Source organism: Peptoniphilus faecalis, assembly GCF_012976305.1.
Classification (GTDB): Bacteria; Bacillota; Clostridia; order Tissierellales; family Peptoniphilaceae; genus Peptoniphilus_A; species Peptoniphilus_A faecalis.
Genome location: NZ_JABDSR010000001.1, coordinates 1 through 115,343, shown reverse-complemented (window position 1 = coordinate 115,343; position 115,343 = coordinate 1). Strand labels below are relative to the sequence as shown.

The window sequence follows — 115,343 nt, the reverse complement described above, 5'->3', positions numbered from 1 at the left end:
CCATTTTAAATTATCAATCAAGAAATCACATAAGAGTTAAATATATGATTTGGAACGAAGACATAAACAAGCTAAAAGATTTTGAAGATAACACATTTATTGAAAAGCTAAAGCGTGTAGAGTGCCTATATATAGACGATCTCTTTAAAAAAGCTAAAGGGCAAAAGGAATTGCCAAATTTAACCTCACCAGACATTGAAAAGACTTGGGAGCTAATTAATTTTAGATACCTAAACAAGTTAAAAACAGTAATTTCAAGCGAATTAAGCCTTGAAGATATTTTAAAAATTGACGAAAGTTTGGGAAGCAGGATAAAGCAAAGTGCAGGTAAATTTACGATTTCACTTAACAAAGACAAATTGAAAAATAGGAGATTAGCGTGATTTATCAAGAAGCTTTAAAAGCAATGAAAAATAGGTCGAAGGTAAAAGCAGCGGGAATAGTCTACAAGCACATAAACGCAATTATATTCAGAAAAACAGAGAGCAAAGAAATTATTGAAATAGAACTACAGAGTAATTGCCAAAATTCAGTAACTATTGTTGATATAGCACAAGCAGAGGTGTCAGATGAAAGTTAAAGGACGACTAAAAAACTTAAATTACAGTATAGATGGCAAGCCACAGGTTACCTTTGAATTAGAAAGATATCTAGATATAAATAAAATCGGCGAAATCAAGGGCGATGACCTACTCAATATAAATATTTCAAATGCGAAGAAATCACGTACACTTGACCAAAATAATTTACTATGGGCGATAATATCGGATATTGACAAAAAGGTTAATGGCATACCCTCAGAGATTTCTAGGTGGGACTTATATATTCAAGGAATTGAAGAGGCAGGAGTTGAATTTGAAGATGTAATAATACCAAAAAAGAGTTTAAAAATCTTCAAACAAGCCTTTAGAGCCTACAAAATTTTAGATGAAAAAGATGACAAAATACTTTTAAGATGTTTTTTAGGGTCAAGTAAATTCGACACAAAGCAAATGACAAACTTAATTGACTATTTCTTAAAAAAAGCAAGTGAAGTAGGAGTAACGATAATTGATTATACCAAAGAATTTTGAGAGGTTATTTTATTGAAAGAGCGTGCAGAATGTGAAATATGCGGCAGGTATGACTACTTAGAAGAACATCACCTAATACCAGGAATAGCCAATAGAAAATTAAGCGACAAATACAAATTAAGGATTAATGTTTGTAGAGCTTGCCATAACAAGATACACAACGAAAAAGAACTCATGAACTGGAGCAAAAAAAGAGGTCAAAAACTATTTGAAAGAAAACACAGTAGGGAAGAGTTTATAAAAGTATTTGGAATGAGTTATCTTTGACAGGAAGCAAGTACAACTCAATTAAAACAAAAGTTGACGGAATAAAATTTGATAGCAGAAAAGAAGCTGCAAGATACCAAGAATTAAAACTGCTAGAGAGGGCAGGAATTATAAAAGAATTGGAATTACAGCCAAGATTTTTATTACAAGATAAATTTAAACTAGATGGAGTTACTCATAGAAAAATTGAATATGTAGCAGATTTTAAATATTGGGATAGGGAAAAAGAAACTTGGATAGTTGAAGATGTAAAGGGCATAAAGACAGAAGTTTATAAATTAAAGAAAAAAATATTTTTGAAAAAATATGGTCGAGAATATACGTTCATTGAGATTTAAGGACAAAGAGAGGCAGAAGAATGAACAGAGTAAATTTAATAGGAAGGCTGACAAAAGGTATTGAATTAAGATATACCACATCACAAGTTGCATTAGGCAGATTTACATTAGCCATAAATAGAAAATTGACAAAGGAAAAAAGACAAGAAGCAGAAAGAAATAACCGACCAACCGCAGACTTTATAGGTTGCATAGCCTTTGGAAAAACAGCTGAAACTCTTTCAAATTATGTAGGCAAGGGTAACCAATTGGGAATTGAAGGACATATACAAACAGGAAGCTACGAAGATAAAGAAGGAAGAACTATTTATACGACAGATGTAATAGTAGAGGGCTTTACCTTTATAGGTTCAAGGCAAGAAGCACAGACAAGCACAGATTACAGCGACTTTATACCAGTGAATAATGACGATGTACCATTTTAAGGAGATAGCAATGGATAAAGAAAAATTACAAGAAATATTAAGAAAACATGAACTATGGCTTAATGGCGATGCAAAGGGAGAAAGAGCAAATTTAAGATGTGCAAATTTAGCAGATGCAGATTTAAAAGATGCAAATTTAGCAGATGCAGATTTAAGACATGCAAGTTTAAGAAATGCAGATTTAAGATGTGCAAATTTAGCAGATGCAGATTTAAAAGATGTAAATTTAGCAGATGCAGATTTAAGTTATGCAAATTTAAAAAATGCAAAACTTAATTGGTGTAATACACAAGATATAATAGGTCAAAAAATTATAAGTGTTCAAGTAGATACAACAAGAAAAAACAATCAGATAAGTTATTGGGTTAATTTAGATATTTGGACTACTGGTTGTTTTCAAGGTAGTTTAGATGAACTGAAGAAAAGTATTGAAGAAACGCATAAAGATAATGAGTTTTTGAGAGATAGATATTATCGTGCTATTGATTTTATATTAAATGAAGCTGAACAAGACAAGCTAATAGAAATTGAGGACTAAAGACAATGGAAGCGGTAAATGTAAAAAAAAGAAAGAAAGAAATAAAGTGTGAGTTATACAGAGATAATTTTGAAGTTTTTGACAGAATCTAATATCACAATTTAACTGGTTGCCAAGAATTTAACTTAAAAAATAATTATAGATGATGTAGTTTTTAAAGAATGAAAGATAATGTGTATATCTACACTGACTAGAATTTTTGTGCCGCATTTTGAGTGGAGCAATACTCATGTTAATAGAAAACTTAAAGGTATAGCCTATGGCAATATGCTAAATTAAATAGAAGTGTTTATCTTGAGAACGAATGTAATTAAAAATATAAAATTTAAAAACAAATATGTAATTTTTTCACTGGAAAAAACAAAAGAACAATTGCGAATATTTATAACACGTATATTTATAAGGCAATGACTATCTAAAAAAATAGCATTTTGGGTATTGTTTCACTCAAAGTATGGCACAGTGTTTACAAATGTATTGCTATTTATAGATATCAGAAATAAAGTATTGAAAAGCTATTAAAGACAATGAGTTTTTAATAGATAGATATCATCAGGTGTTAAAAAAGAAGATTTTATAGTTTAAATATTCTGATTTGGAAATTAGTGAAATTTAGAAAATGTTAAGAAATGTTAATGTTTTAACGCATAGGGGAAAAATGGAAAAATTAATTGTAATTTACGATAAAGAGAAAGCCGATTTAGGTCGAGACAAATATATAAAGGCTATTAAAAGTAAAATACCAGGTGCAATAGTTGCTGACATTGGAGAGTTGCCAGATTGTAGTGCAAGTAAGATGTTAGTCTTAAAGCCTATGGAAGATGATGATTTTGGGACTTTAAATGAGGATATTATATAGAGATTTGGGAAGATTATATTTATTGTTATAGGGGGAAATAATGACTAGGGAGCAGTTAGGGCAATACAGGAGCTTGTGCCTTGAAATTAAAGAATTAGAAAATAAACTTAATAATTTAAAGGGGAAAGAAACTTCTGACAAGGTCATTGCTTCTGCTTCTGAGTTTCCTTATAACCAGTATGAACTTAAGATATTTGGTATTGAAGATGACAAATACATAGAGAAGATAAGAACTAGGCTTACTCGTAGAATTAGAAGATGCAAGAAGTTAAGACTTGAGATAGAGGAATTTATTGATGGTATTGAGGACTCTAGGACAAGATTGGTTTTTCAACTTAGATACATTGAGGGCAAGAGTTGGGTATATATTTCAAGACAATTGGGAAGTTCAAATGAATCTTATGCAAGAATGATTCATAATAGATTTTTATAAGATTTATGTTGAAATATAAGCATAAATCTTTGACTTTTTTAAATTTTAAGCCTATAATTAAATAAGGACAAATTCCATTTTTTGGAATTTGTTAGATAGTAAATCTGGAGGTGTAAATTATGATTTTGTTAAATATGAAAATTGATAATATTTGTATGTTTAATAACTTTGAAATTGATTTTACTATTGATAGACTCCAAGGTGAAAGTATAGTTGGCAATGAAAGAATTAAATGTGCACCTAAAATAAAATATAAAAAATTAAATATAATAATGGGTGGGAACGCCACAGGAAAAACTACATTTGGTAAAGTTATATGTGAAATGGAAAATTTATTATTAGGCAGACCAAGTTCTATAATAAAGAAAATTTACGACAAAAAAAAGAATTCAAGGTGTGAAATATTATTTGTAGAAGGTAAATATTTATTTAATTATTTATTAGAAGTAAAACAAGATAAGTATATAGAAGAGTTAAAATACACTAAATTAAGGAAATCTAAAAATTTAGATAGCCATAAAAAGTATTTAGATCAAGAGTCTACTATTGAAACATCTAATGACGTATATTCTTTGGAAAAAGATAAAGTAATAATATCAAAAGTCATTGACTCATTTTTTGAAGAAGAAAAATCTGACTTTAAACTCTTTTTTATAAAAAACTTTGCTTATTATTTTAGGTTTGCTTCTTTTACAGAAAATTCAATTAATCCGAATATTTCAGATGAGTTATTGAAAGAGACTGAAAAAATATTAAAAATTATAGATAACTCTATAGATTCAATAAGAATGATTGAATCTACAAGCCTCAATGATGAAGATAATGATAATATTAAAGAGGACGATTATTATATTGTATTTAAAAATGGAGAAAGGGTTTTAGTAGAGGAATCTAACCCGAAAAACATTAAGGACAACAGGTTATCTCAAGGAACGATTGAAGCTATTGAGATGAGTTATATTTTAAAAAATCTTAATTCATTTCCTGGAACAGTTTATTTAGATGAACAAATGGCATATATGCATACTGAACTAAGTAATAATTTGATTCTAAAACTTATTGAATCTAATAAAGATTCCCAAATTTTTATAACAACTCACAATGAAAATGTGCTGGATTTAAACGTTCCAATTCATTCTTATACTTTCTTTACTAGAAATGATGGCGTTATTGATGTTGTTAATCCTGAAAAGAAATTAAATAAGAATGATAGGAACTTAAAACTGTATGTACAAAACAATTATTTTGAAACTTATCCTGAAATTGACGATTTATGGAGAGATTGAAATGAGTAGTTTAAAAAATCTGATAATTGTTGAGGGAAATACAGAAGAAAAGTTTTTTAAAGATTTTAAAAGTAAGTTAAAATATCCAGCAAAAATAATTGTTCATAATTTAGCTCAAAATGATTTCAATACAAATATAATAGGTTTAATGTACAATAGTGTATCAATTGTTTTAGATGCTGACATTCTCAATAAAACAAATGTAGACAGAATAAACTCTAATCTAAAGCTTTTAAACGCTAATAAAGTCAATATATATATTCAAAACCAAAATTTTGAAGATGAATTGGTAGGGTCTTTGAACGAGTGTAAAACACTTAATGATCTTTACAAATTATTTGACTGTAAAAATAAAAGTGCAAATGAATTCAAAAGAAAATTTTTAAAAGTTAGTGATATATCTAAAAAACCTAATTTCAACATTAATTTTCATATGCTATATTGTAATAATGAAATTTATAAAAATTATTTTAAAAAAGGAAAAGTTCAAACAGGAAAGCAATTATTTAGAAACAAATAATTTTGTGCGTTTTGTGCGATTTCTGTGTGATAGTATATATTATGAAAGAATGTAATATTTAGTGGGTTCATAATATAAGGATTTCAATCAGAATACGACAAAATTTCTCCTTTAAAGAGGTTTGCTTTTGCAGGTCTCTTTTATTATGTAAGAAAGGTGGTAATAATGGTATTGACAATTAAACAAAAGCAAGTTGCTGATGATTTTATTATCACTGGCAACAGGAGACGAAGAGTTATTTAAAATTTTATAAGAACATTAAAAATATAGAGACGGCAGCTGCAGCAGCAAGCTGTCTTTTTAATACTCCAGAAGTCAAGGAATATATTGAAAACAAGATGAAAGAGCTTGATGAAGAACTCATTGCTGACCAAAGAGAAGTATTAAGAGGACTTACAAGGCAATTTAGGAGAGAAGAAATTGACTATCAAGTTGTTATGGTAAAAAAGCCTAGCTTTGATAATAAGGGAAACTTTTTGGGAATTGAAGAGAGGCCTGAAATCTTAAAACTTCCTACACAAAACAAGGACTCTATAAAGGCGGGAGAACTCTTGGGTAAAAGGTTTGACATGTGGACTGATAAGGTTGAACTTAAATCCGCTAGTCAGGTAGTGATAGTTGATGACACAGATTAAATTATCCAAAGTCTTTACAAAAAGCTTCATAAACCTCCATAAAATAATTAAGAATGATGATTACCTCAAATATGTTTTAAAGGGTGGTCGTGCTTCTGGCAAGTCCTCCTTTATTGCTCAAGAGATAATTCTGGATATTATCAAATATCCTATAACTGTACTATGTGTAAGAAAAGTTGGTAATACCTTGCCAGAATCATGCTATGAACAGATAAAAGAAGCGATTGACCAATTAAACTTAAATGAATTTTTTAAATTTAATATTAGTCCACTTAAAATTACATATACTCCAAGGGGTAATGCAATTATTTTTAGAGGGACTGACGATCCTGCAAAGATAAAATCTATTAAGATGGCAAAGTATCCAATAGCTAGATTATGGATTGAAGAACTTTCAGAATTTAAGACAGAAGATGAAGTTTCTATGATTGAAAATTCTATCCTGCGTGGGGAACTTGATGGGGATCTAAAATATAAATTTTATTACTCCTACAATCCACCAAAAAGAAAGCAGTCTTGGGTTAATAAGAGGTATGAGACAAATTTCTTGCCCGCAAATACCTTTGTGCACCACTCCTGCTATTTAGACAATCCCTATATTTCAAAGGCCTTTAGGGAAGAGACAGAACATATAAGAGAAACCAAACCTTTAAAGTATAGGTGGGAGTATCTTGGTGAACCTATAGGTTCGGGTGTAGTGCCCTTTGATAATCTTGAATTTAGGGAGATTTCAACAAAGGAACTTTTAAGCTTTGACAATATTAGGCAAGGCATTGACTGGGGTTACGCCAATGATCCCTTTGCCTTTGTTAGGCTATATTATGACAAGACGAGGAGAAGAATATTTATTTTTGACGAACTTTACCAAGTCAAACTATCAAATAGGAGTGCAGCTCAAAAAATCAAAGAAAATGGGTGGAATGACACAAAGATAATAGCCGATTCTGCTGAACCTAAGTCCATTGACGAGATGTGGGATTATGACTTGAAAATCTATGGTGCCAATAAAAGACCAGGCTCAGTTGAGTATGGGGAAAAGTGGCTTGATGATTTGGAGAAAATTATTATAGATCCCAAGAGATGCCCTAACACTGCAAAAGAATTTGAGAACATAGACTATGCAGTTGATAAGGACGGAAATCCAAAGAATAAACTGGAAGATAAAGATAATCACGCGATAGACGCCACTAGGTATAGTCTCTCTGAAGATATGAGAGGCTCTCTTGTAGGATTTTAGGAGGTGGAAGTTTGAATTTAGAATTACTAAACAATGAAGAGCTTGTAAAATACTTAGAAAGTAAGCTTTCAGGCTTTGAAGAAACCAAGGCTAAGATGCAAACTGGAATTGATTATTATAACTATAAGCAGGGAATTGATGATAAAAAGAGAGCAGTTATTGGCAAAAACGGGAACTTGACAACGATTAAGAATTTACCAAATACAATTATTAAGGATAATCAGTATTCAAGAGCTTTAGACCAAAAAAGGTCCTATGTTTTATCGAAAAGACCTAATATTAATTCTAAGAATAAGGAAGCTATAGACTTTTTAGATGGATTTATTGACAACAGGTTCATGAGAGCTCTAAACAAGATAGCTATTGACTCTTATAATACTGCCTTTGGCTGGATGTATCTTTACACTGATGGCAAAGACATCAAGTACAAGAGGTTAGATCCAATGACTGTTATACCTGAATGGTCAGACGATAACCATGAAAGTCTTGATGCAGTTATAAGGGTAGTAAGTGAGAGTGAATTTGAAGCTATTGAGTTAAAGGTCAAGTATTATGTATATGTTTATATGTTAGACGGAATTAAGGTCTTTAATTATAAGGATGGCAAGCTTACTTATTTAAAAGATGAGCAATATCTTGAAAGGAAAGGGAGCTTATACAGTTATAAGAAGTTACCTTTTGTATATTTTAAACAGCCTAACGAAATAACACTACTTGATAGGATTAGGTGCTTGCAAGATGCACTTAATCTCTTGCTATCAAATTATGCTGACAATATGTTTGAAAACCCTATGAATTCAATATTAGTTTTAAAGAACTATGAGGGTGAAGACCTAGGGGAATTTAGGGAAAAACTTGCACAGTATACAGCTATTAAGGTTAGGACTGCAGATGGAAGCGACGGAGGAGTTGACACTCTTGAAGTAACTGTTAATTCTGAGAACTATAAGGTAATAATAGAACTTATAAAGAAAGCTATTGCTCACAATGCAAGAAGCTTGTACTTAGACAATGAAAGGACAAACAATGCCCCTAATACTTTAAACATCAAGGCAATGTATTCTGACATGGAATTAGATGCCAATGACTTAGAGTTGGAATTTACAGCATCCTTTGAATACTTATTCTCTTGGATTGCTGATATTGTTGGAATTGATTTTTCAGATATAGAAGTTAAGTTTAAAAGAAGTATTATGGTAAATGACGAGTCGACAATTGAAATGATTAGAAATTCAATAGGAATTATTTCTAATGAAACTTTAGTTGCAGCACATCCTTTTGTGGAAGATGTAACTGAAGAATTAAAAAGGATTGAAAAAGAAAAAGAAAAGGTCCTTGATTATTATGATGACTATAAGAGCTTAGGCGGTGAAGGTCATGATCACTTACTGGGAAAAGAGAATAGGGAAGATAAATGAAGAGATCTATAAAGATGCTGATAAGTATGTTAGGGATTTAAGAAAGCTTTACGAGCAAGAAATTAATAATATTGATGAGAAGATTTATAACCACCTTAGCAAACTTCAAGAAGAAGCAGGTGGCATTTCTTTATTTGATGCTAAAAAGCTACTAAATGATAAGGAGCTAGACCTCTTTAAAATGGGTTTAGAGGGATTTATTAAAAAATCTCAAGGAAATATCACTCCTGAGATAGAAAGAGAACTCAATATAATTTCTCGTAGAGTTAGGATATCAAGGCTACAAGCAATGGAAGTTGAGATAAAAAAGACTGTGGCAGGGCTTATGTCAAGAGAAGAAAAAGGCCTTTTTGCACATTTGGGTAGGACTTATGAAAGAAGATATTATAAGGAACTTTACGAACTCCAAAGAATAACAGGCTATGACAGTGTTCGGAAAATTTCTAAAGAAGATTTAAAAATTATATTAAACAATCCCTGGACCAGTGATGGAAGAGAATTTTCTGAAAGAATTTGGGAAAGAGGGGATAAACTTGTAAATTCCTTAAAAGATAGCTTAATAAGAAATATTGCAAGGGGAGCAAGCCCAGAAGAGAGCATAAAAGAAATACAAAAACAATTTGGTGTTTCAAAGGCTGCAGCATCAAGACTTGTTTATACAGAAACCGCTGCTATATCATCAAAGGCAACTCAAGACTCCTATAAGAGAATTGGGGTTAAGAAGTATGAGATTTTAGCAACTCTTGACCTTAAGACAAGTGACATCTGCAGGAGTCAAGATGGAAAAACCTATGATATAAAAGATTATAGAGTAGGTATAACTGCTCCACCTTTTCATCCCAATTGTAGGACTGACACAATACCATTTTTTGATGATAATTTAGAAAGACAACTAGATAAAAATGTAGGGAGATCTGCAAGAAATCCTAAAACTGACAAGACAGAAATTGTTGAAAATATAAATTATGAAAATTGGTATAAAAAGTATGTAATGGGTGAAAAAACAAGTAAAAGTGGGTATAATAAAAATAATAGAACAGGTCAAACTAACAAAGTTAATAAAGATAAAAAAGAATTACCTAAAACTTTAGAAAGATTTAAAGAACACCAAGAAAAATGGGAAAATAATGTAATTAGACAAGAATTGTCAGAAAATGAAATAGAATCTGTATCTAAAGGAATTAAAAAATTAGTTGATTCTAATGAATATGCTATTAGAGTGGATTCAAGTGTTTTAGAAAAGATTCTAGATGATGGAAGGTTTAAAAATCAATTCGAAACAAATACTAGTGGTGGAGCTTTAAATGCTGAATATCGAAAGAAAGCAACCAAACAACTATTTGGAGTAGGAAACAAAAAGCTTAGTGCTTCTGAAAGAGAAAAATATGACTATTTAGGTCATAAGAATTTTGCAGAAGATAGGCGTGATTTTAGTGTAGGGCAATATGGAAATTGCGTTGTGCATTTTGACAAAAACAAGTTGGCAGGCAAAGTTACTTACACAATTGACGATAGTTTGGGATTTGCTATTAATAATATGACTGTTGCAGGTGATGCAGGTAACCCAAGTGCATGTGGGATTAGAAATGATAGGTTAAAAGATATTGCTAATTTATTTGTGAATAGTAAAAATAGTCCAAATTTATCAGACTTCGTAGAAGATACCAGCATCAGATATGTAGAATTACAATATCATGGTGAATTAAATGCTGATGATATTAAGGAAGTTTGCTTTATCGAAGATGAAGGTGCATTTGTCGACGATAGAGTTATAAAAAAGCTAAAAGACAAAGGTATAAAAGTTTTTAAAATGAGTGGTGATTGGTATGAAGAAACAACTGTTGAAATTTGATAGTGCATTAGGATACTACAAAAATGGAGATGTTGCGGTGAGATTATCTGATGGTAGGTATGCACTTATTGACACTAAAAGAGAGAATGCTCCGCCAAAAATTTCAAAAGGATTTGTCACTGTATTTGCAATGTCTGTTTTAAGGGGTCAAGCTATTATAGAGGATATACCAAAAGAACTTATAGATAAGAGCAAAAGAATTTTATCTGATCCAGATTCAAAGATAAAAGGAAGAGAATGGGACTCTGATCCTTGTTTTATAAATCCAAAGGTCTTTTCAAACTCATCAATAGAGAAAACAAATATTGAATATTTAAAAGATTTTGCTAACAAAAGCAATGCTAATGCTCTGTCAAATAAGATTATTGAGGAGAATAATGTTAGAACCTAGGTTTATACCTTATTTGTCAGAAAAAAAGGCAGTTACAAAAAATGGATATGAATATATTGTCCTTAAAGATAATACACCTGAGGATATATTTAACGAGTATATGAGAAGAGTTCAAAAGCAAGATTATAGAATTAAAAACGGAGAAATGGTAGTCAAATACTAAAAGCACGCTGACAATTATGTTGGGAGTGCTTTTTTATTGAAAACAACTATATAAATATGGCTTTAAGACGACTGTAAAAGGTCGTCTTTTATATTGTCTTGGAAAGACGTAAAACTTATCCACCTGTGAGACTGTAACACTCGTAGTCGATTTTTGATAAATCATAGATTTGAAACAAGTCGACATCTGACCTACTAAAGAAATCAAAGATTTCTAGTGGGTCATGAAAAAAACGTAAGGAGATGAAAGAATTCTTGGGATTGAGCCAGGTAAAAAGGAATCTCTTGAAGACAGGAGGAAGAGGGTTTATCTCCTTTGGAACAAGAAAATAAGATGGACTCACAGGACATTTTTAAAGTGGCTTGATGTTTACTTAGGTAAGGACAATTACAAGCTATCCCTAGATTATGACAGGTATGGGATAGAGATAGATGTAATTGTTAAGAAGTCTCTATATTTTGACCTTGATGACCTTGGCAGACAGGTTAGGGATATAATTCCTGCGAATTTAACACAGTTTATAAAAGTTAAGTTTGTAAGAGACCAAACCATCTATTATGGCATGTATGGTCAAAAGGCTAAACATTATAAGGTCTTGCCTAATAAGGTTGAGGATAAGGAGTTTGAAAATCCTATCTATATGGGGATTGCAACTTATCATAGGAAAATTAAGAGAGTTGCTATTATGCCAGAGGTTTGGACACTTGACCGTGAGGGAATGTTTTTAGAGGTTGAAGATGGAAGTGGGGTGCGTATGAAGTATGAAAAATAAAATAAATGATATTAATCAAGTTTTTAAGGGAAAGAAACTCCTTGCTTATGATGAGACTACTGGAGAGTTTGCAGTAGTATCTCCACACATTTTTACATCTACAGTCTACACCGAAGAGGGAGTACCACTTGATGAGTACCTAACTTTTAAACCTCAAGAACTTATAGACAAGCTAGACGATATTTTAAAAGACGCTCCAAAAGAGTACGATACTTTTAGGGAAATTGCTGCTGAACTTAACACCAATAAGGACTCCATAGTTGAGATTTTAAGGGCAATTTCTAACCGAGTTAAAATGCCAGAGGGTGGAAAAGCAGGTCAAGTTTTAAAACTCAATTCTGACGGTCAAGTTGTTTTTGATGACGACAAGGACACAGTTTATACCCACCCAGAAATCCACAAGGCAGGGGTAATCGAAACCGACCCAAGCCATAGATTTGTGACTGATAAAGAAAAAGAGATTTGGAACAACAAACTAGATAAGGATAGCAACTTAGAAGCTAACTCAATCACACTCAATAATCAAAAGAAATTACTAAAGGATATCCTAAATCAGCTTATAAAAAATACTGACGACCTTGAAGGTCTTATAGGGGTAGCTAACGGACTTGCAAGTCTTGATGGCAATAAAAAAATCCCAATAGACCAACTCCCGGAAGAAGCTTTAAAGGATACCACTTATGACCTTACATCTTATGCAAAAAGTGAGGATTTAGAAAGCACCTATGCAAAAATATCTGCACTTACTAACCTCAAAAAAGCGATTGATGGCGAACTTGAAAAATATGTAGGCAGCAAGGAATTTGATGATTTTGTTGATGTCTACATCATGGAGTTAGACAAAAAAGAAAGCACTATCCACAAAGGCGAGGTCAATGGATATGCAGCTCTTGATGGAAGTGGGAAAGTTCCAGAAGAGCAACTACCAGAAAAGGCTATAAGAGAGTACGACCTTACACCTTATGCAAAGAGCGAGGATATCAAAAAGACCTATGCAACTAAGGAAGAGGTAACATCTGGACAACTTGACTACACTGCAGAAAACGCAGCAAACAAGGGAAAGGCTAATGGATATGCAAGTCTAGGCGGTGATGGAAAAGTACCTGCTGAACAGTTGCCATCCTATGTTGATGATGTGTTGGAATTTGCAAGTAAAGCTAATTTTCCAAGCAGTGGAGAAAAGGGCAAAATCTATGTAGATTTATCCACAGAAAATATTTACAGATGGTCTGGAAGTGCTTATGTCGAGATATCTCCAAGTTTAATAACACAAGCTGAAATTAAAAAGCTACAAGGTATTGAGGACGGGGCAGAGAAAAATAACGTGACCCGAGCCATGATAGATAGTTGGAATAATAAGATAACATCTAGGGATGTTGCAAATGTAAAACTCACACCAGGAACCGGAGGCGAAAAGTGGTCTACATTATCATCAAGGGAACTTAAATGGTGGATATCCGACCTGATCCAAAGGACAATAGAATTAAGAGAAAGTCTCGATAAAAAACCTGATGTAGTTGAGATGAGCCTTGAAGATTATAATAATCTGACTACAAAAAATCCTAACACTATATATGCAACTTATTAGGTGATGATATGGATTTTTTAAGGACTAAAAATGTTTTTTATAGAGGGAAGGATATTAAAAAGCTATTTTATGGAGAAAATATAATTTGGTCTAAAATGAAGACCGATTTTTCAAAAGATTTTAAGACTTTGAATGAGGATGAAAACTTTGAGGGAATATATGATATTAACAAAAAGGGATTTGTTATTTAAGTTTTAAGTACTATGTGATACAATATAATTACAAGAGGTGATTATATGAGTATGTCTAGTATAAATTTTAGAATTGATTCAAAACTTAAGGAAGAAATGAAAGACACTTGTAATAGGCTTGGTTTAGATTTAACATCTGCATTTACTATCTATGTTAGAAAAGTTGTAAGCGAACAAAGGATTCCTTTTGAAATTAGTGTTAGTGATAATTCTTTATTAGGTCCTTATAATTCTTTTGATGATATCTTAAGGGAAATTGATGAGGAAATCTATGCTGAAAATTTATCAAACAAATAGGTTTAAGAAGAGTCTTAAAAAGATTCGCAAAAGAAAGGAAGATATATCAGAGTTAAGGTTTGTAATTGGAGAATTGCAGAATCTTAAAACTTTAGATAAAAAATATCTAGATCATGAATTAAAAGGCGACTATATTGGTTATAGAGAATGCCATGTTAAAAATGATTTATTACTTGTATATAAGATAGAAAAAGATATATTGGTACTTGAATTATTTGATTTAGGTACGCATAGTGATTTGTTCTAAAATTTAAATAGTAAGATTAATTAGAGAGGCTTTAGGCTTCTCTTTTTTAATAAAAGAAGGGAGTAGAAATGCAAAGAGGAAGATTTTATCTAACTGAAAAGGGACGAGACCTATTGGCTTATTGCCAAACAGGCGAGCCTTTAAACTTTACAAGGGCGGCAATTGGTACTGGAAAAATTGAAAGTACTGCAGCCCTTTTTGTGATGGATAAGTTGGTGGAAGAAGTCCAAGAAGTTGACATTAGAGGGATAAAGGCTAATGGCTACGGAACAAGCACTATTAGTCTTGCAATAACTAATCACGAGACAAAAAAGGGATTTTTGATGTCTGAAGTTGGTCTATTTGCTCATGACCCGAGAAAGGGCGAAATCCTATATGGAGTTGCATATTATGACGACCATGCAGATTATATACCAGTCCACGACCAAGAAATGGTTGAAATATCTATGGATATAATCGTGGTGGTATCTAATGTTGACACTATTAATATCAATATTGATAGGTCAATGATTTGTGCAAGTCAGCTAGACCTCATGGATTTAGCTGGGAAAGACAGGACAAACCAGACTGTAAGAGGCAACTGGGATTTAATACAAGATTTGGCTTTAAGGATTGCCGCCATGGGTACGTCAATTCAAACAGATAGTAGGTACAATAACTTTAAGGTTGATTTTAAACGCTTAGATGGCACAGAACAATTTGAAGGTATTTACGACCAACAAATGGCAAGGTTTGTGATATAGAAGGGAGTGATGAAAGATGACTTTATATAAATGGGGAAAATTTGAAATTAAGCCAAACTTGAAAACAGTCGGCGAGGGATATTATACACTGGCGTACTTAAGATATGATGAAGGTGGTAGATATACTTGGTATTATACGGTACCACCGGTATTCTCAAAATCAAAGTTGCATAATGGGGAAATCCTACTAGAAAACCAATTCTATAGCGGATATCGTGATAGTCGAATTATTTCCTCATACGAATATGGCTCAAAATCAAAAACCCTCGAGGCATTTAAAAAAGACGTAACAAAACGTTTCAACGATGCTAAACAATATGCTGAAAATGGATATTTTTATGATAAAGATTCAAGATACAACGGCGATAAAAAATATTATGTGCTAAGTGGTATGAGAGATCTTACTTTTTCTGATTTGGGAGATGGTTGTCATGCCGGTTTCTGTCCTGATAAATTAGTCTTAGACCCCAATAATCCGTCAAATAAAGGCTCAAGGCTTGACACGGTTACATCAACTAATAGGAACGCTTATCCTAATGACGGAGAAAGTGGAGATTACTGGTATGTTTACGAGGGCATAGCAAACCAAGAACCAAGTATCTCTGACAAAGATGAGGACTTGGGAGGATTTAAAGCACCTTTTAAAAAGGTCTTTTCTGTAGACGACCCAGACAATAACGAGACTTTAAACGTTACAGTAAAACTCAATTCAGTAACAATTAGGACAATCAATAACGCTACAAAAGGCGAGTCTTACGAGATTGACATTGACAAGGCAAAATTTGACGAGTTAGAACTCAACAAGACCAATACCATCGAGATTACAGTTTCTGACTCCAACGGGGCAAGTGCTATAAGACGATACACCTTTAAAAAGGTCAACACAAACCCAGTAGTCACAATAACTAACTCCAACTTAGGGGAGCAAAATAAACCTTTTAGTTTCTCTTTTAAGGCTAATGACCCAGATGGAGATGACATCACAGTTAAGGTCTATGTAGACGACGTGCAAGTACAAGACCTTGGAAAAGTTACACCAGACCAATCAATAGGAGTTAATGTTGGTAAATTAGACTATGCCAAACTTTTAAATGGCTAGCATAGGATTAAGATTGAGGCAACTGACTCCTTTGGGGCAAAGGGAACAGGCTACATTACTTTTTCTAAAAAAATTAATTATTGTTGGTATAGACTTACCAAAGAAGTTGATGCCCAACCGTCAGCAGTTGTAGTTAACCTATTAACAGAATTAGCCAAAGGTGCAAAGATGACTGTCAAGGTGGCACTCAATGCAAAAGACTCTAGCCCAACTTGGGAAATTGTACCAGAAGAGTTGATAGGTCAAAAGTACAATTTTAAAACTAAAACAAAAACTGCTGACAAATGGTGCATTGGAGTTGACATAAGGATTGATAGGGCAGATACACCAGAGGGTAAGACGTCTTATTTCTACGGATTTGTAGGGGCTTATATGTAAGGAGGAAATTATGGCAATTGAATTTATAAACGAAAAATCTTTAAAAGAATTGCAAGCTAGCGGGGATTCTGAGGCAATCCTAGAGGAACTTAAAAAGATTAATGAGGGTAACATGGCTCTTGCTGAAGCTGTTGCAACAAATTATGAAACGAATTTAGAAAGAGCAGAAAAGACAGATGAAGTATTAGCTACAATTTATGAAACTATTTTAGGAGGTCAAGCATGATTGATTTATATGTAGGATTAGTTATTAGAGGTAAAAGAACTTGTGATGTGAAGAACAAGGAAGTTAAGTTAGTTCCTGCACATTTAAGAGAAAAAGTCATAGAAGAACTTAAAAATCAAGGATATGATGAGAATGGAAAGAAAATCAAGTAGTGTATTAATTGGATTTGCAGTAGCAAGTCTTTTTTTATACAAATTTTTAGTTAAAGGGGGTGTAAATATGCTAGATTTATACGTTGGATTAGTTTCAAGACAAAGAAGAACTTGTAATCCTGAAAATAAAAAGGTAAGACAAGTGCCAAGTATTTGGAGAGAAGCAGTCCTTGAAGATTTAAAGGCTCTAGGGCTTGATGCAGACGGCATGCCAATTGAAATTGAAGGCTAAAGAATGTAAAATATGTATGAGGACATACAGATGGTTCGCCCAATAATTTTATTGGGAGGTGTTACAATGGGCTTATATGAAAAAATATCTTTATTGATAGCTTTCATTAGCTTAATTGTAACTATCCTATCACTTTTTAAAAAAGATTAGGAAATAAAATACCACCTGTATCGTTACTACTGGTGGTATAGAAATATAACCTGTAGGGCGACCGTCTTAAACGGTGTCCTCATTCATATATATTATACCACAATTAAAAAAATTAAACAGATAGTCTTAGGGCTATTTTTTTTATACGCAAAAAGAGGTGAGTTAATGGAAAATGAAAAGATAACGGATCATGAAATAAGAATCTCAAAGTTAGAAGAGAACGACAAGACGCAGGACAAGCGAATAGAAATGCACGGAAAGCAAATCGATGAACAAAAAGAATTAAGCAGAAGACAAGACTTAAATATAGAGATTATAAAAAAGGATTTATCAAACATAGACAGGACAACAAAAAAGACAGATGACAAGTTAGACAGGTTATATAATGAAAGACTTTCCGACCAATACATTAAACCAAATGAGAGAACAAAGAATTTTATAGATGCAATAATAAAAGTAGCTATTGGCATTTTTATAGGTGCATTTATATATTTTCTGTTTCCAATGCTTAAATAGGAGGTACAGACATGAAATTTATATTTAAGCCTATATCAAATTCAAGACAGATAGGCAAAAAAAGACCGTATAGCGATATAAAGTTTATAGTTATCCACTATACAGGAAATTACTCAAAAGGGGCGGATGCTATGGCTCACTTTAAATATTTGCAAGGTGCTAAAAGGTATGGCTCAGCTCATTACTATGTAGATGAAAAAGAGATTATACAAATTATAGGAGATAGCTTTGTGGCTTGGTCTGTGGGAGATAATCAAGGTTATGGCAGGTATTTAAATGGCTGCACAAACTCAAACTCAATTAGCATTGAAATGTGTGTAAATGCAGATAGTGACCAAGATAAAGTTTATAAAAACACATTAGAGCTTACTAAAAACTTGATGGAAAAATTCAAAATACCTGCAAGTAAAGTTGTGAGACATTATGACGTAAGCCGTAAAGATTGCCCTCATAATTTCCGCAACAATAACTGGGCTAAATGGTGGCAATTTAAAAAGGATATTGAAAAGCCTATAGAGTGGAAAATTGACTTATCAAAAAATTCAGAATTTGGAAAGGAAAAAGATATGGAAAAAGATTATAAAAATCACTGGGCAGAAAAAGAAATAGACGAAGTAAAAGAAGCTGGAATTATGAAAGGTTATGAAGATGGAAACTTTAAACCAGATGAAAAAATTACAAGGGCTGAAGTAGCAGTAATTGTCGCAAAACTCCTAAAAAAAAATTAAAAAATACTAGATATTATCAAAAAGGTAATTTTCACGTAATAGAAACAAACCCTGAAAGTATAAGAATAGAATTTGTAGCAGGTAGAAAAATGGGAGAACTGCGAAGAAAGTTTGCAATAAATGGAACTTTTTTTGACATGAAAAATCCTGGTAGTAAAAAAGGAATTTGGAAAATAGCAGCACAAGATAACCAACAACTGGGAGAAAACTCTTTTACTAACTCATACCAGGGAACTAAAACAGTAACAATGGCATATTTAGAAAAGGGTAATGTAATTATGGATAGATTTAATAATCTCAGGGAGATACAAAGGTTAAGTAAAGTAAAATGGGCAATAGGCGGCAATGCTTTATATCCAGATTATAATTTAAAATTAGAAAAAGCACTGCCAGACATATCAAGGTTTGCACCACATACAATTATGGCTTATACAAGAGATAATACAATCATATTGCTTATAACAAAAGAAAACAGGACACTTACAGATGCAAGAAATGATTTGCTAAAAGAATTTAATTTAGTAAGTGCCATAAATCTTGATGGTGGAGGATCTACCGCTATGGTGGCAGACGGGAAAATAATAAAAGACCAAGGAAGAAAGTTAAATACAATTATTAACGTGATTTGAGGTGATAAAATGAAAAAGGAAGATTTATTAAGAAAATTAGGAAGTAGAAAATTTTGGGCTTGTATTAGTGCAGTTGTAATTGCACTTGTTGCATTTTTTAATGCTCCAGCAGAAACAACAGAAAGAATTGTTGCACTTATTAGTGCCATTGGAGGTTTATGTATCTATATGTTATCTGAAGGAATTGCAGATTCAAAACCAAGTGATGTGACAAATTATATTGAAACAAAAGATTTTAAAGAATAATAAAATTTTTTAAGCCTGAAGATTTATTTCTCCAGGCTTATTTTTTTATGTATAAATATAGATAAGGTCAGATTATTAGAGATCCATTTTACATTATTGTTTATTAATTCTAAATTGAAATTTTGTATCCACTTGTATATTTAAAAGCTACTGTAACAATGCTATTGCAATGTGTGTAAGAAATAACTTCTTGGGTTCGAGTCCCACCTTTAGCACCAACATCGTGTATCATACCGTTATTATGCGAAATGATGCACGATTTTTTTATAAAACTTTAATAAAAAATTAAAAAACTTTTAAATTAAATAAATTTCATAGAAAAAATTCAATATTTTAAAACATAAATTATTTTAATCTTAGTCTGAAATAAAAATTTTACAATAATCTTAAAAATTTTTCAGATTATTAATAAAATATTATGGGTAAATAATTTCTAGAAAGGGAGGTCAACTTGAAAAAATTAAAAAAATGTTTTTATGCTCTTCCATTTTTAATGCTCTTTACAAACTTTGTATACGCAATAGGTGAAAGCAATTTTATAAAAAGCTTCTTTTCTAATGATTATATTTTTACAATTTTACTTATCATTGCTATTGTGAGTGCTGTTTTTGAAATTTTGACTCCTGGTTTTGGAATTGGTGGAATTATTTCTATTCTTTCTTTTGTAATGTTCTTTTGGGGGAATATTGCAATGGGAAACACTAATTGGTTTGAAATTTTGTTATTTGTCTTGGGACTTTTATTGCTTGGTTTTGAGATAATGATACCAGGTTTTGGCATAGCAGGAATTAGCGGAATACTTTCAATATCAGTTGCTATTGTTTTAGCTATGAAAGATATTTACTTCGCTATTTTTTCTCTTGCGATTGCCCTTGTAATTGCAGTAGTTTTAGGATTTATTCTTTTGAAAAAGGGAATAGACTCTGAAGTTATAAATAGGCTTAGACTTTTTACAGAAAGTTCAAGTGAAAGAGGATATGTATCTGTTGAGAGCGAAGAAGTAAGAGTAGGAGATGTTTTAATAACTAAAACAGCTCTAAGACCAACAGGCTATGCGACTTTTGATGATAAAAAAATCGAAGTTATTTCAGATGTTGGATTCATTGGAAAAGATGAATCAGTTATAGTAGTTAGAATTAGCGGCGCAAGAGTTTTCGTCGAAAAAAATATTTAGGAGGATTTATGAATATTTATCCCTTTGGAAGCATTATAGTTATCGTATTAATTTTTATACTTATATCAATATTTTTGTCCTTTGTTCCTATTGGACTATGGGTAACGGCTTTTTTCTCAGGTGTTAAAATTAAAATTTCAGAGCTTATTGGTATGAAACTTAGAAGGGTTAAGCCTTCAAGGATAGTTGTTCCTGCTATTAAGGCAACTAAAGCTGGTTTAAATCTTGAAATTTCTAATCTTGAAGCACATTATCTTGCTGGTGGCAATGTAAATACTCTTGTAGATGCACTTATTGCAGCACAAAGGGCAAACATTCCTCTACAATTTGAGAGAGCTGCAGCTATTGATTTAGCTGGTAGGGATGTACTTGAAGCAGTGCAAGTTTCAGTTAACCCAAAGGTTATTGAAACGCCAAACATTTCCGCAGTTGCTCAAGATGGCATTGAGGTAATTGTTAAGGCAAAGGTAACTGTTAGAGCAAATATTGAGAGACTTGTTGGCGGTGCTGGTGAGCAAACTATTATTGCAAGAGTTGGTGAAGGAATTGTAACAACTGTAGGTTCATCTCAAAGTTACAAAGCAGTTTTGGAAAATCCAGATTCAATTTCTAGAGTTGTACTTGACAAGGGACTTGATTCAGGAACTGCTTATGAAATTTTATCTATTGATATTGCCGATGTAGACGTTGCAAGAAATATTGGAGCAAGACTTCAAACTGATCAAGCAGAAGCAGACAAGAGAATTTCTGAAGCTAAGGCAAGTGAAAGACGTGCTATGGCTCTTGCTCGTGAACAAGAAATGAAGGCTGAAGTTGAAGCAATGAGAGCAAAAGTTGTGGAAGCTGAATCACAAGTGCCTATTGCAATGGCTGAGGCTTTAAAGAGTGGAAATTTAGGAGTCTTTGATTATTACAAAATAAGAAACATAAATTCTGACACTGATATGAGAAATTCTATTTCGAAAATTTCTGACAAAAATCAAAAAAAGGAAAATAAATAATGATCCATGGTTTTAGTATTCTCATCACAATAATTTCTTTAATACCAGCCATAATTTTTGTTATATTTTTTAAAATATTATTAATTATAATGAAGCGCAGTAAAAAGAAATTTACTGAAGATATTTATGAAGAAAATAGAAAATTTCATGGAGATAAAAAATCAGATGTAGACACTTTAGCTGAGGAAATAAAAAGAATAATCAATGAAGAGAGAAAAAAAGAAAAGAACAAAAAGAGTTCTAAAGAAGAATCTAAAAAAAGAAAGAAGAATATTTTAATAGATAAAGATCCAAAACTTTCTCAAAGAGAACTAAAGGAAAAACTTCTAGAAAATAGAAAGTTAAAAAATCGAGATAATAAAAATTATAAAGAAGAAAATTTGTCGGAAACTTACAACCTTGAAAACACTTATAATTTGTCAAAAACTTATAATTTAGAAAAGGACAGCGGAAAAATAATAGATAGTGAGTTTATTAAAGAATGTGAATCAGATCAAGTTTTTTATGAAGATGAAAATGGGGAAAATATTGACCTTAATTTTTTAGATTTTAGTGTAGAAGATTTGCCGAAAATGATTGTTTATAAAGAAATTTTCGACGAACCTTTAAGTCTTAGATAAATAAGGGCTTGCTTTTCATAATCTATGGAAAAGTGAGCCTTTTTGTGGTATTATAATAATCACGTTTAAGGGGGTATATATTTGGCAAAAGTGGAAAGCTCCATTGATATTAATGATATAAATTTATTGACAATTGTTTTTGGAAAATTAGATGAAAATATTGGTCTAATTGAGAAAGAATTAGATGTATCTATTAAATCCAAAAAGGATAAAGTTTTAATATATGGTGAGGAAGAAAGAGTTGAAGATTCTTTAGTTTTATTGAACAATTTAATTGAAACTGCAAAGAAGCAAAATAACCTAAGTCTTTCCGATGTTAGATATTCTATTTCTTTAGTTAAAAATAATGAAAAGAGACCAGTATATGAACTTTTAAAGGACACAGTAGTTTATACCTCTATGGGTAAACCTATAAGGGCAAAAACTCTTGGTCAAAAGAGATATATTGACAATATTAACAATAGCGACATTGTATTTGGAATTGGACCTGCAGGCACTGGCAAAACTTATCTTGCAATGGCAGCGGCAGTTCGTGCCTTTAAGTCTAAGGAAGTAAATAGAATAATCCTAACTAGACCAGCTGTCGAGGCTGGAGAAAATTTGGGATTTTTGCCGGGAGATTTGCAAAATAAGGTTGATCCATATTTAAGACCACTTTATGATGCTCTCTTTGAAATACTTGGTCACGACACATACAACAATTTATTTGAAAAGGGACTTATTGAAGTGGCACCTCTTGCTTACATGAGAGGTCGGACTTTGGATTCTGCCTTCGTAATTCTTGATGAAGCTCAAAATACAACAAATGAGCAAATGAAGATGTTTTTAACTCGTCTTGGGTATGGTTCAAAAGCAATTATTACTGGTGACGTTACTCAAATAGATTTACCTCATGGCAAGCAATCAGGGCTTAAAACTGTTCTTAAAATTCTCACTGGGGTCAAGGGAATAGGAATTACTTATCTTAATAAAAATGATATTGTTAGACATCCCCTAGTTCAAAGGATTATCGATGCCTATGAAAAATATGAAAAGAATAATGAGAAGGCAGAAAAGCTTATTGAAGATAAAAAGTCCAAAAGTTGGGGAAAATAATGCAAGTTTATTACGATAATAGACAAGAAGATATAGAAATAACAGAAGAAACAAAAAATCTAATAAAAAAATCCATTGCTGCAGTTCTTAAAATTGAAAAACTTGACGAAAATGTAGAAGTTTCAGTTTCTTTCGTTGGAGATGAAGAGATAAGAAAATTAAATCGTGATTACAGAGGCGTCGACAAAAGTACAGATGTCCTATCTTTTCCTATGGATGATGAATTTATTCTAGACAATAGAATTTTAGGTGATGTTATAATAAATACAAAACGAGTTATGGAGCAAGCAGAAGAACTGGGTAATTCCAATGAAAGAGAGTTATCTTATCTAACAGTTCATAGCATACTTCATCTTTTGGGATATGATCATATGGAAGATGAAGACAAAAAAGAAATGAGAGAAAGAGAAAAGCTTGCAATGATGGAGCTTTCAATTTACAGGTGATTTTATGAAAAAAGGACGTTTTATATCTTCATTTAATTATGCGGTGCAAGGAATCATTTCTGTATTAAAAACAGAAAGAAACATGAAGTTTCACTATCTTGCAGCACTTGGAATAATTATTTTATCTCTTTTTTTTGATATTTCATCTACAGAATTTTTATTAATGCTATTTGCCATTACTCTTGTAGTATTTGCAGAGATGATAAATACTGCTATTGAAAGGACAATTGATCTAGTTGTTCAAGAATATAATCCAATAGCAAAATATGTAAAGGATGTATCTGCTGGTGCAGTTTTAATAACAGCCATTAATGCAATTGTAGTAGCTTATTTAGTTTTTTACGACAAATTTGCATCCTTTGGAGATTTGCTTTTGTTTAAAATAAAAAACATGCCAAACCACTTGGCTTTTGTGTCCTTACTTATAATTATTATTGCAACAGTTGGTGCAAAACTTTTAATGGCTAAAAAGAGTGGAGGTACATACTTTCAAGGTGGAGGACTAAGTGGACATTCTGCAATTTCTTTTTGTGCCGCTACAATTATAACTATGATTGCAGAAAATTCCCTCGTAACCCTCTGTTCCTTTGGGCTTGCCTTTTTAGTTGCTGAAAGTCGTGTTGAAGGTAAAATCCATAAAGTTTCAGAAGTAGTTGTTGGTGCAATACTTGGAATATGTGTTGCGATATTTGTATTTAAGGTAGTTGGTTAAATGGAATATAATAAATTAATAGAGCTTGCTATAAAGGCAAGAGACAATATGACATATACGCCTTACTCACATTTTAATGTGGGATGTGCAGTTGAAATGGAAGATGGATCAGTTTATTCTGGAGGGAATATTGAAATTTCTTCCTATTCTCCAACAAATTGTGCAGAGAGAACGGCGATTTTTAAGGCGGTTTCTGATGGTAAAAGAGAAATAAAAAAAATTGCCGTAGTCGGAGATAGCGATTACACTTTTCCTTGTGGAGTATGTAGGCAAGTTATTCGTGAATTTTCAAAAAATCCTGAAATAATAATTGCAAATTCCACGGAAGATTACAAAGTTTATGGAATTGAGGAAATCCTACCTCATTCTTTTGGTCCAGAGGACCTTATGGGAGATGAAAATGACAGAAAATAATTTTAAATCAGGATATGTATCTGTAGTGGGCAGACCTAATGTTGGAAAATCGACTTTATTAAATGCGATAATTGGTGAAAAGATTTCAGCTATATCTTCAAAACCACAGACTACAAGACAAAACATTACTTTTATTCACACAGATTGCAATTCGCAAATAATATTTTTAGATACGCCGGGAATACAAAGACCAAAAAATAAACTTGGTGAATTTATGCTTACTGAATCAAAGGAAAGCATAGAAGATGCTGATGTAATAACTTATATTGTGGATACTTCAAAGAGAATTGGAAAAGCTGAAAGATCAATTATTGACATTTTGAAAGAGTATGAGGGTAAAATTCCAATAGTTTTATTAATAAACAAAGTTGACACAATAAAAAAGGATGAACTTTTAGAAATTATTTCAATGTATGCAAAGGAAGAAATTTTTAATGAAATTATTCCTATTTCTGCAATAAAAAATGACGGAATTGACATTTATTTAGAGGCTTTAAAGAAATATTTAAAGCCCGGACCAATGTACTATCCAGATGATATGATTACTGATAAAAACGAAAGGTTTATTGTATCAGAAATAATTAGAGAAAAGGGACTTAAATATTTAAATGAAGAAGTTCCTCATGGTCTTGCCATTTCAATTGAAAAATTAAAAAAAAGAGAAGGCAAAAATATTTATGACATCGAAGCAAATATTTTTGTGGAAAGAGATTCTCACAAGGGGATTTTAATTGGAAAAGGTGGTTCGATGTTGAAGACAATTGGAACTGAAGCAAGAGAAGATATTGAAAAACTTTTAGATGCGAAGGTTAATCTACAAATTTGGGTAAAAGTTGAAAAAAATTGGAGAGAAAGAGAAAATTTGGTAAAGAGATTTGGCTACGACAAATAATTACACCTTGGGAATTGTCTTAAATGAAATGGAATTTGGCGAGAGCTCAAAAATTATTAGAGTTTTTACTAGAAATTATGGGATAATTTCCATTATGGTAAAGGGAGCGATGACTCCAAAGTCAAAAAATTTAGGAGTTTCACAAGTTTTTGGTGTAAATGAATATCTTTTGAAAAAGGGACAAAGCTTTTTTTATATTGGCGATGCAAAAATTGTAGAGTCTAATTTTAAAATTAGAGATAATTATTATAATTTAATTTATGCATCAATTCTTCTTGAGATTTTAGAAAAATCCTCTATCCATGGGGAGGCTAACAAAAAGGTTTTTGACCTAATGAGAAAATCTCTATACTTTTTTAACTTTACAAGGGATCCGATTTCGCTTGCTATCGCCTTTGAATTAAAATATCTATCTTTTATAGGTTATAGACCTAAACTTGATATAAAAGAAAAATCCTATTTTTCTATAAGAGAGGGAATTATAGATTTTCAAGATCCCTATTCCTTTTCTTTATCAAGAAGGGATTTAGTTTACTTAAATAAATTACTTTATAAAAAATTTGAAGAGATAGAAAATGAAAAAGACATGGAAGAAATTGATGTAAATAGAAAAAAATATTTGCACAATATTATTATAAAATATATAAAATACAATTTAGATATAAGCAGTTTTAAGTCAGATAGGCTGTTTAATTAAGGAGGAAAAAATGTATTTCCAAGATTTAATTATGACATTGGAAAATTATTGGAAGGAAAAGGGAGCAATTATAATGCAACCTTACGATACTGAAAAAGGTGCGGGAACTATGAATCCTAACACTTTTTTGAGATCTCTTGGCCCTGAAGAATGGAAGGTAGTATATGTTGAGCCTTCGAGAAGACCTGCTGATGGTAGATATGGCGAAAACCCAAACAGATTATATCAACATCACCAATTGCAAGTTATTTTGAAACCATCACCAGAAGATGTTCAACAACTTTACCTTGAATCACTTTTCGCAATTGGAATTGATCCTAAAAAACACGACATAAGATTTGTTGAAGACAATTGGGAATCTCCTACACTTGGTGCTTGGGGTCTTGGTTGGGAAGTTTGGCTTGATGGTATGGAAGTTACACAATTTACTTATTTCCAACAAGTTGGAGGAGTTAATCTTGACCTTGAAAGTGCAGAGCTTACTTATGGACTTGAAAGAATTGCAATGTATCTTCAAAACGTTGAATCAGTTTACGATATTCAGTATAACGAAAATATAACTTATGGAGAAGTATTTAAAAATAATGAATATGAACATTCTAAATATGCCTTTGAACTTGCTGATGTAGATATGCTTAGGAAATTGTTTGATATGTATGAAACTGAAGCAAATAGAGTAATTGAAGAAGGAATAGTAATTGATGCTTATGACTACACTCTTAAATGTTCTCACGCCTTTAACTTATTAGATGCAAGAGGAGCCCTTTCTGTATCTGAAAGAACAAGTTATATTCAAAGAGTTAGAAATCTTGCAAGAGTTGTTGCAAAGACACATCTAAAACACAGAGAAGAAATGAACTATCCCCTTATCAATAGAGGTGAAATAAATGAATAATTATTTACTTGAAATCGGAGTGGAAGAGTTGCCTTCAAGATTTGTCAATATGGCAATTGAGCAATTAAAGGAAAAATCAGAAAAATTATTAGCTGAAAATGAAATTGGCTTTAAAGGTGTGAAAGTTTACGCAACGCCAAGAAGACTTAGTCTTGTTATTGAAGATTTAGATGAAAAGCAAAAAGATATACAAAAGGAAGTAAAAGGTCCTTCAGTTAAAATTGCCTACGATGATGATAAAAAACCTACAAAACCTCTTTTAGGTTTTATGAAGTCACAAAATATTAGTGAAAGTGATTTAGTAATCAAAGAATTTAAGGGAACAGATTATGTTTTTGCAAACATTTCTTCAATTGGAAGAAAAGCATCAGAAATTTTGGTTGAGATTATGCCATCATTAATCAGGGACATTAATTTTCCAAAAAATATGCGTTGGGGTGGCAAAAATATTAGATTTGCAAGGCCAATCAGATGGATTGTTTCACTTTTAGGGGAGAAGGTTGTTCCTTTTGATTTTGAAGGAATTTCCGTAGGGAATAAGACTAAGGGTCATAGATTTTTAGGTTCATCAGAAATAGTTATCGATAAAGTTGAAAATTATGAAAAATTACTTGAAGACAATTATGTAATTTTAGATCAAAACAAGAGGCGTGAAATAATAAAATATGAATCAATAAAAATTGCTAAATCCCTTGGTGGAGAAATTCATGAAAATGAAGATTTGTTAGAGGAGTTAACATATATTGTAGAGTATCCAACTCCAATAAAGGGAAGTATTAAGGAAAAATACTTAACTCTTCCAAAGGAAGTTGTAACAACTACAATGATTGATCACTTGAGATTTATTCCAATTTATTCACAAGATGACAAACTTTTACCGTATTTTATTACAGTTAGAAATGGTACTAAGGACTATGAAGAGATTGTAATTGCTGGGAACGAAAAAGTTCTTGGCGCAAGACTTGAAGATGCAAAATTCTTTTACGAAGATGACATTTCAAAACCTCTTGAAGACTACGTAGATAATCTTAAAGGAGTTTTATTTAACGACAAATTAGGTTCTATGTTTGAAAAAGAAAAAAGAGATGGTGTAGTTGCAAAGAAAATCGCAAAGTCTCTTTCCTTTGCTGATGAAGCTATTGAAGCACTTGATAGAGTTGCTCATCTTTCAAAAGCCGATTTAACTACAAAGATGGTAATTGAATTTACAGAACTTCAAGGAGTAATGGGAGAGATTTATGCGCTAAATTCTGGTGAAAAAGAAATTGTCGCAACAGCAATTAGGGAACAATATCTTCCTAAATTTGCAGGAGATAAACTTCCTGAATCAAGCGTAGGTTCAATTTTCTCACTTGCAGATAAAATCGATACAATAGTTGGACTTTTTGCAATTGGAGAAATCCCTACAGGTTCAACAGATCCTTTTGCATTGAGAAGATCAGCAATTGGAATTATAAACATAATTAGAAAGACTGGCTGGAAATTTAATTTAAATGAAGTAATAGAAACAAGTTTATATGAATATATTAATGATTTAGGACTTACATTTAATCATGAAGAAGTAATAACAAATGTAAGAGAGTTTTTCTTTGGAAGAATTAAGACAATGCTTCAAGAAGAAGGAATAAGATATGATATTATAGATGCAGTATTAATTCCTGAGAGTGAAATTTATAATATATTTGAAAAAGCTAAAGAATTAAATGAATGGTTTAATGAAGATAGGACAAATTTTGTCGATGCTTACAATAGAATTAATAATTTGACTAAAAATGTGGACTTTGTAGAAGTAAAGGAAGAACTTCTAAATGAAGAAGCAGAAAAAAAACTTTATAACAAATTTGTAGAAACTAATAGCAAATTTAAAGAGGCACTTTCTTCTGAAAATTATAAAGAAGCAATGGATGCACTAAATGACTTAGTCCCAGCAATTGATACTTTCTTTGAAAATGTAATGGTAATGTCTGAAGACGAAGAAATTAGACAGAATAGACTTGCGTTAATTAATAGTATTGAGGAAAACATTCAAAAAATATTGAAAATAGAAAATGTTGTAGAATAGGTCGGTGTATTAATGAAATTCAGCGATAGGCAGAGTGAGATTATTGAAATTGTAAGAAATAAAGGTCCTATTACAGGCGATGAAATTGCAGAAAAGCTAGGTTTGTCAAGAGCGACTATTAGATCAGATCTTTCAGTTCTAACTATGATAAATATATTGGGAGCTAGACCAAAATTTGGATATTTTTATACAGGTAAATCTATTCTTTCACAACTTTACGATGATTTAAAAAAATTAAAATTAAAGGATTATATGTCATTGCCCTTTTCTTGTGATCAAAAGACTTCAATTTACGATGTAGTAGTAGATCTTTTTATGGAAGATTTATCATCTATGTTTATCACTGAAGGAGGCTACCTTACCGGTATTGTTTCAAGAAAAGATTTAATTAGGTTTATGATAGGAGATGCCGACATAAAAAAGACTCCTATAAGTGTCATTATGACAAGAATGCCAAATGTTTTTTATGTAAATGAAAATGACAGTGTATATGAAGCAGCAAGTTTAATTGTGGAAAAGGGAATAGATTCTCTTCCCGTTGTTGAAGTTAAAAGTAATAATAATCTTGAAGTTGTCGGTAGATTTACAAAGACAAATGTAACTAGGCTTTTTGTAGATGTATGTGACGGCGAGATAATCTAGGAGGAAGTATGAACAAAGAAGACAATCAACTTACTATTTTTGTAATCTCCGATTCAATTGGAGAAACTGGTGAATTAATTGCTAAAAGTTCGGCAAGACAATTTGAGTCGGAAAATTACGAAATAATTAGATATCCATACCACAATAGTATTGATCAAATAAAGCCAGTTCTTGAAAAAGCTTCCAAAATTCGCAATAGTTTAATTGTTTATACAAATGTTGTAAAAGAAACTAGAGAATTTATAGAAAGGAAAACTCACGAATTAAATCTTCACACAGTTGATGTAATGGGTGAACCAATGAAACAAATTGAGGATATTTTGGGATATGAACCCCTTAGAGAACCTGGACTAATAAGGAGACTTGATGAAAATTATTTCAAGAAGGTAGAATGTGTTGAATTTGCAGTTAAATATGACGATGGAAAGGATCCTCGAGGTGCAAAAAAAGCTGATATATGTTTAGTTGGCATTTCAAGGACTTCAAAGACTCCACTTTCAATGTATCTAGCAAATAAATTGTATAAAGTTGCAAATATTCCATTAGTTCCTGAGGTGCCTGTGCCAAAGGAAGTTTATGAAAAAGATGTGGATAGAGTAATTGGACTTATTGCAAATCCTGAAAAAATAATTTCTGTTAGAGAACAAAGGCTTAAATCTCTTGGTCTTACTTCAGGTGCAAAGTACGCCAATTACGATAGAATTAAAGAAGAACTAAATTATTCTAAACAGGTTATGGAAGAACTTGGATGTTTTGTAATAGATGTTTCTGATAAAGCAATAGAAGAAACTGCTGAAATTATAATTAATCATATGAATTCTAGGATGTGAATTATGAATCTAAGAGTTGAGAGAGAAAAACTTGAACACATTATGCTTTTTGATTTTGCGACATTTGCAGATTCAACTTTAGGAAGAAATGAAAGAGAAGAAAAATGTAGTCTTAGGACTGAATTTCAAAGAGATAGAGATAGAATTATTCATTCAAAAAGTTTTAGGAGATTAAAACACAAGACTCAAGTATTTATTTCTCCAGAAGGCGACCATTTTAGAACAAGGCTCACTCACACTCTTGAGGTCAGTCAAATAGGAAGAACTATAGCTAGATCATTAAGGTTAAATGAGGATTTGGTTGAGGCAATCTCTCTAGGGCATGATTTGGGACACACTCCCTTTGGGCATTCTGGTGAAGCTGTTTTAAATGAATTAAAAAGCTCTGGATTTATCCATGGGGAGCAATCTTTAAAAGTTGTAGATTTTTTAGAGCGTTCTGACAAGAGAGTTGGACTAAATTTAACAGAAGAAGTGCGCGATGGAATTTTAAATCACTCGGGTAAGGGAATGGCGAAAACTCTTGAAGGTAAAATTATAAAATTTGCTGACAGAATTGCCTACATTAATCATGATATTGACGATGCCATTAGAGCGGGGATTATTTCATCAGATTCACTTCCAAAGGAACTTACAAAAGTTCTTGGAAATACTTCTTCAGAAAGAATAAATACAATGATAACTGGAATAGTAAATAAATCCTATGGTAAACCAATTGTAGAGATGGAAAAAGAAGTTTATGAAGCAACTATGGAGCTTAGACAGTATATGTTTAAGACGGTTTATATGGATTCTGTTGTAAAAAGTGAAGAAGTTAAGATTAAAAGACTTCTCACAGAACTTTATAATTATTACATGGAAGACTTGAGTAGAATTCCTAAAAACCATTTAAGTCTTTATAATGATAAAGTTCACAACAACGAAGATATTGTTTCTGATTATATTGCTGGGATGACAGATACCTATGCTATGAAACAGATAAAAAATATTTTTATACCGAAGGGATGGAGCATTTAATTGTATGTAATAAATGACGATGTTCTTAATGAGATACGGGATAGAGCAGATATAGTTGAATTAATTGGAGAATATGTTGATTTAAAAAGGTCAGGTTCAAACTATATGGGACTCTGTCCTTTTCACTCTGAGAAGACGCCCTCCTTTTCTGTTTCTCCTTCTAAATCTATTTTCAAATGTTTTGGTTGTGGCGTTGGGGGCGATGTAATTACCTTTATTATGAAAAAAGAAAATTTAAATTTTCCTGAAGCTGTAGAATTTTTAGCTGATAAATATAATATAAGACTTTCTGAATATAAAGATGAAAATAAAGAAGCTCTCGACAAGAAAAATAGGCTTTACGAAATAAATAGGGAAGCAGCTATGCACTTTTTAAATAATTTTAAAGCATCACAAAAGGCGCAACTTTATTTAAAAAATAGAATGTTAAGTGATAAAACTATTATTAGATATGGCATTGGCTATTCAAAAGACTCGTGGACGGATTTATACGATTACTTAACTAAATTAGGATACAAAGAAGAGGAACTTTTAGAATTGAACTTAATTACCAAAAGTAAAAGAGGTAATTATATCGATAGATTTCGCGATAGAGTTATGTTTCCAATTATAAATAAACACGACAAAGTCATTGGTTTTGGTGCTAGAGGTTTTGGAGATGCTAAACCAAAATATTTAAATTCAAGTGAAACGTCAATATTTCACAAGGGCAGAAATCTTTTTAATATGAATATTATTTCAAGAGAATCTACTCGAGAAAGAATAATACTAGTTGAAGGATATATGGATGTTATTTCTTTATACAATAGTGGTATAAATTATAGTGTAGCAAGCCTTGGTACTTCACTGACAGAAGATCAAGCGGGTATTATTAAAAACATGGCAAAAGATATATACATCTGTTATGATAGCGACAATGCAGGAATTAACGCAACTTCAAGGGCAATTGATATATTTTTATCTAAATCTGTAAAACCAAAAATCATTGAATTAGAGGGTGGACTAGATCCAGACGATTTTATTAAAAAATATGGAATGGAAGGCTTTGAAAATAAAATAAAGAGTGCAATTTCATATATAGAGTTCAAAATAAAAAAGCTAAAAGAAAATTTCAATTTAAATGAAAGCGAAGGACTTAGCAATTTTACTATTGAATCTGCAAAAATTCTATCTAGTATTAAAAATCCAATAGAGAGAGATATTTTTGTAAAAGATTTTTCAAAAAAATATAATATTTCTTATAATGCAATTGAAAATTATATAAATTTTCTAAATAGAAATAAAATAAAAAGTTCAAAAAAAGAAAAGTTCAAGGTAAAGAAAAATACAAATGTTGTGAAGAGTACAAAAACTAAGGCACAAGAGGAATTATTATCATATTCTTTACTTGACAAGGATATTTATACTTATATAAAAAATAAAATTGAGGTTTTTTATTTTAGCAATGCAATGACTAGGGCTGTTTTTGAAGAAATTCCTAGAATGTTTGAAAATGAAATGGAAGTTTCTGATTTTCTAAATTTATTGGAAAAGAATATGTTAATAGATTCTAATTTTAAAGAAAATATTTTAGAAATCATAAAAGAAATTCATGTAAACAACAGAATTGTAGATGATTTAATTAAAACTTTAGAGAGGAATTATCTAAAAAGGGAAAAAGATAAAATATTAGGAAACATTGAAAAATTTCAAGTGGAAGAAGACAAAAATCTCTTGCTCCAAGCTTTAAAAGATCTTAAAGATATTAACTTAAAGTTAAGCGAGTTGAAAGAGGAGGGCAATTATGAGTGAGAATTTAAAAAATAAAGATTCAATAGAATCGGTAACAGAACAGCTTTTAAAAGATGGTAAAAAAGATGGTAATTTAAGCTATGATAAAATAGGAGATGCCTTCGAAAAGTTTCAAATTGATTCTGACGACATAGATGAATTATATAAAACCTTTGAAAAAGAAGGTATTAACTTAGTTGATAAAAAAGATTTAAAAGAAGATGAAGACGACGTAGATGACGTAGATGTTACTAAAGAAGATCTATCAGTACCTAAAGGAGTAACTGTTGATGATCCTGTGAGGATGTATCTTAAAGAAATTGGGAAGATCTCTCTACTTACTGCAGATGAAGAAGTCGAAATAGCAAAGAGAATGGAAGCTGGAGATGAACTTGCTAAAAAGGAACTTGCAGAAGCAAATTTGAGGCTTGTTGTTTCAATTGCAAAGAGATATGTTGGAAGAGGTATGAGTTTTTTAGACTTAATTCAAGAGGGAAACCTTGGACTCATGAAAGCCGTTGATAAATTTGATTACACTAAGGGGTTTAAATTTTCAACTTATGCAACTTGGTGGATAAGACAAGCAATCACAAGGGCAATTGCAGATCAAGCTAGGACTATTAGAATTCCTGTACACATGGTTGAAACAATTAATAAACTTGTAAGAGTTCAAAGACAACTTGTACAAGATTTAGGACGTGATCCACTTCCAGAAGAAATTGCTGCAGAAATGAATTTAGATGTAGATAGAGTTCGTGAAATTCAAAAGATTGCGCAAGAGCCAGTTTCTCTTGAAACGCCAATTGGTGAGGAAGAAGATTCGCATCTTGGAGATTTTATACCAGATGATGAAATTTTATCTCCACAAGATGCTGCTACCTTTACATTGTTAAAGGAACAACTCAATACAGTTCTCGAGACTCTAACTGACAGAGAAAAGAAGGTCTTGACCCTTAGATTTGGACTCGACGATGGAAGAGCAAGAACTCTTGAAGAAGTTGGAAAAGAATTTGATGTAACACGTGAAAGAATTAGACAAATTGAAGCCAAGGCATTAAGGAAACTTCGCCACCCAAGTAGATCAAAGAAATTGAAGGATTATTTAGAATGATAAAATTGTCGAATAGGCTAAAAAAAATTGCAGAACTTGTAGATTTTGGAGCTTCGGTAATTGATGTGGGCACAGATCATGGATATGTGCCCAATTTTTTGTGTGAAAAAAATATATCGAGGGATATTATTGCTACAGATATTTCAGAAAATTCTTTGAAAAAATCAATTGATCTAACAAAAGAACTAGGCAATGAAAAATATATTAGAAATATACTTGCAAATGGAATTGTAAATGAAAAAAGAGATGACATAATTATTGCTGGTCTTGGCGGAATCCAAATTGCAGAAATTATTTTAAATTCACTAGATATTTCTAAAGATGCAAAAAAATTAATTTTACAACCGATGCAAAAAACAAATATATTGCGTAGAGAATTAAATAATATGGGATTTTTAATAATTGAGGAAGAAATAATTTATGAATATGAAAGGTACTTTGAAATTATTGTTGCAAAATTTACTGGTGAAAAAATAAACTTTAATGAAATGGATTATTGTTTTTCAAGGATTTTAATAGAAAGAAAAGAAAAAGTATATTTAGAATTTTTAAAAGAAAGAAAAAAAGAACTTCAAAATATAATAAATAGCATTAAAAATGAAAAGGATAGGTCAACAAAGAGAAGTGCTGAACTTAAAGAGTTATTAAAAATGACAGAGGAGGCAATAGATGAAATATCAAGTTAGTGAAATTAAAAATTATATGGAAAACTGGGCAAAAGATAAAGATCAACTTAGCTGGGATAATTCTGGAAGTCAAATTGAATTTAAAGAGTTCACAGATTCTGTCATTCTAGGATTAGATCTTACTGATAAATTAATTAAGAAAGCAATTGAATTGGAGTCGAAGTTAATTATCACACATCACCCAATGTTTTTTTCAGGAGAAAAAAATATAATTCAGGGAACTTACATGGGTAATAATATAATTTCTCTAATAAAGAATAATATTTCAGTGCTTTCTTATCACACTTCTATGGATATTGCAAAGGATGGGGTTAATGATACTCTATTTGAAAAATTAAATTTAAAAAATAAAAATATCCTTGCTTATGAAGAAGAAAAAGCCATGGGATTAGTTGGAGAATTTGAAAAGACATATTCTTTGTTAGAATTAAATAAATTTTTAATTGAAAAACTCCAAGTTAAAAAAATCAAATTTTATGGAAGAGAAGATAAATTAATAAAAAAAGTTGCAATTTTAGGAGGAAGCGGTGCGGATTTTATTTGTGATGCAAAAAAATCTGGTGCAGATGCCTTTATAACTGGAGATGTAAAACATCATGACGGACAAAAAGCTTACGAAAACGACATTATCTTAATCGATGTGGGACATTTTTATTCAGAAAATATAGTTCTCGAAAAAATAAAAAGTAGACTCATGGAAAATTTTAAAGGTTTAAACTTTTATATTGAGGAGAAAAGTAGCTTCGAGCTTGATATTTGACCTTTTTAATGTTAAGATATTTGAGTAAGTAAATTGGTCAACTGCACATATGTGAGGAAAGTCCGCGCTCCACAGAGCAAGGATGCTGGCTAACGGCCAGTGGGGGCGACCCTAAGGCTAGTGCAACAGAAATATACCGCCCTTTGGGTAAGGTTGGAAAGGCGAGGTAAGAGCTCACCAGATCATTAGTGATAATGATGCTATGTAAACCCCATTCGGAGCAAAACCAAATAGGAATAACAGATGTTGCTCGCATCTGCCGGTAGGTAGGTTGCTAGAGATTATAGGCAACTATAATTCAAGATAGATAGTTGACAAAACAGAACGCGGCTTATAGATTTGCTTATTATATATCTTATGTAAAAAAACACTGGAAATGGCAAAAGTTACAAAATAGTTAAATTAATTTTAACTTTTTTGTAACTTTTTGTTGTTTTTTTGTAACAACTTTGCTATACTTAATGAGTAATAAAAAATAGTACGCAATAAATATTTTTAGAAAATATAAAATAAAGAGTATAGGAGTTGTTAGTATTGGTTTCCTTAAAGAATAAATTGCCACTTGGTCTATTTGCACTATGCGCAGTTTCAGTAGTTGGCATGAAAGATACAGGAGTATTTATTAACGAACATGTACAAAAAACGTATAGTGGAAGTGAAATTGAATTTTCTATTGGAGAAAAAGTAGAAATACTTGAAAACAAGGGAAATGAATATTATATTCAAAAGGGTAAGGCAAAAGTTACTATTCCTCAAGAAAAAATTTTACTTACAGAAGTTAATGTTCCTACATACAAAGTCGTTAAAGCAAGTCCGATTTTAGATGATAATGGTAAAATCATTAGGAACTTATTTATAGATGAATATGCAATTGGAATTTCAATAGACGACAATAAAGCAAAGATTAAATGTAATGACGGAACTGTAGGAAATGTTGATAGATCGGCACTTAAAAAGATTTCCGACAAGAGAAACAATGTTACTGAAGTTCAAGTGAAAAACAACTCAGTTGCAAGAAGTGACAATGGTAAAAAAATAAACTTAAATAAGAATCAAGTTGTAAATGTAGTTGATTATAATAATGGATTTTTTGTAATTCAAGAAAATGGAAATTATTACAATGTTGAAGCAAAAAATTTAAATATTGTATCAGGATTAAAACAAGAAAAGACTGAAGAGGCTAAGGTAGATGAAAATTCACTTTTATCTGCTGATGAAAAGGAAATTCAAGAAGTTATAAAGAATAAAGATTTAAAAGAAAATAAAGAAATTAAGGAATTCAAAAAATCTTCTGCACCTAATGCTTCAATTGCAGGAAAAGTGATTTTATCTGCAGAAAATAAACTTGGTTCAACATATGTATATGGAGATACTGGAAAAGAAGGATATGATTGTTCAGGTTTAGTTTATTCTATTTATAATGATGAATTAGGAATATCAATTCCAAGATCTTCAGTTTCACAATCAACTTTTGGGAAACAAGTTTCAAAAGATGATTTGCAAGAGGGAGATTTAGTATTCTTCAATACTACAGGTAGTGGAGTTAGCCATGTTGGGATTTATGTTGGTGATGGAAAATTTATCCACGCTTCATCAGGACAAGGCAAAGTTATGACTTCTTCATTAACTGAAGAATATTATCAAGAAAGATATGTAAACGCAACACGTGTGCTATAAATAATTTTATTGGATTTATGTTAAATTTTTGAAGAGGCTCGATATATCGAGCCTCTTTTAGATCCCTCATTTTGACTGTGATTTATATTATCAAGTTGACATCTTGAAGTTTTACTTATCTTTGTTTCTTATTTTTTAACAAATATTTATCGTATAAGTTTTGAAGAGATAATTTATTTTGAATTAATTTTATTTTATTTTCACGAGTAAGAGTTTTTATGAAATATTCTTTTTTTAAAGCATCGGATTTATCGATGCATTCTTCGCTAAAAACCATTTTAACTGGAAGATGTGATGCGGTGTATTTTGACGCAATTCCATCATTATGTGCTTTTAATCTTTTTTTTAAGTCGGTAGTGTAGCCAGTATATAGACTTCCGTCGCCACACTTTAAAATGTACACGTAATTAGACATAGGATTCTCCATTGAGATATTCATCTACTGTAAAATTTACAATTTCAAATTCAAATCCACGACTTTGCAAATATTTTTTTGCAGAATTTATTTTTTTTAAATCTTTTTCATTAACATCTAATTTTTTGCTTATGAGTTTTTCTGCATTTAAGTATTCCAATTCATAATCATAGTCTTTCATAATTTTTTCGATAATTCTATTGTCAATTCCCTTGGATCTTAGCATGTAAATAGTTTTTATTCTGCCATATTTTTTTATATTCATGGCATCGTATAAGTATCTCTTTGCATAATCTTCGTCATTTAGATATTTTTTCTCGTTTAAAATTGGAATAATTATATCGATTATATTTTTATTTACTTTGTTTTTATATAAATGGTCTATTAGTTGTTTTTCAGTTTTATTTCTTTGTAAAAATTTATAGGATATAAGAAGTGCCTTTGATTTTTCATCTTCAAATTTTAATTTTTCTATAAATTCATCTTCTACTTCTTGACCTTTGTAGAGACCAAATTCAATGAGAGTTTCTTCTGAAATTTCTATTTCTTCGCCATTATCAAAAAGAATATGAAATTTTTTCTTTTCAAAACTTATATTTGATATAATCATTTTATCACCAAGTTAATTTTAACATAAAAAAAGAAAATTCAAAATTCATCTAATTTAACAAACTGTGGAAAAATAAAAGTAAAGAGTATATAATTATAGAGAGTTTAAGACAAAGAGGTGTAATATGTTTGAATTAATCTCACAAGTGCTGAGATATGTTTTTATAATCTTAATATATCTTTTTATTTTTAGTATTTTAAGACTTATGTATCTTGATGTAAAAAGCATGACAAGTGGAGGAGAGTCTCTTGATGACGCTTATCTGAAAGTGGTAAATAGACTAGATTCACTAAACTTTAAAATGCAGGAGTATTATGTAATAGATGGTGATATAACTCTTGGCAGAAGTTCAAGGAACGATGTGGTTATAAAAGATAAATTTGTAAGCAAAAATCATTTAAAAATTCTTGATAAAAATCAGGTATATTATATTGAGGACCTTGGCTCTGCAAATGGAACTTTTTTAAATGGTGTGAAAATTGAACCTAATGAGCTAATTGAACTTCAAAATAATGACAAAATTGGTGTTGGTTTTATTCAATTTATTTTTGTAGATAAAAGGTGAAATTGTGTTAGATAATATTTTAAAACAGCGAAAGCCTAGAAATCTCCTTTTGATTTTTGAAATTCTAAGTATTTTATTGTTGTTTTCTTTTAACAATAACAATGTTGATAAATACATAGTTATTTTATTTTTGGGCTTGATTTTAATTGTATACATTTCAAATTTAGTTTTAGGAAAAGTATCTTCAGGCGATAATTATATTTTTTTAATAGTTTCAATGCTTTTGAGTCTAGGGATTATAACCATATATAGATTATCTCCAAAACTTGGATTACGACAACTTATTTGGGTATTAGCAGGTATATTAGTTTTTTATTTAACTTATTTTATAATTAGGGCTATGAGAAGACTTGAGTACATGACAGGTCTTTACTTAGGGCTTTCAATTTTATTTTTTCTTCTTACGATTATTCTTGCTCCAGATAAATATGGTGCAAAAAACTGGATAGAAATTTCAGAGGGAATAACGATTCAGCTTTCAGAATTTACTAAAATTCTAGTAATATTTTTAATAGCTTCTTTTTATACAACTTTCCAAACTAGGCTTAAAAAATTAAATTACAAATATACTTCATATTACTTAATGGCGGTAATATATATTTTTGTTGGGTTTTTATTTATTCAAAGAGACCTTGGAACAGCGGCCATATTTATTATCATATATACTCTTCTTCAATACATTTATGATGAAGACAGAAAAGCTATTGTAGTAAATATTGGGCTAATGTTATTTGGTTCTGTGGCTGGATATTTTTTATTTTCACATGTTAGAAATAGAGTTGATATTTGGCTAAATCCATGGACAGCTGATAAAGTGGTAAATAGTGCTAGACAAATTGTGCAATCACTTTTTGGAATAAGTGAAGGTGGATTTTTTGGCCAAGGAATTGGGCTTGGTTATCCAAAGCAAATTACTCTTTCTTACTCCGATGTAATATTTTCATCAATTTGCGAAGAGATGGGTATACTTGTAGGCATTGGAATTATTATGCTCTATATGCTTTTAGTTTATCGAGCTATTAAAATTGCACTAAATCAAGAATATTTATTTTACAGGATTCTTGCTCTTGCTGTTGCAATTTTATTTACAGTACAAGCTTTTCTTAATATTGGTGGCGTTATAAAATTAATACCAATGACGGGACTTACACTTCCCTTCATTTCTTATGGAGGAAGTTCTATGATTTCAAGTTTTGTTGCACTGGGAATACTTCAAGTTACTAGCGAAGATTTATCTTATAAATATGATAGGGGAATTGACAATGAATAGTAAAGATAATAAGAGAATTTTAGTTTTACTTGTTTTTTTAATGATGCTATTAGTTGCTCCAATAATTTATCTTACTTATTTCACACTTTTTAAAGCAGAAGATATCATTAATCATCCAGCAAATAGAAGAAGTGAGCTGAGAGAAAATTCTGTTAAGAGGGGAACTTTTTACGACAGAAATCACGAAGTTCTTGCTTATTCAAATGGAGAAAAACATAATTATCATAGAATTTACAACCAACCAGTTATTTATTCTCATATAATTGGCTATTCTGACAAAATAGTAGACAAATATGGACTTGAAAAAGAATTAAACAATTATCTTGTTGGCAAAGAAGGTTCAAAGATTTTAAAAACCTTTAAATCAATAATAAATAAAGATTATGATCTTTATAGTGGAGATGATGTGACCTTAACAACTGATACTGCTCTCCAAGAAAAAACTAGATCAGTTTTATCGGGAAAAACTGAAAAGGGTTCGGTAGTTATGATGAATCCCAAAACTGGCGAAATTCTTTCCATGGTTTCACTTCCAGACTTTAATTCACAAAATATAGCGAAGGATATGCAAAAAATTAATGAGGAAAATAATGGAGCACTTTTTAATAGCTCAACAAAGGGAAAATTTGCGCCTGGTTCTATTTATAAAATAATTACAACTACTGCCATACTAGAATCTGGAATTTCACAGAAATACACAGATGAAGGGGTGGAAAAAATTGATAACGGCCGTGAATTTAAAAATGCAGGCAATAAAACTTATGGAAGAGTTGACCTAAAAAAAGCATTTACTAATTCATTAAATACTTATTTTGTAAGAAAATCTGTGGATATGGGAATAGATGAAATGGCACAAGTTTCTGAGAAATACATGATAAATAAAAAAGTTGATTTTGAACTACCACTAGAAACTTCAACATGGGATTACAAGAGGAGTGGATTTGATAGAACTGCACTTGGAGCTGCAGGCATTGGACACGATACAGTTTTAGTTACACCGCTTGAAATGTGTATGGTAGCATCAACAATTGCTAATGATGGTGTGATGATGCAACCTCATATTGTAAAAAGAATTGATTCGTCAGATGGCAAGAATGTAGTAAGAAATTCTCCAACTATTTTAAGCGAGGTAACTTCTAAAGAAAATGCAAATCAAATTACTAAATACATGGTCAATGTTGTCAACAATGGTACTGGGACAGAAGCTTATGTTCATGGTTTAAAAGTTGCTGGGAAGACTGGTACTGCTCAACTTGATTTAAGGGAAGGCACTAATAATGCTTGGTTTGTTGGATTTGCCCCTGCAGATGATCCAAAGGTTGCAATTGCAGTTGTAATTCCAAATGTAAAGGATTATGGGTCAGAGGCAGCTGCTCCTATTGCAGGTGAACTTTTAAAATACGCTGTAAATAATTTACAACTTGAAGAAGAGTGATGTCATGTTTAATAATAACTTTGTAACGGCCTTTGTTGCTGCGGCGGGAATGGGCAAGAGAATGAATATGGGAATAAATAAACAGTTTCTTTCTATTGATGACAAACCAATACTTGCTCATACAATTAAGAAAATTGAAAAATCAAAGTACATTGACTTTTTAATTTTAATAGTAAAAAAAAGTGATATGAGATATGTATACGACATCATTGAAAAATATAAAATTAATATAAATTATAAGATTGTCTACGGTGGCAAAGAGAGGCAGGATTCAATTTATAATGGTCTTTTAAAAATGCCAGAAGAAACTGATATTGTACTTACCCACGATGGAGCAAGGCCCTTTGTATCAGTAGATAAAATTGACGAAGCAATTGAAAGAGTAATGGATACTGGTGCAGCTGTCCTGGCAAATCCAGTTAAAGACACTATAAAAGTTTCGACTGATGGAAAACTTGTGGATTACACACCAAATAGAGATAGACTTTGGCAAGTACAGACGCCTCAAGTTTTTAAAAAAGAAATTCTTATGAGAGCTTATGATCAAGCTTACTCTGAAGGCTACTATGGTACAGATGATTGCTCTTTAGTTGAGAAGACGGGAATTAAAGTGAAATTAATTTATAATTCATATGACAATATAAAAATTACTACAAGAGAGGATCTATCTATTGCAAATATTCTAGTAAAGAAGGTGAATACATGAGAATAGGAATTGGTTATGATGTTCACAAACTAGTAGAAGATAGAAAATTATTTATTGGCGGAATTGAAATTCCCTATGAAAAAGGGCTTTTAGGTCATTCTGATGCAGATGTACTTATTCATGCAATTATGGATTCAATTTTAGGTGCCCTTGCTCTTCGAGACATCGGCTATCATTTTCCTGATAGTGATAGTGAATACAAAGGCATTGATTCGAAAGTTCTTTTAAAAAGAGTTTTTGAAATTATGAAATCTAAAAATTATAAAATTGGAAATATTGATGCTACTGTCGCTTGCGAAAAGCCAAAACTAGCACCATATATTGACAAAATGAGAGAAATAATTGCTGATATTTTAAATACAGATATAGAAAATATTTCTATAAAGGCAACTACAACTGAAAAACTTGGTTTTATTGGAAGGGGAGAGGGAATTTCCTCAGAATCAGTATGTTTACTTGAAAGGGATGATTAATTAAGTGAAGTTTTTTATTGATACTGCGAACATTGAAGAGATTAGAGAGATTAATTCTTGGGGCGTACTTTCAGGAGTTACAACTAATCCAACACTTATCTCAAAAAATGGCGGGGTTTTCGAAGATGTAATCAAAGAAATATCTGAAATAGTTCATGGAGACATTTCCGCTGAAGTTATTTCTACAGATTTAAGCGGAATGCTTAAAGAAGCGAGAGAACTTGCGAAAATTTCTAATAATATTGTAATAAAAATTCCAATGATTGAAGAGGGATTAAAGGCTGTAAGTATACTTAGCAAGGAAGGAATAAGGACAAATGTTACTCTAGTATTTTCAGTTTCTCAAGCCTTATTAGCAGCAAATGCAGGTGCTACCTATGTGAGTCCTTTCATGGGAAGACTTGATGATATTGGCAAGTCAGGAATCAACCTTGTTGAGGATATTGCCTTTATATTTAAACAATATGGATATAACACTCAAATCATTGCAGCAAGTATAAGACATATAAATCATGTTGAAGATGTTGCGAAAACTGGTGCTGATATAGCAACTATTCCTTATAAAATATTTAAGGAAATGATTAAGCATAAATTAACAGATAGTGGTCTAAAAAGATTTTTAGAAGATTTTAAAAATGTAAAGACAAAGGAGAAATAAGATGGACAGAAATTTAGCATTAAATTTAGCAAGAGTAACTGAAGCCGCAGCACTTTCAGCAGGTAAATGGCTTGGAAGAGGCGACAAAAATGCAGCAGATGGTGCAGCAGTAGATGCAATGCGAAGAATGTTTGATACAGTTGATATTGATGGAACTGTAGTTATTGGCGAAGGAGAAATTGATGAAGCTCCTATGCTATACATTGGAGAAAAAATTGGCACAAAAAAGGGCGAAGAAGAAGTAGATATTGCAGTTGATCCTATTGACGGAACAAATTCTATTGCCAATGGTACCGATAATTCTATAGCTGTACTTGCAGTAGCTCCTAAGGGTTGTCTTTTAAATGCACCTGACATATATATGGATAAAATTGCATGTGGACCAAAAGCTAAAGGACTTATTAAACTAGACGATACACCAACTGAAAATATTAAAAGAGTAGCAAAGGCTCTTAACAAAAACATTAATGATATTGTTGTCGCTGTTTTAGATAGACCTAGACATGAAAATTTAATCAATGAAATTATTTCTATTGGAGCAAGGGTAAAAAAAGTTTCTGACGGAGATGTTGTAACGGCTATTGAAACTTGTTATGAAGATTCTGGAATAGACCTTGTAATTGGACGTGGCGGTGCACCCGAAGGTGTAATTGCAGCAGCAGCATTAAAATGTTTAGGTGGAGATTTCCAAGGCAGACTTCATCCAACAGATGAAAAACAAGAGCAAAGATGTAAAGATTTAGATTCAGATTTAAAAAAGATTTATACAATTGAAGATTTGGTAAAAGGGAATGAAGTTATTTTCTCAGTGACTGGCATTACTTCTGGAGAAATTCTTGAAGGAGTAAAATATTACGGAGACAATAAAGCAAAAACTGACACTTTAGTTTTAAGACTTCCTAGTGGAACACAAAGATTTATAAAATCAATTCACTCTCTTGATTTAAAACCTGATTACGCAAAATAATTATTATGAATAACGACAATGAATTAAAAAATAAATCCATAGATGATTTGAGAAAGATTTCTAAATCATTGGGACTAAAAGATGTAGAAAAATATAATATTGAAGATTTAAAAAATTATATTATTAAGGGCGAGATCCAAATTAAAAATTTAAAAGATGAGTCATTAGAAAAACTAAAAGTTTCTGAACTTAGAAATATTGCCAAAGATTATGGAATTGAAAAATCCTATAATTTAAAAAAAGAAGATCTAATTAAAGAAATAAATTTAATAAGGGAAAATAAAAAAATTGAAAATTTAGACCTTTCAGAAAGTGCACAAAAAACTTTAAAAAATTTAGAAGATAAAGATTATGTTAAAGGAATTTTGGAACTTCACCAAGATGGATATGGATTTTTAAGAAGAGTTAATTATCTTCCAAGTGAAGAAGATATCTATGTATCTCCATCACAAATAAGAAAGTTTAGACTTAGAAATGGAGACGAAATTTTAGGCATAAAATCCCCACCAAAGGATGGAGAAAATTTTAACGCTTTGCTATATATTAAATTAGTAAATGGAATGCACCCTTCAAAAATGTTAAATAGACCTTATTTTGACAATTTAACTCCAGTTTACCCAACAAAGAAAATAAATTTAGAGACAAAAGATGAAGATATTGCAATGAGAGTAATAGATTTGCTTTCACCAGTGGGCCTTGGTCAAAGGGGACTTATAGTTTCTCAACCAAAATCAGGAAAGACAACTCTTTTGAAAAAAATATCTAAATCAATTAATATAAATTATCCAGAATTACATTTGATAGTACTATTAGTTGACGAGAGACCAGAAGAAGTTACGGACATGAAAAGATTTGTTAAAGGAGAAGTAGTATATTCAACTTTTGATGAAAATCCAAAAAATCATGCTCGTGTTGCTGAAATGGTAATTGATAGAGCTAAAAGATTAGTTGAAAACAAAGAAGATGTTGTAATACTTTTAGATTCTTTAACAAGATTATCTCGTGCTTATAATTTAATCACACCCACAAGTGGTAAAACTCTTTCTGGAGGACTTGACCCACTATCACTCCACAAGCCAAAGAGATTTTTTGGTGCTGCGAGAAACATTGAAGAAGGTGGAAGCTTAACCATACTTGCTACTGCTCTTGTAGATACTGGCTCTAGAATGGATGATGTAATCTTTGAAGAATTTAAGGGAACTGGCAACATGGAACTTCATTTAAATCGAACTCTTTCAGAAAAGAGGATTTTTCCTGCTATTGATATTTTAAAATCAGGAACAAGAAAAGAAGAGCTTTTATTAGATAAAGAAGAGCTAGCGTTTAATTATGAGTTTAGAAAAAATTTAAACGAAGATAATATTGAGGATGTAACTGAAAAGTTTTTGGATAAACTTTCAAAAACAAAGAATAATTCAGAATTTTTAAACAAATAAATTTTGCTTTATTTCTTCACAAATGTTGATTTATAGCCTAGTTTATTGTATAATAATTAAGGAAACAAATATAATTTGTACAATAATAAAAATTATGTTATAATATAAAAATTGAGTTATAAATAGTTTAAGGGGGCTAAACAATGAAAAAAGGAATTCATCCAGATTATAAAGAAGCGACAGTAACTTGTGCATGTGGCAACACTTTTAAAACAGGATCTGTTAAAGAAGATTTAAAAGTTGAAATTTGTTCAGCTTGTCATCCTTTCTTTACAGGAAAGCAAAAATTCTCTGACCATGGCGGAAGAATTGAAAAATTCAATAGCAGATATAAGAGAAATAAATGACAAGAAGGTTAGCCTAGCTAACCTTTTTTATTACTTAAATTTATGAAAATAAAAGATGCCCTTATTGAGGGAAGAGAATTTTTAAAAAATTTACAATATACAGATCCCGCTTTTGAAACACGAAGAATTTTAACAGAACTTTTGAATAAAGACTTATATTATTTAATTGCACATGATGAAGAAGAACTAGAAAAGTCAGTAGAAGAAAAATATTTTAACATTTTAATAAAAAGGCAATGCGGAATACCCCTACAATATATTTTTGGCAAAGAAGATTTTTATGGTAGAACTTTTACAGTTTTAGAAAATGTTTTAATACCTAGACAGGATACAGAAATTTCTGTTGAAGTAATATTAAAATTAAATAAAAAAAACAATATAAAAAATATGCTTGAAATTGGATGTGGAACTGGTATTGTTAGTATTACAGTTGACTTAGAAAGTGAAGAAAAAATTGATATTACATCAGTTGACATAAGTCCCTTTGCAATTAAAAATTCAAATATAAATAAAAAGAATTTAAAATCAAATATTAAAATTTTAAAAAGCAATCTGTTTGAGAAAATTAACGAAAAATTTGATTTAATTTATTCAAATCCACCTTATATAAAATCTAGTGAAATAGAAAATTTACAAATAGAAGTAAGAAATCACGAACCAAGACTTGCCTTAGATGGCGGAAGCGATGGACTTTATTTTTATAGAAAAATTATAAAGCAATCACGAAACTATTTAAACAAAAATGGATTTTTAGTATTTGAGATAGGTCATGATGAGGCAGAAGACATTTCTTCCTTAATGAGAAAAAATTTTAAAGTTGAAATTTTTAAGGATTTAAACAATTTAGATAGAGTAGTAGTTGGACAATTAAAAGTATAGGAGTAAATATGTACGAAAAACTTTCTGTTTTTGAAGATAGATTAATAGAACTTGAAAAAGATTTAAGCAATGTAGAAATTATCAATGATTCTAAATTATACCAACAAAAGGCAATTGAACACGCTGAAATTGAACCTATTGTTGAAAAATATAGAGAATATAAAAATACATTAAAAAATTTAAATGAAAATAAAGAATTAATTAAAGAAAAATTAGACGATGAATTTAAAAACTTAGTTAGAGAAGAAATAAATGAAGATACAAAAAAAATTGAATCCTTAGAAAATGATTTAAAGATTTTATTAATTCCAAAAGACAAAAATGATAGTAAAAATGTAATGGTAGAAATTCGTGCAGGAGCCGGTGGAGATGAAGCAGCTCTTTTTGCAGGAGTTTTATATAGACAATATGTTAGATATGCAGAAAGATCTGGATTTAAAGTTGAAACAATTTCTTCAAATGAAATTGGAATTGGTGGATTCAAAGAAATTGTATTTATGATTATAGGCAATGGAGCTTACTCTAGACTAAAATACGAATCAGGAGTTCATAGAGTTCAAAGAGTACCTGAAACAGAAAGTGGCGGAAGAATTCACACTTCTACAGCAACTGTAGCAGTTTTGCCTGAAGCTGAAGATGTGGATATTGAAATTGATCCTACAGAAATTAAATTTGACGTATTCCGTGCATCTGGAAATGGCGGGCAATGTGTAAACACAACTGACTCTGCAGTAAGACTTACTCACATTCCAACAGGAATAGTTATATCTTGTCAAGATGAAAAATCGCAACTTAGAAATAAGGAAAAAGCAATTAAATTACTTAGATCTAAATTATACGATTTAAAACTTCAAGAGCAAAATGAGAAAGAATCAATGGAAAGATCTTCACAAATTGGAACAGGGGATAGATCTGAAAGAATTAGAACTTATAATTATCCTCAAGGAAGAGTAACTGATCACAGAATTAATTTCACATCTCACAAAATTGATGCTATAAATGATGGAGATTTAGATGAAATAATAGACGCTTTGATAGCATATGATCAAACACAAAAAATTGAAAACTTAGATTAAAAATTAATACAAATATTAGATTTATTTAGTACATTTATTTGATTTTTCATAAATATTAGTCTATAATAATAAGTGTAATTTATTATTAAATTTTATGGGGGTAATATTATGAATCAAATGACAAGTGACAATTTAAGATCAGCATTCGGCGGAGAATCTCAAGCTCGTACTAGATATAATATCTGGGGCGATGTAGCTGAAAAAGATGGATTTAAAAATGTAAAGAGACTTTTTGATGCAACTTCTGATGCAGAAAAAATTCACGCAACACTTCATTTCAAAGCTCTTAAAGATGTATCAGGAGACTTTGCTGTAACATCAACAGCTGGTTTTGGAATTAACAGTACTTCTGAAAATCTTGAAGCTGCAAGAAATGGAGAAATATTTGAATCAACTCAAATGTATCCAGCATTTATCGCAGTTGCAGAAATGCAAGGAGAAAAAGAAGCTGTTAAAGCTATGAAATTTGCTACAGCTGCTGAAAAAGTTCACGCTGAAAGATATTTAACTGCAAAAGAAGCTGTAGACTCAGGCAAAGACCTAGATGTTGAAAATATTTATCTATGTCCTGTATGTGGATATATAGCTTTTGAAGAAGAAGAAAAATGCCCAATTTGTGGATGTGCAGGAAGCAAATTTGTTGCATATTAATTAAAAAAGGCTATCGTAAAAGTCATTATTTAGAAAAAGGCGAGGAAAGTTTAAATCCTCGCCTTTTTGTTTTGGGACTTTTGCAACAGTTTTTTTAAATACATAAACTTATTATACAGTGTCACATGAGCAATCACGTTATTTTTTGTTTATGATCTAATTATAAATTTATTTTTCATGAGATTTTTCCGTTTGTTACCCAAGAGCTGCTTAGTCGAGACGGTTGAAGTATAATGTTTTGCCTAAAGTGGAGTAATTAATTTAGAGTTATTTATAATGAAACTTTCAAGATATTCTTCAAATAAATCAAGATTTTTTTTAACGGATGGTCTTGTGTAAATATTTTTAATTTTATATATTGTTCTAGACGGAGGTGGATCGGTAAGAAAAGATATTTTAATCTTTCTAGTTTCGTTATAGAATTGTGCTACTTCCAATGGAACTATTGCCCATGATTTTTTTCCACACACTAAATTAAATATAAGACCTGAAGTATCTACTTTCAATTGAGTTTGTATATTTGGTCCAAAACAATAATCATGCCATATTTGAAAATCTTTTCCCCAATCAAGTTTTAATTCGTAGAATGCGTCTAGATTTTTTGGATTTTCTATTTTATTGTAAATTGAATCTGAATTACTTATTACTACCATTTCTTCTCTGAAAATAGGAGTAGCTATTATATCCTGCGATTCCTTTAGTATGGATACCATTCCAATATCAATATCATTGAGTTCTACTAAATTGCATATTTTAAGAGACCAGTGAGAGCTAATATTTAATTTTATATTAATGTTCTTCTGAATAAAAGATTTATATAATTTTGGCAGAATGTATATATTTAAACTATCCACAGCTCCAATATTTATTGTTTGATTAGCATCTTTATTTTTCCAATTTTCCAACTCTTTTTTTATGTTATAAGCTTTTTTTGCAAATTTTAAAAATTCTTCTCCTTTTAACGTTAGGCTAATTACTCTTTGTCCTTGTTCTCTGTTTATTAATTTAGTTTGAAGCTCTTCTTCAAGTTTTGTTACACGGTATGATACTGTAGATTGAGATAAAAACAGTTTCTCAGATGCTGCTGTTATGCTTTTTGTATCAACTATTGCTAAAAATATTTCAAAATCGAATAAATCCATAAAACCCCTCTTAATATCGATTAAATTAATAATTATTGAACTATTTGATATTATACAATAATTTTATGAATTATTCAAATAATACGATAACTAGTATAATCAACATATAAAAGGTTTTCATACTTTAGTTTATTTAAAATTTTAATTAGGAGGTTATATTATGGTAGCTAGTAAGAGTTTGTTATTAACATGGGTATTTTATATTTTTTTAAGTGTATTTCCTGCAATTTATCTTTGGATCATTAAAAAATAATCATTAAGGGGGTTTAACTGTGTCTAATACAATGATTTATTTTATTATAGTTGTTGCGTTTATGGTTGGATTGTTTATTTTCGGTTTATATATTTCAAGGACAATAAAAGATCCTGATGACTGGGTTGTAGCTAATCAGAGCTTAGGCATTATTCCTTTGTCTGGTACATATTTTGCAACCATAGTCTCAGCCACATCGATAGTTAGTTATTTGGGATATTATTATCTTGAAGGTTGGCCTGGAATGTGGAACTTTGCAGGAACATTGCTTACTTCATTCTTGGCTGCAATATGGGTTGCCAAAAAAATGCGTTCTTTCGGTTGTACAACTGTACCAGAATACATATACAAGAGATTTGGAAAAATACATTCTCTTTTCGCATGTTTTATTATTTTAATCGGAGCAATCACATTAATGGCTGCTCAAATCAAAGCTTCAATAGCTGTTATGAGGCCATTTGTATCTTGGAGTGATGTAACTATAAGTATTGTAGTCCTTGTAATATTTGTAGCTTTTACTGCTCTTGGTGGAATGAAAGCTGTTGCGTGGACAGATACTATTTGTGCATATATTATAATTATAGGCGTGTGGGCTATGGCAATAAGTTATCTTATGCAAATTGATGGATTTGGGGAACTTATGAGGGAAGTTCAAGTCATTAATCCAGATTATGTGAAAGCTTTTTCAAGCAACATAACACCATTAACAGCACTAGGCTGGACTGTTACTTGGGGAATATGTAACTTTGGGGCACCACAATTTGTAGGAAGATTTTTATCTGCAACATCTCCTGAATCTGCAGCTAAGAGTCAAGCTGTTACAGCTTTAATGGTAGGAATATTTTATATACCGCTTTTAATAGTAGGAATAGGAGGAATGCTTATAATGCCAGGGCTTAATAAACAGGATATGATTTTTGGCACTTTGGTTATGGAAACTGTTCATCCTGTTGTTGGAGGCTTAATGTTTGCAGCTGTAATAGGTGCAATAATATCTACTGCAGACTCACTTCTTTTGCTTGCAAGTACAACTTTCACAAGGGATTTGTGGAGAACATTTATCAGACCCGAAATGACATCTAAGACCGAACTTAATATGTCAAGAGCTATTACTGTCATAATAGGGATATTAGGAGTAATACTTACATTTACATTAACAGATGTAATTCAATTTGTACAAGCAAGAGCTGTAACACTAATGGGCTCTGCAATGGCAATGTTAATATTAATAGGTGCATTTAATAAAAAGATAACACAAACAGCTGCATTAGCTTCTATGATTACTGGTTTTGTAGTTGCAAATGTATGGTATGCATTGGGACAGCCTTATGGAATTTATTCAGCTCTTCCAGGATCAATATCTTCTGGTTTAGTATTAATAATAGTTAGTATGTTTACTAAACCTATGCCTAAAGAAAAACTTGCAAGATTTTTTCCAGAAGAATGAAGTAAATAAAGGACGAATAAAATGAAGTTTTAATATGAAAATTAATTATATTTAAGAAAGGAATGTTAGAATGAAACTAGATTTAGCTATAATAAATGGTATTGTGTATGTAGACGGAAATTTTAGAGAAGTAGATATTGGAATTAAAGATGAAAAGTTTGCAGTTATTTGTGAGAAAGGATTACTTCCAGAGGCCGAAAAGACTATTGATGCTACTGGTAAATATGTTATACCTGGTGGAATAGATACTCATGTTCACTTTAGAGATCCAGGACATACTGACAGAGGAACTTTCTATACTGAATCACAAGCTGCAGTAGCAGGCGGAACAACTACAATTTTAGAACATCCAATTTCTTCGCCGCCACAATATAATAAAGAAATTTTAGATAATAGAAAGAAAGTTGCAAAAGAAAGACAAGGTGTTGTTGATTATGCCTTTTATGCAGCGGCAGGTGGACAATATCCTGAAGAGATAACAAAGGTTGCGAAAGAAGGTATCGTTGCATTTAAAACATTTCTTCACGAAGCACCCGAAGGAAGAGACGATGAGTTCATCGGTTTAACAATGGCAAATGATTATGAAGTGTATATTGGTATGAAAGAAGTTGCAAAGACAGGTCTTCTTCTTGCATCGCACGCAGAAAATAATGACTTAATTCAAGGATTTATTGACCATTATAGAAAAGAAGGAAAGGTAACTCCTGAATATCATTGTTTATCAAGACCTCCAATATCTGAATATTCTACAGTTCAAAAAATGCTTTTATTTGCAAAAGAAACGGGATGTAGACTGGAACTTGTTCACATTTCTACACCCGAAGCAATGGAAATGGCAAAACAGGCAAAACTTGAAGGACAAGAAGTATTCCTTGAAACTTGCCCACATTATTTGCTTTTAACTGAAGAAGAGCTATTAAAGCATGGACCATTTGCTAAATGTAATCCACCACTTAGAAGTCAGGAAACTGTAGATAAAATTTGGGATTATGTAATAGATGGAACCGTTGACTTTATAGGCAGTGATCATGGACCATTCCTTATTGAAGAAAAAGAAAATGGAAATAAAGATATATTTGTTGCACCTGCAGGATTTATAGGAATTGACTTAAGGCTTCCGCTTATGCTAAATGAAGTTGCAAAAGGAAAAAGAGGGCTGACACTTGAAAAAGTTGTAGAACTTTGTAGTACAAACCCAGCAAAAATATTTGATATTTATCCAAAGAAAGGGACTATACAACCTGGTTCTGATGGCGATTTAGTAATATTTGATATGAATGATAAGTTCACAGTAGATAGAAATAAAAATTATTCTGGTTCGAAAGAAATAGCAAGAGTATATGATGGAAAAGAATTACATTGTAAATTAAATTATACAATTCTAAGAGGAAAAGTTGTAATGGAAGATGGATTAGTTGATCCGGAAAAAGATGGAACAAAGGGCTGGGGAGAACTTGTTTTAAGAAATGAAAAATAATAATTAATTATAAGAGTATTGGGACATCTCAATACTCTACTATTAATTACAATAAGGATGATTATAATGGGAAGCTTAATAAACAGAATGCTGAATCATAGAAGTATTAGAAAATATAAAAACAAAGAAATAGATGAATAAACGCTTAAAAATTATTTTAAATAATTAGTACAACTCCATTATCTTCTAATCTTCAACAGTATTCAGTTATAAGAATTAAAAATAAAAAGGTGAAGGAAGAGATTAACAGATATGTGAACAAAAATTTGTAAAAGATTTGCCTAAACTTTTAATTTTTATAGTAGATAACTATAGAAATCACGAAATATTAGAAAAGAACAATCAAAATATAAAGGTTATTGAAGTTTATAAATTATTTCAAGGCTATGCAGATTTAATGATTGCAGCAACTAATTTAGCTAACGTAGTTGAATCTTTAAATATGGGATATGTATTTTTAGGTTCTATATTAAATGATATAGGTAAACTAATAAAACTGTTAAGTCTCCCAAAATACACATTTCCTGTAATAGGACTTGGATTTGGATACCCCGATTATATTCCGAGAATTAAACCAAAGATTAATTATGAGGTTAAGGTTTTTGAAGACGAATATAAGAGATTTGATAATTATAAAGAATTGATAAAAAACTATGATGAAATTATGTCAAATTATTATAAAAGTAGAGATGCGAATAGCAGAGAAGACAATTTTTCTCAACAATTAATTAAAAAGATTGCTCCTGCTATAGAAATTAGAAAACAAGTAATTAAATTTTTGTTAAAACAAGGTTATAAACTTAATATTTAAACTAAGGTGGTCTAAATGATTAATATAGATAGATTATTAAAAAATTTAAAGGATATTGGAGAAATAGGCAAAGGGCTTGATGGCAAAGGAATTTCGAGACTTGCTTTTTCGAAAGAATATTATGATGCGTTGAGAAAGCTTGATAATTTAGCAAGAAGTAAAGGTTTTGACACAAAAATTGATAAAATAGGAAATTTATTTATAACATATAATCCAAATAATAAAGGTAAATTTATAATGATCGGTTCTCACTTAGATACCGTTAAAAATGGTGGCCTTTATGATGGAGCTTTGGGAATATTTTCTGGATTTGAAATTTTAGAAACTTTAAAGGACAAAAAGCGTCATCTAAATCATGGAATAATTTTAGCTTGTTTTAATGCTGAAGAAGGAAGTGAAATGGGTGGCACTTTTGGAAGCAGAAGCATATGCGGAAACAATATAATAAGTGACGAATTCAAAGAAAAGTTAGCATTTTACAATCTAACCCTAGATGATGTTAAGTCTTGTGAAATGAATCTATCAAATGTAGTTGCATTTTTGGAAATTCACATTGAACAGGGTGGAACACTTGAAAATGAAAAATATGATGTTGGCATAGTCGATGGTATAGTTGGAATTACAAGATATAATATTATGATTAATGGAACTGCGAACCATGCTGGTACTACGCCAATGAATTTAAGAGATGATCCTATAAGAAAATTACCAAATGTAATAAATAAATTATATAAGGAGGCTAAGAAATTTGACCAGCCTTTTGTAATGACAATCGGAAATATCATCATTAAACCCGGTATGTATAATGTTATTCCAGGAAGTGTTGAAGTATTGACAGAAGTTAGAGATTTAGAACAATCTAATATTGAAGAATATTATGATGAAATTAAGAAGTTTGTAAAAGCAGATGAAAAATTAGAAATTTATAAAAATATTGAAAAGCCTTCTGTTAAATTAGATGAAAATATAATTAAAATTATGATAAAAACTGCAAAAGAAAATGATTATAATTTTAAGGTTATGAGTAGTGGAGCGGGACATGATGCTAAAGAAATAAGTAAAAAAATTCCAACGGCAATGATTTTTATTCCAAGCATTAGAGGAGTAAGCCATTCACCAGAAGAATATTCAAAACCTGAAGATATTGAATTAGGGGTAAATTTATTTTACGATTGCGTAGTTGAAATTGATAGGAGCATATAATTATGTTAAAAGCACTTATAATCAATCCAAATAGCGACCAAGAAATGACCTCTAAAATCAAAGAGGTTATAGATTTGTTTAAAACTGAATATATTAAAGTGTATGTAGCTGGAGCGAATAGTGGTCCTAAATTTGTTTTTTCAGAAGAAACTATTAAAGAAACTTTTGATGGAGTTTCAAAGATTATAAAGGAAAACAAAGAAAATTACGATATTTTTATATTAGCTTGTCACTTAGACCCCAACTTATTTGAATTAAGAAAACTAACCGATAAAATTATTTTAGGGATTGGAGAATGTTCAATATTATTTTCTAAGATGCTGGGGAAAACTTATTCTATTATTGGTTCATCGGATAAAACTGTTAAGTTAAAAATTGATATGACTAATAGATATGGGGCTTTAGATGGACTTGTAGATGTAGGATATCCAAAAGAGCAAACGAATAATGAATTAAAAGATGATTTATTAAATGCTTCCATTGATTCCTTGAATAAAAACGAAGCTGATTCAATAGTGTTGGGTTGTGCAGGATTTGTAGGGATAGATGCTTTTATAGAATCACATTTAAAAAAAGACGTATTTGATGGCATAATAGTGTCAATGATGATAGCTGATAACTATGCTAAATATAAATATTATAAACTTAAATTGAGTTAGGATGATTATAATGGTCATAAAAACTACATGCCTTAAGGAAAGTATATACCAGCAAAAAGTATTAGAAATTTAATTTATACTGCTGGAACAACATCAAAAGATAATGGATATACAACCCAGTTAAAAATTGAAGATTTTACATCTGATTACTTATATGATGAATCATATGAAGATTTAGTGTGTTCAATAGCAACAGTATTGTTTAACCACTTCAAAGTGATGCTCTGGTTGAAATGTAAGTGATATTTGTATTAAATTAATTTAATTTTTAGTAAAAGCAGAGTAGAAATACTTTGCTTTTTATTTCAATTAAATAAAATACAGGCTCTACTTATGATGAAGATAAGAATATGATTCATATACATAATAAAAAAGAGTGTCTGGAGGATTTAATTGAAGGGACAAATGTTAAATCAGTTTTAATAGTTTATAAATATAGGTCTGATTTATAAATTTTTAAAATAGTTTTAAATAAATAATTAACAATATTTGATTAAATTTACTAATTAAAAAATATCAATTGTATAACTAGAAAATCAAACAGAAAAGTATTGTAAAATATTTTAAGTATTAGCTTATCCTGATTAAGATAAGCTGATACTTTTTTATAAAAGTATCGTTGTTTATATATAATTTTTAAAAGTAAGCTATATCCAATTTTTTATATATCTAAATAGAGCTGTAAACTTGTTTTTTGGTTAGAAGATTTAAATTTCTAGGATTGTTAAATATATGTGACAATAAAACCATCTAGTAGCATTTCTAAAAAGGCATATTTATTATTTACAAACAATGCATATTTCTGTCAAAGAAAAAAGTACCTTGATTATAACATAATCTAATGAGATCAAAAGAAGGTATAGAAAAAAATCTAAATAAATTAACATCAAAAATAATAAATAAAAACTTAAAAGTTATAAATATAGAAAAAAGCTTAAGAAATTTTTTTCAAAAGTATAGCTTTATTAAATTTAGATATTTTTAAGATAAATCTATCTAAAAAAATTATCCAATCAAAAAAGATAATGACTAAATTCAAATATTTAATAAAAAAGCGATGAGTAGAATAGAATTATCTATTTTGCAACAGAACATCATAACTTTTTTACAAATTTTTTAAATTAGTTTTATAATTAAGTTTTTGTTACAAATGCAAAAATTCTTTGAGAAAATTATTATATTCCTTTATACTTTTTATGTAAGAGAGGTTGATAAAATGAATAAAAAAAGATTTAGTTTAATAGTGGCTATATTTTTAATGACTATTACTATTAATGTTTTTGCAGAAAACAAGTTATTATTTAATGAGCCAATTGCTCCAGGAGTTGTTAGATATAAATATGAAGTTACTGGAGATAAAAAGGATACCTTGGTAAATGTTGTTAAAGTTGATTTAAATAATCCTCATATAAAAATTAATACTGTTGCAGGAGGTGGTACTTATACAAATAAGGCAACTGTCTCACAAATGGCCGATAGAACTAATGCTGTTGCTCTTGTAAATGGAGATTTCTTTACAATGCAACTTCAAGGTGTACCACTAGGTGCATCTATAATCGATGGTGATATGAAATCATCTCCAGCAGTTTTAACTGATATATGGTCTTTTGGTATTGATGAAAATAATACTGCCTTTATTAATAGCACAAAATTTATAGGAAGTGTAACAGCTCCTAATGGCAAGTCTTATCCAATTGACGGATTAAACAAGACATATTATTGGTATCAACCATCTAAGGAATATTCTCACGAATCAAAAATTCAAATGTATAATTCTTTTTGGTCTTCTAAATCAAGGGGAGATAGCACTGCTGGTGAGGTTCTTCTTTCAAAGGATAATATTGTGGAACAAATTGTGTATAGAAAAAACATCGATATGAAAATTCCTGATGGAAAGAAAATTTTACAAATAAGTGGAGAGTCAGAAAGATTTGTTCGTGAAAATATTAAAGTTGGAGACAAATTAGAAATTAAAACTAATATTGAACCAAATAGAAATTGGAAGATGATGATTGGTGGTCATGCACTTCTTGTGGAAAATGGTGCGATTAAAAAATATACTAAGGATGTAACTTCAATTGGCGGTGTTAGAGCGAGAACAGCCCTAGGAATAAGCCAGGATGGAAAAACTGTATACATTGTATCAGCAGAGGGAAAGACTAATAGATCTTCAGGTATGTCTTTAAATGATTTGTCGCAATTTATGTTAGATCTTGGAGCTTTTAAGGCGATGAATTTAGATGGTGGCGGTTCAACTGCAATGGTTGTTAGAAATTTAGGAGATTTAAAGAGAACTAGAGTTACAAATCCAGAAAAGAATGCTGGTGAGAGAAAAGTGGTAAATGGACTTGGAGTTTTCAACACAACTACAAATACAAATATTATTTCTGATATAAAGTTTGAAAGTGATTTAGATACGATTGTTGGAGAAACGCTTAATTTAAAATTAAAATCAGCATGGGATGAATTTTTAAATCCTATTGACATTAAAGATAGAACTTATACAATTGCTGACAATTCTAATGGAACAAATATTTTAAATGGATTGTCATATCTTTCTATGAATCCAGGAAAGTTTAACTTAATTATTACAACAAATAAGGGTGAAAATATAAATAAAGAAATCAATGTAGCTGATAAGTCTGCTTACACAAAATTTAACATTGATGCAAAAAATAAATTTATAAAAAGAGGAATGAATTTAAGTCTTGACGCAAGTGGAGAATATAAAGGTAGAAAAGTAAAAATCTCCCCAAGAGTTATAAATTATTCTTTTGAGGATATGGAGGCAAGCGTCGATCCAAATAATTTTAATATTAATATTTTAGATTATGGCAGAAATCCTAAGATAATTGCAAAACTTGGCGACGAAACTTCTACACTTTCACTATATGATGAAAATACAAAATTAATAAAGATGAAAGTCAATGATGTAAATTATAGTATTAATGGTGAAGCAAAAAAAATGGATGCTAAACCATTTATAAAGAATGACAGAACTTTAGTCCCACTTAGATTTATTGTTGAAGCTATTGGTGGAGAAGTAAATTGGGATAATGATAATAGAATTGTAACTGTTGACAGTAAAGGAAAAAATTTTGAGCTTAAAATTGATTCAAAGACTATAAAAGTTAATGGAAAGGACGAAAACATCGATCAAGCTGCAATAATTAAGGGTGATAGGACTTATGTGCCAATTAGATTTATTGCAGAAAACTTGGATATGGTTGTAAATTATATAAATGAAACTCGTGAAATTGAAATATCTTATTTTGAAGATAAAAATTCTCTAAACGATGAAACTATAAAAGATGATAATTCAAATAATGCAGTTAACAATTCACAAAATAAAGAAAATAATTCAAAAAATAATTTAAATGCAAAAAATAAAAATACAAATAAAAATAATTCTGCTAATACAAAAAATGATAAGCTTAACAATGAATCAGAGAACAATTCTAAAAATACTGTAAATTTATTTAACTAGATGAATTTATAAAACAGATCTTATAGATGTAGATTTTAAAATCTATTTCTATAGGATCTTTTTTATAAATAATTAAAAGATAGTTTATAAAATATTTTACAAAGAAATAATTGAATTAAAATAAAAAGATTTTCAGAGAGATAAAAGGAGAATCTGAGTGTTAAGAATATTTTGCGATTTTTATTATATCCATCAAATACATTGAATTTGATTTGATGATTTGTCAATAAAAAAAGGAACTCTAAGGAGTTCCAATACATTGTTAAATTTATTTTTCTAAAATCATTTCACCAATTTTATATACATCGCCCGCACCCATAGTTACAACAACATCGTCCTTTTTAATATTTTCTTTAATGAACTTTACTATGTCATCAAAGCCAGAGATGTAGAAGGTATTGTCTCTGTGTTCAGAAATCGCATCTCTTAAAGTTTTTGAGTGAATGTCGCCATAATCTTTTTCACGTGCCGCATAAATATCTGTAATTATAATTACATCTGATTCGTCAAAAGAATTGGCAAAGGCATCTAATAAAAGCTTTGTTCTTGTATAAGTATGAGGTTGAAAAATTGTATAAAGCTTTCCCTTACAAGCATTTTTAATTGCGTGAATTGATGATTTTATTTCCGTTGGGTGGTGAGCATAATCGTCCATAATTTTAGCTCCATTGTAATAACCCTTTTCTTCAAGCCTTCTTTCTACACCTTTATAATTTTTAAGTCCTACAATTGCATTTTCAAGGGGAATATTATTTACATAAGTCGCAGCAATTGCGGCAAGAGAGTTTAATACATTGTGTATTCCAAGGACTGAAAGCTCAACATGATTTATTTTTTTATTATCTAAATATAAATCATAAACAGGGAAGCCATCTTCGTTAAAGTCAATATTTTTTGCTCTTAGATTCGCATGATTATTTTTTATTCCAAAAGTAAAGACTTTGCAGTTGTCAATTGGGAAGAGGGGATTAACATTTTCGTCGTCAATATTTAAAATTACATAATTATCTTTATGAAGATTATCTACATAGCCCTTAAAAGTTTTAATAATATGGTCAATGTTGTCAAAATAGTCTAAGTGGTCTTCGTCAATATTTAAAATAATTTCTGTAGTAGGGAAATACTTTAAAATATTTGCCTTATATTCGCAAGCTTCTGTCAAAAATAATTTTTCATCGCCAATTTTAATATTCCCGTCGATGTCCTTTAATTGTCCACCAAGCATGATTGTTGGACTAATTTCTAGGTCTTTTATAATTTCAGTTATCATAGAAGTTGTAGTGGTCTTGCCATGAGTTCCTGAAACTGCAATGGAATATTTATAATTTTTCATAATAGCACCTAAAAATGTGGCTCTATCAACTAGGTCAATTTTTTCTTTTACGGCTGCCATATATTCTTCGTTGTCAAAGGAAATTGCATCAGTAAAAACTACAAGATCCATATTATCAATATGTTCTTTTTTATGCTCATAATATATTGTGGCACCATTTTTTTCTAATTTTTCTGTATTTATAGAGGGACTTCTGTCACTTCCATATACATTATAACCTTTATAAAGCATAAGTTCAGCAAGAGCAGACATGCTGATGCCACCAATTCCTATGAAAAATATATTTTTATACTTACTGTCATCTATATTAATTTCAAACAAATTACTTCCTCCAATTCTTTTTAATTATATCACAAAAATTTTACAAAGAAAAAACAATAAACATTAATCTAAAATAAATTACAGTAAAATTTTTAATTAAAACGTTTATTATATATCTTAATTGTGCTATAATATGGTAAAGAAAGAGAGGGATACTTGTATGAACATAACTGATGTAAGACTTCGCAAATTGCCAACAGAAGGAAAGCTTAAAGCAATAGTATCTGTAACCTTTGATAATGAATTTGTGCTTCATGATATAAAAATAATAGAAGGAAATGAATCTTTATTTTTAGCAATGCCAAGCAGAAGACTTTCCAACGGAGAGTACAGAGACATTGCTCATCCAATTAATGCGGAAGCAAGAAAAGAATTAGAAGATGTTGTTTTTAAAGAATATTATGCTGTAAAAGAAAAATTAGATTCAGAAGAAGTAGAGAAACAAGAAGAAAAAATTGAAGAAGAATAATATAAGAGAGTCATAAGGGGCTCTTAATTAGGGATTTATTTCCTTAAAATTTAATCGGCATGAAGGTATTAACCTTTGTGCCGATTTTTATATGTCAATTTTCCCTATTAAGTTCCAATAAATCCAAATGGTTTGTTTCTTTAAATTTGTACCTAGAACTTTTTCCGATTGTTCTACATAAATCTTATCTACAAAAGTTCTAATTATTTCTGGATCGAGTTCTTTAATATCCGTGTACTTCCTAACAAGTTTTAGGAATGATTCCACATTAAGTTCTTCTTCCTGCAATTTTGTAATAGTTTCTTCAAGTTCAGCTATTCTTTTTTGAAGTGAAAGCTCTTCTTCATCATAAGCTTTAGCCATTTTCTCAAATCGTTGATCAGATATTTTACCTTCCAAGTTATCTTCATAGAGGTTTTGAACGATAGAGTCAAGTGTTGCAATTCTATCTTTAGAATCGTCTAGTTCCTTTTTCTGACTTCTTAATACTTGATTTAACTCGATTGTTTTCTTCTTCAAAACTAAATCAACAAACTTATCTTCATGGTCTTTTGCAAAGGCTGTAACTTTCCTAATTTCTCTAAGAAGAATTTCTTCAACTTGAATATTCTTAATTTGATGTGAAGTACATTTGCCTTTTTGCTTTCTATATGATGCACAAACGAAATATTCTTTATCATGAGACCAGCCTTTACCTCTTACTTGATACAATTTTGCTCCACAGTCTGCACAGTAGAGCATTCCAGATAATGCAGGCATTTCTCCTAAACTGTTACGAACTCGTCTTGTTTTTCTTATCCTTTTTACAATATCAAAGGTTTCTTCATCAATAATAGGCTCATGAACATTATCAAAGATAGCCCATTCAGACCTCGGATTGTCTACACTTTTCTTAGTCTTATAATAGTCTCAGGACATTTTTAAAGGATTTGAGTAATTATTTCTTCATCTATTTGTATAAGTAAGATTGAAATGAATTTTCTGGTTATAAAAAATATTTCTCCCTTTATTAGCCCTAAGACAAAAATGATGGTTATGATTAGAAAAAAAAGACGGAAATAAATCCGTCTTAAGAAATATGTAAAGATTAAGTTGTAGAATGTGGTATAATATTATAGAAAAACTGTACAAAGTAGAAGATTATATTGAGGTGGATTATGGGATTTTCCTATGACAAATTATGGAAAAAATTAGTAGATGAAAAGATGAATAAATTAGACCTACAAAAAGCTATAAACACAACTCCTCATACCATAGCTAAAATGGGACGAGATGAGAATGTGAGTATGGAAATACTTGGTAGGATATGTAGATATTTTAAATGTGATATATCGGAAGTATTGGAGTATAGAATTGAAAATACTAATGATTGAAGACGACAGCACAATTGCCTTTGCTGTTAAAACTTACTTAAACAAGCATAATATTGAAACTATTATTTATAACAATCTTTCTCAGACAGAAAATCTTAATTTTAATGATTTTGATTTAATTCTACTTGATGCTAATCTCCCAGATGGGTCAGGCTTTAATTTTTTAAAGTGGCTGAGAGAATTTTATGACCTTCCTGTAATAATGCTTACTGTAAAAGACGAAGATGAGTATGTTATCAAAGGTCTTTCTCAAGGAGCAGATGATTATATTACAAAACCTTTCTCTCTTCCTGTTCTAAAGGCAAGAATAGACAATGTATTTAGCAGAAAAATAAAAAAGGTTGATGAACTGACTTTTGAAAATTTATCTTTAGATTTCATTTCAAAACAAGCTTCAATAGATGGAATAGATCTAGACCTTAACTTAAAAGAGTTTGCTATATTGGAAATGCTCTTAGAAAATCAAGATGTAAATCTACTAAGGAAGCGAATTTTAGATTATGTATGGGGTTATGATTTTTATGAAGTAAACGACAATACTTTAACAGTAACTATAAAAAGACTTCGAAATAAACTTGGAGAGTATGGAGAGCATATAAAAACAGTTAGGGGAATAGGCTATAGGTGGGATAATGAGAAAAAATAAAAGAATTTTATTTACTATATTCCTAAATTTATTGATGTCTTTGTTTGTAATTTATCTCAATCCAAGATTTGATATTCTAACACTCATAGATTTTCTACTAATAAATGTAATTTTATTTCTAATTCTTAGAAATATTGAAAATAAAAAAGAAAAAGAGCTAGAAGATAAGATTAATAATATATTTATTCTCCTCCATTCATTGGATATAGACTCGGATAATTATGAAATTATAGATGATGAATTTGGAAAATTAAGAGATGAGATTATTAAAATTATTATAGAAAACAAGAGAATAGCTGAAAATGCTGAAAAAAACAAGGAAACTTTAAGGGAATATACGGAAGATATTGCCCACCAAATAAAAACTCCTCTAACCGGATCTCTATTATTACTTGACTTATTAGAAGACGAAGAAGATAAATCGGCAAAAGAGTATATATCTAGACTTAGGGACAATCTTCTTAGACTTTACAATCTATCTGATATTTTATTAAAACTTGCAGCCCTTGATTCAGGTACAATAGAAATGACAAGAGACAGGATATATGCTCGAGAATTAATTGAAGATATCATACAAAACCTAAAAGATTATTTTATTAATGATAATGTTGAAATTCTCCTTGATGGAGATGATTTTAATCTTATATGTGATAAGAAATGGACCTATGAAGCAGCATTTAATGTGATGAAAAATGGTCTAGAAGCAACAGAAGATAGGCATATAGAAATTCACTTAAAAGAAACGAACTTATATAAGAGTATATTTGTGGAAGATTTTTCTAAAGGTTTGGATCGTGAAATGTTAGAAAAAGTTTTTAAACGTTTTTATAAGCTGGATCCAAATTCAAAAGGTTATGGGATTGGGCTTCCTATGGCAAAATCTGTTATGGAAAGGCAAAATGGAGAACTTTTATATCACAAAGGAAAAAAATCAAATGCCTTTGAACTGAGATTTTATAATTAAATTCTAAGACTGTGTCTAAAAATAAGACATAGTCTTTTTTCTAGTCACTCTCCAGTCACTTAAGCCTAGTATTATATAGACAAGTTAAGGAGGATACAATATGAATATAGTAAAAACAGTTGATTTAACAAAAACATATAAGGGCGGAGTAGAAGTAAATGCCCTTTCAAATGTAAACTTTGAACTAGAAAAAGGAGACCTAGTTGCCATTATTGGAGACAGTGGTTCTGGCAAATCTACACTACTTCATTTACTTGCAGGAGTAGATACACCAACAAGTGGTGATATATTTATTCAAGATAAAAATATTACCAAGTTTAACAAAGACGAAATGACAGTATTTCGCAGAAGAAATATTGGCGTTGTCTACCAATTTTTTAACCTCATTCCAAATATTAATGTGAGAAAAAACATCCTACTTCCTCTTTTATTAGACAATAAAAAAGTAGATGAAGAATATTTAAAGGAAATTTTATCGATACTAGGAATAGAAGGAAAGCTTGATAGGTATCCAAAACAATTATCCGGTGGTGAGCAACAAAGAGTTGCCATTGCCAGAAGTTTGATTACAAGACCTGCCATAATCTTAGCAGATGAACCTACAGGAAATCTTGATAGGAAAAACTCAGAAGAAATCATAGGACTTTTCAGACTTGTAAATAAGAGATTAAATTCTACAATTATGATAATAACTCATGATGAAAAAGTAGCAAATTCTTGTAACAAGGTTTATAGAATGGTAGATGGTAGGTTAAATTTCTTAGGAGATGGAACTTATGAAAATTATTAATGACCTAGCTGATGGAGCTGTAAAAAATAATAAAAAAGACAGTTTTGCTATTAAAATTTCCATACTTTTAGCAGTTATTCTACTAGGAACTGTAATTTTTATCTTTAATGCAATGAGAACCGAACAGTATAATTATGTTAAGAAAAATGTTGGAAACTACCATGTGTCAATTAGTGAAATTGACGAGAAACTTTATGATAAATTAATAAATGATGAGGATATAGAAAAAATTTCTTTTAATAAAATCATAGAGACAGATTTAAATGCAACTATCTATGAATTTGGAGATTCTACTGGTCTTATAGGTTTTGATATTAAAGAGGGAAGAAAACCTAATAATTCAAACGAGATTTTAGTTCCAGAGAAATTTTTAATAAAAAGTAAAGAGTATGATTTGGGCTCTGAAATAACTGTTCGTGATAAAACTTATAAAGTAGTTGGAGTTTATGATGATTATTCTAAATCATTTGAAGAGTCTATGCTTATAGGTTTGACTGAAAGTGATAACAAGAAAGGTTTATTTGAAAAAAATGATGAAATAGAAGCCCAAATTTGGTATAAAAATATAAGGGATACTTATACAAAAACTAGGGAAGTTTTGTCTGAAATGAATATTGACGAGAACCATGCCTTAGATATTGGGAGAGTTTTTTATAATAAAGATATCTTAGAATATAAGATGGTCTATCCAAAAGGAATCATCCCACCAAAGAGTGTTGTAAACTTAGCTATAGAAAAATATGGAGCAGGCTTCTTTCTTTGCCTACTTTTTGCTTTTATCATTTATGGTTCTTTTAATGTATGGAACAATAGGGATTTAAAGGAAATTGCTCTATTAAAAAGCACAGGTATGACAGATAAGCAGGTCAAAAAAATGATTCGAAAGAAAGCTTTTAAACTTTCAACCTTACCAATAGCCTTGGGAACAATTCTATCTTTGGCATTTGCAAATCTTCTCTTATACTTAATGTGGCTTAATAATTCAATATCCTATAAAAATATGTCTGAGATATTGGGAGAAAGTTTAAAATCCCCAGGTTTTTATTTCGTCTATCCAAACCCTATTTCTATAATAATGATTATATTATTGTCAATCTTAACAGTTTATTTATCTGCGATAATCCCTGCTAGGAAAAGTACAAAAATAAAAATTATAGAAGGTTTAAATGGGATTACAGAAAAAAACATTAAATTGGGTAAGTCAAAAATAAATGGACCTATAGAAAAGACTTTAGCAAAAGATTATTACAGGTCTTATCGTTCAACCTATCGAATTATTGTAATTTCCATGGTTCTGTCTGCCTTTGTGTTAACTGCTGTCTTAGTTAGTCAATCATATAGAACTTTGAATAAAAAATATAACTCTTATAAAAGTCCTTACAATTTTAATTCAAGTATTTACACTGATAAGAATTTAGATAAAAACTTATTAGCTGATTTAGAAAAAGTTGACAGAATAAAAGAGCTTCACCTATATCAAAGAAATGACACAAAATTTTATGTTGACGATAATAAAGATTTAATTTCTAAAGACTTAAAAGATTCTTTAGCTAGTGGCAAAATAGAAAATGATAGACTATATGCTAGTATATATGCTTTAACAGATGAAGATTTTGAAAAGCTTTTAAAAGAAAATAACATCTCTCATGCATCTTATTTATTACTTAATAAGATAAGAAAAGATAATAAAACTCCGTATGCTTTTAGTGAGTATATAAAAATTTCTGATAAGGGATTTGGAGATATTACTTTAAAATATAATGCAGATGGTAAGTCCATGCCTATAAAAATAGATTCAAGTATTGATGAAATGCCTTATAATCTAGAAGCTTATAATGACAATCAAATATCTATCTTTACAAGTGAAAGTACTATGAAAAAATTTATTAATGAATATGGAATAGATGAAGGCGACCCAGTCTATTATTACTTTGTAAAAATTAAAGCTGATAATAATAAAGAAAAAGTATTTGAAGATGCAGAAAAAGTGATTTCAAATTATGTTCCAAAATCTGACCATGGCACTTCTACAGAAATTATTAGAGCAGCTATGGATAAAGAACAAATAAGGAATGAAAGACTTTTAAATCTAGCTATCCAAATCATTCTTATAACAATTGCTCTTTCCAATGCCTATAATAGTTTTAAAGGCAACCTTAGAGCAAGAGCCAATGATTTTAAACTTCTATCAACAGCAGGTATGACACAAAAGCAAATGAAAAAGATGGTCCTTGGAGAAGGAAAGAGATTGTTTAAAAATATTTTCTTAGCCTATATCTTTATGTTCATTATGGGAATTGCATTGAGAGCCTATAGGAGTAACTATGAATTAGAATTTGCGATAAAAGGTCTTATAGCAAATATGAATTATATCCCTCTAATAATAGTATTTGTATTTATGATTGCAGGGGTTTTAGTAGCAATAAAAAGTGGTCTTAAAACAATAAACGAAAACTCAGATAATACTTTCAAGAGTATATAAGAAAAAGGCTGTGAGCATTCAAACTCATAGCCTTTTCTATTGCCACCTAAAGACTCTTTAAATCAGTTTTTCTAAAATCCCTAATTCAATGAGCCTTAAGGCTCTCTTTTTTCATAAGGAAATTAGAAAGATCAAGGATCTTTGTGCTTATAATTTTTAATCCATTTTAGAAACATGAACAAGTTCACCATGTCTGTAATAATACTTTGGCAATCTCCTATTAAGATGAGTTATAAAAGATGTTTCGCAATCACCAGAAAATTTACATATATCTCTTATTCTAATTTCTTCATTATCCTGTTTGCCGATTAAAACAACTTCATCACCAATTTTGCAATCAACACCTGTTGCATCTATCATCATTTGATCCATACAGATTAAACCAATTTGTTTACACCTTTTTCCATTTATTAATACTTCAATTTTTTCGGATAAAATTCGTGGAAAGGCATCTGCATACCCAATGGGTAGAGTTACGACTTTTGTGTCTTTAGTGCATTTATAAAATCTTTCATAGCCAACAGTTTCACCGCATTTTACCTTTCTTATAGAAGATATTTCTGCTTTTATTGAAAGGATTTCTTTTAGATTAAATTCTTCTGGAAGTTTTTCACTGTCAGTATAACCATATTGAATTATTCCTGGTCTTACCATGTCTAGATCATACTCTCTATGATATAAAACAGAAGAAGAATTCGCAATATGTCTATATTTGAAATTATAGCCCTTACTTTCAATTTCTTTTATAAAGTTTGTAAAGTAGGTAAACTGCCTTTTCGTAAATTCTGGATCTGATTCACAAGCTGCAAAGTGAGAAAAAATACCTTCCACATAAATATTTTTAAGTTGGAAAATATTTATGATTTTATCTAAAGAATCTTTATTAGGAATGAATCCAATTCTAGACATTCCACTGTCTACGGCAATGTGAATTTTTGCAACTTTAAGCATTCGTTTTGCAATAGCATCAAGATTATTAGCATCATCAAGGGAATAAAGATTAAGCGTAATATTATTTTTAATTGCATCTTCATATAGATATGGTGGAGTGTAGCCAAGGATCAATATATCCGAATTGGGAAATTCTTTCCTAAAAGTCAAAGCTTCACCTAGAGTTGCCACTGCATAAAAATTTACTCCAAGTTCCGTAGATATATAGGAAAGGGGAAGAGCACCAAGTCTGTAAGCATCGCTTTTTACAACACTCATAACTTCTGTACTATCGCCCACGAGATTTTTAATTTCCTTAATATTATTTTCAAAATTATCTAAATTTATTTCAATCCAAGCTGGTCTTGTTAAAAAGTCCTTCATTTTATTATCCTTTCAAAACGAGAATTTCTTTTAATATTATAGCATAGTAAAAGGTTTTATAAAATATTTGTACAAAAAAACTGCCACGAGAGCAGTTTCTTTAATATTCTTTTTCAACTAGTAAAATATTCAATATTACAGCTGCAATAGTTCCGCCAGATATACCAGATGAAAAAAGTGCTGAGATTAAACTTGGAAGTTTTGAAACAATGTCAGGTCTCATTGTAATACCAATGCCAACGCCAATCCCTCCAGCTATAATCATAATATTTTTTGTGGAAAATTTCGCCTTGCTAAGTGCTTGCATACCTGAACCTAAAATTGTACCAAACATTAGAATACCTGCACCTCCAAGAATAGGTGAAGGCATAATTGAAACTAAAGTAGCAAATTTAGGACAAAAGCTCATTATTATCAATATAAAAGATGAGAAAAGAGCAACTTTTTTAGATGCACATTTTGTAAGTGGTATTAACCCAACATTTTGACTAAAAGTTTGGGCTGCTCCTGAACCAAATACAGGTGATAACATTGAACCAATAGCATCAGCTCTAACTCCACTAGAGATATCGGCATCAGAAAGGTCAACTTCACAAACGGTGCCAAGAGTTTTCATAACTCCAACAGTTTCTATAATAGTTACAAGATAACCTGCGATAAAGGGAACGACAAATCTTAAATCAAATTTAACTCCAAAGGGGAATAACTCTGGAATTTTTATCCAAGGTGCGGCTGCAACTTGTGAAAAATCGACAATCCCCATTGGAATACAAATAATATAAGAAATTATCATTGCAATAAATACTGATGCAGTTGTTGCAAAACCTCTTCCGTAATGATTTATAAAAATTATGAGGAGAAAAGTGAAGACGGCAATTCCAATAAAGAGCGGATCTCCATAATTTTCTGCACCGTATCCTCCTCCAACCCAATCAAAAGCTACAGGCATCATAGTTATTCCTATTAGTGTAATAACAGTTCCAGTAACGACCTCTGGGAAAAATTTCAAAAGAGGTTTGATAAAAAAGCTAAGTATTAATTCTAAAAGTGCACCTAAAATTGTTGCACCAAAGTAACCTGCAAGTCCACCGCCCATAGTGTTAATGACAGCATTGGCAGGTGGCACAAATCCAAAGTCAGTTCCCATAATTGTTGGCAGACCTATGCCGACTTTTGCATTACCTTTAAAAATTCCCTTAGTTTGTATAAAAGAACAAATACCAGATGCAAGTAATGCTGCAGAAATAAGTATAGAAGTTTCTGACACATTAGTGCCAGCTATTGCTGCGATACTCAGTGGTACAGCGATAATTCCACTAAAAGCAGTCAAGATGTTTTGAAATCCAAGTAGTGAAGATTTTAAAAATCCTGGTTTATCATCAACTTCATATTCTAGTTTCATTCCAATGTATTCCTTCACAATAAACTCCTTTTTTAATATAATTATAACAAAAATGATTTTAGCATATAAGTATTTGACATACAATAATATTAGAGGGGGTAAATATGTATTTATTTGTAGCATTAGGTGGAGCGCTTGGGTCTTTATTAAGATATTTTTTATCTAATAATATAAAAAGTGGAGGAAATTTTCCAATTTCAACTTTTATAATAAATGTAATAGGATCTTTTTTGATTGCATTAATTGCCTTTTACGCAGAAAAAAACAAATTAGATTCAAGACTTGTAATATTTATGAAAGTTGGATTTTGTGGAGGATTTACAACTTTTTCTACATTTGCCTTTGAAATATTTAATTTGGAAAATAATGGAAATTTTTTGAATTCAATTTTTTACGCTGTCCTTAGCATAGTTTTTTCTCTTATTGCAATAGATTTTGCAAGGTTTTTAATTTTAGAAAGAGTTTAATAAAGTGTAATTTAAGAAATTTGTAAGATTTTGTTCAGCTTTTTGTAATTATTATTTGCTATTATAATTAAACAAGGAGGGATGTAATGGATAGATACAATATTTTAATTGCTGAGGACGATAAGGAAATTGCAAGATCCATTGGAATTTATCTTAAAAATGAAAATTTTAATATTTTTTATGCCTATGATGGTCTTGAAGCCATAAAAATTTTTAAAAATGAAAAAATTGATTTGATAATAATGGATCTCATGATGCCTAATTTATCTGGCGAAGAAGCTATTATTAAACTTAGGGAAATTTCTGTTGTTCCAATAATTATTTTATCTGCTAAATCAGAAGACACTGACAAAATTTTCGGACTAAATATTGGCGCTGATGATTATATTCAAAAGCCCTTCAATCCAATGGAGCTTATTGCTCGTGTTAAGAGCAACTTGAGAAGATTTTATGCCTATGATTTAAAAAATGACAGAAACTTTATTGAAATAGGTAGCATTAAATTAGATTTATCTCAGAAAATTGCCTATGTTGAAGATAAGCCAGTTAGTCTTACTTCTATTGAGTTTAAAATTTTGGAGCTTCTCATGAGAAATCCAAATAGAGTTTTTTCCATTGAAGAAATTTATGAAAGCGTGTGGAATGAACCAGCCATGGAGGCAAAGACTGTGACAGTTCACATTAGAAGAATTAGAGAAAAAATCGAAGTAAATCCAAAGAAGCCAATGTATCTTAAAGTGCAGTGGGGACTTGGTTACAAATTTGAAGATTTGAGGCGAAAATAATGAAAAAAAATTCTTACAAATTATCCTATTATGCTTTAATAATTTTAGGTATATCACTTATTTCACTTTTGGCAGGTAGATTTTTATTTTCTAAGAATCCGGATTCATCTTATAAAAGAAATATGACAGAAAATAGGATTTATAACACTCTAAATCAGTCAGTAAATAACAATGATGATTTTTATAGTAGTTATAAAGAATTTAACTATGCTATAAAGTCTTATAAGTTAAAATATTTTGACAAAAACGGAAATGTTGTTACAGATAGAGGAGTAATTGAAGCTCAAAAGAAAAAAGATGCCCTAAAAGAAAAGGGACTTGACCCAAAACTTTATTTGGATGAAGGTATGATAGATCAACCAGAAATAAAATCTGAGTACAAGACTTTTTACTTAACTAATGAATATGAAAAAAATGAATTTGATCCATTAGAAATTGAAATGGGAAATAATGACTTTTTGATTACTGGTTCGGTAATTGATGATAGTATAGTGATTGACAAAGTTCAAAAAAGTAAAAGACTTATGGATAGTAACTACAATTTTATTGACAAGTCTTTTAAGACGGCTCTAAATGAAACCTTTAGTAAATTAAATAGTAATAATAATGTTAAAAATCTAAAGTTTGCTTATTACACATCATTAGACGATGAAGTCTTTAAAGAAATTGAAAGAGATGTATTTAGAGACCAAGTTTTTGTGCAAATTGGAGTAAGCGTATTAATTGCAGCTGTTCTTTCTGCAATACTTGGACTATTTATGAATCTTGAAAAAGTTGATGGCAGTGAAAGCTTGAGTAAAGTTTTCAAACTTCCAATAGAACTTGTGATCATTCTATTTGTAATTTTTGTAGTTTCTAGTGCAGGAATATCAAGCATGAATCAAATTTACAGTAATTTGTATATTTTCTATTTCTTATATTTAATTGGTCTTGTAATTGTTTCACTAACAGTAAATTATTTGGTAATTTTATTAAAGAGCATATTTAACAAAAATACAGAAAATTATCTTCTTAAAAATTCTCTAATTTATAGAATTTTTACTGGTGCTATTTCAGAATTTTCAAATATAGATGAAGAAAATAAAAATATTAAAGATGCAAAAATTAAATTTACCCTAGTTTATTTTGGAATTTGTTTTGTGCTGTTTATAGTATTCCTCTTCTTTGCATCATTATATTCCTCTGCTCTTGAAGGAATAGTAATTCCAATGATATTATTTGGGATTTTCATATATATAATAATTCTAAAAAACATAAATGAAGTTGCAAGAATTTCCAGAGAGTCTAGTGAAATTGTTAAGGGAAATTATAAGAAGAACATCGAGAAAAATGGTGGTCTTTATGATGGCATAGTTGATAATTTTAACAATATTGGAGAGAACCTAGACCTTGCCATTGAAGATGCAGTAAAATCTGAAAGGTTAAAGACAGAACTAATAACAAATGTCAGCCACGACTTAAAGACTCCACTGACATCTATAATTAATTATTCAGACCTATTATCTAAGGATGATAATTCTGAAGAACAAGTGAAGGAGTATTCAAAAATAATCAATGATAAGTCCAACAAGTTAAAAGTCTTAATCGAAGATTTATTTGAAGTTTCAAAAGCGACATCAAACAATATTGAACTAGATAGACAAGAACTTGACTTTAATTCTCTTGTTCAACAGTCAATAGGAGAGTGGGAAGACAAAATTGCAGAAAAGAATTTAGAAATAATTTCAAATCTTCCTGAAGATAAGGTAATGCTTAACATTGACGGACAAAAATTTTCAAGGGTTCTAGATAACTTATTCTCAAATATTTCTAAATACGCTTTAGAAAACTCAAGAGTATATGTAGATCTCTTTAACAAAGATGGTATTAAACTCACTATAAAAAATATTTCTAAGTATCCACTTAATATTTCTTCGGATGAACTTATGGAAAGATTTACTCGTGGTGAAAAATCAAGGACGACATCAGGCTCAGGTCTTGGACTATCAATAGCATCATCCTTTGTTAGAGCTCATGGTGCAAGCTTTTATATAGATATTGATGGAGATTTATTTAAGGTTACCATAGAATTTTAAAATAAAAATTTTAAAAGATATTAATAAATATGCTTAAAAGGATTTTAAATATAAGTGCAGAAGAAAGTTCGGTGGAAAATTATTTCGCCGGACTTTTTTCTATTATTAAAACTTGACAAAAATAAAGTGGCGATGTATACTCGAGATGAAAATATAAATACTAACAATAATGAACAAGAGGTGAGAAAAATGGAACTATCAAATGGAGAAATAATGGTAATGGAAGTTTTGTGGGAAGGGGAGTGTTTAGATGAAAATGGAGAAATCCAAGCCCTAGAATTATCCAAAGTATTAAAGGAAAAATATGATTTGGGTAAAACATCTTGCTACACATTTTTTGGAAGGTTATTAGAAAAGGGTGCAATTACAAGAAGGTATCCTAAGTACACAATAAAACCCATAGTCACAAGAGAAGAAGCTTTGCAGAAACAAAGAGAAGAAGCCATAGACAAATTATTTCAAGGTTCCTTTATAAATTTTTGTAGAACTTTTTTAAAGGACAATAAAATAAGTGAAGAAGAAGTTCAAGAGATGAAAAATATAATTAATGACTTTGAAAAAGAAGAAAAATGACAATAAGTATAGCGAGTTCAGAATTTCTATATAAAAGTTTAAAGTCTATTTTAATAATAATTTTAATTTTACTTTTTAGAAAGAGATTAAATTTAAAAAGCATAAAAGGCGCAAATATTATATTATGGACTCTTCTTTTAATATATTTAATATTTCCAAAAGATATATTATTTAGCGTAAAAACTTATGGAACTTCCAAATTTTTAAAAACAATTTTTGCACCATCAATTTTTATAAATCAAGTAGTAATAAATATGACATATAAATTCCCATCCTTATCAAGACTTAATAGGGTAGTAGGGTCAAGTTTAGTTATTATTTATACACTATATCAATTTATAAAATTTAAAAAAGTTATAAGTAATTCTATTGAATTAAAAGATAGGACTCATTTAAATAAATCTCTAAAAAAATTTAATATTAAAAGAGAAATTAAAATTTATATAAATGATGAAATAGACACGCCCATAACCTATGGCATAGTAAAACCAAAAATAATATTGCAAAAAAGCATTTTGAAGGATTGGGATTTATTAGAACATGTTTTAACTCACGAGCTAGTACATATAGAAAGATATCATATTTTATTAAGTCACTTAAAAAATTTAATAATATGTCTTTATTGGTACAATCCCTTTTTAATAATTAGCTTAAAATACTTTGAAGAAGATATAGAGATAAACTGCGACAAAATAGTTATAGAAAAAAGAGGAGATACTTTAGAAAATAGGAAAAATTATTGCCAGTCAATGCTTAAATTGGTAGAAAGACAAAGGGAAAATGATAAATTTGTCTTAAATTTAAGCCCAACTAAGGAAAGGATGTTGAACATGAAAAATTGGAAAAAAACAATGTCAGGTACATTTACTTTAATATTTTTATTATTCTTGTACATACCAGTGTTTACCAATGCCATTGAGGTAGACGAAAATCAAGTTATATCTGATACAGAGGGAATAAAAGAAGTTTATGTAAATGTGGACAATAGAGTTGAAGAAATAAGAGATGAAGAGTATAAAAAACTAGATTTATATGAAATCCCAACTAATGGTTTGAGATCAGCTAATATAGATGAAAAAAGAACATTAGAAGGATTAGATCATGAGACATATACATTTAACATGAGTTCACTTTTTGGAAAAAACCATAATGGATTTACTATAAGAACAAGTGAAATGTATTGTAGAGGCGGTGTAGATTATACAGTTATCATACAAGAAAATGGAAATATAATATATGAATCAAGATACAATCAAGGAGTAAATTTAAAAATCAAAGCTAATAGTGGAAGTAGTTATAAAGTTATTATAATTAATCAGTCTGTAAATCCTTTAACTTATAAAATAAATATAAGTAGTTATGTTAGGTAGGAGGTAAATCTATGAGATATTTGAATCCAAAGAGGTATAAGAATGGAGATTTTTTCATAATAAACAAGAATTACAAATAAAACATAGCAAATATTAATAAAATTAGGAGGATCATTATGAAAAAATCATTTAGTATATTAATTGTAGGTTGTATATTATTTAATTTGGTAACTTTTGTATCAGCACAAGAGAATGAAAATAATGAAATAAACAATGAAGAAAATGGTATATATTATGAACAACCAAGAGAAAGTATAGAAAAATTTTTTAACGATGCGAGAAAAGAAACTGAAGAAAAAGTAAGATTATTAAATTCTATTACAACTTTTGACAATTATTCTTATGAATATAAAACAGAATATTCGTCTAGAGAAAGGGTATATGCTAATAATGTTTTATTGAATGGACAGCCAAGAGGGGGCACAAGAATTGATGGATATATAAATATCAATACTGATAAAGGAACACCAATAAAACTATCTGTTTCAGTGGGATTACCTAAAGTTCCTACTGTAATGATTAATGTTGAGATGGGTTCATATACGGGTACAAACGTTTCTGGATATAGTATAAGAGTTCCGAATTCTTATCAATATTTTTTAGCTTATGCTGATAAAACATTTGAAGTTGAGGGGCATGTAGTATATTATAGATTAAGAAATTCAAATGATGAGTGGAAAGTTTATACAACTTTTTTCCCACATACTTTATTTAACGAACACTTTTATGTAATGCCTGTATAATAAAACCATATAAACATATTTAATACTTTAAGGGAGGTGCGTTTTGGATAAAAAAAATTTACTTTTTAAAATTTCAATTGTTCTTAATATTATTCTCTTGTGTTCTACAATTATTTTACAGCAAAAACTACAAAATCCAATGGTTCCCCTCTTGAAAGGAACTTATGTGTGTTTTAATAAAGATTTTTATTCAATGTCCTTTGATACTGAGAAAAAGGTCTATTATATCTTTTGCAATGGGAGTCTTATAAAGAAAGGCAATTTTAAAGAGGATGAAGACAAGAGGATATACAAACTAGAAGACAACAACTTTAACAAATATATTTTTTTAAATGGAAAGACCTTTTATTTTGCCATTTCAGAGGATAAGGTAATTAAATTTGAGAAGGAGTCAAATGCAATTACCTTTTACGGCGAGCCAAAGGATTTTAAATAAGAAAGTATAGAAAGACAAGGAAGTTCGGTTGAAATTAATTTCGCCGGACTTTTTTCTTTGCTCAATTTTATCATTGTGATAATATATGACTTAGGATGTGATTTTGTGATTTTAAATGAAATTAGAAATATAATGAAAGAAAAAAATATAGATTTTTATATTATTCCAACTAAAGACCCTCATGGTTCTGAATATCTTCCAGATTATTACAAGGAAAGGGAGTTTGTAACGGGTTTTACTGGTTCACAAGGTACTGCTGTCATAACAGGAGATGAGGCATATCTTTGGACTGATGGCAGATATTTTATCCAAGCCGCAAAAGAAATAAAAGATTTTGGATTTGAGCTTCAAAAAGAAGGGCAAGTTGGAGTTTTAAACTACACTGATTGGATAAGTGAGAATATAAAAGAAGGCATGACTCTTGGCTTAAATGCTGAATACTTTTCTCACAAAAACTTTTTTTCTTTGTCAGAAAAATTAAAATACAAAAATGTAAAAATCATTGACATAGATTTGATTTCTGACCTTTGGAAATATAGGTATCCTCTTCCAAAGGACGATGCTTTTTTACTTGATGTTAAATATGCAGGAAAAACTTCTGATGAAAAAATTTCTAAAATTAGAAAGATTTTAGAGAATAAAAAAGTTGACATGACAATTGTTTCTTCACTTGTCGACATCGCTTGGACTCTAAATATTCGTGGAATGGACATAAAGGACACGCCAGTTTTAATTTCCTTTATGATTATAGAAAATGATAAGGTAATTTTATTTGCTGACAGAGAAAAGACAAAAAGTATTGAAAAAGAAATTTCTGATGTAGTTGAATTAAGAGATTACTCAGAATTTTATGATTATATAAAATCTTATAAAGACAAAAAAATTTACCTCGACCCAAATTCAATTAACGAAAAAATTTATAAAGGCATTTGCGAAAAAAATGAAATAATTTTCGGCAATAATATTTCTGAAAACTTAAAGGCAATAAAAAATGAAATTGAAATAGAAAACCTTGAAGATACTTATGTTAGAGATGGGGTTGCATTATTTAAGTATATTTATTGGTTGAAAAAAAATGCAAAAAATAAAATTGGTGAATATGAAGCAGGAGTGATGCTTGACAACCTTCGTGCTGAAGATCCACTATATATTTCAAATTCTTTTGAGACAATTTCTGCCTATGGAGCAAATGCTGCAATGATGCACTATCATGCAACTAGGGACAAAGAATCTATAATTGAACCTAAGGGTTTTTATCTTGTGGATTCAGGCGGACAATATTATTCGGGGACAACAGACATAACGAGAACTATTGCCATGGGAGAACTTACAGATGAAGAAGTTCGTGATTATACTTTAACTTTAAAAAGTCACATAAACTTAATGGATGCAGTTTTCTTAAAGGGAACATATGATTTAGCTTTAGATGGAATTGCAAGATATGCATTGTGGCAAGAAAGATTAGATTATAAGTGCGGAACAGGTCACGGAATTGGTTTTGTGCTTTCAGTTCACGAGGGGCCGCATAGGATTTCGCCAAGAGATCCCGCAGTAAGGATGAAAGAAAATATGATTGTGTCAAATGAGCCTGGAGTTTATAAAGAAAACAAATACGGCATAAGAATTGAAAATATTATGAGAGTTGTCTTCGACTGTAAAACAGAAGATTCAATATTTAATAAATTTAAGACAATTTCTTTTTGTCCCTTTGAGTTAAAAGCAATTGACGCAAACTTACTTACAGATAGACAATTAGAAGTTTTGAACTCTTATCATAGAGAAGTTTTTACAAAATTAAGTCCCTTTTTTGAGGGAGAGATTTTAGATTATTTAAGAGAATCAACGAAAGAGGTAATTAGATAATTGATAGATTTAAGAGAAAGGCTTGACAAACTTCCTGATAAACCAGGAGTTTATATAATGAAAAATGAATTAGATGAGATAATTTATGTTGGAAAAGCTAAATCTCTTAGAAAAAGAGTTAGGCAATACTTTGGTTCCTATGGGAAAAGCTCTAAAAAAGTTGCCAGCATGGTCTCAAAAATTTACGATTTTGAGTATATCATTGTAGAAAATGAAGTGGAATCCCTTGTACTTGAATCAAATTTAATTAAGGATAATCTCCCAAAATACAATATTCTTTTACGTGATGATAAACAATATCCATATATTAAGGTAATGGTCAATGAGAGATTTCCCAGAGTTATAAAAACTCGAAGAATATTAAGGGATGGAGCGAAATATTTTGGGCCTTATCCAGATGTTTTTGCTGTAAATGGATCTATAGAAACCTTTGAAAGGATTTATCCTCTTAGAACCTGCAACTTAAATCTTGAAAATGTTGAAGAAAAAAATTACAGACCTTGTCTTAACTATTATATTGGAAAATGCCTTGGTCCTTGTATAGGCAATGTGAAGGATGAGGATTACAATATAATGGTTGATGAAGTTTTGAGTTTTTTATCTAGTTCAGATAATAAATTATTAGACAAGCTTCACGAAAAGATGATGGATTATTCAAAAAACTTGGATTACGAAAATGCTGCGGACATTCGCGATAGAATTAAAAATTTAGAATATTTAAAGGAAAGGCAACTTATAAGTGATCCGAAAACTCGTGACGATAAAGATATTATTGCCCTTGCAAAGGGAATAGATGAAGTGTTAATTCAAATTTTCTTTTTTAGGAAGGGGAAAATTATTGGTAGAGAGCATTATATGATAAGAGATTATTACAATGACAGCTATGATGAAATTTTTTCTTCCTTTTTAAAACAATTTTATATTGGAGCAAGTTACATTCCAAAGGAAATTATTATTGAAGAGAAACCTAGTGATATAAAAGTTTTAGAAGATTGGCTTTCAGAAAAAAGGGGCAACAAAGTTACAATAACCACTCCTATAAAGGGAGATAAAAAAGAATTAATTAAAATGGTTAAGAGAAATGCTCTTGATATGATTGAAAAGTATGGGGACAAATATAAAAAACGTGCAGAATCGAATAAATTAGCACTTGAAGAAATAAGAAACCTAATTGGACTAAGTGATATTCCAAGGCGTATTGAAGCCTATGATATTTCGAATATTTCTGGTGTTGAATCTGTAGGCTCAATGGTTGTATTTGAAGATGGAGATTCTAAAAAAAGTGATTATAGAAAGTTTAGAATTAAAAGTGTAATTGGACCTGACGATTATTCAAGCTTAAAAGAAGTAATAGAGAGAAGATTTACAAGAGGTGTTGAAGAAAAGAAAAATGATAAAAATACATCTTTTTCAAATTTTCCAGATTTAATAATGATGGACGGAGGCAAAGGTCAAGTAAATGCTGCAAAGGAAATTTTAGATAAGTTGAATTTAAATTTGGAAATTTGCGGACTTGTAAAGGATGATTTTCATAGAACCCGTGGAATTATTTACAATAACAAAGAATATAATGTTGATTTAAATTCTAGGGCTTATAAAATGATTTACAAAATCCAAGAAGAAGCTCATAGATTTGCTATAAATTATCATAGAAACTTAAGGTCAAAAGCAATGTTTAAGTCAGAGCTTGACGATATAAAAATGATTGGGCCTAAGCGAAAAGAAAATTTGCTAAAACATTTTAAATCCATTGACAAGATAAAAAATGCAAGCGTGGAAGAACTTTTAGAAGTTGAATCAATGAATGAAAAAAGTGCCAATTCACTTTATGAACATTTTAGGAGAACAAAAAATGGGAGTTAAATTAAAATATATAGTAGATGAATTAGAATTAGAAATTATTCATGAGTCTACTGATTATAAAGAGATTGAAATTAGAAATAGCGACATAAACAGACCAGGATTACAATTATGTGGTTATTATGCAAAATTTGTCAAAGATAGGATTCAGCTTATTGGAACTCAAGAGTGGCATTATATAAATTCCTTAAATGACGAAGAAAAGTATTCCACACTTGAAAGATTATTTAAGTACAATATTCCAGTAGTCGTATTTTCAAGAAATAACTTTATTTTCCCACAAGCAAAAATTTTGGCTAAAAAACATAATGTAACTATAGTTAGAAGTCCAGATACTACTTCAAAAATTTTTAGCAAAATTATTTCTCTAGTTGATGAAGCCTTGGCACCTACTATGAGAATGCATGGAGTTTTGCTCGACATCTCAGGTATAGGTGTACTTATTACGGGGAGAAGTGGAATAGGAAAAAGTGAAACTGCTCTTGATTTAATTTCAAATGGTGCAAGGCTAATTTCTGACGACTCAGTAATTATAAAAAATATAGACAAAAAATTAATAGGAAAATCTCCAGACATTACAAAATATTTTATGGAAATAAGAGGAGTTGGCATTATAGATATTCAAAAAATGTTTGGGATTGGTTTTGTAATGGAAGAAAAGGCAATAGAAGTTGTAGTAAATTTGGAGGATTGGGATGAGTCAAAGGAATATGAAAGGCTTGGACTTGACAATAATTACCAAAATATTTTAGGAATTGATGTAGTTAAGTTTGATATACCAGTAAAACCCGGAAGACATACTGCACTTATTATAGAAGTTGCTACAAAAAACTATAAACAAAAGGAATTAGGGTACAATCCAGCATTAGCTCTTAATGAGAGAATGTTAAAAAAATTAGATTAGATTTAAGAGAGATATTAGCTCTTTTATTTATTTTTATTAATAATAAATAAATAAATTAAAAAAATATATAATTCCACAATATGAAACATCTTTCGTAGTCCGCTATTTTCAATTATTTACGCCCATTTATTAACAATATTATTGAAATTTATTAAATTAAGTTCTATAATATAAAGAGTATAGTTAGTTTATATTTATATTATTAATCACGGGAGGATAATATGGCTAAAACATTTAAAACAATGGATGGTAATGAAGCAGCTGCTCATGTAGCCTATGCGTTTTCGGACGTTGCTTGTATTTACCCAATAACTCCATCATCTCCAATGGCAGAGCACATTGATGCTTGGGCTTCTCAAGGAAGAAAAAATATTTTCGGACAAGAAGTATTGGTTAAGGAGTTACAATCAGAAGGAGGAGCGGCAGGGGCTGTTCATGGTGCCCTACAAGCTGGATCACTCACTTCTACTTACACAGCATCTCAAGGTTTATTACTTATGCTACCTAATATGTATAAGATTGCAGGAGAATTACTTCCAGGAGTTTTCCACGTAGCAGCAAGAGCACTAGCCTCTCATGCACTATCAATCTTTGGCGATCATCAAGACGTTATGGCAGCTAGAGCATCAGGATTTGCACTTCTTGCATCTGGATCAGTTCAAGAAGCAATGGATTTAGCTGGCGTTGCTCACTTGTCTGCAATTAAAGGTAGAGTTCCTTTTGTTCACTTCTTTGATGGATTTAGAACATCTCACGAAGTTCAAAAAATTGAAGTACTTAATTATGAAGATTTAGAAAAACTTGTTGATAAAGAAGCAATTAAAGAATTTAAAGAAAGAGCTTTAAACCCAAAGGGACCTCAAATAAGGGGTACTGCTCAAAATCCTGATATTTATTTCCAAGAAATTGAAGCTTCAAATGAATACTACACAAAAATAGTTGGCATTACTGAAGATTATATGAAAGAAATTTCTAAATTAACAGGAAGAGAATACAACTTATTTAACTATTATGGAGCTAAAGATGCGACTAACATTATCGTAGCAATGGGTTCAGTTACAGAAACAATTGAAGAAGTTGTAGATTATCTAAATGCAAGAGGAGAAAAGACAGGACTTGTTAAAGTTCACCTATATAGACCTTTTTCAATTGAACACTTAATGAAAGCAATTCCTGAAACCGTTGAAAGAATTGCAGTTCTTGATAGAACTAAAGAAAAAGGAGCAGCTGGACAACCTCTATACTTGGATATTAGAGATGCCTTCTATGAATCAGACAAAAAGCCACTTATAGTTGGTGGTATTTATGGTCTTGGATCAAAAGACACTAATCCAACAGATATTCTTTCAGTTTTTGACAACCTTAAAGAAGATAAACCTAAGAATGACTTTACAATTGGTATAATTGATGATGTGACAAACAAATCACTACCAATAAAAGAAGAAATTACAACTGAACCAGAGGGAACTATTAGATGTAAATTCTGGGGATTTGGATCTGATGGTACTGTTGGTGCAAATAAATCAGCAATAAAAATTATTGGAGATAACACTGACATGTATGCTCAAGGTTATTTTGACTATGACTCCAAAAAATCTGGTGGAGTTACAATGTCTCACTTGAGATTTGGTAAAAATAAAATCACTTCAACTTATTTATTAACTAAGACTGATTTTATTTCTTGTTCAAAACAATCCTATGTATATTCTTATGACTTGTTGAGAGGACTTAAAAAGGGCGGTAAATTTTTACTAAATACTATTTGGAATGAAGAAGAACTTGATGAACATCTTCCAGGTTATATGAAAAAATATATAGCAGACAATGAAATTGAGTTTTATACAATTAATGCGACTAAAATTGCTGCAGAAGTTGGACTTGGCGGAAGAACTAATATGGTAATGCAATCCGCATTCTTTAAACTATCCCAAGTACTTCCACTTGACGAAGCCGTTAAACTTCTTAAAGAAGCAATTGTAAAAGATTACGGTGCTAAGGGCGACGATATTGTTAATATGAATTATGCCGCAGTAGATCGTGGAATAGATGCATTAAAGAAAATCAAGGTAAAAGATTCTTGGAAAGATGCAGATACTACTAAGGACTTTAAAATTGATGGAGCACCTGACTTTATAAACAATATTCTCATTCCAATGAATAGACAAGAAGGTAACGACCTTCCAGTTTCTACTTTTGTTGATATGCCTGATGGAACATTTCCATCTGGAACGAGTCGTTATGAAAAGAGAGGAATTGCTGTAAATGTTCCTCACTGGAAGATTGAAAACTGTATTCAATGTAATCAATGTTCACTAGTATGTCCTCATGCAGTTATAAGACCATTTTTAGCTGATAAAGAAGAAATGGCAAATGCACCTGAAGGCTTTGAAACTAAAAAAGCAATAGGAAAGGGACTTGAAAATTACGAATATAGAATGCAAATTTCACCTCTAGATTGTACTGGTTGTGGAAATTGTGCTCAAGTTTGTCCTGCTAAAGAAAAAGCACTTGTAATGTCACCTTTTGAAAATGAAATAGATGTACAAGCAGCTAATTGGGAATATGCTTCTGAACATATTAAATCTAAAGAAGAGAATATTGAACCAAATAACTTTAAAAATTCTCAATTCCAAACTCCATATCTTGAATTCTCTGGAGCTTGTGCAGGTTGTGGAGAAACTCCATATGTAAAACTTGTTACTCAATTATTTGGAGATAGAATGAGTATTGCAAATGCAACAGGATGTTCATCAATCTGGGGCGGTTCTGCACCATCAATGCCATATTGCACAGACGATTGTGGAAATGGACCATCTTGGGCTAACTCATTATTTGAAGATAATGCTGAATACGGATATGGTATGGCAGTATCTCAAGAACAAACTAGAAATAGAATTGAAAATCTAATGAAAGAATTTATTGAACTTAATGTAGATAAAGATGCAAATGATGCATTTAATGCATGGATTGAAGGCAAGGATGATTATAAGACTTCTAAAGCCGCAAGTGCAAATGTATTAAAGATTCTTGATAAAAAATTTGGAAATGAAAAGGCTGATGATATCATTGAAACATTACAAAGTCTTGAAAGATTCTTAATTAAAAAGAGTCAATGGATCATTGGTGGAGATGGTTGGGCATATGACATAGGATACGGTGGACTAGACCATGTTCTCGCATCAGGTGAAAATATCAATGTATTGGTTCTTGATACTGAGGTATATTCAAACACGGGTGGACAAGCATCTAAGGCGACTCCAACAGCAGCAATTGCTCAATTTGCCGCAGCTGGAAAGTTAACTAAGAAGAAGGATCTTGGACTAATGGCTACAACTTATGGTTATGTATATGTTGCACAAATCGCTCTCGGTGCAGATAAGAACCAAGCTTTCAAGGCAATTAAAGAAGCTGAAGCTTATGATGGACCATCACTAATAATTGCTTACGCACCATGTATAAATCACGGAATTAGAGTTGGAATGGGATTCTCAATAGAAGAAGAAAAGAAAGCTGTAGAAACTGGTTATTGGCATCTATACAGATTTAACCCTGAACTTAAATCTCAAGGAAAGAATCCATTTATCTTAGATTCTAAAGAACCTACAAAACCTTTCAGAGACTTCCTAGATGGAGAAGTTAGATACACTTCACTTAAGAAATTGTTCCCTGAAAGAGCTGAAAAGCTTTATGAAGTAGCAGAAGAGAATGCTAAAGAAAGATATGCAAGCTATGTAGTGCGTTCTGAAGAAAAATAAACTATATGTCAATTTTAAGAGGCTCGATGTTATTGAGCCTCTTTTTATTGTAAAAATCAATAAATACACAAATTATAAATAAATTTTTTAAACTTAATTTTTTATTATATATTTTTAAAAGATTTCTTTGAATTATCTGAAATTAACTTTTCTATAATATTATACTATATCTTACAATTTAATCTTTATAAATTACTAAAAAGGATTGATTTTAACCTTTTTCTAATGAGAATTTCTGTTTTTTTAACATGAGTTATAATGATATACTATAAGTAAAATTATAGATTGTAAAATAAATTATTAATCGACAATTTATATTTTATAAATAGAAAATTCTATTCATAAAATAAGGGGAGTAATCAATGAAAAGTATTTTAATTATTGAAGATAATGCAGAAATTGCTTTACAAATGAAAAAATATTTAATTAATGAGGGTTATGAAGTGGATATTGCATCTTCATATTATGAAGCAATCTATAATATGAATGTTGACATAGATGTAGCTCTTTTGGATATCAATCTTCCAGATAAAGATGGTCATCATTTAATAAAAAAACTAAAGAAAAAGGATATTAGAGTAATAGTTACTACAGTAAAAAATGATGAAGATTTTATTATTGCCTCACTAGATCAAGGGGCGGATGATTATTTAGTCAAGCCCTTTTCTTTAGCTATGCTTAGAGCAAGAATTGATGCTGTGCTTAGAACTATTGCTTTAGCTGAAGATGAATTTATCACATATAAAGACATAAAAATAGATTTAATTAAATCAGAGGTCTATTTTAAAGAAGAACTAGTAGAATTAACAGCCCTTGAATATGAGATTCTTTTACTATTTATTAAAAATCCCCATAGAGTCTATACTAGAGGGCAGCTTTTAGAAATGTTTTGGGAAGACAGGGATAGATTTGTCAATGACAATACTCTAACATCAACTATTAAAAGAGTAAGGGAAAAGCTAGATAGAGAAGTAATAACAACAGTTAGGGGAATAGGATATAGGATGGATTGAAATTTATAATTTTGATAGTTGGTTGTATTTACAGTATATATTAAAATAGAAAATAATGGTGAAATTTTGGAAAATAAAGTGAAAAACAGTTTATCAAAAGAAATGTTATAACAAGAAGGTATTGGATTAACATTTAAGAAAAAATTTATTATAATCTGTAGCAATATTTAGAGAAATTAGATATAGGAGATATTAAGATGATATATTTATTTTGGGCAATTAGTCTTTTATTTCTCTATTATATTTTAGAAAATAAAAAGAAAAAGAGAATAAATGAGATCATATACTTAATCGATAAGATGAAAGACCAGAACTATAAAATTCCCATGAAGCAAGACGATTTTTCAATTTTGGAGGATAAGATTTACAAACTATTTATAGAAATCGTAGAAGCCAAAGAGATAAGTACTGAAAATAGTGAAAAGCAAATAGAATACCTAGAAGATATTGCCCACCAAATAAAAACCCCCATAACTGGAATGTTATTTTCTATTGAAAATCTAGAATTAGAATATCCAGAAAAGGAAAGTATAGAGATTTTAAAAAGACAAATTCTAAGATTAAACTCTCTTGCTGATATTTTATTAAAACTTTCGAGTTTAGATGCAAATAAGGATATGATGAAAAGCGAGGAATTTAACTTGCAAGAATTAGTTGACTATGCTTTGGATAATTTTACTTTAAGGGAAGATATTATATTAGAAACCCAAGATATATTAAAGGAAAATATAATTTGTGGTGATTTTTATTGGTTAGCAGAAGCTCTTATAAATATCTTAAAAAATGCTAATAATAGAATGGCTTGTAATAAAATTTTTATAAGCTCATCAAAAAACCCGCTTTACACAAGTTTAGTAATTTCAGACAATGGTGGAGGAGTTGAAAAAGAAAATATGAGGAAAATATTTAAACGTTTTTATAAAACACCCGATTCAAATGGCTTTGGAATAGGTCTTGCCATGGCGAAATCAATTGTCGAAAAAAATAATGGAGAAATTTCTGTAAGAAATACTGAAGATGGTGCAAGTTTTGAAATTAAATTTTACAATGTCACCTAAAAATCACTTTACTTTTATATGCTTGCTCCAAGTTTGAATAGGAGGCAAGTATGGAAATATTAAAAGTTGAAAATTTAAGAAAAGAATATGGAGATGAAAATAATAAGGTCGTAGCCTTAGATGGTATTGACCTTCAGATTGAAAGAGGGGAATTTGTTGCAATTGTAGGCCCTAGCGGGTCGGGTAAATCAACCCTCCTACATATCATAGGTGGAGTAGATAGTCCAGACGATGGCAAGGTCTATATTGATGGTAACGACATTTCAAAGTATTCTTCAAAGGAACTGGCTTATTTCAGGAGAAGAAAAGTAGGACTTATCTATCAGTTTTACAATCTAATACCAAATTTAACAGTAGGACATAATATAGAGCTTCCCTTAAAGCTTGATAAAAGAAAGGTAAATGAGAAAGATTTTTTAGACATCGTAACAAAACTTGGCATAGAAAAGAAACTCAATTCTTTCCCAAATGAACTGTCTGGAGGACAACAACAAAGAGTTGCCATAGCTAGAAGTCTTATCTACAATCCATCTATAATATTAGCGGATGAACCAACAGGTAATTTAGACAGAAAAAACTCTAAAGAAATAATAGAGATTTTTAAATATTTTAACAAAACTTTAAAACAAACTATTATCCTAATCACTCATGACGAAGAAATAGCCTTACAAACAAATCGTATTATTACAATAGTCGATGGAAAAATTATAGGAGATGAGAGAAATGAATAAGAAGAATTTTCCTATTTTTATTTCCTTATTTATTGTAAGTCTGTTCTTCACTGTAATTTTTTACTATGGATATACAAATATGAGGGCTAACTATGGTTATTACATGGCTTCAAGTTTTTATCATGGGGAGATCAAAGAAGAACTCTCAAATGAAGATATTGAAAAACTAAAGTCCATTGAAGATATAGATTTGGTCGGAAAAATGTCTCTTAATCCTGACAACGGAAAACTTGCAGACGATTTAGTCGTTATCAACTACCAAGACCAAGCAATCAATAAGATGAGGGAGTATTCAAGATTAATTGAAGGCAGATTTGCTACAAAGGAAGACGAAATTGTTTTATCTGAAAGCCTCGTAGAGAAAAATAAACTTAAAATAGGCGACAAGCTAGAACTTGATTTGGGCAAAAGGTTTCTGAATGGCGAAGAGATAGGTCCCACAAGTGCAAATACTGACAGGGAAAAATTTGAGAGTCAAGGCTCTAAAAGCTTTACTTTAGTTGGTGTTTACGGAGATGTCTACAACAAGTACAGTAAACTAAGTTTTGCTCTAGGGCTACAAGATAAAATGGTCACCTTCAGAACCTTTGTAAAATTTCATTCATTTGAAGAAGCTTACAAAAATAGAGATAAAATTCAAGCAGAAATCAACCAGACTTTGGACAAAAATGTTACTTTAGAATTTTCTGAAAGTCTTATGAACTATTATGGAGTAGAAAATGAACCCTTACAAAATATAATGAGCAAGGCAGTTCTTGTTCTATCAGTTATTGGATGCATAGCAATATTTGTGTTTTTTATAAAAAACATATTTTGGGTTTGGGGGCTAAGGAAGATTAGAGAGCTTTCCATCTATAAATCTATTGGATCTACCAATGGACAAATTTATCTCTTACTTCTAAAGGAAGGACTTGTTACAACTGCAATTCCAATACTCTTAGGACACATTGCAGGATTTTTCTTTATGTATTGTTTGTATAAAAACATAACAAAAGGTGAAGGAGTAAGTGCCTTTGAAGTGATGAAATTTAATCCCTTATTAAGTTTGGCAATACTTGTAGTTTCCTTTGTGATTGTAGCATTAGCTATTAAATCCCCTGCGAAAAAGATTTCTAAAATAAATATTATAGACGGCATAAGAGGGAATATAGATTTTTCAAAATCAAAGAAGAAAAGAGCCAAAGATTTTTGGAAGGAATTAAAACTCAACAACTTAGCTTCAATAAAATCACAGAGATATATTTCTGCCATAGGAATAATAATTATTTCAGTGTTTATAATCATCATAGGTATCTCAAGTTACTACAGAGATTTTTTGTTTTACGATGATGGCTATAATTTCTCTGTTTATTATTTTAGTGAAAAGAATCAAGTACCAAAAATATTAAAAGAAATTGTAGATAAAATTCCTAACGAGAAGTCTTATATTTCAAAAGATAAGTATGTTCAAGTGGAAAACACAAATGAATTTTCAAAAGAAGCAAAGGCAGCTGGTTTAGATGAGGAAGCGAAAAAGAATATAGAAAAATATAAGGCAGAGGGTATGGATGGATTTATTATCGCCTTGGAAGAAAGTGACTTTAAAGAACTTGGAGGAAAGAAGGGTGAATTTGTCCTCTACAATACAATTCAAGAAGATTCTTCTATTCCAATAGCCAAGGCAAAGAGGATTCCCTATTTCGAAAACCCACAGACTTTAGATATTAACTTAAATGATTATAAGAAGACGATTAAAATTTCAAAGACTATAACAGATTTGGGGAAATTTAAGTCGAAAACAAGACCATTCGATGTAAAAGTTTATACAGATTTTGACACTTATTTTAAACTTATGGAAGAGTCCGGAGATGAAAAATATACAAACTATGCTTATACATTAAATATGAAGGTAAAAGATTCGGATACCAAAGATGTAAAAGAATATGTAGAAGCCATGATCAGGGAACAAATTTCACCTGAAGATAGATTTAATATTATTGCTGGTGATGAGCTAGAAGAAAAAGAGTTTAAAAGCTTACAAGCTCTAATTAAAATAGTGGTAAGTATTGGATTTATAATTTTTGTACTAAATATTACCAACGGCTACTCTTCAATTAATTTAAGTCTAATGAGCAGAAAAAAAGAAATCGGAAGTCTTTACTCTTGTGGTATGGACGTAGATGAGTTAAAGAACATCTATCAAAAAGAATTTATTGGAGAACAGGTAAAATCCTTTATAATTTCTATTATGGTGAGTTTAGCTGTAATGCTTATAATATCATTAGTAGCCCCTAGTTTAAGGATGAGTACTTTAATAAAATATTATGACTATAAAAGTTTCTTAGGATTTTCATTAGTCGTCTATGGTATTAATCTAATTATCTATCATTTCTCCTTAAAGAGAATACTAGAAAGACCAACCATTGATTTAATTAGAACAATTTAATTTTGAAAAGTATTGGTAGCTATTAGAAAAAGATGAACCTGTGAATCTAAACTTATGATGTTATATTAATGTTGACGAGTTTATTGTTTTAATATTTGGGTATAAAATTATAGAATGAATTTAAAAAACTTTTGAAGTTATATTTAGATTTATTTTAAAGGAGGATTTTATGAAGCTTTATTATGCACCGGGTACATGTGCTGTATCCATTTGGATTGCTCTTCATTGGTTAGGAGCAGATTTTGAGACAGAAAGAGTTAAGTTGGGATCTTATGAATACAAGAAGATCAATCCCTCTGGAGCGGTCCCTGCTCTTGATACGGGAGATGGAAATATAAAAACCCAAGCAGGTGCAATATTATCATATATTGCAGATAAGTACAAAGAAAAAGATTTAGGACCAGACGAAGGTCTTGAAGATGAATTTTTATTTAATCAGATTTCAGCATTTTTGTCTGCAGACTATCATCCAGCTTTTTGGCCAATGTTTGGCCCTAAAAATTACACAACAAGTAGAGATGAGAAAGATTTAGAGAAGGTTGTTGAAGCTGCATATAAAAAAATTGATAGCGTTGCAATAATTTTGGACAATATGCTTGAGGGAAAAACTCATATTTACAAGAATAAAAGAACAGTTCTTGATGCCTATGCTTATATTTTAAGCCGTTGGCTTTCAAAGACACCAAAGTCTTGGACTGAATATCCAAATTTAAAGAAGTTTATGGAAACTATGGAAAATGACGAGGAAGTTCAAAATATTATAGAACTTTCTACAAAAGAAATTTAATAGGTCTTTAAAAGACTTTTTACTAGGTTTTAGCATGATCTTTTAAAAAATTAAACTTAAATTCATGCTAAAAATTTTTACAAAAAATAAACATCTAATTAGATGTATTTAAGGATGGTTTTATGAAAATTGGATTAATTGTAGGTTCTTTAAGAAAAGAATCGTGGAATAAGTTGGTAGCATTAACAGCAAAGGAATTATTTCCAGAGGATGTGGAAGCAAATATTATTGATATTTCAAATGTTCCACTATATAATCAAGATTTGGACGAAGACGAGCCAAATGAAAATTTTAAAAAAATAAGAGAAGAGGTAAAAAAATATGATGGTTTTATTTTCTTCACACCAGAATACAACAGAAGTTACACACCTGCAATAAAAAATGTAATTGATGTAGTATCAAGAGATCCAGAAGGCAGTGGATTTAAGAAAAAGCCGGCAGCAGTTTTTAGTGCATCCATTGGTGGATTTGGAGCGATGGCAGCAAATCACGCACTTCGTCAATCCTTTATTTATGTGGATTTGATTCCTATGCAACAACCAGAAGTTTATCTATCAAAGGTTCAAGATCTTTTTGATGAAGACAAAAAAATGGTAGAAGGAACTAGAGAGTTTTTAGAGAAGGCTGTTCTTAGTTTTGTTGAGCACGCAAAATTAATAAATAGAAAATAATTATATTAATAAAAGTATCAATTTATTTAAATTAATTAAAAAGCTTTAGCAAAAGTTATTAAAAAAGCAATTTATGCTTTAAATGATAAATATTTAAATTAGTGAAATTCAAGGAGGATATTATGAATTCAAAAAAAATTAGAGATCAAAAAGTCGATCATTTACTAACACCAGAAAACGCAGCTTTTATAGCAATAGACTATCAACCTATTCAAGTTAGTTCTATAAAAAGTATGGATCAAGAAGAACTTGTAAAAAATATTACAAAGACTGCAAAGCTTGCGAAACTTTTTAAACTTCCAACAGTTTTAAGCACAGTTAATGTAAAAAATGGTGAAAATGAACCTCAAATAAAAGAAATTGGAGAAGTTTTCCCAGATATTGAACCAGTTGATAGAACTACAATAAATTCTTGGGAAGATGAGGAGTTTTATGATGCTGTAAAGAAAACTGGAAGAAAGAAGCTTATTATGACAGCACTTTGGACAGAGGCATGCCTTAGCTTTCCAGCACTTGATGCTTTAAAGGAAGGGTATGAGGTCTATGTTGTAGTAGATGCCGTTGGAGGAACAAGTGAAGTTGCACACAAAGCTGCACTTAGACGTATGGAACAAGCTGGAGCAAAACTTATTAGTTTCGCACAACTTGCTTGTGAACTTCAAAGAGATTGGAATAGGGAAGAAACAAAAGAAGAATTTGCAAAAATTTTGTTTAGTAAATAAGAGGCTAATTTAATAAAGCTCACTTTGTAAGAAAAGGATATTTGTTTTAAATTATTTTTGATGGCAATATATCCAGTTAGATTATTGAGGGAGTATATGGATATTTCGTTAAAATTAATAGTAGCACTTCATAGATGCATTGATAAGATCGATAAGAAAACCATGAAACTTGCTCAGGAGGAAGGTTTGACCTTTGGACAGTTTGAAGTTTTGGAAGTTCTTTATAGTAAGGGAGATATGAGCATTGGAAATGTAATGAGAAAGATTTTAAGCAGTGTTGGAACTATTTCTGTTATTGTAAACAATTTGGTAAAACTTGATTATATCGAAAAAATTCCTTGTGAAAGCGACAAGAGAGTTTGCATTTTACACCTAAAGGACAAGGGAAGAGATGTCATTGAAAGGGTTGTTGTTAGAAATACAGAAATGTTAGAAGAGTCTTTTTTAATGTTAACAGAAGAAGAAAAAGAAAATTTGCTCATAATTTTAAAGAAAATTGGAGGTATATATGGAAAGAAAAGTAATTAAAAAAGTACAAGGTTTTAGAACGAAAGACGGTGCAGGAGTAAGCCTGGTAAGAGTTTTGGGGCATGAAACTGTAGAGGATTTCGATCCAATCTTAATGCTTGACTCCTTTGACAGTACAAATCCAGAGGAATATACTGCAGGTTTTCCAATGCATCCACATAGAGGAATTGAAACAGTTAGCTATCTTTACAAGGGAAAAATGGTTCACAAAGACACTCTTGGCAATGAAGATGGAATTGGCGATGGAGAGGTTCAATGGATGAATTCAGGATCTGGGATTGAACATGAGGAAATGGTTCCAGCATCCGATAGACTTCTTGGTGTTCAACTTTGGCTAAATCTACCACAAAAGGAAAAGATGAGTAAGCCAACTTATAATAAGATTCATAGAGATGAGATTGAAGAAATTGATATTGATAGTGGCATGATTCGCTTGCTTGCTGGAACTTACAAAGAACATCGTGGTTTTGAGGGAGAACACTTGCCACTTGATTATTATGATATTCACTTGGAGCCAAACAAAGAATTTACAATTGAAACAGATCACAATAAATCTGTCATGATTTTCACACTTATTGGAGATGTTTATGTTGGAGATGAACATATAGAAGAAAAAACAGCTGCAAAACTATCAGAAGGCGACAAGTTAACAATTAAAAATGGAGACAATAAGGCACAAGTATTGTTCATGAGTTCTGACAAACTTAATGAAGAAGTTGCATGGGCAGGTCCTATTGTAATGAACACTTCAAAAGAAATCAGACAAGCTTATGAAGATCTTAGAAATGGAACATTTATAAAGGAAAAAATTGAATTTAATGCCGATTAAATTATAGAAGTGAGTTTTAAGCTCACTTTTATAATTTAAAAAGAGTTTAAAATTTTTAAGATTAGGATGTTTTTTATTAGTATAAAGGAGAAATAATGAGAGTAGAATTTGAAAAAAATAGAAATAGAGCGGCACTTTACGATGAGAAAGACAACCTTGTTGGAGAGTCTACATTTTCACCTTCAGATGCGAAATGGATTATAGATCACACATATGTGGATGAAAGTTTAAGAGGCAAAGGATATGCTTCAAAACTTGTAGAAAAGATAGTTGAAAATGCAAGAAAAGAAAATGTAAAAATTATTCCGCTATGTCCATATGCAAAAAAAGAATTTGAAAAAAAACTTGAATATAATGACGTTCTTTTTTAATCAGGAGGTAGATTATGAAGGTAAAAAACTATGTAGAACTACAAAGGGCTTTAAATTCAAAGGAAGATTTAATTGAAATTTATAATTCATTTACAATTCCAAATTCAATCACATTGAAAAAAGGAAAGAAACTTGTTGGTAAAAATAAAGATGTTCTTATAAGTTTTATGAATGGTGAAGGAATTGGACTTGAAGGCGATAATGAGATTAAGAATCTTGCAATTCAAACATCACATAAGGAAAGAGCCATCTTTATAAATTCAGAATTAGAAGATTTAAAAGATATATCCCTAAAAGATCTTACAGTTACAGGTGTAGTTCAAATTCTTACAAGAGGGAACAATAAGTTTTTAAACTTAAATGTTGAAAACCTTGATATTGTTGCTGCTGATGCAAGAGGATTTGTAGAAAGACCTATGAAATATGGCGTAATTGTATACCAAGGAGCATTTACAATTTATAACTTTAATCCATCTAAAGATAGCGAAATAACAGCAAATATTAAGGGATTAAAAATAGGAAGAGAACTTTCACCTGTCTTTGGAAGTGGAGTTTTTATATCAGGCTTTAATGACGAAGGTGGAAAAGTTACAGTAAAGGAACTTGAAACAAAAGAGATATATTCAAATGGAATGATTCCAACGGGTCAACCTAATTTAATTACAGGTGCTATATTTATTGTCTATGGTGCTCATGCAAATAAAATTGTTTCAAATGGAGTTGTTAAAACATATGGAAACAACGATATGGTTCTTGATGTATGGGGAGTTGTGGATGATTGGACAACAAATGAAAAAGTAATTAGCTATGGCTCAAGTGGTATCGGATTTGTAAATTTTGGAACAGTTAAAAAGTTCCTTGCAAACAAAGCAATTGAAACTTATGGTAAAGGCGCCAGAGGATTTAACCAATACGACGGTACTATAAATAATGCCACATTTTATTCAATAAAAACTGTTGGAGACGGATCCATTGGTATGCAATTTTCAAAACCAGTAGGGGAAATCACTATTACTAAATCAGTTGAAACCTTTGGTGGAGAAGGAGAAACACTTGTAAAAGGCGTTATAAAAACTTTAAAAGCAGATGGAATAAGCGTGCTTGAAGGTGCAATAATAGAAAAATTATTTGTCGGAGAAAATATTGAAACAAGGGGCGATGGAGTTATAAGTTTTAATATTGATGGTGGCGAAGTTAAAGAATTTGAAATAAAGGGAGAAATTATTGCAAAAGGAAAGGGTTCAAAAGAAAGAAATATATAGTAAATAAAATGTAAATTATATAATGTAAAAAGTTTTGTGTCAGCTCCTCCTAATAGGTTGGGCTGATATTTTTTAAGATCAAAAAATCGGCAAACTTATATAAGTAAGTCGATTTTTTCTTTGAAATATAATTAATTTTTATTAAAAAGTTTCTAATCTTTGAATTTAAAGCATAAATAAATTTTTTATTACAAGCTTTGACTTGCCTTAATGCCTGCTATTGTTCCATCACATACAGCTGTAGATACTTGTCTTACAGACTTTACTCTGATATCTCCGGCAAAGAAAAGGCCATCAATAGTACTTTCTATATCAGTCTTTACAAAACTATTTTCTAAATCAAAGTTTTCTAAGTTTTTTAAAATATCTGAGTTTCCACTTTGACCAATTTGAACAAAGACTAAGATTTCATCTTTATCTTTAATTGTTTTTCCTGAAGATAATTTTATTTCAGAATTTGAAACTTTACTTACAATCTTTTCACTAGTATGAACTATAATATTTGAACTATCTTCAATTTTCTTTTTAAATTCGTCGATGCAAAGTAACTTATCTTTATCTTGGACTATATGAACTTCTCTTGCAAATTTTGAAATATATAGACCCTCCTTAGCTGCTCCATCGGAACCTCCATTAATAATTACTAGCTTATCTTTTAGCAAATCTTCTTTCCCAAAAGGCCAGTGATAAGATTTAATTTCATCTACCTCAAGTTCTTTAAGTTTAGAGCCTGCTGCATAAATAACTTTTTTAGCTTCATAAGTATCTTTGTCAGTGGCAATAATGAATTTATCAGTTTCCTTTTTTATAGATATAGCCTTTTCATAAACCACTTCTATATTAGAATATTTAAGTTGAGCTTCCAATTTTTTTCTAAAGCTTTCGCCTGTTTCATTTTTATCAACAGATGCGTAATGACTTACTTTAGACACATGACCAATTATTCCACCAATTTGCTCTTTTTCTAAAATTAAGATGTCCTTTCCTCTTGCTTTTGCATAAAGGGCAGCACTTACACCACTAGGACCAGCTCCTATAATAATTATATCTTTCATATTACCTCCTATATCCCATCAAATCACTAGGTTTAATAAAATTATAAATCTTTTAGAACTTAATTGCAAATAGTATAAAGTATAAATTTATATATTTCTTTAAGGAAGGACAAGGGTTTCTTTTAGAAAAAGAAGCTGTAATACTTAATCAATCAAATAAATTCCTAAAATCATGTCCTACATTGACTCCCTTTACCATAATGGAAGATAAGATTATCAGATTTCAATATTTTTATTCTCAATTGTAAATAGTAAATTGAATCTAATAATTTAATTTGTTATAATCATAAAGATAGGAGTGATTATATGGAAATGCCCATAGTTTCAATAATTGGCAGACCAAATGTCGGCAAATCTACTTTATTTAATAAAATAGTAGGAAGAAAAATTTCAATAACTGAGGATACTCCTGGTGTTACTAGAGATAGGATTTATCAACCTGCATCATGGCTTAATTATAAGTTTTTACTTGTTGATACTGGTGGACTTGATTTAAAAGATGAAGATATTTTTATGTCTAATATAAAGGCACAAATCGATATGGCATTAGAAACATCTGATGTTGTAATATTTTTAGTAGATGGCGCTGAGGGATTAAATCCTACAGATAGAGAAATTTCAAATTTTTTAAGGAAAAATAAAACTAAAGTAGTTTTAGCAGTAAATAAATATGATTCAAAAATCACAAAGGAAAATATTTTTAACTTCTATGAATTAGGTTTAGGTGAACCCATTGCCATAAGTGCAGAACAAGGTACAGGTGTGGGTGATTTACTTGATGTAGTAATAAGTGATTTTAAACCAATTAATGATATGGAAGATGATGATAATATCAGGGTAACTTTAATTGGAAAGCCAAATGTCGGAAAATCTTCGCTTCTAAATTATTTGACTGGAGAAAATAGATCAATTGTTACGGATATCCCTGGAACTACTAGAGACTCTATTGACTCTTTAATTAAATATAAAGACAATGAATATATTTTTGTAGATACTGCTGGTCTTAGAAAAAAGAAAAAAATAATTCCGGGGGTTGAAAGATATTCTGTTATAAGAACCCTTACGGCAATTGAAAGATCTAATGTATGCGTACTTATGATCGATGCACTTGAAGGTGTAACAGAGCAGGATTCTAAAATTGTAGGTTATGCTCATGACAATAATAAAGCAATTATTATTGCAGTTAATAAATGGGATGCTCTTGAAAAAGAAACAAAAACCATGAAAAATTTTGAAAAAGATATTAGAAATAATCTTCCCTTTGTTACTTATGCTCCAATAATATTTATATCTGCAAAAACCGGGCAAAGAGTCAATGATTTCTTAGATTTAATAGAAGTCGTAAACAACAATTACAATCATAGAATCCAAACAGGCGTCTTAAACGATATTTTAAACAAAGCTGTTTTGATGAACCAACCTCCATCTGATAAAGGAAAGAGAGGAAAGCTATATTACGGTTCTCAAGTAAGTGTTAGACCACCTAAATTTTTACTTTCTGTAAATGATAAAGAGTTGTTTCATTTCTCATATCTTAGATATATTGAAAATCAAATTAGAGAAACTTATTCCTTTGCTGGAACTCCAATTATTTTGGAATTAAAAAATAGAATTAGCTCAAGAGCTGACAAAGGACCTAAAAGATGAATTATCTTTTAGTTTTAATTATATCTTATTTTATAGGAACAATTTCCGGTTCCTATATAATCGGAAAATTATTCTTAGATAAAGATATTAGAAATTACGGATCTGGAAATGCCGGCACAACTAATGCAATGAGAGTTCTTGGCAAAAAGGCTGGAGTCTTAACTTTTGCAATTGATTTTTTTAAGGGAGTAGCTGTAACTTATATTATAGGAAAGATTTTTGGAACAAATTTTGTTCCTCTGGGAATACTTGGAGCTGTTATAGGACATGATTTTCCCTTCTACATGAATTTTAGAGGTGGAAAGGGCGTTGCAACAACGCTTGGTGCACTTGCACTTTTTAATTTCCCACTCACTTTAATATGTTATATTGTATGGGTTCTAGGAACTATTCTTACAAAAATAGTTTCAGTTGGTTCAATTCTATTTTTTATTTCTATTATTATTGTCTACACTTTTATGTCCCAACTAAGTATTTCAAATATAATATTAGTTATCATAATTGCTTTAATTGGAATAATAAGACATAAGGAAAATATTAAGAGAATTATAGCTGGAAATGAAAATAAAACAGGAGGTAGAAAATGAATATTACGCTATGCGGTGGTGGAAGCTGGGGGACTGCTATTGCAAGGCTTTTGTCAAATAAAGGACATAATGTTAATTTTTATATTAGAAATAAATCTGTAACTGAAGATATAAGGAAAAATAAAGAAAATATTAAATATCTTCCAGGAGCTAAATTTAACAATGATATAAACTTAACTAGCAATTTGTATACTGTTCTTGACGATATTGATATTTTTGTACTTGCAGTGCCAACATCTAGTGCTAGAGAAATTTTAGAAAGCATTAAGGGAAAAATTTCAAAAAAGACAATTGTTGTGAATTTATCTAAGGGTATTGAACTTGAAACATTGGAGAGAATTTCAGAAATTTCAGCTGAAGTTTTAAAAGATAATTCTTTTGTGGCACTCTCTGGTCCATCGCATGCCGAAGAAGTTGGAAAGGACATTCCTACAACAGTTGTAGCTTCATCTACAGATTTAAAGGCAGCGAAAATTATTCAACATGAATTTTCTACTTCAATTTTTAGAATATACACAAATCCTGATTTAATTGGAGTTGAAATGGGAGGAGCTCTCAAAAATATTATTGCACTAGCAGCAGGAATGAATGATGGACTTGGCTATGGTGATAACTCTAAAGCAGCTCTTATGACTCGTGGAATTTATGAAATGAGCAAGCTTGGTATTGCAATGGGTGCAAATCCGCATACCTTTAATGGATTGTCGGGAATTGGAGATTTAATAGTTACATGTACAAGTATGCACTCAAGAAATAGGAGAGCTGGAATTTTAATTGGCAAGGGGAAATCTATGAATGAAGCTTGCAAAGAAGTTGGTCAAGTAGTGGAAGGTGTAAAAACTGTAAAGGCTGCTTATAAACTTTCTAAGTTAAAAAGCATTGAAATGCCAATAACAAATGCACTTTATCAAGTACTGTATGAAAATTATGATCCAAATAAAGCTGTGTTTGATTTAATGACTAGAAAAAATAAGGACGAAATAGAGCAAATCTTTTTCGAATAATAACATATTGCAGGAGTTTGTGATATAATTATTTGGTGAATAGGTGGTTATTTGAAGAATTTTTTAAAAAAAAATAAATTTTTTAAGAGAAGGCTAATTGCTTTTTTATTTTTTATTATTATAATGATATTTTTTACGAAATTAATAAGAGGCAATCGCATAAATAATTATAAAACAATTTTCCCGACATTGACCACTTTTGAAAAAGACATTGATACAAAAATTTATAATTTATTTGAGGAGAAAACATATTTTTCCATAGGTGATGGTATTGCTGTTTTTCACGCTAGTGAAGGACAAAAAGTTCCAGCTGGTTATGAAGTTGCAAACTTAAATTTAATGGAAGATGTTTCATCTTTAAAAGACGACTTAAATAAAGTTAAAGCTGCATTAAAAATTAAAAAAGGAATTGAACCAATAGAAAAAGAAAATAACCATAGCTTTACAAAAAATCTTCAAGAACAAATAAAAAATAAAAATTATTCAGGAGTTTACTTTGATATTAATTCCTCTGATGAAGTTTCTATAGAAAATATTAACGAAGCAGAGTTAAAAGAGTATCTTTCATTATCTGAAGATACCCTTATGCTTAAAGAGAAGGATTTAGAAGACAAAATTTCTAAATATAATTTTTCATATGTTACTGAATTTAGTGGCATTGTTTCTTATAAAATAGATGGAAATGAAGATTATTTCAAAACTGACAATCTAGATAAATTTACTTATAAATATCTAAATAAAAATTATAATTTTAAAAGCCTAGAAATGGAAACTAAGGTAAAAAATGGAGATCCTCTTTTTAAGATTATAAACAATATCAATTGGAAAGTCGCTTGTACAATAAATAATGTATCACAAATTACAAACTACAATATTGGTGATTCTGTAAAAATTCAAATTCCTGATATTGAAAATCTGTATGGTAATGTAGAAAAAATAAACAAAGATAAAGATCATGCAGTTATAATTGTAAGTCTAGATAGATATTTTGAAAATATGTATTCAAATAGAATTCACGATGGTAAAATTATTGTAAATAAGACCAAAGGGTTTGAAATTCCCAAATCTACTTTAATCAATAGAGATAATTTGACGGGAGTGTATGTTCAAGAGATAAAAGGTCTTGTCAAGTTTGTTCCAGTTGATATAGTTAATGAAAATAGCGATAATGTATTTATTAATAAGGGAAATAAACAGTCTGTGATTAGCATTGGCGATAAAAGTTATAAAACTGTAACTGTAAATGATGCCATTGTATTAAATCCAAAAACTGTGGATGAGTCGAGAATATTAAATTGAGGTGGTATTTTGAATTTAGAAGAAAATTTAAAAAAACTTTATGAAGACATTGAGCTTGCAAAAGATCATTCAAATTTTTGTAGAGATGTCAAGCTTATTGCTGTTTCAAAGACACATCCTGTTGAAATGATAAAGGAATTTAATAAACTTGGTGTTACAGATTTTGGCGAAAATAAAGTTCAAGAGCTTGTTTCAAAAATCGAAGATAAAGAAATTGAAAATAAATTAAAAAATAATAAAATAAATTTTCATTTAATTGGCAATTTACAGACTAATAAAGTAAAATATATTTATGACAAAGTAGAATTAATTCAGTCCCTTGACAGAATAAAATTAGCTAAAGAAATTGATAAAAGAGCAGCAAGGGATAATATTAAGGTCGATTGTCTTGTGCAAATAAATATTGGCAATGAGGCAACTAAATCTGGTATAAAGTATGAGGACACAGAAGATTTTATTTATGAACTTTTAGATTATAAAAATATAAATATAAAAGGGCTTATGGCAATTGCACCTAATAGTCCTGACGAAACTTTGCTAAGGAAATTATTTGAGAAAATGAATATCATGTTTGAAAATATTTCGTCAAAGAACTATGAGGGTGTTGAAATGAAATATTTATCAATGGGCATGAGCCATGATTTTAAATTGGCGATAGAGGAAGGAGCCAATATGATTAGGGTTGGTTCTAAATTATTTGGAAATAGAAATTATAATTAGGAGGATATTATGGCAGAAAAAACAATGGACAAATTAAAGAAAATTTTCGGTTTTGCAGATGAATATGAATACGAAGATTTTGACGATGAGTTTGAAAATGATGTTAAAGAAAATGAAGTGGTTGAACCTACTTATACAACAAAGAGTATTACTCACACTAAATCTAAACCTAGAGTATCATCAAATGGTATGGTAATTACAGTCCACGAGCCGCTTTCTTATGATGAATCACCACTTATTGTTGATGATTTAAGAGATTTCAAAGCTGTTGTTCTAAATTTTGAACAACTTGATGTTGATGTTAAAAGACAAATTTTTGATTTTGTAAGTGGAGCTCTTTATGCAGTTGATGGCAAGATGCAAAAAGTGAACAAAGATATTTTTATATTAGCACCAAATAATGTTGAAATCGATGGATTAAAAGAACAACTTAAAAACAATGGAATGTTTCCTTGGTAAAATTAAATAGAATAGATTTAATTAATCATATAAGTAGATCTGAGGAAAGAACTGCTATAAGAAAAGTTATTGATAAGATAGAGTATGTAATGAATAATTATATAACTACATCTACTGACTTTTTAAATCCTCATGAGATTAATTTATCTATTTCCATTTTAAATAGGTTTAAAAATGAGGTTTCCTATAAAGTTTTTGGAGGATATGAAGACAGTGAAGCTAATATCATATATATTTATCCAAGTTTTAAATATGAGAATGATGCAGATGATATTGTCTTATTCAAATTTGAATCTAATGAAAAAATTAAACATGGCAATGTGCTTGGATCAATTTTGGGTTTAAGCATAGACAGACGAAAAATAGGTGATATTTTAATTGGCGAAAAATTCACTTATTTTTTTGTTAAAAGAGAAATTGCAAACTTTATAGAAATGAATCTCACAAAAATTTCCAAATATAATGTTATTCTTAGTCGTCAAGAAAAAATCCTTGATATTCCTAAAAAAGAATTTTATTATAAAAAAATCATTGTTTCATCCTTTAGGCTCGACAATTTAATTTCAAAGGTTTTTAATTTATCAAGATCAAGGGTAAAAAACATGATAAACAATGAATTTGTAAAAGTTAATTTTTCCGTTGAGACTAGATCTCATTTTGAGCTAGATTTGGGAGATTTAGTTTCCTTAAGAAAGTACGGGAGATTTAGAATTTATGATGTAGAAGGAAACACTAAGAAAGGAAATTTTGTCGTTATAGTGAGATTAAACAAATAAGGAGATACTATGTTTGTTGCTATTTTTAGCATTATTTTAATAATTATAGATCAATTCACAAAATATTTGGTAGTTACTTATATTGCAAATGAAAATCCAATTGTTTTAATAGATGATTTTTTGAAATTATACTATATAGAAAATAGAGGAGCAGCCTTTGGAATTTTACAGGGATTTAGGTTCTTATTTGCAATAATTACTATTGTAGTTTTATTAGTTTTAATAATATTTTTAGTTAAAAATTACAATAAGATACCTTTTATTTATTTATTAAGTTTCAGTCTTCTTATTGGTGGAACTATTGGAAATTTTATTGATAGAATTAGGCTTCATTATGTAGTTGATTTTATTAGCATGAAGTTTTTTGGACATGATTTTGCAATTTTTAATTTTGCCGACATGTTTATTGTTATTGGAACGATTTTAATTTCTATTGGAATAATTCTCCACGACAATAAAGGTTGATCTATGTATAAAAATACTTTTGTAATAAATTCAGAGTTTGTTGACTCTAGGCTTGATAAATATTTAAATAAAAAACTTGAAATAAATAGATCACAGATAAAAAAGCACATTGAATCAGGTAATATCCTATTAAATGGAAAAATTGTAAAAGCTGGATATAGTTTAAAAAAAGGCGATATAATTACAGTATCTTATGAAAATGAAAGGCAACTCCTTCCAGAAAAAATTAATTTTAAAATTTTATATGAGGATGATTATCTCGCTATAATATCAAAGCCACAAGGATTAGTCGTGCATCCTGGAGCTGGAAATACTAGTGGGACTCTCGTAAATGGTCTATTATATAGATTTAAAGATTTATCCAATCCAATAGATAAAGAAAGACCGGGAATTGTACATAGGCTTGATAAAGATACATCTGGTCTTATGATTATTGCAAAAAAAGATGAAGCCTATTACAAGCTCATAGAGATGTTTAAAAATCACAAAATTGAAAAACATTATTTAGCAATAGTCCACGGAATTATCGATGAAGATTTTAAAGTTGATGCTCCCATTGGACGAGATCCTAATAATAGAATAAAAATGAAAGTAATAGAAGAAAACTCCAAACCTTCTTCTACAAGCTTTCATGTTTTAAAAAATTTTGATAAATTTACTTTACTTGATGTTCTGCTCCACACTGGAAGAACCCATCAAATTAGAGTGCATTTATCATATGTAAATCATCCAGTTGTTGGTGATGAAACCTATGGTGTAAAAAATAAATATAAAATAAATAAGCAGCTTTTGCATGCTTATAAACTTAAATTTATTCACCCAATAACAGGTAAGGTTGTTGAAATTATAGATGAATTTCCAGAAAGATTCACTGATTTCATGAGCATTTTTAGCGAGGAGAAATAATTTGAATAAGTACGATGTGATAATTGTTGGAGCAGGTGCCAGTGGTGTATTTGCTTCCTATGAATTTAAAAAATTAAATTCAAGTTTAAAAGTTTTAGTAATTGATAAGGGAAATACAATTTATAAAAGACAATGTCCAATAAAAACTGGTAAAGTTGAAAATTGCATTGGCTGTAAACCTTGTAATATTATGAATGGATATGGCGGCGCAGGAACCTTATCTGATGGAAAATATAATATAACTACAAATTTTGGCGGGCAAATGCATGATTATATCGGAAAAGACGAGTCAATTGAATTAATGGAGTATGTAGATGCTGTTCTTTGTAAATTTGACGGTGGAAATTCAAAACTTTATGAAACAACTGCTTCAAATTTAAAAACTCTTGCGCTAAAACACGATCTTCATTTACTTGATGCCAAGGTCAGACATTTTGGAACTGATAGAAATGTAAAAATTTTAGAAAAAATTTTTGAATGGACAAAGGATACTATTGACATGATTTTTAACACAACTATTGTTGATGTTGAAAAAAATGATGAATTTAAACTTACAACTGATAAGGGTGAAATATTTTATTGCAATAAATTAGTTTTGGCTTCAGGAAGAAGCGGTTCAAAATGGATTTCACAAATTTGCAAAAAGTTTAATATTAATTTATTTTCAAATCAAGTGGATATTGGAGTTAGAGTTGAACTTCCTGCCGAAGTATTTAAACATATAACGGACGCTGTCTATGAATCAAAAATAGTTTATCAAACTAAAGGTTACAATGATCTTGTGAGGACTTTTTGCATGAATCCCTATGGACAAGTAGTTGCAGAAAACACCAATGGAATTATAACTGTAAATGGACATTCCTATGCGGATCCAAAACTGCAATCTGATAATACAAATTTTGCACTTTTAGTTAGCAATACATTCACAGAACCCTTTAAAGATTCCAATGAATATGGGGAATCCATAGCAAAACTTAGCAATATGCTAGGCGGTGGAGTTCTTTTACAAAGATTTGGAGATCTTGTTAAGGGAAGAAGATCTGATGCGAGAAGAATGCTTAAATGCTTTACTGAACCAACTTTAAAAGCAACACCAGGAGATTTGTCCCTTGTAATTCCAAAAAGACAATTGGACTCTATTATTGAAATGATATATGCTCTTGATAAGATTGCACCAGGAACTGCCAATGACGACACTCTTTTATATGGAGTTGAAGTCAAGTTTTATAACTCAAGAGTTGAAACTAACTCAAACTTTGAAACTTCAGTAGAAGGTCTCTTTGTAGTAGGAGATGGTGGAGGTGCAACTCATTCGCTTTCACAAGCATCTGCCTGTGGCGTATACGTTGCTAGATATTTAAATAGTATTTTAGGCTAAGAGTATGTGTTTGCATACTCTTTTCTTGATAATTAGACTGTTTTTCAGTTATAATATAAAGACATGAAATGAGGATGTAAATGGAAAATAAAGAATTAATTAATGATATAAATAACAATATTAATGAATATATTAGAAATATAAAAGAAAATATTGACACAAAAAAAGCACTTGTTATAACTCATGGCTGTCAAATGAATGAACATGACTCTGAAAAAATAACTTGGCTTCTTGAAAAAATGGGTTATATTTTTGTAAATGAGGTTGAAGATGCAGACCTTGTAATTTTAAACACTTGCTCTGTTAGACATTCTGCAGAAGATAAAGTATATGGTCAACTTGGCAATTTAAAAAATTTAAAGTCAAAGAAAAAAGATATTAAAGTTGCAGTGTGCGGATGTATGATGCAAAGAGAAGAATCTAGAAATTATGTAATGGAAAAGTTCCCAAATGTTGATATTATTTTTGGAACAAATAATATTTGGAAACTTCCTGAACTTTTAAGTTTATCCTATGGAGGCAAAAAACTTTCAATTGATATTGAGGAAAATCCACTTAACATTGATAACTCTCTTGGTGCAAATAGACTTTATAATTTCAAATCCTATGTGAACATTATGTATGGTTGTAACAATTTTTGTTCCTATTGCATAGTTCCTTATACAAGGGGAAGAGAAACTAGTAGAAAACCCCTTGAAATAATTAGAGAAATTGAAGAATTAGCAAAAAGCGGAACTAAGGAAGTGACTCTTCTTGGGCAAAATGTAAATTCTTACGGCAAAAATTTTGGCGATAGATTTTCCTTTGCAAATCTAATTGAAGAAATTAATGAAATAAAGGGAATTGAGAGAATAAGATTTATGACATCTCATCCAAAGGATATTTCTGATGAGTTAATTTATTCTTTCAAAAATTTAAATAAGCTTTGTAACTTTTTGCATCTTCCAGTTCAAGCTGGTTCTTCAAGAGTTTTAAAAATGATGAATAGAAAATACACAAAGGAAGATTATCTAAGAAAAATTGACAAAATAAAAAATGTTAATCCAAATATTGCCCTTTCAACAGATATAATGGTAGGCTTTCCTGGAGAAAGTGAAGAGGACTTTTTAGACACTTTGGATTTAGTTAAAAAAGTTGAGTATGATACATCCTTTACTTTTATATATTCTATAAGAGAAAATACTCCTGCAGCTAAAATGGAGCAAGTTCCTGATAAAGTTAAGCATGAGAGATTTGAGAGACTTTTGGAAGTCTTATACCCAATACAAGAGAAGAAAAATAAGGCATTTATTGGAAGAGATGTAGATGTTTTGGTTGAAGATTTTTCAAAGAAGGACGACACATATGTAAGTGGAAGAACTGACGAATTTAAGCTTATTAATTTTAAGGGAAATAAAGAGGATATTGGTAAAATTTTAAAAGTTAGAGTAAAGGATGCAAATAGTTTTTCTTTAGTGGGTGAAAAAATTGAATCGTGAAAAATTAACGCCTATGATGCAGCAATATCTTGCTGTCAAAGATAAAAATCCCGATGCAATTTTATTTTTTAGGCTTGGTGATTTTTATGAAATGTTTTTTGATGATGCACTCCTTGCTTCTAGAGAGTTGGAAATAACTCTCACAAAAAGAGATGCAGGTCTAGAAGATAAGGCGCCTATGTGCGGAGTTCCCTATCATGTGGCATCAGGTTATATTTCAAAATTAATAAATAAGGGCTACAAGGTTGCAATTTGTGATCAAGTAGAGGATCCCAAACTTGCAAAGGGTATAGTAAAAAGAGAAGTTACTCAAATTATTACTCCAGGGACATTTACTGATACAGAATATTTAAATAGCGATTTAAATAATTATTTGCTTTCAATTTTTATTCACGGATATTCTTTGAACTTAACATATTCAGATTATTCTACTGGAGAAATTTATTTTACTGAAAAAACTTTTTTGTCAAAATCAGAGCTTTATAATTTCTTACAAGATGAAATTGACAGAATTAGTCCCAATGAAATACTTTTAAATGAAGAGATTACTTCTAAATTTAAAGATAAAATTAAAAGAGATAATATTTTTATTAATCCTTATATTTCAGAAAATTTAAAGGATATAGATTTATTTAAAGAGCTTGGAGAATATTTTAGTGTAAATTTTAAAAATAGTTTAAAAAATTTTATTTATGAAAATAATATTTCTGATTATACATCATTAAAGAAAATCTTACAGTATTTAGTAGTTACTCAAAAAATAAATTTAAAGCACATAAATAATATAAAATATTACAATAATTTTGATTATTTAATTTTAGATGAAAGTTCAAAAAGAACTCTTGAAGTAGTAAGGGGTCTTAATACCTTTACAAAAAAAGGTTCTCTATTAGATGTTTTGGATAAATGTAGCACATCCATGGGTTCACGTAAATTAAAAAAATGGGTTGAGAGTCCTCTTGTAAATATAGATAAAATATTTGAGAGACAAAACTTAATAGAAGCTTTTACTAAGGATTTACTTCTTCAAGATAAATTAGAAAAACTATTAAAGGAAGTCTATGATATTGAAAGACTCGTTGTAAAAATTTCCAATGGAAGCATAAATCCTCGTGAAATTGCCTCTCTTAAAAATACAATTATAAATTCGGAAAAGATAAAAGAAATTTTAGAAAACTATGACAATGAATATTTAAAATATTTGGGCAAAAAATTTATAGACTTAACTTATATTTATGAAAAAATCCAAGATATTTTAATCGAAAATCCTCCTGTTGTCATTGAGGATAATAGAATAATTAGAGAAGGTTATTCTGAGGATTTAGACGAACTTTTTAAGTTTGCAATTGAAGGTAAAAATTGGTTACTTGATTTTGAAAATAAAGAAAGAGAAAGAACTGGAATAAAAAAATTAAAGATTAAGCACAATAAAATTCTCGGATATTTTATTGAAATCACAAAATCTTTTTTAGATCAAGTTCCTGATGACTATATAAGGAAACAAACTTTAGTTGGATCAGAGAGATTTTTCTCCTTAGAATTAAAAAACATGGAAGGCAAGCTTCTTGGTTCAAAGGAAAGAGCTCTAAGTCTTCAGTCTGAAGTTTACAATGAATTAAAGGATTATATTGCGGGCGAAATTTATAAAATACAAATTTTGGCAGACAATCTTTCAAATTTAGACGCGCTTTTATCCCTTGCAAAAGTTTCTAATTTAAATAATTATGTAAGACCAAAGTTTAATGAAGATGGATTTATAGAAATAATAAATGGAAGACATCCTATTGTAGAATCCTATATGAATGATGACTTTTTTGTTCCAAATAACACTTATATCGACACCAAAAAGCACATGATTCACATAATTACTGGACCGAATATGGCTGGAAAATCAACTTACATGAGACAAGTCGCTCTTATAACAATAATGGCTCATATAGGGTGTTTTGTGCCTTGCGATAGTGCAAATATATCTTTAGTAGATAGAATTTTTACAAGAATTGGTGCTAGTGACAATCTTTCTAAGGGACAATCTACATTTATGGTTGAGATGCAAGAAGTTGCAGACATAATCGACAATGCAACTCCTAAATCATTATTGATCTTAGATGAAGTTGGAAGGGGAACAAGTACTTTTGACGGACTTGCAATTGCAAATGCGATAATCGAATACATTGCAGAAAATATAAAAGCTAAAACTCTTTTTGCAACCCATTATCACGAGCTAGTTCATCTTGAAGATAAATATGATTCTGTGGAAAATTTAACTATTGCAGTTGATAGACAAGATGATGAAATAATATTTCTAAGAAAAATAATCAAGGGATTTACAAACAACTCCTATGGAATTGATGTTGCAAAGCTTGCGGGCATTGATGAGACAATAATAAGTAGAGCCAAAGAGGTTTTGAATGTAATTGAAAAGGAAAATGAAGATATTAATATTGACTTAAACAAAGAATATATAAAAAAAGAAGACAATAATCCAGAAATATTAAATTTTATTAACAAATTGAAGGAAATTAATATTCTTGAAATAAGTCCAATGGAAGCTTTTAATTTATTAAATGAAATTATAAATAAATCCAAGGAGTTATAATGATTAGACTTTTAGATGAAGCAACTATTTCTAAAATAGCTGCAGGAGAAATAATTGAAAATCCCGCTTCAATTGTAAAGGAATTAGTAGAAAACTCTATTGATGCAGGCGCAGACAATATTCTCATAGAAATTAGGGGAGAAAGTACAGATTTTATTAAGGTTTCAGATAATGGATCTGGCTTTTCTGAAGAAGATCTTAATATTGCATTTTTACGCCATTCAACTTCAAAACTTGAAAAAATTGAAGATCTTGAAAAAATTAGAACTCTTGGTTTTCGTGGAGAAGCTCTTGCAAGCATTTCAAATATTTCAAAGATAAAACTTATGACAAAAAGGGAAGAGGACCTTGCTGGAAATTCCCTTGTAATAGAAAATGGAAAAATTATAAAGAAAAATAAAATTGGTATGCCAAAGGGAACTACTTTTGTAATTACCGATGTTTTTTATAACACTCCTGTTAGAAAAAAATTTTTGAGAAAAGATTTAACGGAGATAAATAATATAATTGATACTGTGCAAAAAATTGCCCTTAGCAACAATAATATTAAATTTACATTAATTAAAGATGGAAAAACAATTTTAAATACTGGAAGCGACAAGGATCCAATTAACAGAATCTTTAGTATATTAGGTTCAGAAATTGCATCTTCATTAAATGAAGGATCCTTTGAGTCAGAAAATTATAAAATTAAAGGTTTTTTCTCTGACAATAAAACTTTTAGATCAAATAGAGACAGCCAATATATATTTGTAAATGGAAGATTTATTAAAAATATTAATATTTCTAGAGCTGTAGAAAAAAAATATCACTCTTTAATACCATTAAATAGATATCCTGTCTTTGTTCTTTATATTGACATTGATCCAAAGTTAATTGATGTTAATATTCATCCAAAGAAAAATGAAATAAAAATTTCTAATGAAAATATTTTAAATGCTATTTTAACCGAAATCGTTGAAGAAGTAATTTATCCAAATCGAAGTATAAGAGAAATCGAAATCAAAGATAAAGAGGAAAATATAAATGTTTTTGATATTTTCCTAGATGATGATAAACCAAGAGATGATTCTCAAAGCAATGAATCTCATACAAATTTAAAAAGTATATGGGATTTAAAAAATGAATCGCAATATAAAAATTATGAAGACAATTTATATAATGCCTTTAATGAAGATGCAGTCTTATATAGAGAAGATGAAGTCGAGAATAATGAAGTTGAGAAGCTTGAAGAAAAAACTTTAAATCAAGAAATTCATGAAGAAAAAAACTTTTTATTTGATAATAAAAAAAGTCAAATTGACGAGAAACTTTTAAATACTAATATTGCAGGAATTCTCTTCAAAACTTATATACTTTTAGAAAACCAAAGAGATGGCATAATTTTTGTTGTGGATCAACATGCAGCACATGAAAGAGTTAATTACGAAAAATTTTTGCATATGTATTTAAATAGTGAAATTACTTCACAAATATTATTAAAGCCTGAAATAATACAACTAAATCAAATTGAGTATGACAAAATTTTAAATTATTTAGACTTGTTTACTAAACTAGGATTTAAAATTGAAAACTTTGGAGATAATTCTGTTGTTTTAAGGGAAGTCCCAATGATTTTTGGTCTTCCAACTTATGTAAATTTTATAAGAGATATTATTGATTCTCTTGATAAAGAAATTTCATCAAATTATGAGGCAGATTTATATGAAATTATGAAAAAGGCTTGCAAAGCTTCTGTTAAAGCTGGAGATGATCTTTCTGAAATGGAAATAGAATCCTTAATTAGAGATTTAAAGAATTGTGAAAATCCTTACACATGTCCTCATGGCAGACCAACAATTGTGGAGGTATCAAAGCACACTATTTCAAAATTATTTTTGAGGGAGTAAATGGAAAATTTAATTATAATTACTGGGCCAACAGGAATAGGAAAGACTGACCTTTCTCTTAAACTTGCTAAAAAATATTGTGGAGAGATAATTTCTTGTGATTCCATGCAAATTTATAAAAAATTAAATATAGGAACGGCAAAAATTGACTTAAATGAAACTTCTATTCCTCATCACATGATCGATATTATTGAACCTTCAGATAATTTTTCCGTTGCTGATTTTAAAAATGAGGCAAAAAAAATTATTACTAATATAAATAACAAAGGAAGAGTTCCCTTTTTAGTTGGAGGAACGGGACTTTATATCAATTCAATAGTCTACAATTTAAATTTTACCGAGACTGAACCTGATTATGAGTATAGAAAGGAGCTTAACAATATTTTAGAAGGAGAGGGAAGCGAATTTTTATACGAGAAACTTTTAAAAAAAGACAGTGAAATGGCTAAAAAAATTCACAAAAACAATAGTCAGAGAATTATTAGAGCCTTAGAAATTTTAAAAAGTGGAAATAAAAAGGGAAATAATTTTCGAGAAGAAAATAAGGACTACAATTTAATTTATATTGGTTTAAACATGGATCGAGATGAATTATACAAAAAAATTAATAACCGTGTAGACAAAATGATTGATTTAGGACTTGTAAATGAAGTAAAGAACCTTTTAGATGCTGGTTTAGACAAGGATTCTCAATCACTTAAAGCAATTGGTTATAAAGAAGTCATTTCATATTTAGATGGAGAAATTCAATTTGACGAAATGGTTGATTTAATTAAAAAAAATTCAAGGCATTATGCAAAGAGACAGCTTACATGGTTTAGGAGAGATGAAAGAATAAAATGGTTTGACAGAGAGTCAGACAATATTTTATCTGACATAGAAAATTATATAGACAGCAAATTAATTTAGGAGAAAAGATGACAGTATACGATAAATTATTTGAAGAAGAGTATAACATTGACTTGAAAATAATTGAATTTGTAAATAACAATGAAGCCAAATTAAAAGATAAATTTCAAAAATTTAGCGACATTGCACAGTATAATCAAGTTAAAATTTTAAAAGCTATGCAAAAAGAAGGTTTAAAATCAACTGACTTTAACTGGACAACTGGCTATGGCTATGGAGACATTGGAAGGGATAAAGTAGAGAGCATATACGCAAGAATTTTCAAGACAGAAGACAGCCTTGTAAGACCTAATATAGTTTCTGGAACTCACGCAATTACTCTTGCAATAAAATCAGCTTTAAAGCCAGGAGGTCATTTTTTGTCAGTTACATCTACTCCCTATGATACATTGCAAAAAGTGATAGGCATAAGAGGAGATAGTCCCGATTCATTAATAAAAATTGGATATGAATATTCTGAAGTTCCATTAGTGAATAATAAGATTGACATTAAGGGCATAAAAAACTATATAAAAGATAATACAACTCTTGTAATAATGCAAAGATCAACGGGATATTCAAATAGAAGAGCTTTTACAATACTAGAACTTAAAGAAGCCATTGATGAAGTTAAGAGAATAAACAAAGATATAAAAATTTTTGTAGACAATTGTTATGGAGAATTTACAGAATTAATTGAACCAAGTGAACTAGGAATAGATATTATGGCGGGATCTCTTATAAAAAATCCTGGTGGAGGAATTTCTTATACTGGCGGGTATTTAGCAGGCAAATCAGAACTTATAAATAGAGCAGCAAATATTTTGACCGCCCCAGGAATAGGAAAGGATTGTGGGCTTACCTTTGGAATGACTAGACAAATACTTCAAGGACTTTTTATGTCGCCAAAAATTGTCGAAGATGCAATAAGGGGAGCTACACTTTTTTCAAAATGTTTTGAAGAATTGGGCTTTAAAACAATTCCATCAAGTGATGAGCCAAGAAGTGATATTGTAACAGCAATTGAATTACAGAAACCAGAAATTCTAGAAACATTCTGTAAATATATTCAATTTTCTTCACCAGTTGACTCAGAATTTACTCCAATTCCTTGGGATATGCCAGGATATAATGATAAGGTAATAATGGCAGCAGGTGATTTTATAGAAGGATCATCTATTGAACTTTCAGCAGATGGTCCTATGAGAGAACCATACTATGTATATTTCCAAGGAGGACTATCTTATTATCACATAAAATTTGCATTAATACATTTGTTAAATGCACTTGATAAAGAAAGTCTAATTAAATTATGAGAATTAAATTATGAGAGTGAAAACATCTTTTAAAGATTATAATTTTCGGTTCTTTGTCAAATAGTGTTGGTGAATAAAAATTAATGATATATGGTTTATGTCTTATGGCTTAAACCATATATTTTTTTATGGTAAAAACATAAAAAAATTCTCAATCTAAAATTATCAAAGGAACGGTAACCGTAAGAAATTCTTTTAATAACTTTGATCTTGTTGTTAATACCTTCAATTTTCCCATTGTTGTAATTAGTATTTAAAGTATTCTTAATCTTTTCTAAATGTTTGATAGCTGTACTTATCGCTGCCTTAATTTTGCCATATATTTCCCCATACTCATCAGGTTTAAATTCCTGCAAAATAGTTTTTAAAGTGTCAAAATTTTTCTCTCTAATAGCAAATAAAATATTTTGGATTAAGTCATAAATCTTCCTGAAAGAATAGTCAAAATCTAAAATATG

At 30.1% G+C, this 115,343-nt stretch carries 121 protein-coding genes, 1 other RNA gene and 2 pseudogenes (1 of these 124 running past the window's edge); 114 read left to right on the top strand and 10 right to left on the bottom strand.

The genetic code is table 11. From position 1 onward, the window contains the following. The 53 genes and pseudogenes from HKO22_RS00610 to HKO22_RS00355 form a co-directional block, all read left to right on the top strand. Nucleotides 1-383: the 3' end of a DnaA ATPase domain-containing protein gene (locus HKO22_RS00610; protein WP_169967759.1), read on the top strand. It extends 427 nt beyond the left edge of the window; 383 of the gene's 810 nt are visible here — the last part of the coding sequence; its start codon lies beyond the left edge, outside the window; it ends in the stop codon at nt 381-383. Next, nucleotides 380-580, top strand: coding sequence for a hypothetical protein (locus tag HKO22_RS00605; RefSeq protein WP_169967757.1), 201 nt, complete (start codon nt 380-382; stop codon nt 578-580). Before HKO22_RS00610 ends, HKO22_RS00605 begins: the two co-directional genes overlap by 4 nt. Beyond that, on the top strand, nt 570-1,073 hold the full coding sequence (locus HKO22_RS00600; protein WP_169967755.1) for a hypothetical protein: 504 nt from the start codon (nt 570-572) through the stop codon (nt 1,071-1,073). Before HKO22_RS00605 ends, HKO22_RS00600 begins: the two co-directional genes overlap by 11 nt. A 12-nt stretch (nt 1,074-1,085) precedes the next feature. Continuing rightward, entirely contained in the window at nt 1,086-1,340 is a 255-nt protein-coding gene (locus HKO22_RS00595) for a hypothetical protein (protein WP_169967753.1), read from the top strand. Then, nucleotides 1,337-1,678 (top strand): DUF1064 domain-containing protein, encoded by a 342-nt coding sequence (locus HKO22_RS00590; RefSeq protein WP_169967751.1) that lies wholly within the window; start codon nt 1,337-1,339, stop codon nt 1,676-1,678. Before HKO22_RS00595 ends, HKO22_RS00590 begins: the two co-directional genes overlap by 4 nt. A 20-nt stretch (nt 1,679-1,698) precedes the next feature. After that, nucleotides 1,699-2,103 (top strand): single-stranded DNA-binding protein, encoded by a 405-nt coding sequence (locus HKO22_RS00585; protein WP_169967749.1) that lies wholly within the window; start codon nt 1,699-1,701, stop codon nt 2,101-2,103. Nucleotides 2,104-2,113: 10 nt separating this feature from the next. Beyond that, nucleotides 2,114-2,641 (top strand): pentapeptide repeat-containing protein, encoded by a 528-nt coding sequence (locus HKO22_RS11200; protein ID WP_235932785.1) that lies wholly within the window; start codon nt 2,114-2,116, stop codon nt 2,639-2,641. 658 nt (nt 2,642-3,299) lie between these two features. Further along, complete coding sequence (locus HKO22_RS00575) at nt 3,300-3,500, top strand: hypothetical protein (protein WP_169967745.1); 201 nt, start codon at nt 3,300-3,302, stop codon at nt 3,498-3,500. Between the two features lie 40 nt (nt 3,501-3,540). Then, nucleotides 3,541-3,933, top strand: a complete 393-nt coding sequence (locus tag HKO22_RS00570) for a hypothetical protein (protein WP_169967744.1) — start codon at nt 3,541-3,543, stop codon at nt 3,931-3,933. Nucleotides 3,934-4,052: 119 nt separating this feature from the next. Beyond that, nucleotides 4,053-5,219, top strand: a complete 1,167-nt coding sequence (locus tag HKO22_RS00565; RefSeq protein WP_169967742.1) for an AAA family ATPase — start codon at nt 4,053-4,055, stop codon at nt 5,217-5,219. Nucleotide 5,220: 1 nt separating this feature from the next. Further along, nucleotides 5,221-5,739: a hypothetical protein gene (locus tag HKO22_RS00560; protein ID WP_169967740.1), complete on the top strand. Its 519-nt coding sequence runs from the start codon at nt 5,221-5,223 to the stop codon at nt 5,737-5,739. Between the two features lie 257 nt (nt 5,740-5,996). Next, on the top strand, nt 5,997-6,374 hold the full coding sequence (locus HKO22_RS00555; protein ID WP_328818425.1) for a terminase small subunit: 378 nt from the start codon (nt 5,997-5,999) through the stop codon (nt 6,372-6,374). Then, the gene (locus HKO22_RS00550; protein WP_169967959.1) at nt 6,361-7,611 is read left to right on the top strand and encodes a PBSX family phage terminase large subunit; all 1,251 of its coding nucleotides are present in this window, start codon (nt 6,361-6,363) and stop codon (nt 7,609-7,611) included. The genes HKO22_RS00555 and HKO22_RS00550 overlap by 14 nt, the downstream gene beginning before the upstream one ends. An 11-nt stretch (nt 7,612-7,622) precedes the next feature. Beyond that, nucleotides 7,623-9,029 (top strand): phage portal protein, encoded by a 1,407-nt coding sequence (locus tag HKO22_RS00545; RefSeq protein ID WP_169967738.1) that lies wholly within the window; start codon nt 7,623-7,625, stop codon nt 9,027-9,029. After that, entirely contained in the window at nt 8,989-10,881 is a 1,893-nt protein-coding gene (locus tag HKO22_RS00540) for a minor capsid protein (protein ID WP_169967736.1), read from the top strand. The genes HKO22_RS00545 and HKO22_RS00540 overlap by 41 nt, the downstream gene beginning before the upstream one ends. After that, on the top strand, nt 10,856-11,272 hold the full coding sequence (locus tag HKO22_RS00535) for a hypothetical protein (protein ID WP_169967734.1): 417 nt from the start codon (nt 10,856-10,858) through the stop codon (nt 11,270-11,272). The genes HKO22_RS00540 and HKO22_RS00535 overlap by 26 nt, the downstream gene beginning before the upstream one ends. Further along, the gene (locus HKO22_RS00530; RefSeq protein WP_169967732.1) at nt 11,259-11,435 is read left to right on the top strand and encodes a hypothetical protein; all 177 of its coding nucleotides are present in this window, start codon (nt 11,259-11,261) and stop codon (nt 11,433-11,435) included. Before HKO22_RS00535 ends, HKO22_RS00530 begins: the two co-directional genes overlap by 14 nt. Nucleotides 11,436-11,685: 250 nt before the next feature. Next, nucleotides 11,686-11,934: pseudogene (locus HKO22_RS11035) on the top strand (hypothetical protein); the annotation flags it as partial. Between the two features lie 63 nt (nt 11,935-11,997). After that, nucleotides 11,998-12,207 (top strand): hypothetical protein, encoded by a 210-nt coding sequence (locus HKO22_RS10650; protein ID WP_211660174.1) that lies wholly within the window; start codon nt 11,998-12,000, stop codon nt 12,205-12,207. Beyond that, complete coding sequence (locus HKO22_RS00520) at nt 12,197-13,795, top strand: hypothetical protein (RefSeq protein WP_169967730.1); 1,599 nt, start codon at nt 12,197-12,199, stop codon at nt 13,793-13,795. The genes HKO22_RS10650 and HKO22_RS00520 overlap by 11 nt, the downstream gene beginning before the upstream one ends. A gap of 8 nt (nt 13,796-13,803) precedes the next feature. After that, nucleotides 13,804-13,986, top strand: a complete 183-nt coding sequence (locus HKO22_RS00515) for a hypothetical protein (RefSeq protein ID WP_169967728.1) — start codon at nt 13,804-13,806, stop codon at nt 13,984-13,986. A 45-nt stretch (nt 13,987-14,031) separates the two neighbouring features. Further along, nucleotides 14,032-14,283: a type II toxin-antitoxin system RelB/DinJ family antitoxin gene (locus tag HKO22_RS00510; protein WP_169967726.1), complete on the top strand. Its 252-nt coding sequence runs from the start codon at nt 14,032-14,034 to the stop codon at nt 14,281-14,283. Then, on the top strand, nt 14,258-14,530 hold the full coding sequence (locus HKO22_RS00505; RefSeq protein WP_169967724.1) for a type II toxin-antitoxin system YafQ family toxin: 273 nt from the start codon (nt 14,258-14,260) through the stop codon (nt 14,528-14,530). The genes HKO22_RS00510 and HKO22_RS00505 overlap by 26 nt, the downstream gene beginning before the upstream one ends. Nucleotides 14,531-14,598: 68 nt before the next feature. Then, nucleotides 14,599-15,273 (top strand): phage tail-collar fiber domain-containing protein, encoded by a 675-nt coding sequence (locus HKO22_RS00500; RefSeq protein WP_169967722.1) that lies wholly within the window; start codon nt 14,599-14,601, stop codon nt 15,271-15,273. 16 nt (nt 15,274-15,289) lie between these two features. Beyond that, nucleotides 15,290-16,372 (top strand): hypothetical protein, encoded by a 1,083-nt coding sequence (locus tag HKO22_RS00495; RefSeq protein ID WP_169967719.1) that lies wholly within the window; start codon nt 15,290-15,292, stop codon nt 16,370-16,372. A 168-nt stretch (nt 16,373-16,540) separates the two neighbouring features. Beyond that, complete coding sequence (locus HKO22_RS00490; protein WP_169967718.1) at nt 16,541-16,750, top strand: hypothetical protein; 210 nt, start codon at nt 16,541-16,543, stop codon at nt 16,748-16,750. A gap of 10 nt (nt 16,751-16,760) precedes the next feature. Then, complete coding sequence (locus tag HKO22_RS00485) at nt 16,761-16,976, top strand: hypothetical protein (protein WP_169967716.1); 216 nt, start codon at nt 16,761-16,763, stop codon at nt 16,974-16,976. Next, the gene (locus tag HKO22_RS00480; RefSeq protein ID WP_169967714.1) at nt 16,973-17,128 is read left to right on the top strand and encodes a CD1375 family protein; all 156 of its coding nucleotides are present in this window, start codon (nt 16,973-16,975) and stop codon (nt 17,126-17,128) included. Before HKO22_RS00485 ends, HKO22_RS00480 begins: the two co-directional genes overlap by 4 nt. A gap of 67 nt (nt 17,129-17,195) precedes the next feature. Continuing rightward, nucleotides 17,196-17,360 (top strand): CD1375 family protein, encoded by a 165-nt coding sequence (locus HKO22_RS00475; RefSeq protein WP_235932784.1) that lies wholly within the window; start codon nt 17,196-17,198, stop codon nt 17,358-17,360. Between the two features lie 315 nt (nt 17,361-17,675). Continuing rightward, a complete protein-coding gene (locus HKO22_RS00470) occupies nt 17,676-18,026 on the top strand; it encodes a hypothetical protein (RefSeq protein ID WP_169967710.1) in 351 nt (116 codons plus the stop codon). A gap of 11 nt (nt 18,027-18,037) precedes the next feature. Then, nucleotides 18,038-18,754 carry an N-acetylmuramoyl-L-alanine amidase gene (locus HKO22_RS00465; protein WP_169967708.1) on the top strand — a complete coding sequence of 239 codons (717 nt, stop codon included), beginning with the start codon at nt 18,038-18,040 and terminating at the stop codon, nt 18,752-18,754. A gap of 89 nt (nt 18,755-18,843) precedes the next feature. Continuing rightward, the gene (locus HKO22_RS00460) at nt 18,844-19,383 is read left to right on the top strand and encodes a phosphodiester glycosidase family protein (protein WP_169967706.1); all 540 of its coding nucleotides are present in this window, start codon (nt 18,844-18,846) and stop codon (nt 19,381-19,383) included. A 9-nt stretch (nt 19,384-19,392) separates the two neighbouring features. After that, a complete protein-coding gene (locus HKO22_RS00455; RefSeq protein ID WP_169967704.1) occupies nt 19,393-19,629 on the top strand; it encodes a hypothetical protein in 237 nt (78 codons plus the stop codon). Between the two features lie 451 nt (nt 19,630-20,080). Next, nucleotides 20,081-20,803 carry an NfeD family protein gene (locus HKO22_RS00450; RefSeq protein WP_075658940.1) on the top strand — a complete coding sequence of 241 codons (723 nt, stop codon included), beginning with the start codon at nt 20,081-20,083 and terminating at the stop codon, nt 20,801-20,803. A gap of 8 nt (nt 20,804-20,811) precedes the next feature. After that, nucleotides 20,812-21,804 carry a flotillin-like protein FloA gene (gene floA / locus HKO22_RS00445; protein WP_075658939.1) on the top strand — a complete coding sequence of 331 codons (993 nt, stop codon included), beginning with the start codon at nt 20,812-20,814 and terminating at the stop codon, nt 21,802-21,804. 89 nt (nt 21,805-21,893) lie between these two features. Continuing rightward, nucleotides 21,894-22,424, top strand: coding sequence for a hypothetical protein (locus tag HKO22_RS00440; RefSeq protein WP_169967702.1), 531 nt, complete (start codon nt 21,894-21,896; stop codon nt 22,422-22,424). An 81-nt stretch (nt 22,425-22,505) separates the two neighbouring features. Beyond that, nucleotides 22,506-23,519: a PhoH family protein gene (locus HKO22_RS00435; RefSeq protein ID WP_169967700.1), complete on the top strand. Its 1,014-nt coding sequence runs from the start codon at nt 22,506-22,508 to the stop codon at nt 23,517-23,519. Continuing rightward, nucleotides 23,519-23,965 carry an rRNA maturation RNase YbeY gene (gene ybeY, locus HKO22_RS00430; protein ID WP_169967698.1) on the top strand — a complete coding sequence of 149 codons (447 nt, stop codon included), beginning with the start codon at nt 23,519-23,521 and terminating at the stop codon, nt 23,963-23,965. Before HKO22_RS00435 ends, ybeY begins: the two co-directional genes overlap by 1 nt. A 4-nt stretch (nt 23,966-23,969) precedes the next feature. Beyond that, on the top strand, nt 23,970-24,677 hold the full coding sequence (locus HKO22_RS00425; RefSeq protein ID WP_169967696.1) for a diacylglycerol kinase: 708 nt from the start codon (nt 23,970-23,972) through the stop codon (nt 24,675-24,677). Then, complete coding sequence (gene cdd / locus HKO22_RS00420; RefSeq protein ID WP_075658934.1) at nt 24,678-25,091, top strand: cytidine deaminase; 414 nt, start codon at nt 24,678-24,680, stop codon at nt 25,089-25,091. It begins immediately after the preceding gene. Then, nucleotides 25,078-25,983: a GTPase Era gene (gene era / locus HKO22_RS00415; protein ID WP_169967694.1), complete on the top strand. Its 906-nt coding sequence runs from the start codon at nt 25,078-25,080 to the stop codon at nt 25,981-25,983. The genes cdd and era overlap by 14 nt, the downstream gene beginning before the upstream one ends. Beyond that, complete coding sequence (recO, locus tag HKO22_RS00410; RefSeq protein WP_075658932.1) at nt 25,967-26,680, top strand: DNA repair protein RecO; 714 nt, start codon at nt 25,967-25,969, stop codon at nt 26,678-26,680. Before era ends, recO begins: the two co-directional genes overlap by 17 nt. A 10-nt stretch (nt 26,681-26,690) precedes the next feature. Further along, a complete protein-coding gene (locus HKO22_RS00405; RefSeq protein ID WP_075658931.1) occupies nt 26,691-27,575 on the top strand; it encodes a glycine--tRNA ligase subunit alpha in 885 nt (294 codons plus the stop codon). Continuing rightward, nucleotides 27,568-29,637: a glycine--tRNA ligase subunit beta gene (gene glyS, locus HKO22_RS00400; protein ID WP_169967692.1), complete on the top strand. Its 2,070-nt coding sequence runs from the start codon at nt 27,568-27,570 to the stop codon at nt 29,635-29,637. Before HKO22_RS00405 ends, glyS begins: the two co-directional genes overlap by 8 nt. 12 nt (nt 29,638-29,649) lie before the next feature. Then, nucleotides 29,650-30,279: a helix-turn-helix transcriptional regulator gene (locus tag HKO22_RS00395; RefSeq protein ID WP_075658929.1), complete on the top strand. Its 630-nt coding sequence runs from the start codon at nt 29,650-29,652 to the stop codon at nt 30,277-30,279. Between the two features lie 8 nt (nt 30,280-30,287). Then, nucleotides 30,288-31,109: a pyruvate, water dikinase regulatory protein gene (locus tag HKO22_RS00390; RefSeq protein WP_075658928.1), complete on the top strand. Its 822-nt coding sequence runs from the start codon at nt 30,288-30,290 to the stop codon at nt 31,107-31,109. 3 nt (nt 31,110-31,112) lie between these two features. Further along, nucleotides 31,113-32,126 (top strand): deoxyguanosinetriphosphate triphosphohydrolase, encoded by a 1,014-nt coding sequence (locus HKO22_RS00385; RefSeq protein WP_169967690.1) that lies wholly within the window; start codon nt 31,113-31,115, stop codon nt 32,124-32,126. Then, entirely contained in the window at nt 32,127-33,917 is a 1,791-nt protein-coding gene (dnaG, locus tag HKO22_RS00380; RefSeq protein ID WP_169967688.1) for a DNA primase, read from the top strand. Then, complete coding sequence (gene rpoD / locus HKO22_RS00375; RefSeq protein ID WP_169967686.1) at nt 33,910-35,007, top strand: RNA polymerase sigma factor RpoD; 1,098 nt, start codon at nt 33,910-33,912, stop codon at nt 35,005-35,007. Before dnaG ends, rpoD begins: the two co-directional genes overlap by 8 nt. Continuing rightward, a complete protein-coding gene (locus HKO22_RS00370) occupies nt 35,004-35,693 on the top strand; it encodes a tRNA (adenine(22)-N(1))-methyltransferase (protein WP_169967684.1) in 690 nt (229 codons plus the stop codon). Before rpoD ends, HKO22_RS00370 begins: the two co-directional genes overlap by 4 nt. After that, the gene (locus tag HKO22_RS00365) at nt 35,677-36,453 is read left to right on the top strand and encodes a Nif3-like dinuclear metal center hexameric protein (protein WP_169967683.1); all 777 of its coding nucleotides are present in this window, start codon (nt 35,677-35,679) and stop codon (nt 36,451-36,453) included. The genes HKO22_RS00370 and HKO22_RS00365 overlap by 17 nt, the downstream gene beginning before the upstream one ends. Before the next feature lie 25 nt (nt 36,454-36,478). Continuing rightward, nucleotides 36,479-36,803: RNase P RNA component class A (gene rnpB, locus HKO22_RS00360), an RNA gene on the top strand. Between the two features lie 184 nt (nt 36,804-36,987). After that, nucleotides 36,988-38,130 carry a C40 family peptidase gene (locus HKO22_RS00355; protein ID WP_169967675.1) on the top strand — a complete coding sequence of 381 codons (1,143 nt, stop codon included), beginning with the start codon at nt 36,988-36,990 and terminating at the stop codon, nt 38,128-38,130. A 115-nt stretch (nt 38,131-38,245) separates the two neighbouring features. Here HKO22_RS00355 and HKO22_RS00350 read toward each other — a convergent pair whose 3' ends face one another. Continuing rightward, on the bottom strand, nt 38,246-38,545 hold the full coding sequence (locus tag HKO22_RS00350; RefSeq protein ID WP_169967673.1) for a GIY-YIG nuclease family protein: 300 nt from the start codon (nt 38,543-38,545) through the stop codon (nt 38,246-38,248). Then, entirely contained in the window at nt 38,538-39,155 is a 618-nt protein-coding gene (locus HKO22_RS00345) for a regulatory protein RecX (RefSeq protein WP_075658920.1), read from the bottom strand. The genes HKO22_RS00350 and HKO22_RS00345 overlap by 8 nt, the downstream gene beginning before the upstream one ends. A 124-nt stretch (nt 39,156-39,279) precedes the next feature. Here HKO22_RS00345 and HKO22_RS00340 point away from each other — a divergent pair, with 124 nt between their 5' ends. The 12 genes from HKO22_RS00340 (at nt 39,280) to HKO22_RS00285 (ending at nt 49,618) form a co-directional block, all read left to right on the top strand. Further along, a complete protein-coding gene (locus tag HKO22_RS00340) occupies nt 39,280-39,720 on the top strand; it encodes an FHA domain-containing protein (RefSeq protein WP_075658919.1) in 441 nt (146 codons plus the stop codon). Between the two features lie 4 nt (nt 39,721-39,724). Next, a complete protein-coding gene (locus tag HKO22_RS00335; RefSeq protein ID WP_075658918.1) occupies nt 39,725-40,990 on the top strand; it encodes an FtsW/RodA/SpoVE family cell cycle protein in 1,266 nt (421 codons plus the stop codon). Further along, nucleotides 40,983-42,425: a peptidoglycan D,D-transpeptidase FtsI family protein gene (locus tag HKO22_RS00330; protein ID WP_075658917.1), complete on the top strand. Its 1,443-nt coding sequence runs from the start codon at nt 40,983-40,985 to the stop codon at nt 42,423-42,425. Before HKO22_RS00335 ends, HKO22_RS00330 begins: the two co-directional genes overlap by 8 nt. A gap of 4 nt (nt 42,426-42,429) precedes the next feature. Then, nucleotides 42,430-43,131, top strand: a complete 702-nt coding sequence (gene ispD, locus HKO22_RS00325; RefSeq protein ID WP_075658916.1) for a 2-C-methyl-D-erythritol 4-phosphate cytidylyltransferase — start codon at nt 42,430-42,432, stop codon at nt 43,129-43,131. Further along, nucleotides 43,128-43,604 (top strand): 2-C-methyl-D-erythritol 2,4-cyclodiphosphate synthase, encoded by a 477-nt coding sequence (gene ispF, locus HKO22_RS00320; RefSeq protein WP_075658915.1) that lies wholly within the window; start codon nt 43,128-43,130, stop codon nt 43,602-43,604. Before ispD ends, ispF begins: the two co-directional genes overlap by 4 nt. Nucleotides 43,605-43,608: 4 nt before the next feature. After that, nucleotides 43,609-44,262, top strand: coding sequence for a fructose-6-phosphate aldolase (gene fsa / locus HKO22_RS00315; RefSeq protein ID WP_169967671.1), 654 nt, complete (start codon nt 43,609-43,611; stop codon nt 44,260-44,262). A gap of 1 nt (nt 44,263) precedes the next feature. Beyond that, nucleotides 44,264-45,229, top strand: a complete 966-nt coding sequence (gene glpX / locus HKO22_RS00310) for a class II fructose-bisphosphatase (protein WP_169967669.1) — start codon at nt 44,264-44,266, stop codon at nt 45,227-45,229. 5 nt (nt 45,230-45,234) lie between these two features. Next, on the top strand, nt 45,235-46,665 hold the full coding sequence (gene rho, locus HKO22_RS00305; protein WP_169967667.1) for a transcription termination factor Rho: 1,431 nt from the start codon (nt 45,235-45,237) through the stop codon (nt 46,663-46,665). Between the two features lie 143 nt (nt 46,666-46,808). After that, on the top strand, nt 46,809-47,012 hold the full coding sequence (gene rpmE, locus HKO22_RS00300; protein ID WP_075658908.1) for a 50S ribosomal protein L31: 204 nt from the start codon (nt 46,809-46,811) through the stop codon (nt 47,010-47,012). Between the two features lie 42 nt (nt 47,013-47,054). After that, nucleotides 47,055-47,891: a peptide chain release factor N(5)-glutamine methyltransferase gene (prmC, locus tag HKO22_RS00295; RefSeq protein WP_169967665.1), complete on the top strand. Its 837-nt coding sequence runs from the start codon at nt 47,055-47,057 to the stop codon at nt 47,889-47,891. An 8-nt stretch (nt 47,892-47,899) separates the two neighbouring features. Continuing rightward, nucleotides 47,900-48,967, top strand: coding sequence for a peptide chain release factor 1 (gene prfA, locus HKO22_RS00290; RefSeq protein WP_169967663.1), 1,068 nt, complete (start codon nt 47,900-47,902; stop codon nt 48,965-48,967). Between the two features lie 108 nt (nt 48,968-49,075). Beyond that, the gene (locus tag HKO22_RS00285) at nt 49,076-49,618 is read left to right on the top strand and encodes a rubrerythrin family protein (RefSeq protein ID WP_169967661.1); all 543 of its coding nucleotides are present in this window, start codon (nt 49,076-49,078) and stop codon (nt 49,616-49,618) included. Nucleotides 49,619-49,860: 242 nt separating this feature from the next. On the opposite strand, the gene HKO22_RS00280 is transcribed toward HKO22_RS00285, so the two are convergent. Continuing rightward, nucleotides 49,861-50,760, bottom strand: a complete 900-nt coding sequence (locus HKO22_RS00280; protein ID WP_169967660.1) for a LysR family transcriptional regulator — start codon at nt 50,758-50,760, stop codon at nt 49,861-49,863. Between the two features lie 284 nt (nt 50,761-51,044). Between HKO22_RS00280 and HKO22_RS00275 the strand changes: the two genes are divergently transcribed. The 6 genes from HKO22_RS00275 (at nt 51,045) to HKO22_RS00250 (ending at nt 60,097) form a co-directional block, all read left to right on the top strand. Then, complete coding sequence (locus HKO22_RS00275) at nt 51,045-52,460, top strand: sodium:solute symporter family protein (RefSeq protein WP_328818423.1); 1,416 nt, start codon at nt 51,045-51,047, stop codon at nt 52,458-52,460. A gap of 70 nt (nt 52,461-52,530) precedes the next feature. Further along, nucleotides 52,531-53,937, top strand: a complete 1,407-nt coding sequence (gene allB, locus HKO22_RS00270; protein ID WP_169967656.1) for an allantoinase AllB — start codon at nt 52,531-52,533, stop codon at nt 53,935-53,937. A 277-nt stretch (nt 53,938-54,214) separates the two neighbouring features. Continuing rightward, nucleotides 54,215-54,748 (top strand): nitroreductase family protein, encoded by a 534-nt coding sequence (locus HKO22_RS00265; RefSeq protein WP_169967654.1) that lies wholly within the window; start codon nt 54,215-54,217, stop codon nt 54,746-54,748. Nucleotides 54,749-54,763: 15 nt separating this feature from the next. Beyond that, nucleotides 54,764-55,951, top strand: a complete 1,188-nt coding sequence (locus HKO22_RS00260; RefSeq protein ID WP_169967652.1) for a hydantoinase/carbamoylase family amidase — start codon at nt 54,764-54,766, stop codon at nt 55,949-55,951. Between the two features lie 2 nt (nt 55,952-55,953). Next, on the top strand, nt 55,954-56,610 hold the full coding sequence (locus HKO22_RS00255) for an aspartate/glutamate racemase family protein (RefSeq protein WP_169967651.1): 657 nt from the start codon (nt 55,954-55,956) through the stop codon (nt 56,608-56,610). A 1,216-nt stretch (nt 56,611-57,826) separates the two neighbouring features. Beyond that, the gene (locus tag HKO22_RS00250) at nt 57,827-60,097 is read left to right on the top strand and encodes a stalk domain-containing protein (RefSeq protein WP_169967649.1); all 2,271 of its coding nucleotides are present in this window, start codon (nt 57,827-57,829) and stop codon (nt 60,095-60,097) included. A gap of 268 nt (nt 60,098-60,365) precedes the next feature. On the opposite strand, the gene murC is transcribed toward HKO22_RS00250, so the two are convergent. Continuing rightward, complete coding sequence (gene murC / locus HKO22_RS00245; RefSeq protein ID WP_169967648.1) at nt 60,366-61,751, bottom strand: UDP-N-acetylmuramate--L-alanine ligase; 1,386 nt, start codon at nt 61,749-61,751, stop codon at nt 60,366-60,368. A gap of 160 nt (nt 61,752-61,911) precedes the next feature. On the opposite strand from murC, the gene spoVG reads away from it, so the two are divergent. Continuing rightward, on the top strand, nt 61,912-62,220 hold the full coding sequence (gene spoVG, locus HKO22_RS00240; RefSeq protein ID WP_169967647.1) for a septation regulator SpoVG: 309 nt from the start codon (nt 61,912-61,914) through the stop codon (nt 62,218-62,220). Nucleotides 62,221-62,307: 87 nt separating this feature from the next. Here spoVG and HKO22_RS00235 read toward each other — a convergent pair whose 3' ends face one another. Continuing rightward, the gene (locus HKO22_RS00235; RefSeq protein ID WP_235932783.1) at nt 62,308-62,979 is read right to left on the bottom strand and encodes a DUF4368 domain-containing protein; all 672 of its coding nucleotides are present in this window, start codon (nt 62,977-62,979) and stop codon (nt 62,308-62,310) included. Between the two features lie 36 nt (nt 62,980-63,015). After that, nucleotides 63,016-63,105, bottom strand: a pseudogene (locus HKO22_RS10940) (recombinase family protein); the annotation flags it as partial. 272 nt (nt 63,106-63,377) lie between these two features. Here HKO22_RS10940 and HKO22_RS00230 point away from each other — a divergent pair. The 5 genes from HKO22_RS00230 (at nt 63,378) to HKO22_RS00210 (ending at nt 68,475) form a co-directional block, all read left to right on the top strand. After that, nucleotides 63,378-63,593 carry a helix-turn-helix domain-containing protein gene (locus HKO22_RS00230; RefSeq protein ID WP_169967645.1) on the top strand — a complete coding sequence of 72 codons (216 nt, stop codon included), beginning with the start codon at nt 63,378-63,380 and terminating at the stop codon, nt 63,591-63,593. Beyond that, nucleotides 63,574-64,239 (top strand): response regulator transcription factor, encoded by a 666-nt coding sequence (locus HKO22_RS00225; protein ID WP_169967643.1) that lies wholly within the window; start codon nt 63,574-63,576, stop codon nt 64,237-64,239. Before HKO22_RS00230 ends, HKO22_RS00225 begins: the two co-directional genes overlap by 20 nt. Beyond that, the gene (locus HKO22_RS00220) at nt 64,226-65,203 is read left to right on the top strand and encodes a sensor histidine kinase (RefSeq protein ID WP_169967641.1); all 978 of its coding nucleotides are present in this window, start codon (nt 64,226-64,228) and stop codon (nt 65,201-65,203) included. The genes HKO22_RS00225 and HKO22_RS00220 overlap by 14 nt, the downstream gene beginning before the upstream one ends. Before the next feature lie 100 nt (nt 65,204-65,303). Beyond that, the gene (locus HKO22_RS00215) at nt 65,304-65,993 is read left to right on the top strand and encodes an ABC transporter ATP-binding protein (RefSeq protein WP_075658888.1); all 690 of its coding nucleotides are present in this window, start codon (nt 65,304-65,306) and stop codon (nt 65,991-65,993) included. Then, nucleotides 65,980-68,475: an FtsX-like permease family protein gene (locus tag HKO22_RS00210; protein ID WP_169967639.1), complete on the top strand. Its 2,496-nt coding sequence runs from the start codon at nt 65,980-65,982 to the stop codon at nt 68,473-68,475. The genes HKO22_RS00215 and HKO22_RS00210 overlap by 14 nt, the downstream gene beginning before the upstream one ends. 156 nt (nt 68,476-68,631) lie before the next feature. On the opposite strand, the gene alr is transcribed toward HKO22_RS00210, so the two are convergent. Both alr and HKO22_RS00200 read right to left on the bottom strand, forming a co-directional pair. After that, entirely contained in the window at nt 68,632-69,789 is a 1,158-nt protein-coding gene (gene alr, locus HKO22_RS00205; RefSeq protein WP_169967636.1) for an alanine racemase, read from the bottom strand. 100 nt (nt 69,790-69,889) lie between these two features. After that, entirely contained in the window at nt 69,890-71,209 is a 1,320-nt protein-coding gene (locus HKO22_RS00200) for a uracil-xanthine permease family protein (protein WP_328818307.1), read from the bottom strand. Nucleotides 71,210-71,295: 86 nt separating this feature from the next. Here HKO22_RS00200 and crcB point away from each other — a divergent pair, with 86 nt between their 5' ends. The 22 genes from crcB (at nt 71,296) to HKO22_RS00090 (ending at nt 96,419) form a co-directional block, all read left to right on the top strand. Next, on the top strand, nt 71,296-71,658 hold the full coding sequence (gene crcB / locus HKO22_RS00195; RefSeq protein WP_075658884.1) for a fluoride efflux transporter CrcB: 363 nt from the start codon (nt 71,296-71,298) through the stop codon (nt 71,656-71,658). Nucleotides 71,659-71,744: 86 nt separating this feature from the next. Then, entirely contained in the window at nt 71,745-72,443 is a 699-nt protein-coding gene (locus HKO22_RS00190; RefSeq protein ID WP_169967634.1) for a response regulator transcription factor, read from the top strand. Next, nucleotides 72,443-74,518 carry a sensor histidine kinase gene (locus tag HKO22_RS00185; protein WP_169967632.1) on the top strand — a complete coding sequence of 692 codons (2,076 nt, stop codon included), beginning with the start codon at nt 72,443-72,445 and terminating at the stop codon, nt 74,516-74,518. Before HKO22_RS00190 ends, HKO22_RS00185 begins: the two co-directional genes overlap by 1 nt. A gap of 189 nt (nt 74,519-74,707) precedes the next feature. Then, nucleotides 74,708-75,091: a BlaI/MecI/CopY family transcriptional regulator gene (locus HKO22_RS00180; protein ID WP_075658878.1), complete on the top strand. Its 384-nt coding sequence runs from the start codon at nt 74,708-74,710 to the stop codon at nt 75,089-75,091. Then, complete coding sequence (locus tag HKO22_RS00175; protein ID WP_169967630.1) at nt 75,088-76,461, top strand: M56 family metallopeptidase; 1,374 nt, start codon at nt 75,088-75,090, stop codon at nt 76,459-76,461. Before HKO22_RS00180 ends, HKO22_RS00175 begins: the two co-directional genes overlap by 4 nt. A gap of 116 nt (nt 76,462-76,577) precedes the next feature. Continuing rightward, complete coding sequence (locus tag HKO22_RS00170; protein ID WP_169967628.1) at nt 76,578-77,204, top strand: hypothetical protein; 627 nt, start codon at nt 76,578-76,580, stop codon at nt 77,202-77,204. A gap of 43 nt (nt 77,205-77,247) precedes the next feature. Continuing rightward, complete coding sequence (locus HKO22_RS00165; protein WP_075658872.1) at nt 77,248-77,640, top strand: hypothetical protein; 393 nt, start codon at nt 77,248-77,250, stop codon at nt 77,638-77,640. Nucleotides 77,641-77,745: 105 nt separating this feature from the next. Beyond that, nucleotides 77,746-79,503 (top strand): aminopeptidase P family protein, encoded by a 1,758-nt coding sequence (locus tag HKO22_RS00160; protein ID WP_169967626.1) that lies wholly within the window; start codon nt 77,746-77,748, stop codon nt 79,501-79,503. Beyond that, nucleotides 79,504-81,366, top strand: a complete 1,863-nt coding sequence (uvrC, locus tag HKO22_RS00155; protein ID WP_169967624.1) for an excinuclease ABC subunit UvrC — start codon at nt 79,504-79,506, stop codon at nt 81,364-81,366. Continuing rightward, nucleotides 81,356-82,267: an HPr(Ser) kinase/phosphatase gene (gene hprK / locus HKO22_RS00150; protein WP_075658866.1), complete on the top strand. Its 912-nt coding sequence runs from the start codon at nt 81,356-81,358 to the stop codon at nt 82,265-82,267. The genes uvrC and hprK overlap by 11 nt, the downstream gene beginning before the upstream one ends. 221 nt (nt 82,268-82,488) lie before the next feature. Then, entirely contained in the window at nt 82,489-86,022 is a 3,534-nt protein-coding gene (gene nifJ / locus HKO22_RS00145) for a pyruvate:ferredoxin (flavodoxin) oxidoreductase (RefSeq protein ID WP_169967622.1), read from the top strand. Between the two features lie 362 nt (nt 86,023-86,384). Further along, nucleotides 86,385-87,035 carry a response regulator transcription factor gene (locus HKO22_RS00140; protein WP_075658862.1) on the top strand — a complete coding sequence of 217 codons (651 nt, stop codon included), beginning with the start codon at nt 86,385-86,387 and terminating at the stop codon, nt 87,033-87,035. Nucleotides 87,036-87,232: 197 nt separating this feature from the next. Then, the gene (locus HKO22_RS00135) at nt 87,233-88,093 is read left to right on the top strand and encodes a sensor histidine kinase (protein ID WP_169967620.1); all 861 of its coding nucleotides are present in this window, start codon (nt 87,233-87,235) and stop codon (nt 88,091-88,093) included. A gap of 50 nt (nt 88,094-88,143) precedes the next feature. Then, on the top strand, nt 88,144-88,824 hold the full coding sequence (locus HKO22_RS00130) for an ABC transporter ATP-binding protein (protein ID WP_169967618.1): 681 nt from the start codon (nt 88,144-88,146) through the stop codon (nt 88,822-88,824). Next, nucleotides 88,817-91,249: an ABC transporter permease gene (locus tag HKO22_RS00125; RefSeq protein WP_169967616.1), complete on the top strand. Its 2,433-nt coding sequence runs from the start codon at nt 88,817-88,819 to the stop codon at nt 91,247-91,249. Before HKO22_RS00130 ends, HKO22_RS00125 begins: the two co-directional genes overlap by 8 nt. A 169-nt stretch (nt 91,250-91,418) precedes the next feature. Then, nucleotides 91,419-92,036, top strand: a complete 618-nt coding sequence (locus HKO22_RS00120) for a glutathione S-transferase family protein (protein ID WP_169967614.1) — start codon at nt 91,419-91,421, stop codon at nt 92,034-92,036. A gap of 122 nt (nt 92,037-92,158) precedes the next feature. Beyond that, the gene (locus HKO22_RS00115) at nt 92,159-92,707 is read left to right on the top strand and encodes an NADPH-dependent FMN reductase (RefSeq protein ID WP_078756584.1); all 549 of its coding nucleotides are present in this window, start codon (nt 92,159-92,161) and stop codon (nt 92,705-92,707) included. A gap of 122 nt (nt 92,708-92,829) precedes the next feature. Beyond that, on the top strand, nt 92,830-93,429 hold the full coding sequence (locus tag HKO22_RS00110) for a hydrolase (protein ID WP_075658852.1): 600 nt from the start codon (nt 92,830-92,832) through the stop codon (nt 93,427-93,429). A gap of 96 nt (nt 93,430-93,525) precedes the next feature. After that, nucleotides 93,526-93,957 carry a MarR family winged helix-turn-helix transcriptional regulator gene (locus tag HKO22_RS00105; protein ID WP_075658850.1) on the top strand — a complete coding sequence of 144 codons (432 nt, stop codon included), beginning with the start codon at nt 93,526-93,528 and terminating at the stop codon, nt 93,955-93,957. After that, nucleotides 93,938-94,786 (top strand): pirin family protein, encoded by an 849-nt coding sequence (locus tag HKO22_RS00100; RefSeq protein ID WP_169967612.1) that lies wholly within the window; start codon nt 93,938-93,940, stop codon nt 94,784-94,786. Before HKO22_RS00105 ends, HKO22_RS00100 begins: the two co-directional genes overlap by 20 nt. 95 nt (nt 94,787-94,881) lie before the next feature. Beyond that, nucleotides 94,882-95,157: a GNAT family N-acetyltransferase gene (locus tag HKO22_RS00095; RefSeq protein WP_075658846.1), complete on the top strand. Its 276-nt coding sequence runs from the start codon at nt 94,882-94,884 to the stop codon at nt 95,155-95,157. 14 nt (nt 95,158-95,171) lie between these two features. Continuing rightward, entirely contained in the window at nt 95,172-96,419 is a 1,248-nt protein-coding gene (locus tag HKO22_RS00090) for a hypothetical protein (protein ID WP_083635512.1), read from the top strand. A gap of 188 nt (nt 96,420-96,607) precedes the next feature. Here HKO22_RS00090 and HKO22_RS00085 read toward each other — a convergent pair whose 3' ends face one another. Continuing rightward, nucleotides 96,608-97,474 carry an NAD(P)/FAD-dependent oxidoreductase gene (locus HKO22_RS00085; protein ID WP_169967610.1) on the bottom strand — a complete coding sequence of 289 codons (867 nt, stop codon included), beginning with the start codon at nt 97,472-97,474 and terminating at the stop codon, nt 96,608-96,610. A gap of 306 nt (nt 97,475-97,780) precedes the next feature. On the opposite strand from HKO22_RS00085, the gene der reads away from it, so the two are divergent. The 15 genes from der to HKO22_RS00010 all read left to right on the top strand — a co-directional run bounded on the left by der (nt 97,781) and on the right by HKO22_RS00010 (nt 114,885). Beyond that, the gene (gene der, locus HKO22_RS00080) at nt 97,781-99,121 is read left to right on the top strand and encodes a ribosome biogenesis GTPase Der (RefSeq protein WP_169967608.1); all 1,341 of its coding nucleotides are present in this window, start codon (nt 97,781-97,783) and stop codon (nt 99,119-99,121) included. Next, nucleotides 99,118-99,708, top strand: a complete 591-nt coding sequence (gene plsY / locus HKO22_RS00075) for a glycerol-3-phosphate 1-O-acyltransferase PlsY (protein WP_169967606.1) — start codon at nt 99,118-99,120, stop codon at nt 99,706-99,708. The genes der and plsY overlap by 4 nt, the downstream gene beginning before the upstream one ends. Beyond that, nucleotides 99,705-100,712, top strand: a complete 1,008-nt coding sequence (locus HKO22_RS00070; protein WP_075658836.1) for an NAD(P)H-dependent glycerol-3-phosphate dehydrogenase — start codon at nt 99,705-99,707, stop codon at nt 100,710-100,712. Before plsY ends, HKO22_RS00070 begins: the two co-directional genes overlap by 4 nt. Before the next feature lie 51 nt (nt 100,713-100,763). Continuing rightward, nucleotides 100,764-102,011, top strand: a complete 1,248-nt coding sequence (locus HKO22_RS00065; RefSeq protein ID WP_075658834.1) for an HlyD family efflux transporter periplasmic adaptor subunit — start codon at nt 100,764-100,766, stop codon at nt 102,009-102,011. Nucleotides 102,012-102,020: 9 nt separating this feature from the next. Beyond that, a complete protein-coding gene (locus HKO22_RS00060) occupies nt 102,021-102,731 on the top strand; it encodes a YggS family pyridoxal phosphate-dependent enzyme (RefSeq protein WP_169967604.1) in 711 nt (236 codons plus the stop codon). A gap of 9 nt (nt 102,732-102,740) precedes the next feature. Next, nucleotides 102,741-103,190, top strand: coding sequence for a cell division protein SepF (locus HKO22_RS00055; RefSeq protein ID WP_075658830.1), 450 nt, complete (start codon nt 102,741-102,743; stop codon nt 103,188-103,190). Further along, nucleotides 103,184-103,966 (top strand): YlmH family RNA-binding protein, encoded by a 783-nt coding sequence (locus tag HKO22_RS00050; protein ID WP_169967602.1) that lies wholly within the window; start codon nt 103,184-103,186, stop codon nt 103,964-103,966. Before HKO22_RS00055 ends, HKO22_RS00050 begins: the two co-directional genes overlap by 7 nt. Before the next feature lie 9 nt (nt 103,967-103,975). After that, complete coding sequence (gene lspA / locus HKO22_RS00045; RefSeq protein ID WP_075658826.1) at nt 103,976-104,431, top strand: signal peptidase II; 456 nt, start codon at nt 103,976-103,978, stop codon at nt 104,429-104,431. Between the two features lie 3 nt (nt 104,432-104,434). Next, nucleotides 104,435-105,337, top strand: a complete 903-nt coding sequence (locus HKO22_RS00040) for an RluA family pseudouridine synthase (protein WP_075658824.1) — start codon at nt 104,435-104,437, stop codon at nt 105,335-105,337. 1 nt (nt 105,338) lies between these two features. Next, nucleotides 105,339-106,715 carry an NAD(P)/FAD-dependent oxidoreductase gene (locus HKO22_RS00035; protein ID WP_075658822.1) on the top strand — a complete coding sequence of 459 codons (1,377 nt, stop codon included), beginning with the start codon at nt 105,339-105,341 and terminating at the stop codon, nt 106,713-106,715. Between the two features lie 80 nt (nt 106,716-106,795). Next, nucleotides 106,796-108,193 (top strand): tRNA (N6-isopentenyl adenosine(37)-C2)-methylthiotransferase MiaB, encoded by a 1,398-nt coding sequence (gene miaB, locus HKO22_RS00030; protein ID WP_169967600.1) that lies wholly within the window; start codon nt 106,796-106,798, stop codon nt 108,191-108,193. Continuing rightward, a complete protein-coding gene (gene mutS / locus HKO22_RS00025) occupies nt 108,174-110,792 on the top strand; it encodes a DNA mismatch repair protein MutS (RefSeq protein WP_407947276.1) in 2,619 nt (872 codons plus the stop codon). The genes miaB and mutS overlap by 20 nt, the downstream gene beginning before the upstream one ends. Continuing rightward, a complete protein-coding gene (gene mutL, locus HKO22_RS00020; protein ID WP_169967587.1) occupies nt 110,792-112,681 on the top strand; it encodes a DNA mismatch repair endonuclease MutL in 1,890 nt (629 codons plus the stop codon). The genes mutS and mutL overlap by 1 nt, the downstream gene beginning before the upstream one ends. Continuing rightward, entirely contained in the window at nt 112,682-113,590 is a 909-nt protein-coding gene (gene miaA, locus HKO22_RS00015) for a tRNA (adenosine(37)-N6)-dimethylallyltransferase MiaA (protein WP_169967585.1), read from the top strand. It begins immediately after the preceding gene. Nucleotides 113,591-113,598: 8 nt separating this feature from the next. Then, nucleotides 113,599-114,885, top strand: coding sequence for a methionine gamma-lyase family protein (locus tag HKO22_RS00010; RefSeq protein ID WP_169967583.1), 1,287 nt, complete (start codon nt 113,599-113,601; stop codon nt 114,883-114,885). A 95-nt stretch (nt 114,886-114,980) separates the two neighbouring features. Here the strand turns inward: HKO22_RS00010 and HKO22_RS00005 are convergent. Continuing rightward, a partial coding sequence (locus HKO22_RS00005; RefSeq protein ID WP_169967581.1) for a transposase occupies nt 114,981-115,343 on the bottom strand: 363 nt, incomplete at its 5' end.

Excerpts from the sequence above, each read along its gene's own strand:
- HKO22_RS00500 (WP_169967722.1), top strand. The coding sequence starts at position 14,599 with ATGCAAAGAGGAAGATTTTATCTAACTGAAAAGGGACGAGACCTATTG.
- HKO22_RS00485 (WP_169967716.1), top strand. The coding sequence starts at position 16,761 with ATGGCAATTGAATTTATAAACGAAAAATCTTTAAAAGAATTGCAAGCT.
- HKO22_RS00600 (WP_169967755.1), top strand. The coding sequence starts at position 570 with ATGAAAGTTAAAGGACGACTAAAAAACTTAAATTACAGTATAGATGGC.
- HKO22_RS00550 (WP_169967959.1), top strand. The coding sequence starts at position 6,361 with ATGACACAGATTAAATTATCCAAAGTCTTTACAAAAAGCTTCATAAAC.
- alr (WP_169967636.1), bottom strand. The coding sequence starts at position 69,789 with ATGAAGGACTTTTTAACAAGACCAGCTTGGATTGAAATAAATTTAGAT.
- HKO22_RS00070 (WP_075658836.1), top strand. The coding sequence starts at position 99,705 with ATGAATATTACGCTATGCGGTGGTGGAAGCTGGGGGACTGCTATTGCA.
- HKO22_RS00495 (WP_169967719.1), top strand. The coding sequence starts at position 15,290 with ATGACTTTATATAAATGGGGAAAATTTGAAATTAAGCCAAACTTGAAA.
- HKO22_RS00440 (WP_169967702.1), top strand. The coding sequence starts at position 21,894 with ATGAAGCGCAGTAAAAAGAAATTTACTGAAGATATTTATGAAGAAAAT.
- HKO22_RS00530 (WP_169967732.1), top strand. The coding sequence starts at position 11,259 with ATGTTAGAACCTAGGTTTATACCTTATTTGTCAGAAAAAAAGGCAGTT.
- HKO22_RS00510 (WP_169967726.1), top strand. The coding sequence starts at position 14,032 with ATGAGTATGTCTAGTATAAATTTTAGAATTGATTCAAAACTTAAGGAA.
- HKO22_RS00170 (WP_169967628.1), top strand. The coding sequence starts at position 76,578 with ATGAAAAAATCATTTAGTATATTAATTGTAGGTTGTATATTATTTAAT.
- miaA (WP_169967585.1), top strand. The coding sequence starts at position 112,682 with ATGGAAAATTTAATTATAATTACTGGGCCAACAGGAATAGGAAAGACT.
- crcB (WP_075658884.1), top strand. The coding sequence starts at position 71,296 with ATGTATTTATTTGTAGCATTAGGTGGAGCGCTTGGGTCTTTATTAAGA.
- HKO22_RS00575 (WP_169967745.1), top strand. The coding sequence starts at position 3,300 with ATGGAAAAATTAATTGTAATTTACGATAAAGAGAAAGCCGATTTAGGT.
- HKO22_RS00175 (WP_169967630.1), top strand. The coding sequence starts at position 75,088 with ATGACAATAAGTATAGCGAGTTCAGAATTTCTATATAAAAGTTTAAAG.
- rpmE (WP_075658908.1), top strand. The coding sequence starts at position 46,809 with ATGAAAAAAGGAATTCATCCAGATTATAAAGAAGCGACAGTAACTTGT.
- HKO22_RS00460 (WP_169967706.1), top strand. The coding sequence starts at position 18,844 with ATGGGAGAACTGCGAAGAAAGTTTGCAATAAATGGAACTTTTTTTGAC.
- HKO22_RS00560 (WP_169967740.1), top strand. The coding sequence starts at position 5,221 with ATGAGTAGTTTAAAAAATCTGATAATTGTTGAGGGAAATACAGAAGAA.
- HKO22_RS00190 (WP_169967634.1), top strand. The coding sequence starts at position 71,745 with ATGGATAGATACAATATTTTAATTGCTGAGGACGATAAGGAAATTGCA.
- HKO22_RS00260 (WP_169967652.1), top strand. The coding sequence starts at position 54,764 with ATGATTAATATAGATAGATTATTAAAAAATTTAAAGGATATTGGAGAA.
- HKO22_RS00505 (WP_169967724.1), top strand. The coding sequence starts at position 14,258 with ATGCTGAAAATTTATCAAACAAATAGGTTTAAGAAGAGTCTTAAAAAG.
- HKO22_RS00135 (WP_169967620.1), top strand. The coding sequence starts at position 87,233 with ATGATATATTTATTTTGGGCAATTAGTCTTTTATTTCTCTATTATATT.
- HKO22_RS00125 (WP_169967616.1), top strand. The coding sequence starts at position 88,817 with ATGAATAAGAAGAATTTTCCTATTTTTATTTCCTTATTTATTGTAAGT.
- HKO22_RS00405 (WP_075658931.1), top strand. The coding sequence starts at position 26,691 with ATGTATTTCCAAGATTTAATTATGACATTGGAAAATTATTGGAAGGAA.
- HKO22_RS00350 (WP_169967673.1), bottom strand. The coding sequence starts at position 38,545 with ATGTCTAATTACGTGTACATTTTAAAGTGTGGCGACGGAAGTCTATAT.
- rho (WP_169967667.1), top strand. The coding sequence starts at position 45,235 with ATGAATAACGACAATGAATTAAAAAATAAATCCATAGATGATTTGAGA.
- HKO22_RS00465 (WP_169967708.1), top strand. The coding sequence starts at position 18,038 with ATGAAATTTATATTTAAGCCTATATCAAATTCAAGACAGATAGGCAAA.
- HKO22_RS00345 (WP_075658920.1), bottom strand. The coding sequence starts at position 39,155 with ATGATTATATCAAATATAAGTTTTGAAAAGAAAAAATTTCATATTCTT.
- mutL (WP_169967587.1), top strand. The coding sequence starts at position 110,792 with ATGATTAGACTTTTAGATGAAGCAACTATTTCTAAAATAGCTGCAGGA.
- HKO22_RS00255 (WP_169967651.1), top strand. The coding sequence starts at position 55,954 with ATGTTAAAAGCACTTATAATCAATCCAAATAGCGACCAAGAAATGACC.
- HKO22_RS00230 (WP_169967645.1), top strand. The coding sequence starts at position 63,378 with ATGGGATTTTCCTATGACAAATTATGGAAAAAATTAGTAGATGAAAAG.
- HKO22_RS00470 (WP_169967710.1), top strand. The coding sequence starts at position 17,676 with ATGGAAAATGAAAAGATAACGGATCATGAAATAAGAATCTCAAAGTTA.
- HKO22_RS10650 (WP_211660174.1), top strand. The coding sequence starts at position 11,998 with ATGTATGGTCAAAAGGCTAAACATTATAAGGTCTTGCCTAATAAGGTT.
- HKO22_RS00540 (WP_169967736.1), top strand. The coding sequence starts at position 8,989 with ATGATCACTTACTGGGAAAAGAGAATAGGGAAGATAAATGAAGAGATC.
- HKO22_RS00120 (WP_169967614.1), top strand. The coding sequence starts at position 91,419 with ATGAAGCTTTATTATGCACCGGGTACATGTGCTGTATCCATTTGGATT.
- HKO22_RS00090 (WP_083635512.1), top strand. The coding sequence starts at position 95,172 with ATGAAGGTAAAAAACTATGTAGAACTACAAAGGGCTTTAAATTCAAAG.
- floA (WP_075658939.1), top strand. The coding sequence starts at position 20,812 with ATGAATATTTATCCCTTTGGAAGCATTATAGTTATCGTATTAATTTTT.
- HKO22_RS00425 (WP_169967696.1), top strand. The coding sequence starts at position 23,970 with ATGAAAAAAGGACGTTTTATATCTTCATTTAATTATGCGGTGCAAGGA.
- HKO22_RS00570 (WP_169967744.1), top strand. The coding sequence starts at position 3,541 with ATGACTAGGGAGCAGTTAGGGCAATACAGGAGCTTGTGCCTTGAAATT.
- HKO22_RS00280 (WP_169967660.1), bottom strand. The coding sequence starts at position 50,760 with ATGGATTTATTCGATTTTGAAATATTTTTAGCAATAGTTGATACAAAA.
- HKO22_RS00365 (WP_169967683.1), top strand. The coding sequence starts at position 35,677 with ATGAAATATCAAGTTAGTGAAATTAAAAATTATATGGAAAACTGGGCA.
- HKO22_RS00275 (WP_328818423.1), top strand. The coding sequence starts at position 51,045 with ATGATTTATTTTATTATAGTTGTTGCGTTTATGGTTGGATTGTTTATT.
- HKO22_RS00040 (WP_075658824.1), top strand. The coding sequence starts at position 104,435 with ATGTATAAAAATACTTTTGTAATAAATTCAGAGTTTGTTGACTCTAGG.
- HKO22_RS00140 (WP_075658862.1), top strand. The coding sequence starts at position 86,385 with ATGAAAAGTATTTTAATTATTGAAGATAATGCAGAAATTGCTTTACAA.
- rpoD (WP_169967686.1), top strand. The coding sequence starts at position 33,910 with ATGAGTGAGAATTTAAAAAATAAAGATTCAATAGAATCGGTAACAGAA.
- era (WP_169967694.1), top strand. The coding sequence starts at position 25,078 with ATGACAGAAAATAATTTTAAATCAGGATATGTATCTGTAGTGGGCAGA.
- HKO22_RS00100 (WP_169967612.1), top strand. The coding sequence starts at position 93,938 with ATGGAAAGAAAAGTAATTAAAAAAGTACAAGGTTTTAGAACGAAAGAC.
- HKO22_RS11200 (WP_235932785.1), top strand. The coding sequence starts at position 2,114 with ATGGATAAAGAAAAATTACAAGAAATATTAAGAAAACATGAACTATGG.
- HKO22_RS00215 (WP_075658888.1), top strand. The coding sequence starts at position 65,304 with ATGAATATAGTAAAAACAGTTGATTTAACAAAAACATATAAGGGCGGA.
- HKO22_RS00210 (WP_169967639.1), top strand. The coding sequence starts at position 65,980 with ATGAAAATTATTAATGACCTAGCTGATGGAGCTGTAAAAAATAATAAA.
- HKO22_RS00055 (WP_075658830.1), top strand. The coding sequence starts at position 102,741 with ATGGCAGAAAAAACAATGGACAAATTAAAGAAAATTTTCGGTTTTGCA.
- allB (WP_169967656.1), top strand. The coding sequence starts at position 52,531 with ATGAAACTAGATTTAGCTATAATAAATGGTATTGTGTATGTAGACGGA.
- HKO22_RS00180 (WP_075658878.1), top strand. The coding sequence starts at position 74,708 with ATGGAACTATCAAATGGAGAAATAATGGTAATGGAAGTTTTGTGGGAA.
- HKO22_RS00480 (WP_169967714.1), top strand. The coding sequence starts at position 16,973 with ATGATTGATTTATATGTAGGATTAGTTATTAGAGGTAAAAGAACTTGT.
- HKO22_RS00490 (WP_169967718.1), top strand. The coding sequence starts at position 16,541 with ATGACTGTCAAGGTGGCACTCAATGCAAAAGACTCTAGCCCAACTTGG.
- HKO22_RS00585 (WP_169967749.1), top strand. The coding sequence starts at position 1,699 with ATGAACAGAGTAAATTTAATAGGAAGGCTGACAAAAGGTATTGAATTA.
- glpX (WP_169967669.1), top strand. The coding sequence starts at position 44,264 with ATGGACAGAAATTTAGCATTAAATTTAGCAAGAGTAACTGAAGCCGCA.
- HKO22_RS00235 (WP_235932783.1), bottom strand. The coding sequence starts at position 62,979 with ATGCCTGCATTATCTGGAATGCTCTACTGTGCAGACTGTGGAGCAAAA.
- HKO22_RS00475 (WP_235932784.1), top strand. The coding sequence starts at position 17,196 with ATGCTAGATTTATACGTTGGATTAGTTTCAAGACAAAGAAGAACTTGT.
- HKO22_RS00390 (WP_075658928.1), top strand. The coding sequence starts at position 30,288 with ATGAACAAAGAAGACAATCAACTTACTATTTTTGTAATCTCCGATTCA.
- ispF (WP_075658915.1), top strand. The coding sequence starts at position 43,128 with ATGAGAATAGGAATTGGTTATGATGTTCACAAACTAGTAGAAGATAGA.
- HKO22_RS00110 (WP_075658852.1), top strand. The coding sequence starts at position 92,830 with ATGAATTCAAAAAAAATTAGAGATCAAAAAGTCGATCATTTACTAACA.
- HKO22_RS00395 (WP_075658929.1), top strand. The coding sequence starts at position 29,650 with ATGAAATTCAGCGATAGGCAGAGTGAGATTATTGAAATTGTAAGAAAT.
- HKO22_RS00085 (WP_169967610.1), bottom strand. The coding sequence starts at position 97,474 with ATGAAAGATATAATTATTATAGGAGCTGGTCCTAGTGGTGTAAGTGCT.
- HKO22_RS00115 (WP_078756584.1), top strand. The coding sequence starts at position 92,159 with ATGAAAATTGGATTAATTGTAGGTTCTTTAAGAAAAGAATCGTGGAAT.
- lspA (WP_075658826.1), top strand. The coding sequence starts at position 103,976 with ATGTTTGTTGCTATTTTTAGCATTATTTTAATAATTATAGATCAATTC.
- cdd (WP_075658934.1), top strand. The coding sequence starts at position 24,678 with ATGGAATATAATAAATTAATAGAGCTTGCTATAAAGGCAAGAGACAAT.
- hprK (WP_075658866.1), top strand. The coding sequence starts at position 81,356 with ATGGGAGTTAAATTAAAATATATAGTAGATGAATTAGAATTAGAAATT.
- HKO22_RS00330 (WP_075658917.1), top strand. The coding sequence starts at position 40,983 with ATGAATAGTAAAGATAATAAGAGAATTTTAGTTTTACTTGTTTTTTTA.
- HKO22_RS00565 (WP_169967742.1), top strand. The coding sequence starts at position 4,053 with ATGATTTTGTTAAATATGAAAATTGATAATATTTGTATGTTTAATAAC.
- HKO22_RS00385 (WP_169967690.1), top strand. The coding sequence starts at position 31,113 with ATGAATCTAAGAGTTGAGAGAGAAAAACTTGAACACATTATGCTTTTT.
- HKO22_RS00370 (WP_169967684.1), top strand. The coding sequence starts at position 35,004 with ATGATAAAATTGTCGAATAGGCTAAAAAAAATTGCAGAACTTGTAGAT.
- HKO22_RS00130 (WP_169967618.1), top strand. The coding sequence starts at position 88,144 with ATGGAAATATTAAAAGTTGAAAATTTAAGAAAAGAATATGGAGATGAA.
- prmC (WP_169967665.1), top strand. The coding sequence starts at position 47,055 with ATGAAAATAAAAGATGCCCTTATTGAGGGAAGAGAATTTTTAAAAAAT.
- HKO22_RS00340 (WP_075658919.1), top strand. The coding sequence starts at position 39,280 with ATGTTTGAATTAATCTCACAAGTGCTGAGATATGTTTTTATAATCTTA.
- der (WP_169967608.1), top strand. The coding sequence starts at position 97,781 with ATGGAAATGCCCATAGTTTCAATAATTGGCAGACCAAATGTCGGCAAA.
- HKO22_RS00515 (WP_169967728.1), top strand. The coding sequence starts at position 13,804 with ATGGATTTTTTAAGGACTAAAAATGTTTTTTATAGAGGGAAGGATATT.
- plsY (WP_169967606.1), top strand. The coding sequence starts at position 99,118 with ATGAATTATCTTTTAGTTTTAATTATATCTTATTTTATAGGAACAATT.
- HKO22_RS00095 (WP_075658846.1), top strand. The coding sequence starts at position 94,882 with ATGAGAGTAGAATTTGAAAAAAATAGAAATAGAGCGGCACTTTACGAT.
- nifJ (WP_169967622.1), top strand. The coding sequence starts at position 82,489 with ATGGCTAAAACATTTAAAACAATGGATGGTAATGAAGCAGCTGCTCAT.
- miaB (WP_169967600.1), top strand. The coding sequence starts at position 106,796 with ATGGAAAATAAAGAATTAATTAATGATATAAATAACAATATTAATGAA.
- HKO22_RS00455 (WP_169967704.1), top strand. The coding sequence starts at position 19,393 with ATGAAAAAGGAAGATTTATTAAGAAAATTAGGAAGTAGAAAATTTTGG.
- HKO22_RS00285 (WP_169967661.1), top strand. The coding sequence starts at position 49,076 with ATGAATCAAATGACAAGTGACAATTTAAGATCAGCATTCGGCGGAGAA.
- HKO22_RS00185 (WP_169967632.1), top strand. The coding sequence starts at position 72,443 with ATGAAAAAAAATTCTTACAAATTATCCTATTATGCTTTAATAATTTTA.
- HKO22_RS00010 (WP_169967583.1), top strand. The coding sequence starts at position 113,599 with ATGACAGTATACGATAAATTATTTGAAGAAGAGTATAACATTGACTTG.
- HKO22_RS00535 (WP_169967734.1), top strand. The coding sequence starts at position 10,856 with ATGAAGAAACAACTGTTGAAATTTGATAGTGCATTAGGATACTACAAA.
- prfA (WP_169967663.1), top strand. The coding sequence starts at position 47,900 with ATGTACGAAAAACTTTCTGTTTTTGAAGATAGATTAATAGAACTTGAA.
- HKO22_RS00520 (WP_169967730.1), top strand. The coding sequence starts at position 12,197 with ATGAAAAATAAAATAAATGATATTAATCAAGTTTTTAAGGGAAAGAAA.
- ybeY (WP_169967698.1), top strand. The coding sequence starts at position 23,519 with ATGCAAGTTTATTACGATAATAGACAAGAAGATATAGAAATAACAGAA.
- spoVG (WP_169967647.1), top strand. The coding sequence starts at position 61,912 with ATGAACATAACTGATGTAAGACTTCGCAAATTGCCAACAGAAGGAAAG.
- ispD (WP_075658916.1), top strand. The coding sequence starts at position 42,430 with ATGTTTAATAATAACTTTGTAACGGCCTTTGTTGCTGCGGCGGGAATG.
- glyS (WP_169967692.1), top strand. The coding sequence starts at position 27,568 with ATGAATAATTATTTACTTGAAATCGGAGTGGAAGAGTTGCCTTCAAGA.
- HKO22_RS00105 (WP_075658850.1), top strand. The coding sequence starts at position 93,526 with ATGGATATTTCGTTAAAATTAATAGTAGCACTTCATAGATGCATTGAT.
- HKO22_RS00250 (WP_169967649.1), top strand. The coding sequence starts at position 57,827 with ATGAATAAAAAAAGATTTAGTTTAATAGTGGCTATATTTTTAATGACT.
- HKO22_RS00220 (WP_169967641.1), top strand. The coding sequence starts at position 64,226 with ATGAGAAAAAATAAAAGAATTTTATTTACTATATTCCTAAATTTATTG.